This window comes from Pseudobacteriovorax antillogorgiicola, from assembly GCF_900177345.1.
Taxonomy (GTDB): Bacteria; Bdellovibrionota_B; Oligoflexia; order Oligoflexales; family Oligoflexaceae; genus Pseudobacteriovorax; species Pseudobacteriovorax antillogorgiicola.
This window is the reverse complement of the sequence record NZ_FWZT01000022.1, coordinates 57,672-157,390: the sequence shown is the minus strand read 5'-3', so window position 1 is coordinate 157,390 and position 99,719 is coordinate 57,672. Positions and strand designations below refer to the sequence as shown.

Genomic DNA, 99,719 nt, shown 5'->3' with positions numbered 1-99,719 from the left:
AGGACTCCAGTTACACGCGAGAAATCGACATTAACGGAGAGCGAATTACCTTTAATTTTAGATGGACCCAGGTTTGTCTAGGTTTTTAGGAGCGGCAGTTGATGTGCCTTCGAAACGTCAACTGCCCTTAGTTGAGCAATATGTCAATGTTCTCTTGTTATAAACATGAAACAGCACTTTCGTGGCGGTTAAAGCACTAAACAATAAAACTCGCACCGAACGGAGTTATGAACATGTTAGGCTGTCTATGGCTATAGCATTCTCACCACTGACCGCATCATCGACATCAACAGGAATTGTCAACCAGCCGATCTTGGCTTTGATCTTACTACCATCTACTTCAATACGACTGATCTTGCCGAAATTGCTATCGATTCCTGATATTTCAAAAGAGAAGCCATTGCTTGTTTCTTTTAGCTTAGAAAGGCTCGAACGCTGATCAAGATCGAGACGTACCGTCGCCGAACCAAGAACAGGAATATTGCGCAGCTTTGCCTCGCAGCTAAGTTCGTTTTTGAGAGTCAGGCTCCCCCATTCGTTTTGTGATTGCGTCCCTCCAAAGTTCGCGGACTGAGCTGTCTCAAGAATTTTTGATAGCCCAGGTGTAACAGCATCGGGCTCAAGAATTGGAACAATTGCGTTGTGAATCGTCTCTAGGTTCGACTCGTTCAGCTGGATATCTATGGCGTTTCTCCAAGATACGTCCTGGTCGAAAAGTACATCTCTTGTTAGGGATAGTAATTCAGATGGGACTATAGTCGGCCATTGGTCAGGCAAGGGTAAGATAAACTCCAAGGGAATATCTTCGATTACGAGGTCAGAATTTTCGAATGTCAAGCGATTACTGACGCTAAGATCAATGGTCTTGATAGTAAATATTTTTGTTCTATCGCTATTATTTAAGGTTATACCATCAATGGCTAGTGTCCCGGGTTCACTTAGGACCAGACGAGAACTCATCGCGAATTCTGTTCTTAGACCATTTGTTACAACTTCACTGACTTCATCCTGTTCAATGTTGAATGCTGTTCCATCTGTATAAATGGAAGACCAAGGTATTTGATTGAGGTGATCTATCGTGTCTCGCCCTAACGTGTTCATAAGAAGGTTCTGAACACTTGAAGACTCGAAGCTACCGCGCTCGAAATTGATGCTGGATGGGCTTTTTACCAAAGCATCTGCAATCTCCAATGCTGAGGGCCAAAGTTTAGAAGGAATTTTGTCGCTGGGTACTTTCTCGCAACTTTCAAGTTGCCAAGATTGGCACCAAGCCGAAAAGCTCGTACTTGACGCCACATCAAGTTGTGATGCTGTTGGCAAGTAACCACAGCTTGTAAGGAGCCATGGCATGGTGATTCCTAATGTCTTCGTGATAAGTCTCATAAAGTCTCCCGTGGAATTATGGAAATAGACGCAAACAAATAAGCCGTAAGAGGTTTCTGAATGTCCTGATTTATGTCCGGTAAATCGAAAGAAACCGAAGGCTTATTTATTTGCTCGTTAAGTTTGGGTGGAGCCTACCACCGATAGAATCAATGATGAATGGAGAATCGCCGTCTTCAAATTTTTTGAATAGGATTCTTGCGAACAGTCAAAAGTTCAAGGACCAATCGAACAATAATTTCCGTTGTATTATATTCGTGGAAAATGAATGATCACCCTCTTTCATGCCAAGGAGATTGAAACACATGACGAGTTTAGATAGAAGGAAGCTGATCAGCCTAGCGGCAGCGGCAATTGGTGTTACGACGCTGGATCAGTATTGGCTGGACGCGCTTTTGGCTGAGGAACAGGTAGCTCCACCGGGTTTTATCAAACTGTCTGAAAGCTTATTGGAAGAGAGTCATTTAGATCCTGTTCTCGCTCTTGCTTATTGGAGGCTTTTGAAGCAGAAGTTCAAGCTAGATGAGAATAGTTTTCGTGGAGAAGGGACAAAGTCCAAAACCCACCACCCGAACTGGCCAGAGATCGAGATGGCTATTTTGAAAATGTGGTTATGTGCGTCCAATGAGTTGCCGCTTGCACTGAAAGCTCATGGTTACGTACAAGCTTTGGTGTGGAAGCTGATTGGTATAACACCTCCATCAGTTCCTTATGGAACAAGATATGATCTCCCAGGGAGTAAGTCATGAGAAAAACATATGACATCTTGATTGTTGGTAGTGGTGTTGCTGGTGCTTTGGCTGCTCATCGCTTTTTAGATAAAGGACTTTCAGTTCTTATGTTGGAGGCTGGTCCTGAGCCAGCAAGTCGGGATGTCCTCGTATCACGGTATCAGAAAGCCGATATCAAAGTGCCAAGTGTCCCTTATCCTGACAGCCCTCAGGCTCCTCGCCCTGATGTTAGCAAGCCACAAGACTACTATGTTCAAAAGGGCCCCAGTTTTTTTAATAGCAGCTACGAGAGGCTGGTAGGTGGTTCTACTTGGCATTGGCTCGGAAGCTGCTTAAGACTTGTGCCAGAAGATTTTAAACTTAAAAGTACGTTTGGGGTTGGCGCTGATTGGCCGATCACTTACGAACAACTCGCTCCATATTATGACCGAGCAGAGAAATTTTTAAACGTGGCCGGTGACAATGATTTTGACCTCGATTCACCTCGGCAGTCAAAATATCCAAGCCCCCCGGTACCTGTTTCTTACCTTGATAAGGTGATTAGAAAGAGGATCGAAGGGACTACTTTCCAGGGACGAGCCTTTAAAATGGCCACCAATCCTCAGGCTAGAAACCCTAAGACGTGCTTGGGGAGTAATAGCTGTGTCCCGATCTGTCCGGTTGGTGCTAAGTATGAAGCTTACAAAGATATAAAGTCTGCAGTCCAGAAAGGTCTGCATCTAGTGTCGAAGGCTGTCGCTAGTAAGATAGACATCGATAGCTTAGGTGCGGTTGAAAGTATCACCTATCAAACTTGGGATGGGACATCTCACAAGGCATCTGCAAAGCATTTTATTCTTGCGGCTGGTGGTATCGAGACTCCAAAGTTACTCCTGAACTCAAAATCAGAAAATGTTCCTCTAGGGGTCGCCAATTTAAGTGATATGGTTGGCAGAAACCTGATGGATCACCCAGTGCAGCTAGGGTGGGCGCTTATGCCGGAAAAAGTCTGGCCATTTAGGGGGCCTCTTTCAACATCTGGGTTTGAGCAACTGCGAACGGGTACGTTTCGCAAGAAAGTAGCTGCGTCTCGCCTAGAAATACATAATGACGGCTGGGGCTGGGCGGAAGGTGGTCCCGTCGTAGACGCTGCCAAGTTTGTTGAGCAAGGTTTAAGAGGAAAAAAGCTAAAGGAGGTGCTTCAAGAGCATTGCTTGGCTCAAGTCTCAATAGCGACACTCTTAGAACAATTGCCCCAAAGTCACAATAGGGTCACTCTTTCACAGAAAAAAGATGCTTTAGGGATTCCTAGGCCTGAGATCTTCTATAAGTTTACCGATTATGAGTTTGCTGGCTTAGATCTTGGAAAAGCCCAACGACAAAAATTTTTTAAAGGGTTAGGTTGCAAAGAAATTCGATCGAACGATCTTATTTTCGGCGCCGGACATATCATGGGTACTACGAAAATGGGTATCTCTCCAAAGGACTCGGTAGTGGACTCATGGGGACAAAGTCACGATCATAAGAACTTATCTATATTGGGCTCCAGTAACTTCCCAACGGCAGGAACGGCCAATCCAACTTTAACCCTTGTAGCCCTAGCCGAACGAACCTGTGACAGAATCATGGATCGGAATTTTACTTAAACTGTGGGCTGCTTACTCCGGGGACACGAGGGGCTGTTGACGTTTCGAACACAGGCCGCTGATTTAACTTAATAAGTCAATCTGTTGTCGCTCGACGTCACTATATTCTCGCCATGTCTCCTCCTCTCTGCCAGTCTTGGTTTTCATTCAGCCAGAACGCTAGGATATGTTCAAACGCCAACAGCCGCTAAGCGAAACTATTTGTAGCTTGGCCGACATGGGTTTGAAGGAGAGTTACAGCTAGAAGGCACCCAACTTGCTACTGCTAAATTAGCCATCCGCTAGACCTATGGAGTCTTTGCTCTTTTAGCTGAATGTTAAACAATTACTGGGTGCTATGAGGTTGCCAATCGAGAAAATTGATAGTGAAATGCTGGACATTGTAAAGGGTTTGAACAGTCGCGGTCTTTCAACCCAGTTTTCTTGTCAGGGCAACCATGAAAATGGACAGATAGGCATTGCATATATTAGTTTTTCTGATGGAGTAAAACTACCTAGTTCGCTCATTCGTTTTATCAAAGATCAAAATTGGCAGATCGACATTGATACCACTGATTCTCAAGGTATGCGTAAAGTATTTGTATGTTCTGTTTATAGTATTGATGCATACTTCCCAAAAGACCTACCCAGGCTCAAGCAGCGCAATATCGATTTCTTGAATGGTTGGCGTTATTACCTTCGCAGCTATTGAAGAACTGTTTGCGTGTGTTGTCCACACTGCTCTTATACTTTTTCTCTACCTGCAGTTACTCTATCCACCTCAGATAAGCCGCAAAAATTCGGATACAGTTAGATCGTAAAACAGCAACCCAAACACGCTGCGCTGAGCAGAGGTTACTCAAAACTTTAAGAAGCTTGGGAATCATCATCTTGGGCAGCATTTAACATCTTTTCAATGGCGCCATCATCGCTATCAATGTGAATCGGTTGCTGATCTGAAACTCTCTGAAATACACGAGGAACGTTGGTGACCATTGGTCTTTGCAGCATATTTGAAAGGGACGTTAGATAACTGCTATGGCTGCACTGTTCGACGATGATACCTTTAGCTAGGGGAACAGCTAGACTCGCTAAGTTGGAAGGCACCTGGAGAAGTACGATCTTATTCAGGATCTGGCTAAAGTCTTCGGGGCTATGGATCTTCTTAATATTCCCGTTAAAGGAACCAGCGTGATTACCTTGGCCGTGAATACGCCCCCATGGTTTTGGGCTTTCTTTAAAAAATTTCTCAATGACATTTTCTGTGACAGGAATAAATTCTGTTATTTGAAATTCGCGGATATTGTTATAGGTATTTTGGTAAGCCTGATACTCTTCCTTGCGCTTACTGATCAAGTCTTTGATGTCTTTGTCGAGAAATCCACCTAATTCAAGAGCTTCAAATTCTTCCATGAGAAAGTAATGGATGTCCGTTGGGTTTTCGATGAACTGGCTATCGTGAAGCTGATAGCCTATGGCACTTACCACCTGCTTGAGAAGCATAAAAAACTGAAGCTTTTGAATGCGGATATGTTGGACATCCACCATCAATTGCTGAAATTTCTGATATTTCTTGCGCAAGCGATTCAGAATACTAGGACCTTGGCTTTGATGAATCTTGTGAAACAACTCATTTAGAATCTTTTGCTGCGGTGGCTCCGACTTCATTGGTGGAATGACTTCTTTGTGCTGGCAATATAGATGGAGCAGTGGCAGAAGAATAGCCGGATTTTCCGCCACGGTCACTGAGTTAAATTTACCTTCCTGAAAACTCAAGAAACCATAGTCTTGAATAAAGCTACGGAAGCAATGATTAGCTTTTTGGTGATCTTTTGCAAGATGGTGGAACAACTTCTGTGGATCATGAAAGTCATAGTTCTCCATGATGCGCTCTTGGCTAAACTCCCTTGCCATATCGAGGAAGTCTCGGTAAAACGTTGGTGTATCGAGTTGCATAGAAAGCTCAAGTTCTAGAGGCGACATAGGAACACCGGCTTCCTGGCTGATACCTTGAATTTTAAGACCGACTTTAAATGCTTCAAGACGCACCAAGGCTTGGCTGTGATGTAACTGTGAATGTTGGTTCAGAAGGTCTTCGAATTCTGAGAAAAGCTCCCCTACGTTATGAGTGGCAAAATACTGAGGGGTGTAATCCAGAAATCGATCGCGGTAGCGTTGTGCGAAATCTTGACTTTTCTTTTGGGCCTGGAGGTGCATCTCATCCACATCTTGGAAGATAGCTGCCCGCAACTTTTTGAGTAGGGGGGGGGCGTGATCGGGTTGGTTATTGGTGGTTCCAAGGGTAAGGAAACTTTCAAGAAGAGCTCGATCTTGCTCATGAGGTACCAGCTGTGCTATCTCGCTTAATGCTGTTTTGTTACTAAATATGCGACATGTAATCATAGAAAGCACGTGCTGCATCTTTGCGCGTTGGGTATTTATTGCAAGTGGATCCGCTTTAAAAAGATTCAGTAGATAGGTTAGCTTACTTTGGTAGAGGTGACGATTGACTGAAAAAGACAAAGGTGATGTTAGCCCCAGGTAGCTGGTTTCAAGGTTATCGTTGCTCCAGGTGCTCCCGTGGCGTGAATTATCCCTCATAGCAGGAAAGTAGGCTGGTTTTTTGATGCCGAGTAAGTATAGACGGCCCCCCGAGCTTGCGAAGTGAAGACGTAATGGCTTCGAGAATTGTTTTAAGATGGCAAAACTCTGCTTTAAGATCAAGTCTATGGACTTCTGTTCCAAAATAGGAGTCAAATGAAACTTGGGAGAAACTTCGCTTGAAATCTCACGGCCATTGGCATCGTATCTTAAGGAGCGAGTTTTCATGCCTGCATTCTGGACCTCGATCTTCTTGGACCGCCAATTATACTCTAGATAATCGATTTGATCTTCGATTTTCTTTGAGCCGTAGTAGTGTTCCATCACAGCCTGGGATCGGTTGCCATTATGAGGATTGGCCGTAAAAACGATCATGGTTTTATCAACTGACACATAGCGCTGGAGAATTAAAGAACCCATAAAGGGCATCCCGTTCTCCACCAGTTCACAGGCAATATGCTGTAATATTGCAGATTGAAGCTTCGTGAATTCTCCACTTATAAAGCTAGCGACACATGACGAGGATCGATGGGGCTGCGCTGAAGACGAACGAACTACAAGGTGATTTTCCCGATCCAGAAGTTCATTAAGTTCGTTGGCAAGAGCCTCGGGTAGTGGGGTTGCCATCACTATCTGCTCTACCGCTTGCTTGATAACTTCCCTCTGAGAATCTTGCTGAAGTTGATCCAGATAGCCTACTAATTGTTCAAAATTAGCAGATTCTTCGAGAATTTCTAGGCAAGTACTGCCTGTTAGACACCAGTAGGTGGGAATTTGATCAGAATTAGTTAGAGCTGCCATTTGCAACCTGAGCGCTTTGAAACCGGTGTCCTCCAGATGATAGTCGAGAAGATCTTGCGAGGAAATTAGTTTCATGCCATCAATCCTTGCCAAGTTAGAATGCGTATCAAATTAGAATGGAAGTGAATCAGTTTGCTAGACTTTTGAAAACTATCTTCAAGGAGGCCAAGAGGATAGGTAAATACTGTATAGAATTTAAGAGCTAGACGGAGCTGCTTTTGCCACTCGTCCTGACTGAGATCCCTTTCGGAACTTTCACTTAAAGCTTGCCAATGGGCTTGAGACAGCTCGTTAAGAAGCTCCTCATCAAGTTGATGATGGAGATGAATCATAAAATCGATGAGGTCATGTTGGGCGATGTTCCAAGAGCTATAGCTCCAATCGATCAAAGTCAATCGATCGTTATGAAAGGCCATGTGATTTTGATTGAGACGACCGTGAATCATTGTCTTCGGACAAGCATCCCACTCTGGTAGCCATGTATCTCGTTTGGCGAGCAGATTCATTTGGTGCTGGAAAAGATGATCGTCATACCATTCGGGAAACAGGAATTTACCATTAACAACCAAGGAGCCCCAAAGGATAGATGCTACATTGATCTGATCAATATGAGGCATATAGAGATCGGAGTGAGCGTGAGCCCGCAGCTGGCCATGCAACACCCCTAGCTTCTCAGCGATTCGCTTGGAGTCTTGGATGATCGAACCAATTTTATTACCGAGATCTTCCATTATCACGACATAGGCATCATTTTTACTTTGGCGATAGCAAGCCGGGCGCTTGGGGAGGAACTCTACTAGGGGCTTCGGTGGCTCACGATTGATGCGCCATTCCCTTTCGTGACAGTCGCGATACGGTAAAGCTTCCTGGTATCGAGAGATATACGACGAAAGCAGTTCTCCACAGTTTTTGGTTATGCTTTCGATGACCAACTGGACGTCCTGTCCCGATAGGAGAGACTTTACAACGCAGGTATAGTACTTCGTATCGCCTTGGCCCACCCGGTAGCGAAGCTTCGCTTTGGTGAGGCCGACAAACTTGGGGAGCTTGCGTCGGATGAGGTGTTTCGCAAAATAGGACTGATTCATAATTTCACTAGAAAACGATAGACTTTCTACAAGTACTCCGGGAGTTCCCTCTAACGTTTGTAAAATTGGGGTGAAGAATGCCTTGTCGAGGTGCTCCATACGGAGGCATTCCACAGGGTGATTCTTTAAGAAACTCCGGCGACTCACGGAAAAATAGGATTTAGCCAGAGATGCCAAACCAGAAACTTCAAGAGCCAAAGAAAAGCCAGCTACAATCTCGGCGAGCCGCCCCTGTTTGCCGGGGCCATGGCACTCAATTAACTCTAAGCATTGCTGTTGATGCCCGAAACTGGTCCCTTTGCCAACGGTTTCCAAATCAAGTCGAGGCAAGATCAGAGATGTGTACAAGCCGCCATCAACGGGCTCCACATAGAATTGTCCAATACAGGTGTCAACCATACTTGAAAGGCTTTGACCTGTGGCCATCAGTAGCGAGGGTAAGGTATGGTTTAAACCAAGATGAGTATGCTTGCAGTCGTTTAGGTTGCGATTAGTTTGATGGTGGCGATACGCAGCTAAGATCTCGCTCAAATTTGACTTGAGAATGGTCTGCGCAACGTCTTCAGTTATCATTGCTTCAGCAATGACCTGAATGCCGTTACCTGAAAATAGCGGCGATCGATCGGCTGGGGTATCCCCTTGAAATGAAGAGTCGATCACAAAGTTTTCGATCGTCACTGATTCCTTGGGAAGCATGTAGTCGAGGCACCGTTGGATGAAGGTCCAAGTCGCCTGTTTAACTTTAGATAGGGAACCAGATTCTGCTAGGGTATAATGGAGGCTTATATGAACCTTGGTACCTAAGCTATGGGGCCAGATTTCAACGCGGTCAATTTCAGGAAATAGGTCTTGGATCTGATCAGCCATTTCTGCTTTGTGATCAAGCAGCCAGCGGGTGAAATAGTTAGCTCCTTTGTGGTTTTCAAATATCATTAGCGGGTTGAGCCGGATGGATTGTCTCATCACTCGTGTCGATACACCTCCACTCATACTCATAGCCTTCGAACCCCGCGCCGCCGAGGCAACCAAGGATGTTTCATTAGTCGCAAAGGGTGCATAGATGGGGCCAGACACCCGCTCCCCATGAAAGTGGAGGGGACCAGCAACACCTACTGGCATTTCAATGGAACCGATGAAGTTCTCGACTTTTGTGGAGGCGTCAGCTGGGTCTAGGTAGCAATGCTCTAAGCCGCTAAGTGGTTGAGCAGTGCGTTCTCTTAGAAAGTTTAGCCGCTGTAGGCGAGACTGTTCATTGGCGTCTCCTCTGGCTGGAATGGGAATCCATTCCGGGCTAGGTTCTGGTTCGGATTCCAGCAACCCATAGAGATCTTGATAGACCTGTTTCATGATGGCATCGCTGTTATCATCATCGACCATCATGGCTACGTGAATTCGCTCGATATCGAGTTGAAACGTGATCCGTTTAATTCGAAAGTTCAAAGGCCCGTAAGTACGGTATTGAGAAACGATATAAACCTGCTCGACGCTGGCACCCACATGAAAGGGACTGTTTTCGCGATAGGGTGGTGTGATCGCCAGACCTTGGGAGGAAACGTCATCGATGGGTGACTCTAGTGATTCATCCTCACGTGAGTAGCGCAGCGTCCAAGGTTCGTTTGTAATTTTGATCCGTACAGAATGTCGAGCATCCTTGCTCATGCAAACCTTCCAAACTAAAAAATCCTGAATTAACTTTCGGCGAAATCGCTGAAATTGTTTGAGTTTGCTCCTGACAAGTATTTAAAGGGCTGTTATAGTTGACAAAAAATAGCCGCAAGGGGTGAGGGCAAGCATTCTGCTAACCCCAGGCGAGGTGGTAAGGTGTGATTTTCAAAAGGTGTTGAACGATGATAAACGATTATAGGTGGATGATTGCTAGCCTTATCATCTGGCAGCTTTGTCTGAATGCTTGTAGTTCCAACCAGGAAATCGAGCGTGAACCCTTTCGCCAGCATTTCTTTTCTGGTGATGTTCGGGTCTGGGCTCTCGATAGCAGCCCCTACCAAGATAAACTCGAAGACTGTGTTTATCGCAACGAGCCTGATAAGGCTTGCTCCTATCTCACACTTCCACCTCTTGGACAAGAAGAAGTACTTGATCGCACGGCTATTGAAGCTCGGGTGGTGGCTTCGGACCCTTGGTTGCGGGCGCAATTTGTGTCATTCATGGATCGTGTGCCTGAGAGCCTTTGGCCCCTATTTGCGCCAGTCACGGCAATTGTCTTAAGTCGCAATCTGAGTCATTCTTTTTTTTGGGCCCTCAATGGAGTGCTCTACCTTGATGCTAATTTGTTCTGGCAGGAGCTTGAGGAAAGCTATCAGGTGCCAGTAAAGTCCCGCCTACACAACGGTTTTGCCGGGTATTCCTATTACCTCGAAGTTGTCAGAACTCCGGAAATTTCAGGAGATCTACCTCGCACTGAAGACGAGATTTGGCCTAATTTTGCCTCTGAATTATTTCATCAATTGGCTCATGCCAATGACTTTATGGGCACGGATATGAGTGCAGCCTATGCTGGGATCACCCCCTATCAGTTAGCGGTCAATCGCATGGATCAGCGCTTACACGATGGCCTAGGCATCACTCTAAATGCTCCGACGCTGACCGCGTTGGCTCGGAATATTGTCTACCAGGAATATAGTAGTCTCCTGCTTGGTGTTGACGTCGAGACTGTTGAAAGCCTTTGGCAGGAAAGTGAGGCGACACATTTTTTGTCGTTTCTCAGTCCCGAAGAAGATTTCGCCTACCTCGTGCAGTCTTTGATCTTGGATCAATATCTTGATGTCGAGGAGCAAATCTACCTGGTTCCTAAGGGCCAGGAGTTGGATGAAAACGGGTTAGTGGGTATAGCTTGGGGGGCAAGTCGTTGGGTTCGCAACGAAGATGTTTTTCGACGGGCACAAATAGCACTTAGCTCGATATTAGGCGATGATAGTCAAGGTGATGGCATTCCTAGTCAGGAAGCCGAGATTTTTTCAAAGGATACCCGGGTTCCTGCGATTCGGCCATAAGCTCTTAAAACCCGATACCCATCACACCAAAGTAAAAGGCCAGCCCCTGGTGAGAGGGGCGTATGTGTCTAAGGTCGAATGAATTGAACCAGCAGGTTCGGGTAGCGGGGATTTGCATCAGCATCTATCACAGTGAAGTCTGCGAGTCTCAGCCCTTGGGTGTGCTCGATCTGAAAAAGCTTCTTCTTTGAAGTCTTTGGCTGGATGGTTCCCCATTCAACCGAACCAAAGCGGCTAAATGTTGATAGATCAAATTCAAAGAGCCCGACCGCAAAACGATCGTTATTTTGTACCTCGATAAGCAAGTCCTTACTACCTGGCTTGGGCAGAAAAACATTGACGAGAATGTGGCTGCCACTAAAGCTATTGGCATTAGCCTTGCTGTATATCGTACGAGGCCGGATTTCTGTTTTCACTCCATCGATGGCTGAGGCGATGGGAGCAAAGCTGACTAAAAAAGATAAGTACAGAATTAACTTGGACATTTTTGTGCTCCTACAGACGTTGGTCAAATCCTCCCATAGGGTACATCGGTATTTTTACTAGGTGACTTGAGGAAAAAATCGGACGGGTCTAAGGCCCTAGGACGGCAAAGAATTTTGGAGGGGTGTCAGAGTTAATTCAGAGAGCAAGATCCCGAAGGATCTTGGCATTGGCTATTTGTTGTTTTGGTTTTTCGACTGGTCATACAACGCGTCGAAATTGATTGGTGCAAGCACTAGTGGAGGGAAGCTCCCCTTCAGACACATGCTGTCAACAGCCTCTCGGGCGTATGGGAAAAGAACATTCATGCAGAAAGTTCCTAGAACGCGATTCAATTGCTCGCCTTCAAGGCCCTTTATCATGAAGATCCCAGCCTGCTCAACTTCGACGATGAATGCAGTTTGCTCGCCAACTTTTACAGTGGCTGTTAGCTCAAGCACCGACTCATAAAGATCACCTTCAACCTTACGGTTCTGGTTGCGAATATCTAGATTCACCTGTGGTTCCCACTTTGTCTTAAAGCTTGCCACGGGATCTGGGGATTCAAAGCTAAGGTCTTTCAAGTAGATGCGTTGTAGCGCCACTTGTACTTGGTTTTGGTTCGACATACAGACTCCTGATAGTTATTTTTGGCCACCATAGGGGCCGATCCAGGGACTGTAGTTCAAAATCTGATGATTCACTAGAACTTTTTGGGTCTGTAGCATGCCCACCAAGGAATTAATCCGTATTTCAAGAAACTATTCGGGGGACGTTACGCTAAGTTTATGAAATCCTCACTTTGAGCCACTGCCTCGGCATGGACCCTTTGCTGGGGGTTGCCACCAACGGTTGAGGTGGTCAATTTGTAGACTTTATATCTTTCGGATTTAACAATTCTTAAAGACTGTAAAAAAAGACCTTTTTTCCTAACCCGTCATCGTTTATGACAATTCATTCGGCCGAGTGTCATCCGAACTCACCTTGAATATGTTAAAATTACACGTGTTTTGGGTGCCGCTTGATTTTGTGAGTACTTCGAGTTGTTAGTGATGGCGGTTGTGTTCTCAAACATCATTTCTGAATAGGAAAGGCGCATGATGCTACAATCCTCACGAGCCGCATGGTTTCGGCTCAAATCCAGTTTCTTCTTGTTGACCCTGCTCGTTTGGGATGGCCTTAGTTTAGCGGCGGGCGGGGGAGGGGCCAGCGACCAAAATTTTCCACTGCCATTGGATAGCTACGCTGACAAAGACCTCGACCTTTTTGGAAAGTTAGCCTTTCGCATTGAACAGGACCCTTTCAACCTCGTTGCTCTCGTGATTTTCCTTTGTGCGATCACACACACCTTCTTCGCTGGAAAAATTGCCCATTATGCTCACGTGGTTCAGGAGCGCCATATCAAGCGCCGGATCGAATCTGGCAATGCAGGAATGGGCGCAGATGATGTGTCATTTCTCGGGAAACTTCTCCACTTTTTAGGTGAGGTTGAAGCCATCTTTGGAATTTGGGTTCTCGCCTTAATGGGAGCCATTGCCGCATCGAAAGGCTGGGGAACTGTTGTCTATTACGTGAATTCAAAGGTTGTTTATATCGAGCCGATGTTTGTTGTGGTGATCATGACCATTGCTGCAACGCGACCCATACTCAACTTTTCCGAAGCTCTTCTGCGTTCCTTTGCAAAACTTGGCAAGGAGTCGGTAGCAGCTTGGTGGTTATCCATACTAACCTTAGCCCCTATTCTTGGTTCATTCATCACAGAGCCCGCTGCCATGACAATCGCTGCGATGTTGCTCTCAAAACAGTTCTATCGCTTAAAGCCGAACGATACGTTTAAATATGCGACACTGGGCTTATTGTTCGTCAATATTTCTGTTGGTGGGACATTGACAAACTTTGCAGCACCACCGGTCTTAATGGTCGCTGCACCCTGGGATTGGTCGACTGGCTATATGCTTACCAACTTCGGTTGGAAGGCAGTACTTGGTATTGTCATCGCGAATGCCGTCTACTTCTTAATTTTTAAAGGGCATTTCAAGCAACTTGAAGAGTACAAGGAAAGTCATCGGCAATCCGAGGTTGAGGTTACAGCCAGTGACGACAGCAAAAACGTGCCTTTTTGGGTCACCGGAGTTCACATCTTGTTCTTGGTTTGGACTGTCATCAATGCTCACTATCCTGTACTTTTCATCGGCGGGTTCTTGTTCTTCCTTGGCTTCAAAGATATGACTCCTCAACATCAGAATCGCCTCGAACTCAAGACAGCTATCCTCGTTGGCTTTTTCCTAGCTGGTTTGGTGAATCATGGTGGTGTTCAGGGCTGGTGGATTGCGCCAGTGTTATCAAGCTTGGGAGAAACACCTTTGATGTTGGCTGCTACAACACTTACAGCATTCAATGATAACGCTGCCATCACATATCTAGCTACTCTAGTGCCAGATTTTACCGAAGGACTTAAGTATGCGGTTGTTGCAGGTGCTGTGACGGGTGGTGGTCTTACTGTTATTGCCAATGCTCCTAACCCTGCTGGTCAATCGATTCTATCTAAGTTCTTCACCAATAAGAGCGTGAATCCCTTGAACCTGCTCCTAGGGGCTATCATTCCAACGATCATTCTCGGGACTGTGTTCATGATCTTTTAGATTACGAGCAATTCAGGAGGAGGGGCTAAGGTTTTCTTAGGGCCCCTTCTTGTATCTCATGCCTGCCTTCACTTTCGTTCGTCTAGCCATATGATCTTGTCATCGTTGCAATGACAGCCAGGGCCTTTAAAATACTCAACGCAAGCCTCCATGACACCTTTACGGTCCTTACAAACATCTTCGCACTCCGCCCATAGTTTAGCCGTCACGGGAGTGGCGCAGGAGTTGACAAGTAGGTAGACACTCACCAAAATGAGTCGTTTCATATATGCTCCTTCAATTCAACGTATCTTCCCTTAGGGACTGCCGTTATAATATAGCAGAAAATCAGTGCATGGGTGGGGAGCCCCAATTCAATTTGTAGGATTGGTTACATGTCGAGGTTGACTTTGTTTTCTGTTTTTCTGGCGATGCCTCTCCTGGCAATATCCAGTTCGTTGCTGGCCTCGTCGAGCTTGTTTCCCATCCAAAGTCGTTTCCCATTAATTTTTGCCTCGTCCTCATGGCGGCTCAGCGCGGAGTCAGTGGAGGGGGTTTATCAGGAAGAAGAGGTGCAAGATAGCGGAGCGAGCATTGGAGAGTTTCGCGCTGTAGCCGATGGTGGAATCATTGATTTTGCTAGCTATAGCTCCATAAACTTCTTGAGGTTAGGCTTTGGGATGACCAGAGAAGTGCTCCAAGCTGACAATGAAACCACTGTGTTCTTTGGCGATCGTGAGGTCGTCTCCGAAGTTTACACCAGGCGGGAGCTCTATGCCCTCAGCCCTTACGTTGGAATTCGCTGGGGAGCCTTTCTTTATGGGCTAGAAACAAGCCTTTTTTGGGGTAAGCGGCGGGTGGACTTCGGGCTGGGAATCGATGCCGATAGCGAAGTCAAGTTCCATGAGTTGCGTCATGAGCTTTATTTGCTCCTAGGTGATTTTGTTCTTTCTTTGCAATACCAACAGGGGGTACGTGCGGTCGAGGAATACTATCGTATCTTGAGGCATGGCTCATACGAGGCTTCCCTAGTCTATCAACTCAATGACTTGCGTTTAGGGCTTGAGTATAGAAACATTCTCACCAATCAATTTGATGATGGGAGCACTATCGGTCATGAGATCCAAGTGAGCTGGGAAGGACGCTTGACGGATGGGATTATCCTAGGGATGGCCCTAAAAAATCGTCCCCGGCACTACAAACAAGAATCAGATATCTATCTTGACAACATGCATCGGTTTCGCTGGATGGTTTATGCTGACCTTGAAGAGGATGGCGGTCATGTGGGTTTGGGGCTATCTCAGGCTATCTATAGCTTCGACGGACGTACTCTTGACATCAGCTACCAGCCCATATACCTGAACATTACATTCCGCTCTCCTCTAGAGCACGAGATGCTTTGAGCCAAAAACTTACTTATTGATAATATGGAGCTTAACCGCTTGTGACCTGCTTCCGAGCTGCCGACGACCCCCTACAGGAAGTTTCATTTTTGGTATGTCATGAGAAAATATTATCGTATAGCGACCGTTTTAATGGTGATGGTTGTTGGAATTGTCGCTGTGAAGCTCTATTACAACTTCAATCGACATGACTTTCATGCTGATTTTGCCAATGCCTTGAATAGGCAAGGTAGGGGTTACAAGCAGCTGGCAGATTTGAAGAAAGCCGGAGCTAAGCTTCAAAAATCTCTTGAAAACTTTCGCCGTACCGAGATACTGGACCGCGACCTTCGAAGTTATCGGCAAGTTCTTGCCCAATTGCCTGGTCGAGGGGAAGGCTCCGCTGTGGATAGTATTGAGGAACTGAAGTACAGATGGCTAGAGTCCGAAAATGACCAAGACCTAAGGAGTGAGCTCAATAAGAATGCCTCGATTTTGTTATTCCATATTAGAAAATCACCCATGCCAGCAAAAAATATGTTAACGCGATACTACTGGCAACTCAGGACCCTAGAAAAAGACTATTTGAGAACCTTCGATCGTAGCAACCTTGAGAAGGCGGCTGGGCTAGACTGGGCATTTTATGTAGCTTTCAAAAGCAAGCAGGACGACTTGGAAGCTCAACGGGCCAAGGCCTTTGTCACGCGTTCTCTAGGGACTTATCTTAGTAGCTGGGAAACCTTGATTCATCGTCATGAGGCTCTAGAGACCTTAGAGCCTTTATGGCTTAAGGTGAGCGACGGCTTTGCTAAGTCCCACGATGCTCGGGTTACTCAATTAGAGCAAGAGATTAGAATGGCCGAAAAAGAATTTGTTGATGGGGTTCAATCCCCAGGCTTTACCGGGGATATGATCAGCATTGGAATTATCCTCTTGGGAGGCTTGGTTTTGATTTGGGAATTTGTTCGCTTGCAGTCTCATGTGGACGAAGTGAAGCAAGATGTGCAGACCCTAGGGCAATTTACCTATCAAGCCGGAGTCTACTTTAAGACCCACGGCGAGAAACTCTTATTAAATGTGCAAGGTCACGGTCGCATGATCAAAGAGGCCGGTGGCTGGATTCAGAATTTTTGCGCCGACATGGCCAGGGGAGTCAAGCGGCTAGAAAGTGATCTGTCCGCTCTTTCTGATAGCAGCGATATCGATAAGCGGGAGCAACTTAAAGATGAGGTTAGCCGGATTGGCAAGCAATTAGATATGGAGTTGGACCAGGTTCTCGCTCACTTAGATGCCAACCGAAGAGAAAGCCCAGAATCGAGAGCTACTAACGGAGCCCACGACGAACACAAACTTACGATTACCCGTAGGTTAAATGAGACCATGAAGGGGTTTGATAGCATGGTGCTACAGACCAAAGTGCTATCGTTCAATGCTGCCATCGAAGCTTCGCGAGCTGGAGAAAGTGGTCGTGGATTCACAATCGTCGCGGATGAAATCAACAAACTTGCGATTGAGATACAGCAGTTGAGTCGTCAACTAAAAGATAACATGGTGGCAGCAATTGCTACAGAGCCTCGTCCCGATGAGTATGCGGAGAGTTCGACATCGACTCAAAGCAATGACATCGAATTTATAAAAGCGAAGCTTCAGAATGTTCATCAGTCCGTCGTTCATTCGATCAAAGATCTCGTAGACGAGCTGGCGCAAACCCATAAAGAAACCTCAGTTCCTTCAAATTGGCTCGAAGATATCAAGAGTTATGTTGGGCGGGCAGAGCAATTTACAGAGAAACTTGCTTATATGGAGCAGCTTCTTGCTCAAAATAAAGCGCTATCGGAAAAGGGGTTAGAAAACTCTGCAAAGTTCTTTGAGATGTCTGGTGGTGATGTTCAGACAAAGCAGCAGGATGTCGTTGCCATGGCTGAGCAAGAAAAAGTACCGGTTCCAGCCTTAAAGAAGGCAGGCTAAGGAATGAGTTTCTATCCAGCCTTGCTTTGTTGCAATTTCTCTTTTTGATCAAGGGCTTTTTTATATTTGGGGTCATACTTGAGCGCCCGTTGAATGGACTTTTGGGCATCAGCTATTTGTCCTAGTTTTCTCTGTGAGATGGACATATTAGTGTAAATGATTGGTTTCAGCTTGTCGGTTTTTAAGGCCTTAAGTGCCGTCTTGTATAGCTTGAGCGCATTTTCATAGTTCTGTTTCTTAGATGCCAAAACCGCAGCATTGTTAAAATAACCAGCAGCTTCCTCTTCCGATGCAGATTTATGAAGGAGTTCAAAGGCTTCCTCCATCTCGCCAAGATCGATTTTAACCTGAGCTACTTTTTCAACCGTGTCGTTGGTATCAAGTTGAAGGTCTTCTTGAAGGTCTAAAGCTTCATGGTAGTAGCCCATAGCCTTGTCCAGATCGCCACTGCCATAAAAGGCATCACCAAGCATTACAAGTCTTTCGGGGTTTTGAGGGCTCAATTGGTTGGCTGCTTCGAGGAGGCTAGTCGCTTGAGACCACCGACTGGTTTTCATAAGGACTTTCGCCAAGAGGTTATTGGCTCTCAGATTAGTAGGCTCTTTAGTCGTTAGTTCCAGAGCAATGTTTTCCGCAGTTTGAAGCTCGTCTTTACGAAAGGCTAGGTTACCGTATTCAAGTTTCACCTTAGGGTTATGCTGGTACTGCTTGTAGGCCTCTTCAACATTTTCATCAAGATCCGCTTGAACATAGTTGTCATCACCAGCGGAGAGACGTTTGAGCATCAAGTTTAGTTCTTCGGAGCCTTGCTTTGATCGTAGCATTTCGATAGTAGTAGCGAGGGCAAGACTAGCTTCTGATGAGCTAACCACCTTGTCGATACCGACATCATTGGCAAAGGCTAGGACGCTGGGTTTCAGTTCAGGATGGATCGTGATTCTTAAGATATGAATCATACCTTTGGGCCAGGACTGGTGGAACTTCCGCGCTTGGCTAGGATCTGAAGCACTCCAATCATGGATGAAAACGGATGATTTGAAGCTCCCGATGGCAGGTAAGACATCCATCAATGTGCTGACGAAGTCAACTTTATAGTGCATCATCGCCAGGCTTTTCCGCAGTTGATTGCGATGAGGACCATTTTTCGAAAGAAACAGTATCTGATTGTCGAGTTGTTTGCTCAATAATGCCTCCCTAATCCTATCTTAAACCTAAGATTAAGTTTTTGGTATCAGCAACTCTAGTGAAATTTTTCCTAGTGATTCACGCTAAGATGGAGGCGGGGATATGAACATAGACGGATGACATTGGGGAAATTTATGGAGTCAGGTCACGAGCAGACCGAATCCCTGAGAAAGCTGCCACCTCTCGGTTTCTTGCTTACGCTTAGCAAACGTTATTGGCTTTCACTTCTACTATTTGTTGGGCCGATAGCGGCATTTGTTGTTATGGGGATGTCGAAGCTTGAGCTTGAATACGGTTCCCAGGCTGTTGTGATCTTTGATCCGCGAGATAGTGCTTTGACGGTGGTTGATACCCAGTATCCGGAATTCGAACACGTAATCAGTAATTACGATGCGGCTTTAAAAGACCTGGGATTTTTGGGGCGACTTAGCGAGCGAATGGGCTACTTGGAAGGCGATGTTTCAGGAGAAGAGAAGCCTTGGTATAAGGTCTTAGCCGTTGATGTCATCCCTTCTGATATCCTCCCCGAATCTTGGCTTCTGGAGGGAGAGGCCTACCGTCGTTACTCCCTCGCGATGTGGCTAGCTACAAGGCTTGAAGGTAGTTCTAATAACTTCGATTTACAACTTTTTCTGACTGGAACAGGGACATCTCCCATGGAAGCTCGTCGCCTTGTAAAAGCTTCGATGGATTTGTTTATTGAAGATCAGCTTAATGAATATCTCAATAAGCTCGATTTTTTCCTCGACTTCTACCAGGGGCAACTGGAAGAAGAACGAATGAATCTCGATAAGCTGTCCGGTGTGATCTCGATCTACGATAGTGAGAAGGCTGATGTCCCCTTACGCTTAGGGCGTCAGGCTAAGAAAAAGCTAAAAGATCAAGAACGTAGCAAAATCAGTGAGATCGTCAAAAAGCAAGATGAGATGGGCCGTATATTCGAGAGTGAGGTCGATAGTAAACTTCGCCTTGAATCCGAGCTTGCCAATTTGCTAACCAAGAGGGGGCCGAGGCACCCAGAAGTCGTGCAAAAAAAATCGGAACTAGACAAGATTCGCCGATCAGGTCGCGCGAACCGCCTGCGGGGGCAAATCGATCGAATGTTGCGTCAGCTGTTCCAGCTTCAAGCGCGCATGAAAAGAGCGGGTATTCCGATTGATTCGAGTTTGCAAAATAGTGGCTTGCAAGGTGATGAAAGCCTGTTTCTAGCTAGTCTGATTCAGAAAGTAAAGGAGTACCAATACGAGAAGCAGTCGATCGAAAGACAGCTAGCGAGCCCAGATCAGCGTCATAGGTTTCGTTTTGCGGTAGCTCCGAGCATAGAGTCTCGCATCGCGAATAAGAAAGCTATTCTGATGCAAGGTGGGATTGGATTAGGCTTAATTATTTTGACTTATCTATTAACCTTGTGGATTAGAGATAGAAGTAATCCTATTGCCTATGATAGTTGGCGGGTTCAAAACCTGGCACTAGGGCATCCTGTCTTAAGTTTTTCGAACAAGGTTCTTCGTTATGCAGAGCCTTTGCTGTCTGAAGATCTAAGACAATTGAAAAATCAGCTCACTGATAAGGCTGAAGGGGGTGCTTCTCGGCTTACTTTCTTTCAGAGGGTGAGGGAGTTGACGAGTTTGGCACAACCCATAAATAAGAGGCCGATATTGATACTACCCATAGGATATCGCGATGAAGGCCATTATCTACCAGCAGCAGTAAGTAGCGTCTTAGGAGATGCAGGGGAAAGCACTCTGCTCGTGGATATGAATCCGGTACATCCGGTGTCCGACGCTAAAGATCGCAAGAATGATATTAGTGATTTTCTAGCGGGTCGTTGTAAATGGGGTGAGGTCAAAACGCCAAGAGACAAGATGACGAGTTTTGACTATGCCAGGCTTCATCCTGGTAATCTTAAGGCTATCAAACTGAACCCGCTTCGTAAATTATTTAGAGCACTCAATGAGCAGTACGAAAACATTGTCGTTTTCGGCCAACCAGCCCCGTTTTTCGTTGAAAATCAATCGCTCGCCCAAGTTGCTGATCAGTGTTTCCTTGTGGTGGCCCTGGGCTCAGCGCGTTACGAGGATATTCGCCGTAGTTTAGATGTTATCCCTAGGAAGTCGCTTCAGGCCGTTGTTATATTGGAGGCGTGATCGGCTAGAGCGGGCATTACTGTAAACAGTGAGGCGAAAGATTATCAAACCCAAAACCAATATCTCCCTGGCTAGGATCTTTAAATCCCGCGAGTTCAATCTTATAAATTTCATGTCTGCCTGTTGGAGATGATAGCGTATAACGACTCAGGCGAGCATCTCCCTCGAAAATATTTGCGATCCTGGTATCAATTTGATCGATGGTGATTCCATTGCTATCCATGGCCCGTATGAGGAAGTATTCTGATGAATCCACATCGATCAGTTCAAAACGTGCTTCTTTGGTAGGGAAAGTGTAGTCGATGTAGATTGTTTGCTGCTCTGTGTTGTCTTGCAAGCCTTCTGTCATAAAAAAGTCGCCAGTGGCCTCAGGGTCATCTTCGTTTTCTCCATTGGTACGGCCACGATTATCAACATAAGCTCTAGGGTTGCCGCTACCATATTCAGCTAGCTGCAAGGGGAGGCCAGAGGCTGTGGAAAGCTGGATTCCGTGGCTATTCAAAAACTGGGTGCTGATTGCAGTGCCACGGGCTTCTGTTTGACCGAGATCTTCAAAGTTGATCAGCGGCAGGGAGCACCCATCCCAAACAATTAGAAGCGTTGTTTGGTAGTCTTCAATATTGGTATTTAAGTCTTGATCGACTTGAGCACTCACCCGGACTCGGCTGGTGACGGTGGGGCTCCTGACCGTGATTCGATAAGTTTGAAGCCACTCTGGTGTTGCTCCAGTGTTTTCTACCGTTACAGTTTGATCTGACTCTACCTGCCACGTGATATCAATGGAGTCAGGGTTTACCTCGTCATTGCCTTCGATGCGACAGCCAATAGCAGCAGATTGAGTCGTTCTCTTGTCGGACAGCTCCTGGCAGCTTAGGTAGGCACCTGTCACTGGTGTTGGTTGGACAACAAGTTCTTCGTCTGCCACTGTTTCTTCAGCCGACTTTATGGTGCTTCCTTGGTCCTTTACCGCTCCATCAAAGTGACTTTTGTCACAGGCCATTGGCAAAAGGCCTACCAGGATGGTGATGAAAATGGAGCGCACAGTCATGTCGAATTCTTTCCAAGCAGTGGGGGCAGCAGAAGGCCCTTAATTAAGTCTTATTAGGTCTGTATTTCGTTTCGGATTTACCATTGTTTTTGTGAGCTAAGTTTTTAGAAGTGGAATATCATGAGCAAATTCGTCATGCAATTATGTGACGTACTTAGTTGGCGGCGACTATTTGCATAAAGTTGATCGACTCCTGTTCTTACAATGTAAGTATCTGAAAAATGACACAGATTTGACAATTCTCACTCATGTCGTTTGGTACGATGGCGCTCCGACCTCATTGAAAGAGACGCAAACTACTGGAGTACCCATGGATCTGAGCTACGAACAACGTCCTCGTCTTGATTACCCAATTATTGCTTTCATCGGCCTGGCCCATATTCTTGCGATACTAGCATTACCATTGGTAAGTATTCCAGCATTGGTGGCCTTTTTCTGCTTTTATGGGGTGACTGTACTTGGCGTTACAATGGGGTATCATCGGTATTTCACCCATCGGTCATTTGAAGCCCACCCCCTTTTGACCTATGGCCTAGCTATCTGCGGAACCCTAGCACTTCAGGGCAGTATCCGCGATTGGGTGTCTCATCACCGATTGCATCATGCTGGCTCCGACACAGAGCGAGATCCTCACGATGCCAGTCGCGGATTTTGGTATGCCCACGTCCTTTGGCTTTTTGCTGTGGACCCAGACATCGATGACCCAACCATGAGGAACAGGCTTTGCCGCGATATTGATGCTGATCCAATTCTCCGATTTTTAAGCCGACCTAGCACTATTTTCGGTTTGCAATTGGCGCTTGGCCTAACGCTGTGGGGGCTTTGGGGATTCGAAGCGATGATGTGGGGTGTTTGGGTGCGGCTTGTTGCAGTATGGCATGTAACCTGGTTCGTGAATTCCGCATGTCATAAGTTCGGCTACAAAAACTTCGACTGCGGCGACCTTTCGACAAACTGTTGGTGGGTCGCATTGCTTAGCTTTGGAGAAGGTTGGCATAACAACCACCATGGGGTGCAATCATCGGCTCGCCATGGTTTGCGCTGGTGGGAGTTTGATATCACCTGGCAGTTTATTCGTTTAGGTGAGGTTCTCGGGTTGATTACAAAAGTTAAGGAAGCATCGCTGCCGGAAGCAGACGATGTTTGCCTTCCAGAAGAATTGAATGCTGTTGCTCGTGCTTAGTCTTTAAGCCTCCACAGCAACGTCGAGAGCTAATCGAGCCATGTCTTCAAAACTTGATTCCCGCTGCCTTGCTGGAAGATTTTCATTGGTGACAAGGCTATCACTGACAGTAAGTATGCTGAGGGCTCGTGCTCCGTAGCGAGCTGCTAAAGTATATAAAACGTTGGACTCCATCTCCACGGCCAACACTTGATGATCTGTCCATGGTTTAAGAGCTTCCAAATCATCCCCGTAAAATCGGTCTGTGGCAAGGACATTGCCAATACGAGTTGCAATAGACGAGCCGACTGCTTTTTCGTAAGCAAGTTGTAAGAGAGAAAAGTCTGCAATCGCCGCATAATCTTGGCCATTGAACGTTATTCTATTCATCGATCCGTCAGTACATGCACCCATTGCAATGATGATATCGCGAAGCTTCAATGTCTTATTCAAGGCTCCGCAGCTTCCAATTCGAATTAGGTTTTTGGCCTGATAGCTTTGGATCAGTTCGTAACCGTAGATAGCTAGAGATGGTTGTCCCATTCCCGTTCCTTGAACGGAAATCCGCTTGCCCTTGTATGTGCCTGTGAAGCCGAGCATGTTGCGAATGTCTGTATAGCAAAACGGTTCTTCAAGAAATGTTTCGGCCACAAACTTTGCCCTCAAGGGGTCTCCTGGGAGAAGGACGGTTTCGGCAATGTCGCCTTGTTTCGCTGCTATGTGGTGACTCATGATTAGCTCCGATTTTAGTTTTTCCGGCTATTTTGACTTCCGCCGCTTATAGTCCATTTAGCTTGTCTATGATCTTGCAAGATGAGGAGCTGCCGATACGAGATGCACCAGCCTGAATCATCTTAAGTGCAGCATCGAGAGTTCTTACTCCGCCACTGGCTTTGACCCCTAGGTGAGGGCCCACTGTTCGTCTCATGAGTTCGATATCTCCCTTAGTCGCGCCAGACTTCGTGAACCCAGTGGAGGTTTTGACAAAAGCTGCGCCAGCTGCTGATGAAATCGCGCACGCGATGACTTTTTCTTCGTCGCTGAGTTCGCTAGTCTCGATGATAACTTTTACGGGAATCGAATCGGACGCCTTAATTACGGCGGATATGTCATGAAACAAGCCAGTGAGGTCTCGATCATGGAGTAGTTGTCGATTGAGGACCATATCAATCTCTTTGGCGCCATTTTTAATTGCTTCAATGGTCTCTTGATGCTTTTTTTCTGGGCAGCTTTGGCCGCCGGGAAAGTCGATAACCGTTATGGGAAGAACATTGCAGTCACGAAGCTGGCTCTGGGCTAAGGTGAGCCATTTGGACTCAATGCAAACCGTTTTAAAACCATACAGTTTCGCTTCGTCACATAAATTCTTGATTTGTGTCTCGTTTGCATTGGGATCTAGCAAGGTGTGATCAATGAAGCTCGCTAGTGATTCCTGACTTAGTGTATCCATAACTCTCAAGCGCCTCCTAATTTTTAGGTTAACCTTGGCATATTTCAGTATAGCAGTAAAAACAAGTATAATTTATCGATACTTACTATGCTAGGCTCGCTATATGCCAAGGCCTCGGCTTATCGAGTTGTTGTTAGTCGAGTCTTGTATGAACTTTCAAAGTGAGGCTATTAACTGTTGCGGAAGCACTTGGGCTTGCGTTCGATATTTCGACGAACCATTCTCCATCTACGGACTCATCACCTGGATTATTGCCTTTTAACTCTACATCTTCAAAATTGACAGTACCATTGTAGTCTTCTTTAGATGAAGGTGTGAAGATCTCATGGCTATAATAGACTTTTCCGTCATAGTAAGGTGGCTCAATGAGTTTGATAGATACTGCATTTAGATCGGCCCCAGTTAATTTCATGTCAGCGGTGATGTACACAAGAACCGAGCCGCCTTCTGCATTGAGTTCACCTAAGGAAACTTTCCTAACTTCACCAGCTTCGATATCCAGATCGACTCCTGGGCTAAGGATGATTGTCTCGTTGACGAGTTCGGCCAACGGGTGACTTTTTACTTTGCTATTTGAGCTATTACTACTTTCGCAAGCGAAAACCATGGCAGTCAAAAAGCTCAAAAGGACTAACTTATTCATAATACTTTCCTAACAATTCAAGAGGTTCAATCCAAAATGGAAACTCCACCACAACGGGGAAGTGTCTTAAAGCAATTTTGAGGCCAAGGTATGGCTCTAAAATAATGAGATTTTTTATTCGAGCGTTGCAAACAAACTTGTGATTCATGAAATATTTTTACACTAGCTAGGTTTCCAAAGATATCTTCGCCTTCTCATGCTGCGTATATAGGAGGCATTCATTTTTCGAGCCAGGAATACGATAATCTTGATAGGAGGTCGCATTGAGTCGCAAGCTACTGGACATAAACGCAAGTTGGACTGCCCGAGAACCGGTTCAAGGCTGGGTGCACTTCCGCATCAGCGGTCGAAGACGTCCCTCGAAATCCTTGCTTGAGGTGGAACTCATGGCAGTTTGTGATCGGTCCGTAAGATTTTGGCTTGCGGCGGATTGTTTGACGGATCGCGAGAACTGGCTTCCTGGTTGGCGATAAGAATTTTGCTTGAAGGAGAGTGTTATGGTGACTATTTTTTACGATAGTCTTTGTCCAGTATGCAATGCTGAGATTGCATTTCTCCGCAACCGAGATAAACGTGGCCAGGTGACTTTTATCGATATCACAGAGTCTAGCTTCGATCCATCACGCTATGGTCGGTCGTTGGATGATTTCATTGGCTCAATTCACGGTATTGATGAGGATGGTGACCTTATAAGTGGTATGGCTGTTTTCCGATCGACTTATCGCGCAGTCGGGATCGGTTGGCTGATGTCCTGGACGGGATGGCCTGTAGTCAAGCCCCTGGCAGATTTTGGATACCATGCCTTTGCCAAAATTAGGCCTAAAATATCACGATTTAAAGGTACTGCCTGCGAAAGTGACCGTTGCCAGGTCAAGGCTAGCAGCTAGAGCCTGCTAAAATTTGTAGCTAATCTTCGGCAATGGTAAAAGCGACCATTCCAGTTCCGGCTTGAATCTATAGTCGAACTTCTCTAGGGGGTAGAGGTCTTGACCTCCCTCAATGAGATCAAGCCCACTTAGGCCGGCCGATAACAAAAAGTTGAAGCCAAGAAAGTATAGGCTTTTTCCATAGCCACTGTTGGTCTCGTACTCTCTTTTCCCCGATAAAAGATAGATTGTTCCCAGGGTGAGGTTACTATACATGGTCAAACGACTAGCGTTGGCCCTTTGGAGCTCTTTCAGCTGAACAATCTTCCTTCTAAGCTCTTCAGGGCTGCCCTTATATTCTAGGAAATGGTGATCCAACAAAAGGTGACTGGGTTGATAGTGGTCCCGTAAGGACTCCTTGATAGACAGGATGCCTCCTGTATGAAATGCCGTATAAGTTACCTGAGTGATCAGATCCCCACGATCAAAAAAAGCTCCCCATAAGCCAAAGCCAGTGGCTGCCAATCCACCGATAAGCTTCACATTATAAAGATCTGCTCTGCTCCGCTCTTGCTCTGCCCGAATGAACTCCTGCCATTTTTCATCGTCGGTCACTTGCTGACCATAAAGCTTAGCACCGGCAAACAAAAGGATCAGACTATATCTGATAAGAGAGGAATACATTGCTTCTTTGTTGCCTTTCTATCTGTAAACGGTTGGCTTGTTTCTCATTGCTAAACTGGATTCCCAAACGATAGTTGTTTGTGCTCAAAATTAAACCCAGCGAGCTTTTCAACGCTGACGAAGAGAGAAATGCTTGAAGATTTGGGGTGACATAGGCCAGACTATGACTCCAATCGTAACGAGATTGATTGAAATCGTATCCTTGAACTGGCAAGTGGGTAGCAGCCATGAACCTTCCGTAGGGGGTCGCTATGAATTTTGATAGAGAGATATCAATGACCTGCTTAAAATTCGATTCGATATCCAACAGGTTTTGGTCACATTTCCAGCAATGGCGTTCACTGGCGAGGTTTTTGATAAGAACACCTATGTGAGGTAGCCAGGTGCTTTTGTGAGCTAAGTTCAATCCTACGTCACCATTAAATCCAACTTTTCGGCGGCTGTTTAGCTCAACTTCGTCGTCTAATAGGAGCAAAGGTAAGCTCGATTCCAGAGAGTAGAATTTACGATTGAAGCGATATAGAGATACGTAGGTATGGATTGTAATCTCGTCGCTCATCGCAAGTTGATCCCGGTAGGAAACTCTCAGCTCCGATTGCTTCAACCCTGCAAGGCTAACTTCGGGGTAAGCAGGATTGTCCATTTTGTACGATCCAAGGAGCTGGTAGGGGCTATAGCTAATCGTAAAGCGATCGTATTGCCCTGCAAGGCGGACAAGAGCCGAGCCGTCATCGTAAGACCGATCTTTAAAAATTTTGCTAACATACTCGCCATCAATGTCATTGGTAACCAATTGATATGCATCAGTGATCGCCTGCTCTTTGGCTCGGATAAAAATATCAAAACCCATAAAAAACTGCCTATTTGGAAAGAAGGTTCCAGGCAGGCAAGCCTCGCGATTAAGGTCTATATAGCCGCAATTACCTTGGCTTAATATACTAGTGATAGAATCATCAACTTGGATTGTATGTCTAACTGTTTCACCAAAAGCTCCAGAGCCTAATCCGTATATAATGAATAGGATAGTCTTAGTCAGCGAGTCTTTAATCACAGTAGAAAACCTCGCTGAGTTCTGTGAGAAGTATACCGAGCTGGATATCTCCCTGTCTGTCATCCAGGAAGCTTTTGGTGTCGACGACAAGGTCTATATAGTCATCTAGTTTTTTCTTGTCCTTAGAGTCTGAAACCACATCTTTGATAGCAACAAAGCCTTCGTCTAGCTCTTCGAGTGCGATCTTTAACCGTGAGTTGAGAGCGAACTTGTCAATCGAGCAAATAAAATCAATGGGGCTTCGGATCTCAGTTCCATTGAATAAGAGTGATTTTCTGATTTCATAAAAAAAGCGAATGAATTTTAGCAGACCTTGATAAGTACGTCGATCTCGATACCAAAGGGAGTCGGGCTCGATTTTTTGTAGATGAATTTCTGCCTGATTGAGGTGAAGAAGTTTCTCCTGATTTAGCATCGGCAGCTTAAAACCTAGATCCAAGTATTCAAAACTTATTTTGAAAATCTCAATCAAGTTTTCTTTGAACTTTTCTTCTGAAGTCAGGTCAGCCTTAGCTCGCGAAGGTGCCTTTACTTTTGAAAATCGAACTTTTGCATCCAAAAAGAAGGCGACGGCATCATAGTTGGTCACGATGTCCACTCCCACAAGACCAGCATAAGCACTTGCCAGAAGGAATCGCTGCTCGTCGTCATCAGAGTTTTGGTCTAAATCTGCTTGGAGTAAGGCGATAGCATCTTCATAGCGTTGCTGATTAAGTAAATCTCTCGCATCATCAGAGGTTTGAAGGTTTTCTTTTTCTCGACATGATGCTAGGAGAAGAATGATTAGTATGGATTTAATTAAGAAATTCATAGGTCCCCATCAAAACAATATCGAAGTGCTTTAAAGTATTTTCACTATTAATGCAATTTTTAATCTCCTCATGACTCTTTCTTCCCGCAGAGGTTTATCTGCATTCATTTTGTTTATTTTTTTTGGAGTGAGTACGTGAAAAAGCCCGTGCTATTGGCCCTTTCCATGTTAGGGTCTGTTTCTTGCCAAGTTGACTCAGAAAATCGCGAGACCCCTAATGCAGAGGCGATTGACGCCAATGCAGAGGCCGTCAAGGATCTTTCAGATTTGACTGAGAGTTTCAATGCCCTCGACCAGGTTGCAACTGGTCTGGATCAGGAGGCTAGTGGTGATACGTCGTTTGCCGTTGTAAGTTCAATTTTACGGTCTGCCGGTTTACCGGAAGAGGTCAGTGATGAGGAGTTTGCTGACACACCTGTACCAACGAAGGAAGGAGATAAGGCAGCGTCGTTTATGAATAGAGAGCTTGTTGCATCACAAAGCTTTCAAAGCTCAGGACTTAAGCCTAGGTACTTTCGTTTTGATACAAACTTTGGTGACACTCTTACCAACGGTGAGGCAGATATAAAGATCCTTTATTCTGCTGGCTACTCCGATAACAGGCTTCAAAGTGGTTCTATCCGGCTTCAACTTGTTGAATCGTCTTGGAGTCGTAGGTCTTTTGAGATCGCACGAGTGTCTGGCTGGTATCGCGATCGCAAGATGAAACTCAACCAGGACGAACTTCGTCGTTTTTTTGTTGCTGTATCTCAATATAATGACAAGCTGGATGAGTTAACATCAATCGGAGATTTGGCGGTGACTTTCCCTGAGGATAATATCCTTCAGTTGACGCTAAAATCTCCAACCGTGTGGAAGCGAGGGAAATCCCGTTACTACGTCAACAACCTTGAAGCGTCGATCAATACCGACACTGGCTCGTTGGTTGATGCTAAGGCCAAAGCTAAGATGTTCCGCAATGGTCTTGGTAACTTTGTAGGATCGGTGGATTTTACCTCTGGGCAAAACCTCAGCATTACTGGCTGCAAAGACTCCACACATGACTATGGTGTACACAAACAGTACGTGTATCGATACATCGGTAATAACTCAACTGCGGTTTATGAGTTCCGACCTGAGCAAGTCAATGGTGACTCCTTCTATGTCTCCGAAACTCCTACATTCGAATTCAAGCTGTATCACTCATATTGGGGGGACTTAAACATCTACTTAGAGTCGCCGGATGGAAGACGGGCTACCCTTCATTCTAGAACATCTGGTCGGGGAACGATGGTCAAGTCCTATTCGGGCCTTGATGCTGACTCGCCCATGGCGGTGTTTAATAGTTACAGTAGCTACGATTACTATGATCGCCCATGGCGCTTGGTGATTGAGGATCGCGCCAATGGCGACACTGGTAGCCTTCAAATGGTCAGGTTTATGTCTGGCTCAGAGGCTACTGGCTCGTTTAGCTGTTCATAGCTTAACGCAAAAGCAGTTCAGGTACCGGCAGGATTTGCTCGCGAAAAATTGAGTCGATATGGAGGATTGCTTCGTCTATGACTCAAGGATTACTGGTTAATTTTGACTAGGTTCCGTGGCAAGATCTTGATCAATTTCAGGGGATGGCTGGCCTCCAGCCACCCCGACCATAAATGACGTCATATCCCTACATTCCTCGTTCGGTTTAACCTACAGTTCTTACCTTCGCAAAGGGCCTAGAGTTCAGCCTACTGAAAATTTCTCAATCTATATTGGGAGATGTTTTCTTCTATCATGTAATATCAAAGATCAATTTTTTGAATATTCGCGATTGGCGATATAGTGTTCGGCCTTCGGGTATGATGTTTGCTTTAGTTACTGAGATGTTTATTGAGGCATGATTTTTTGGCTTTGCTAAGGCTTACAGGCAAAGGAGGATAGACATGTCTCAACTTTATAAAATGCGTGAATTTCGGTAGAGCATGAACGAACTCACTTTAGTTAGAAACAACCTACACTCAGTTTATCTGAAGCCGCTGGCCATAGCTGCCTTCACCTTCATGGTCTTTGCTAGCAATGTAACAGCGCTCGAACTAGAAAGGGGGAGCATGCTAGCTAGCAGTGGACTCTTACTTTACAAAACTTTGCCTAGGTCGGAGGCTATCGACCAACATGCGACATTAAAAGCATCGTCAGCACTGATTGTAGAGGGGGCTTTGGACCCTCATGCGACCCTTGAAATTGGTTTGTTCCCGATTAAAAAAGATTTTTTCGGGAAGGAAGTAGGGGATCAATGGATTCTCTACTCCGCATATAAGATGCATATTGAGACCCTATATCGATATTACATCTGGAGCAATCTGTCAGTCGCCACTGGGTTGGCAACGTCTTACTCGATGGGAGACCCAGATATCGTTGGGCATTCTGCTGACTATGGTCATCATGAGATAGAATCCGAAGATGTTAGTCGGGAAGCCATTTATAGTTTAAGCACTTCAATTCAATGGAAAGTCTTGGAGCAGGAGAACTGGTTGGGCTTTTTTGACATTAGGTTTAATCACGACTGGATCAATGGCACTGAAAAACAATGGGGGCATGGCTCGATCTTTCTCGGTGCCAAGTATAAGATCGAAAAAGTTGGGCAAAAGCTATGACATCAGGTCCAAAACTTTGGTCCTCGATCGCTATTATCATATCGTTTACTGAATCTTGCGCTTTTGCAGCTGAAGAGACACTTGAAGAGTACTTGATCCAGAAAAATCGCGATATTTCGTATTGGATTGATGAGCAAGCCGAAGCCATAGATCTCTATCTAGCAGAAAAAAGCTACTCTCGTGATCGAAATGGGACCAGAATCTCAGCTAGCAATTCAATTTATGTTAGGGAAGGCGCTCAGCACAGATTTGTTCCTAATCTTAGTGCTAGAGTCCACTTGCCCCATACTGAGCGAAAGTGGCAATTAGCATTTGCTACTTATGATGAAGAAAGCCAAGATCAAGGTATTAATAGAAGCCGAAAACAAACTGAAAATAATCCAGACTCAGTCGGTGCTTTCTTAGAGATTATGCAGGAGTTTGGTTCATTGCAAACCAAGTTTGAGCCTCGCCTCCAGTATTCCGATGAACTAGAGTCTAAGTTCCGCTTGCAATTGTATTCTACTGCAAAAACCAACTGGCTTCACGTAAAGCCTGAACTACATTTCTTTGCGAACCCAGAAGATGGTACAGGAATATTTACGTCACTGGAATTAAAGTTCCTAATTTCATATGATCAAGAGCTGGAAATCGTAAATGAGCAGCAGTACTCGGAAAGTAAAAATACCCTATTCACGAATCATGGGCCGAAGTATACCATAGTTCATTCAGACTCTATCACGACTCAGTATGGATTTATTATAGAAGCTGATAATCGACCAAACTATCACGCAACTTCATATACAATAAGTGGCAGCTTTCGACATAAAATCTATAGAAATGTTTTTCACTACGACATTGAGCCATTTATAAATTGGAGTCGATCTGAAGAGTTTCGCAAACAGGTGGGGCTCAACTTAGAGATGAAATTCATATTCTAGACAGAGTACAAATCGCAATCTAGAGTTGTTTTTTTGATCTTTACTCTAGATTGCAAGTGAGGGGGATCACTATCTCGACTTCTATATTGTTAGTGGACTGAAACGTTTCTGGCGCCACTCTCCTTTAGGTAATTTTTGAGTTCGTCCTTTTGGGTGTCTTCGACCTCAGCCGCAAGTAAGATAGAGCCGTTATCTATATCCGCCTCCACCAACTTAGCTTCATTTTCATCAAAGCCTAATCCCACCAAGCCACCAATAAGCCCACCACCTGCCGCTCCAGATCCAGCTCCTGAAAGTACAGCCACAATAGGGCCGGCTGCTACTAGTCCCGCACCACCAGTAACAGCGAGGGTCCCTACAGCAGTCAACCCAGCAGCGATTGCACCGATAGCGCCTCCAGTAACACCTCCGATCGCGATTCCCTCTGGAGCCTTGGTATTAACTTCTATATCAAATTCTTTCTTACGGGTGTCGTTAGACATTAGAAGACTCAAGTTGTCTTGGCTGACACCTTGGAGAACTAAACCATTGATGACGGCTTGAGCTTGGGCTTTGTTGCTGTATAATGCTGTAATTTTCTGTGTCATGTAAATCTCCTCTTAATGTAAATTGTCGTTAATCATACGTATGCAAAGATAGGGCCAGCCCCTTTATGGTTCTTTACAAGTTTACAAATTTGCGAAAGAATGCGATTCGAGCATTACTAAGGGGAGCAAAACCTATGAGACAAGGCTTGGTTAAAAAAATGAGGCGATAGTACAATTCGTACACTGGCGAGTATTTTTAGGCGTAACGAGTATCATAGGTTTTGCTCCCGTTAATAGTCATTCACCGTGCGTTTCTACGTGCATTAGATGTAAGTAAAAGAGGAGTGATAAACAATGACTGACGCAACGGAGATAGTAGTCTTTCGGGGGATGGCAATTGTATTTCTTATCGTAGGTCTTCTCCCTCTATGGAAAACACACTACTGGTGGGTACGTAGCTTGGACTTTCCACGATTCCAGATCCTCGTGGTACAGTCGATCTTATTGACCAGCTATCTAATCATCTCACCATTGAGCTCGCTCTTGGATATTATCTGTCAGCTAGCTCTTTGCTGTAACCGTCGCACTAGATATCTATCGCATCCACCGATACACCCCTTTTGTCAAACCAGAGTCACCTCGGTACCAAATGTCCAAACATGTTGAGGATCACCAAGTTTCGTTTCTTTCAGCGAACGTATATCAAAAAAATAGGAGTTTTGATGAACTCTTGAAGCTTATCTATGAGCGGCAGCCGGACTTCATATTCTTAGTTGAGACAGATAATCGTTGGAAAACCTCCTTAGAACCACTTCAAGAACATTGGCCATATTCTGTGCTCCACCCACAGGATAATTCATGCGGTTTTCTATTTTTCTCGAAGTATCCCATCGAGGACTTTAAGGTCAAACACTTGGTAGATGAGCGAGTTCCCTCACTATTTGCAACATGTAGAATCGATAAAGGTTCCTTATTTGAATTTATTGGTCTTCATCCTCGCCCTCCACGGCCTGTAGAAGGGCATAGTCATGAACGAGATGGCGAGCTTATACAAGTAGCGAATTACGTACGTAAGTCGAAACGTAACTTCATTGTCGCTGGTGATCTCAATGATGTTGCCTGGTCTCATAGCACTCGTATGTTTAGGCGCGTAAGCGGCCTTTGGGACCCTAGAATAGGTCGAGGAATCTACGCAACATTCCCCAAGTCACTGCCTTATCTTCGTTTCCCTCTTGATCATTTTTTTCACTCCAGTGGTTTCCGCTTGGTAAGAATGGAGAGGCTTGGAGATGTAGGATCTGATCACCTTCCAATATATCTTCGCCTTGCTCATGTAGATCAAGAAGGAGAAACCAATGAAATCTCAGATTCCTTAAAAGATGAATCTCGACGATATCAGCAGAAAGCACAAGAATGGGATGGCCCTAACCAAGTGATTACACCGGATCGAGTGTAAGCTCAATTCGAAGGTCCCGCACATGTCTCTAATTTCATACTTCGGCCTGTAGTTTAGAAAATACACCTCCATACCCTTGTACATCTTTTAAATAGGACTTCAGAGCTTACGAAACGTATACTTAAGGCCCTAGTCAATTTTCTTTTCGGTGGCTCGGAACGTGCAATAGGCTTATTGAGGCTGATAAGCCTTCTAGGAGTTTTTCAGTAACAAACGTAATACAAGGAGGTCTTCATGAATGGAGATATTTTTGAAGGTAAGTGGGAGCAAGCAAAAGGTAAAATTCGCCAGAAGTGGGGAAAGCTTACGGATGACGATATGCAACGGATCCAAGGCAAATCTCAGGAGCTTAAGGGTTGTCTCCAGGAACGCTATGGCTATAGCAAGGAAGAAGCAGAACAGGAAATAGATAAGTTTTCGAAGAACTTTCAATAGTCAGAGGCCAAGAACATCTTGGCCATATCCCTCACCTTGCATCATCACTCTCGTATATCTGATCAAACTAACAATAGAATGAACGCCTCCACACATAACAAGGTTTGATACCTAAAGTATTGCTTTAGCATTGCATCGCTTTGATCGCTAATAAAGTAAAGAAGAATATCTACGAGGTATTTGGAGAGATATTGCTTGGTGAGGGTAAATGCAGGCACTTGCCGAGCCTGCATTTACAGTTCAGAAATAGGAAAAGAGAGATTAGAATGTGTAGCCTATTCCAACGTCAAGCTTAGGAATTACATCCTGATCGTTATAGTCTTCAACATCTTCAATGGCCTCTTCGACTTTCGCACCCGAGATAGTAGCGCTGACGCTTTCGCTGCTAACATATGGGAATCCAGCACCCACTGATGCTCTTACGAGAAAGCCGCTGTTCCATGCCCATCGGTAGCCTGCGCCGATGTTCGGAGTCACGGCATAAAGTTCGTTCTGAACTTCACTTTCTTCATAGACCCATTTCGATTTGCTCTCAGAATAGGATACCCCTGCGCTACCAAACCAGCTGTCGCCAATGGGATCCTCATAATATCTTGTACCGAGTTCAAATGATGATCCATACCCACTTTCTAAAACTGCCCCATCAGTTTCTTCTTGAGCTTCTTGAATAAAGTCATTGTCCATTTCCACATCACCGTATCCAGCTCTGAGATAGCCTGCCCACTTGTCCCCGATATACTGTTCCCAACTAGCAGAAATAATTTGAACCCCACCTTCAGCAGAGAGGCCAGCTGCGATCGGGCTTATCTCGATGGAATTATATAGCAATTTGGGCATTTCTTCTGTATTTATCATCTCATTGCTTTGAGCTCCAAAGCCGGTACCAGCGAATAAGAGAGATGATACGACTGCAGCTTTCATTTCATATAGTTTCATATTTCTTCCTTCCTGATTACGTGATTCTACTATTACTTGAATCGTTCGATCTCACAGTAGATTGGGAGGTCTAGTGGGCATTGATAAGAGTTGCCTCTACTTTACGATAAAGTTGCATATCGGAAACTGATCGCGACGAACTGTTTACCTCGCCAGAACTTACAATTTTGATTCGGTTTTTAGCTACACCCTCTCTGATGAGGATTTGTGAGATGTTATAAGCACGCTTTTTGGCTAGTTCTTGGTTATACTCCTCGGTCCCTCGGGGATCAGCATAGCCATAAAGTTCGAGCTTTAGTCCTGGGTGATTATTCATAACCTTGGCTAGATTTTTTGCGTGAGGGACGAACTCATTTTTTGGCTCCGCGACTTTGTATGGAAAGTATGCAATTGGCATCTGGTCGACCAGTGCCACCGCTGCGTCGGCGGTCATGCCCGGAGCAACATTGACGGCAGGTTTACGTTTGAGCTGAGCCTGAAGGATTTCGATCCTCTTCAGCAGTTTGTCCTGGGATGCCGCATTATAGAGCCGTGGGTTTTTATCCCACTTTTCAACATTCTTGTTAATCGTTCTTGCTCGGTCGGCTAGAGCTTTCGCTGATATAGCTAGTTCTTGAGCTCTTTGGGCAAGCTTTTCAGATTTTGCGTAGTTTTGATCCTCTCTCGCGTCGACAGCGTCATCCCAAAGATCTTGGGCTTGATCAAGTTGCTCATTAGCAAGCTCCATCATGCGAGGTGTGAGATCATCCGCGTCTTTCTCTTCAGACTTCTCAACAGCGATCTCTGCCTTCTTTAAAGACTCAGGATCATTACTGGCACACCCAACGCTAGTTGCTAGTAATAAAAATAAAGGTAACTTCAGTTTCATACGTCCTCCTTGGAAAGATTCTACCCATCTAATCTTTGCAAATAAATATGTAGTTTGTAGCCGTAGGGTAGGGCAGCCCCACTCCATTTCCTATGATGCACTATATATTGGGCTTTCTTCCGGTGAAGGAGCTAATCACAAGTGCCACTAGGAAAATAAAGAATAAGATCTGTGCAATCGAAGCGGATGCACCAGCTATTCCTCCGAAACCAAAAACTCCTGCAATGGCTGCAAGGATCAAAAATGCTAACGTCCAACTCAACATAAAAAAACCTCCAAGTAAACCTAACCTAAAAAAATGCTATCACCGTTATTGAAGCAAAGCTCATGCCAAGGAAATTGAGATGATCACTACTACTATATAAACTACGATCTTCTGAAATAAATGGTTTGCCTTCGTCTATTAGTTGCTATGGAGGAGGTTTTTTGACTGGAACCTGTATGAAGTAGGTTGTTCCTTGGAGGCTTTCAAATACAGTCAGCTTGACTTTAGAAATTAGCGTTCACAACTCTATTCTGACTTCTTGGATGAACAGTTTAACTAAAGTGAAGCTAGTGAATGTAGATAGATCGTCAGACAGGTATGCAGTTCGAAGCTGTTCGTTGTAGGGGCAAGTGGTGACTTAGGATCGAGGTAGGTATATGGGCTCGCTCCTAAGCACTGAAGATTTTAAGACCTCACCTAAATTGCTTATTCTACGGACAAGGAACCCCATAACCTTTTGCAAGATTGCAGTAAGATCCGGTAGCCTTCATCTTTTTAAGACATGAATCTAATGCACCAAGAAGTTTTTTTGGTTCTTTGACATTTTTGGCATTCTTGGGCACTGTAAGGTAGTACTTGGCCTTGCGAATTTCTAGATCATGCACCCGGATTTGATCACTGACCTTAAGTTGCTTGGCCATGATTTCGATATCAGAGCGCGTGGACACGTAGACATCAATCCTGCCATGAAGGAGCTTTCGCATATTCGACTCATGATTCCTCACTTCATCAACCCCTTTCTGAGTACGCCTTGAATTGAGGTAGTCTTGGTATTCAAGAGAATACTTCATCCCAATTTGATGTCCGATGCGATAAGGGTCAAAGTCTTTTAAACCAGACAGACGGATGGATTTGCTTTTTAGGGTGACGGGATTATAAGTGACCTCATAGAGTGGCTCCGATCCGTAATGAAGCCATTCCTCGCGTCCTTTCTTCTTCGAGTATACATTGAGGTCGATCAAGCCCATTTGAGTTGTTTTATTAGCCCGAGCGATCGGCATATACTTGAAGCTATGATCTTGTTTCATCTGAGCAAGGCACTGTTCAATGATATCGCGTCCGAAGCCTTTCTTATCTTGCTTACCATAGAAGTAGGGGGGCCACTGAGGATAGGATACGTTGATGTGTGAGTCGGCAAAGCTCTCATTCATCCAGGTTGTTTGCGCGATTGCGAGGAGCACTAAAAAAAGTTTGATCATCATTCCGGTAACGTCCCACAAGAGTTCTTAAAAAGTGCTGCAATAGATCGAGCTGACTACTGCAAAGCTGCTAGCAAATTAGCCTTTTGGTAAAGATTTGTGCCATGCTTTCACTAACCCAATATTCGGTCTGGTGCTGTTACTTTTCGAGCAAAATTTATTAGGCAATTGATATCAGGAGATTGCATTGAAAAAAATGGCCATATACGACTAGCGTATATGGCCGGAAGTGAGAGTGAGAGTATATGGGAAGATTATTACATCCTATAAGAAATCATTAGTCTTGGCATTCCTCCTTGAATTCAAAGCTAAAATCGATCTCGACTGTGTCTTGCATCTCATCTACGTCTGCAATGTCTAGGAGTTCGATCACCTGATCGACAAGAAAGCTCGTAGACATCAGATCGATAGCAACCAATCCGGAATTTTTCATAGTAAGTTTTGTGCCGCTAGTTTTGATAGCTGTAGGAACGACAACATCGATACTTTGCCCATAGATTGTTAGGCTGCCGTTGATATCCACCGTACCGTTCCCGTCGGCTATGGCGCTTGCTACCTCGTCAACGTTTGTTACAGAAAAGCTAAGTTCGTCGTTTATTCCGAGACCCAAGATGTATTCTTTGATTCGGTCGTCCCTAAGCTCATCCTGTGAGTTCAAGGAGTCAGGACTAAACTTGATTTCGAACGAGCCTTCAGCGCCTGTTTTAACCCAGCCTGCTGCAAGTATCTGGCCCACAACGGGCACTCGTTCTTCTGTTTTATAAGACGTCCAGGCGGCCGATTGATTTTGAAGAGAGTAGACAGGGTCCCCACTATCACAAGCTTGTGCCGGAAGATTGATCTCGAAAGATTCGGCTTTTGCTGAACTAGCCCCCGCAGAGTTCGACAGCCGTTCCGGTGTGGATACCCCCTGACTACACCCCCATAGCAAAACCATCCCTAAGCTTGCTAGTAATTCGGTTCTCATGGTTGTTTTTTCCTTGGTCTTATTTGGTCGAGCATGGATAATCTTGCAGAGTTCATACCAATAGAGGCAAGGCATAGAATATCAGTGTCTTAGTTTGAACCTAGGCCCTCAAAAAGGCCCCATTTATAGCTAGGCTTTGTAAAAAATTGTTATTATTTTGAAACCTTATAAGGAAAGTTGTACTCGAATCCGGCTAGCAACAGAGCTTTGCGATGTGATCACAGTAAGATCTTACAGAATTTTGGGTGCTTACTGCGATCTGAAGGGGAAAGTGTCTAAGGATTCAACAATTTCTTAAACAGCTTTTTTAGAGGTCTAAGTGGCTTTTTTCGGAGCTCAAAATAACATCAAATCCTAGTTCAGAGTGGATTCTTTCAGCAAGGGAGGATTGGCTTTCCGGTGCCCCATGATTCAGGATGATTGTTATCTTCTCACTTTTCATTGGTCTTAGCCAAGCGAGGATCTCTTCGTAGTCGGCGTGTGCAGAAAAAGCATCCAAAGTTGAAACCTTAGCCTCAATGGGAACTTCCCTGTGGTGAACACGGATACTCCGCTCTTGCTGATGTTCTTGGAGGAATCGACCCTTTGTACCTTCTGCCTGGTAGCCGCAGAATAGAACGTGATTTTCTGGGTGGGGTAGCCGAGCCTTGAGGTGATGCAAGATCCGTCCACCACTGAGCATTCCTGATGCGGAAATTACAATCATCGGTCCGTCGCGCATGCATAAGAGCATGGATTCATCGGCGTTGGTTGTGGCTTCAAATCGGCTAGGGAAAAATGAGCTGTGTCCTTGAAATGCTGACAATGCCTTCTGATCTTCGTCATGGCGCAAAAAGATTTCTGTGGCGGAGTTCGCCATGGGGGAATCTAATGTTACCGGTAAGTGTGGAATCTTTTTTTCTACTTCAAGATGTTTGATCGCATAGATAATATCTTGACTCCTTCCTACTGCAAAAGCCGGAATCACAAGGACCCCACCACTTTTTGCAACGTCATTGATGATGGTAGCCAGCTCATCGAGGAATGGGCTCCGAGGATGAAGACGATTACCGTAGGTCGCTTCCAAAACCAGAAAGTCGCATGGCTCTAAGTGATGAGGAGGCTTGAGGGTCAGCGATTCGGGCCGCCCTAGGTCACCTGAAAAAGTCATCGTTTTAGACTTACCGCTATCATCGCATTTCATCTGTAGTTGAACGAGGGAAGACCCTACGATGTGGCCAGCACGCCTAAGCTTAACACTGAGTCGATCGTCAACGAAATGCCAGCGGTCGCGGGGCAAAATCTTGAATTGGGAGATAGCTGTTTCTGCATCGCTGATCGTGAACAAGGGGAGGGCAGGCTTATGATTGGAGTAGCCAGTTTCATTGGCATAACGGGCAAACTCTTCTTCCAGGTGTGCAGAGTCGAGAAGGATTATGCGGCCTAGATCAGCGCTACCGGGGGAAAGGTAGATTGGCCCTTGAAACCCTTCCTTGCATAGTAGCGGGAGCCGGCCAATATGATCAAGGTGGGCATGGGTTACAAAAACTGCGTCAATCTCCTTGGGGTCAAAGGGAAAGCGACTCCAGTTACGATCGCGAATATCCTTGGGGCCTTGAAATTGGCCGCAATCCACAAGGTATTTTTTCTGATGGATCTTTACTAGGGTCAGGCTGCCCGTGACAGTATCCGAGGCCCCTAAAAAATCGCAGCTTATGCTCATAGTTCCATCCTACTGTTATCCATAGTTTGATATTTCACACCACAATCTCAACTTAGCAGGGCCAGGGCCAGTGTTTAAGGCTCAATTGCAGAGGAATTGGTGACAATGGGATCAAGAACCCCCAAGGCCATAGTTTGAATGGCCGAAGTATTTTTGACGATACTCCCTTTGCCAATGAAGTTCCAAATGAAATCCAAGCCTTAATAGTAGATAATGGATATAGATCGGATGATTGCCAGCTGTCTGTGAGGGATATATATGTCATCGAGACTAGTTTTTAAAATATCAGTTGTAATTGTAGCAGCCCTATTTCTTTATATGCTGCGTGGTCCTCTTTATTTTTTGTACATCACGCCATTTGGCAATTACAACCCTGACGACACGCCTCAGCCATTAGACTACGAGCTTGAAAGCTCATGGGCTGAACTTCCAGATCAGGAAGCTTTGATGACAGACCGGGCCCAAGTGTTTTTTGTTCATCCCACCAGCTTGCGATCGCGGTTTGCTTGGAATGAGGAGCCAGGAGCTCCAGATTCAAAAGAGAGGTTTAATTGGGCACGTACCTGGCAGCTTCCTGCATTTGAATCCTGTTGCCGAATCTATGCACCATTCTATCGGCAAGCGACCCTAGCGGCCTATTGGCGAAACGAGTCAGGAAGACAAGCACGAGATCTTGCTTATGGCGACGTGCTAAGGGCTTTTGATAGCTTTATCACCAGTCGGTGGCAGCAAGAAAGTGGCTTTATTTTAGCGGGGCATAGCCAGGGTTCAGAGCATATTCTCCGCCTCCTTCATGACCGGGTGATTGGCAAAGACTTGGAGAAGTATCTGATAGTGGCCCTTGCTCCTGGTATCCCCGTTCCAAAGGCAGCCTATGAAAAAACCCATGGAGAGTTTCCGCTTTGTGATGGTCCAGAACAGACTGGCTGCCTCCTTGCTTGGTCTACCTTTATGGAAGGGAAAAGCACGAACGATGTATTCTCAAGAGCAGATTGGTATTTTCCCGGATATGGGTATCAAACCGTCCATGAGGACCAGTTTCACTGCGTTAATCCTTTAAATTGGCGCGCAAACGGTGAGCAAAAGGTTGAACCTCGCTTTCATTTGCAAAGTCACCTTGATGATGGGGAAGCAAAAACTTTTGCTCAATGCAGCCCCAAGGGGCTGTTTGTAGACAGCCTCGAAGATGCTGTCCAGTTCGAGCTAGACGGTAATTACCATCTATATGATTTGGGCCTATTCATGGGCAACTTGAAGACTAACATGAAGACCCGAGTTGATGCCTACGCTGCCAGCCAAGCTCAGCGGACGCTGTAGAGACAGGAGCTTTGATCCTTCACAGCGCCATCGCTTAGGTGGAGATCTCTCTTGGTAAAGCCAATGGTAATATGAGGGTGAAACGACTTCGGGTCGAAGCCTTCTCTCAATTCTTCAAAGAAACCCTTATCGGATGCTCGGTCGGGAAACTCCTCAACGACAAGGTTAAAGATGCTCTTTCTTAACTCAAAAAGAGCGGGGGCATCCACGACAAGAAAATATGTGGCCTCAAGTCGCCCGGAAATCGATTTCTGTGCCCGGCCCACGCAGTTAATATTAAAGCGTGTGCTTTGGATATTGCTTTCTAGGGCAATTTCATTGATACGCGCTATTAGAGTTGAGTCAGGATCACTCCCTCCATGTCGCTTCAGAAAGCCTTCGATTGCCTTGTACTCTGGTGGGGTCAACACGGTGATATGAGCTTCCCCGCGATCTTTCAGCTGATCACCAGTGTCTTGTTTGATTTGGTGGCTGATGCTAGGAACACCATCAAACGGAAGGTTCATCGCTAAATAGTTGCTAAAGGGGCCGCTCCCTTGATGGGGGATGAACGGCACTGTTTCGCCTTGGTAGAGTCGACGATCCAAGTTGATTGTATGGTTAGCCTTTAATTCAGACTTTTGAGTTGCTGCGCAAGAGCTCGCCAGACTTAATAGTGTTCCCAAAATGCTCAATCGATTCATCGATGCAGGTCCTTTATGAATGCCTATAACAGGTGTGTTTTTCGGAGTTCGGTTCGTCACTTGCAATAGCTCGTTCGGATCAAATACATAACCTGCTAATATAAAAAAAGATTTGAAGCTATAGCGATCGAAATAGAACGCTTAATTAAACCGGGATTACTTAACAGTGATTTAGGATTATGACAATATTGTAATGAGTATGGGTTATATTGGCATGCTGCTTGTGATGCTAGGTATCAGGAATCTTTATAGCGAATCTTAGGAGAGCTATAATAACCACCCCGAACATTGGAACGGCCGTAAACTTTCCAGAGGTGTTTGGTAAAGGCTGACTCGATTTGCTCTGCTTTGCGCTTGTCCTTGGTGCGAAGTGGATATACACCAACGTAGCCCCTCGGACGATGGATTTTTAACCACTTGGGGCAGCGATTACCGCGCTGCCATTCTTCTCGCCGGCGACGCTTTAGGTTCTTGGTGATACCTACATAGTACTTTTTATTTTCAAGGTGCAGGAGATAGAGCCAGTAGCGTTTGTCTTGACCTAGGGTTCGCCAATTAGGGGGTCTTAAGTCATATATGCGAACCTGGGTGAAGGGTGGGCCTAGCAAAGCGTGAACTCGCCGTCCTAGCAAGAATAAAAGCTTTGTTGCAATCCAGATAAAGATGATTGTACCAACTATGTACATCCGTGTCCTTGCGAAGAGCTTGACCTCTCTTCGGCGGTTGGCGCAAAACTTTATCCGTATTTTCTAGTCTATTTTGAGTCTTTGTACAATAGTTTCAGAAGTACTTATGATAATCGAGTATAACACGGGGATCACGATCAAGACCGATGGCGTTCCAATCATCAATCCCCAGGTCATTGCGAAAACTAAGGGTGAGATGAACGAGTCTGTACCACCGATCAGGCCGTAGGCCGTTGGTAGAAGGCCTGTAACTGTTGTGAGAGTCGTTAAGACGATTGGTCGGAATCGATGCTGGGCTCCTAGAATAATCGCTTCTTGGATATTACGATGACCTTCTCTTCGCAGGCGGTTGATGAATTCCACCATAATTAGAGAGTCATTGACAAGCACGCCACCAACCCCAACAACACCAACCAAAGCCAGTAGAGAAAGATCGTAGCCATGGCCGATAAAGGCCGCTAGCATACCGATCAAGCCGAAGGGTATTGCCAGCACCACCATAAAGGGTTGACTTAGCGACTCAAGTTGAAAGGCCAACCAAAAGTAGATTCCCATAATTGCTAGCCCCAAAAGCATGAGAATCTGGTTGACAAATTTATCACTCTCCTTCGCTTCTCCCCCCAAAAGAATGGAATAACCAGGGAATTGTTGCTCCAACCCGGATAGTTCCTGGCTCAAATTCTTATAAATATCTCCGGCTGTAACAGTTGGCGCGATATTGGCGGTGATCAGGTTTGAGGGATTACCGTTATAGTGAAGAATTTTTTTCATGGTACGGCCACGCTCCTCGAGCATCAAACCTTTGAGGGGAATCAGGTTGCCATATTGATTGCGAACGTAGATGTCTTGGAGGGGGTCATTAAAATCATGGAAGCGTTCATCCATTAGAAGTCGGTAGTCGGCACTTTCCACTGGTGTCTGCACATCACCAACTATGGAGCCGTCAAAAATCGTACGAATGGTATTGGCGACTGTTGATACTGTGAGCCCAGACTGGGATAAGGCTTCAAAGTCTGGCCTAAGTTGCAGCTCCTGTTTTCCGGGAACGTTGTCAGAGATCACTTCACTTACGGGATACTGCTGAAGAAGCTCTTTAAGTTTCGCCACCAGCTCGTAGCGGATGCGATCGTCATCACCAACAATTCTGATTTCAATAGGCCGTCCCACGGGAGGGCCCTCCGAGTCGATCTCCAAATCGAATTTTACCAGTTTAAGATCAGAACTTGTCTCTACAGCCTTCTTGAGCCAATTACTGAGTTCCTGGGCTGTAATATCACGCTCTGTAAAGGGCTTCATGACAATTTCCGATAGGAACGACGTGTGCGATGCAAAGCGAGCACCTTTGAAGCTACCTTCTTGGCCCACGGTGGTTTTCACAGAAGTGATCGCGCCTTGACCCGGGAACGAATCGATGATTTTTTCAAGAACCTCAACCTGGCTTTCTGTATAAGAAAGTGGCGACCCCTCCTTGACATCACCCATGAGATAGATGCGATAGGCCTGATCCAGATCGAACATTCTAAAGCGAGACATCTTTAAACAAATGGTGATGCCGCCCAATAAAAAAATTGTTGTTGCGAAAAAGGCGAGCCACTTGTAGCGCAGTGTCTGGCCCAAAAATCGACCGTAGACCAGCTCCATCCGAAGGATAAATCGTGTTCCCGGGGGTTTGTGGCTCGCCGATGGTGCCTTCTTTCGATGACCTAGGTGAGACGGCAGAATAAGTGTGGCTTCTAAGAAAGACGCCACCAGCATAATATTGACCACCGTTGGCACTTCAACGGCAAAGTCGCCGATAGAGCCTGGAAGAAAGTAGAGTGGCACAAAGGCAATAATTGACGTAACGATGGTTCCAAAAACGGGTTTAATCACCGCCTGCAAGCCTTGCTTGGCAGCTTCCCTGGGTGCTAAGCCATCTTCCATGTGGCGGTAGATACTTTCAGCGATAATGATGGCATCATCGACGATCATACCGAGAACTAAGATCATGCCACATAACGAAACACTATTGATCGAAACGTCCAGTAGGGGCAAAATGGTGGTGGCTCCCGCGATAGCGATAGGAATGCCCAGAGCGGCCCACATGGCAATGCGAGGGTCAAGGAACATAAACAGGACGATCAAGACAAGAAAAAAACCCGCTGCGAAATTCGATGAAACAATGTTGAGACGCGTACGGGTATTGACAGAGAAATCCCAAGTTGTCAGCAAAGATAGGTCTTCAGGAGCTGTCTCAAGGAACTCTTTTTTAACAACTTCCACCTTATCCACGAGTTCAATCAGGTCTGCAGAAGCTTTTTTGACAATGAGCAAGGAGCCGCCGCGGCGGCCATTGAACCGAACAATCTTTTCTGCTTTTTCAAAGTCATCCAAGATTGTGGCAACATCCTTTACATAAATATGTCGGCCACTGCTCGTCGAGCGGATGACGATATTGCCCATGTCCTGAGGGTTAGCAAACTCAGACACAGTGATGATGCCCTTCTCTGCTGTGAAGGACTCCAATGTGCCGCCGGCCAAGCGGATCTTATTGTTTTTGATGGCCATTAGCACTTCTTCAACGGATACTTGTTTGGCATTCAGCTTCTTGTTATTAAGCAGTATCTTAATCTCTCGCTCTGGAATCGCATTCTCTCGGACCCGAGCAACCTCTCCAATTTCAAGTAGTTTTCGCTTAAGCTGGCGCCCGACTTCTTTGATCTTCTGAGGTGAGTATTGATCGAAGACAATAGCCAATTCATAGACGATCATGTCATCGACCTTGATTTCCTGAATATAGGGCTTGTCAAGCATCTCGTCTGGAAGATCTTGAACAGACTCAACAGCCCGCCTTACATCATCTTTGACCTTTTCCTTATCGCGGGCGTCGGGGTCAATAAATACCTCGATTGTGGATCGCCCCTCAGAGGAATGTGAAATATATTTTTTTAGGCCGCTAACACCTTCCAAGGCTTCTTCAATTTTGGTCGTTACATTTAGTTCAACATCCTTGGGTGATGCGGCAGGCAAGACGCTCATGATTCTCATCTGCTGCATGTCTACGAGAGGGGTGGCCTGGCGTTTCAGCTGAAGAAACGAGAATAGACCAATCGCGATCACCAGGATCGAGACCAAATTCGCAGCAAGGGGCTTGTCGACGAAGAACTTGGAAAGGGATGTCATACCTGAACAGCCTGCTTAAGATTGATGGGGACCTATCACCTTTTTATCAGATGCGGAGCACGCTTAGAAGACAAAATGACATTTATCACTGAAATGAGAGGTGAATTTAAAATGCTCAACTCTCTTAAAAAGTTCCTCACCATCGGGTTTGCTTTCCGTTGACCATAGCGAGCTTCAAACCTATCGTAGCTCTAGACCAGTGGCTTCAGGGCTTTCGCGATGGACCATTGCAATGATGGTCTTGCCCCACAGTTCGTCGATTCCAGCGAGAGGGCCTTCAGAGCCAAATTCAATGTAGGGTCGGCCTTGATAGAATGAAAGGCTAGCGGCAGCAAGAGGGGCCCACCAGTGAGTTAGCGTGCCTTTGGGTGTTCGAGTTTGGACATGGGCAATGTAGTCTCGAAAGCAGTCTAAGTTACGGGTAAGCAGGGCTCGCAAATCGTCTGTGAGTTCGATATGGCTCTGCGATCTTGCTTTAGTGAGCCCTTCGCTACTGCATTGTTGGTCTTCTTCAGCACCGCTGCGAGACACTGGCTCCAAAAAGTATATCCAGGGATCGTGGCGGGGGGAGGCGACCCGAATCTTTCTCGTTACGCTTAGCCAAGGCTCGCACGCTAAGCGTTGGATAAAATCTCCGTGAGATTCTATGGCTACCAATGTGAAAGATTGATGCTGTGCGATCTCTCTGAGTTGGCGTAAAAGGTGATCGCAAAGATCACCAACCGGCTGATATAGGAAGTATACACTCGCGGAAGGTATCTTAAAGCCAGGGGCTAAGAGGTCTTGGCATAAAAACTGGTGCTTGGATGTTAGGTGCATGGCAGCAAAGCGCTGTGCCTCTGCAATGCGTTCCTCCACATACTCAAATGCCGTTCCAGGAGTATTGGGGTAAGCTTGGCTCAGAAAAAGAATAGATCTTCCGTAGGCAGCACCTAAATCTACCACATGATCGCTTGCTTTCAAGTCGAGTGCAGTAAAAATTTGCTGAAAGTCTCTATAGGAGCTTGAGAGAGCATCGGGTTCGATGTTTTCTAGGTAAAGACCTGGCTTGGTAGAATTTGGTGACAATGATGCTTCGATAGACTGTGGGACGATCCCAAAAAAGCAATCCAAGTCGCGATTTTGCTTTTCTAGTGAATGAGGGGCATTGCTGATGAGGCGATTAAATTCCTCGCTAGTCATGTTGTTACAGGTAGCTGACGAGGATGGGAAACAGCGTGGAATCCGAAGTGGATCAAGCCTCCCGCGATTAAGTACTCAAGAATATGAGTTTCGTGGGGGCCATGAAAGCCAGTCAAGTCTTGCTGGGCCATAGCGTATCCAAGAACCGTGGCAAAAGTCATAATTGCGAATAACACGGTGGGGTGTTTCCAGCCTTTTAGCGGATAAAGAAAGCTCCAAATGCCAATACCTGCAGGAAGTCTGTGGAGGGCAATTGTAGTCGCGAGCATCTCTTCCCCGTGGTGGTGGTGATGGGAACCTGTATGGGCCTCAGCAATCCCAATTCCGATCCCATCTGCAAGCGCATGAAGTGCTAAGAAGACGCCAAAAAAAGCAATGGGATGAGACTTGTTCATGGAAACTGTTTTGGCAAATCGCTCCACTACAGTGAAGGACAGAGCGCTGCCGAGAAGGTAGACCAGACTCAACCAACCATCTTCGGCCAGATGATGTGGCATAAAGCCAAACATGATGATGGCTAGAATTACAAGAATGGCAATCTTTTCAACTCGAATCAACAATGGGGTACGGTGAAGTGCGTGCCAAACCAGTGGAACAATCCAAAGAATACAAATGCTTAAGATCAGATGGGACATGAACGCTCTTTCTTGCAAAAAGGAGCGGTTGTGCCGCCCCATGACTCTAACCCAGAGTGACTTGAGGGTATAACATACGGCTAGGAAAGATCAAATGTCTTAGTGCAAAATATTGCGTTAATCAAATGGCGTCAAAATGGCTTTTGTTTCTTGTGCGGTGCACTGATCCTGGACTCCTGTAAGTTTTGGTGACGTTTCCAAGGTTTTATCAAGGAGGGGTAACGTAAATTATTTTGGGGTATGTGCACCTTATCATCCGAGTCGGGCAGCTGCCAGAGCAACTCTAACGATAGTGTGTAGCGAGGGCCCTGAAAATAATGAATCCGAAGAGGGTAGTAGCCGGGAGTTAAGGTTATGTAGACCCCTTTCTCTTCGGGCGAGTGTTGGCCATCGTTATCGATAATTAGTTGATCATTCAAAAACACCCGACTGCCATCATCGGAGCGTATCCCAATGTAGTAGTCTCCGGGCTCTTCAATCCAAAGTAGCGATTGCACATCGAGGGCAAACCACTCAAAGCGATTTGTCACTCCAGGAAATCCCAGGCTAAAATCTCTGGGAGCGATATCGAGCTGATCCATACAAAGATAGCCCTGTGGTTTCATCAGGAGGAAATTTTCTGGTAATCGTTCCGTTTCCTCGGGCAAGGCGTATAGCCTTGCTATCATGGGATGCAAGTTATCCCCTTCTTTGCAAACGATAAATAAACTCGATTCGGGGCTGATCAAACCGCTAGACTCAGCGCTTCGATCAGTACCGTCGAGGGCCTTGACCTCGATTTCTATATCCATCGCTTGAACGGTGTTAGCGGGAGGTACATACATACCTTGGTCGTCAATCGAGCCAAGGTCTCCTCCTAGATCCTGACCGACAACGGTAAATTCGACATCCCCTTGGAAAGGGGCTTGACCCATCAAAACTTGGAACTGAAGTCCTTCAGATCCGGCGCGCATCGAGAAAAGTGAAGGTTTGAGCGTCAGTGGCGGAAGCTCAACTTGCGACTGCTCGCCCGCTTGCGGAATGACTGGGACGATGGCCTCGGGCACCGTAGCTGTCCCGGCGGCTTCGATTTCTCGGTCGAGGCTAGGAAGTGAGCTAATTTCATCGACTTTATTATGAAACCCCGATTTATTCGAACACTGGATTAAAAAAAGCATAATGATGGATAGTTTCTTCATCTTGTCCCCTCTCTAAGATCTGTCCATTGCAGGTGGCGTCGGAATCTGGGGAAAATCTTTAAGGTTGATGGCTTGAGAGACCAAAAAAATAAAAAAATTTGGTAAGCAAATCTGAAGCTCTATCAGGTGGCATTATTTTCCTCCCAAGCAGATTCTACTGTTCCGCGAATGGGTAAGAAGGTGCTCGAATCTGTGATTTTGCTGTGACAGTGATCATGGAGGATTTTAAAATAGTAAAAAATATCCTTTAAAATGCAATTAAATGAGGGATCTATTCAACTTAGTAATGAATATAGCCGATACGTGACGCAGGACAAGTTTTATAAAGAGGTACGACCATGTGGAAAGTATTGGCTTTTTTAGGCCTCATGTTGCCTGCTGTTGCGAGCGCAAAGAAAAGTAAATCATATGTGAATGGATACTTTGGCTATGGCCAAGGTGGAATAGCTATTGGAGCTGACTATGAAATGAAGTGGGATAAAGTTGCTGGCTGGGGTGGCTACCTCTTGAGTTATGGGAGTAGTGATACGGGTCCAGGTGGACTCGCTGTCGGCGGATTTCTAAGGCCTCATATTCGAAAAAAAGGCTATGACCTTCATCTAACTGCTGGCTTTGGGTTATTAAATTATGAAACGCAGGCCGAATCATCTACCGCGCTTGGGCCACTAATTGGCTTTGGCTGTACAAAGAAAATAACAAAAGACATCTACATTGGTCTTGATTCCATGCACCACTATGGTTGGTTTAGTGAACCTACAGGCATCCTGATCAATAGTGGTTTGCTGACGGTTCGCTATCGTCTCTAGGAACAATGAAATCAGCTAAGGTTAGCTCAGAGAAGCTCAGCCTGATAAGCAAGAAGTTTAGGATTTGCAGGATCACGACGTAGAAGCTCGTTAAGCAAGGGTTTCGCTTCTACTAGCTTTCGCTGCGACCAATAGGAATCCAGAAGCTGATATTTATAGGGAGTGGTTGCACGAAAGTTCTTGGGTTCCCTAGGGTCCACGTTATTGTTATATTGTTTGTGGACTCGAATGGCCTCATGTAAGGCCGCACTCTCCTCGCTTTTCTGGTCTAAGTGATGATAGGATCTTGCCAGGTAACCCCAAATATAGCCTTGTTGATCACCTTCGTGCCGCAAAGCCTCCTTAAGCCAGAGACTTGCTTCGCGGTGATCATCCAGGGCCTGCCAAAGGCGGCCGATGGTGGTAGCCACCCTCTCTTTAGGAAGCTCTTGCCATTGAGACTGGAGCCAAGTTATTACATCTCGCTCTCGTTCCGCTAACTGGGCTAGCTCTCGTAGCTTATCAAATATGAAAGGGTAGTCGGGTGCGGTAGCGACTAGCCTGATACACAAGTTCAACGCTTCATCTAAATCTTTTCGATCGTGCTGCTTAAGAATCATAAGTTCGTTGATGGCTTTTATGTTTTGCGAGTTGTGAGATATCATGCTTGTTAGAGCCTTCTCGGCCGCCTGCCAGTTGCCGCTATCAATCAAGCGAAAAATGCTTCCCATATCGTGACGCTCAAACCTCGATTTTGTTGAAGGCAGTGCTAAAGGCGAGATGGATCCGCCTTCTTGTGGTGCACCAAGAGGGGCCCTAGTCTTTTGTTGCAACTTCACTTCATGGTCACGGGGAGGTTCTATGAAGGTTTGCCAAGAGACAAGGGCAAGGAGCAAGGCACTTCCTCCTAGGCCCAAAGTGAAGTTAATTACCGGCTTCATAGCTGGTGTTATCCCACTCATAGTGATCGAAAGCTGTAATTTGGCACTCTTCTTGGCTAGGGTTAGCAACACACCGTGCATGGGCCTGAGCAGACACTTCCCCATAAGGCATCCAAGGGCTTGCCCCTAAAACTTGCCCATAGGTGCGACGCAAGCCAGCCGCTTGCAGACCGATGGTTCGAGCCGTGCCTCGAAAGCTTCGATCCACATTGGACATGCCAAGAGTATGACACCCAGAGCAAGTTGGTTGGGTCGTCGAGCGAACTTCATATACACGCCAGTAGTCTGTGACATCACCGGGAAAGTAATATTGCAACGTGGGGGTTGGGCGAGGCACTGCATGGTAGCCCTCGACTCCTTGCACAAAAGGTGTTTTTAAAAAGCCTCGATTATCATGGCATCCGACACACTCCTGAGAGGCAGTTACCTCAGGGGTTTGCCAAACTGTGAGATCACCACGACGAGGTGCTTGGATCCGCCGCCCGTCGTGACGAGGGCGGTATCCGGACGGAGATTGAAAAAAACACGTGGCACCTGTTTTCATATTCTTTTGAATCAAGGCAATATCATTAAAAATGTAATCATCGGGACCGGAAGCTTTATTGTAATGTCGGCAGAGAAAGCGAATTTCTACATCTTGATCACCACTTTCCAGCTTTCCGAGCCGTGAGTAGTTCCAGCATTCTCCGTTCAGAATTTGAGGGTTTTCGCATGGACCTTGTTCCGATCCTTGGATAGGAATTATAGCTCCATCTAGGCATGAAAATGTGGGAATCTCACCTCCTACATGGGTTTCGCAGTTTAGAGCATATTCTGTGAGAGTCTCTGCAAGTAATGGGGGTGATAGTAAGAGCAAGAATATGCCCGTGATGAGATAGGTTTTCATGATTTAGTCCTCTTCATAAAATTATCAAATTCGATTTAGCTATCGCTCAACCTGAGGAACCAGGCTCAATATTCTCAGGGCTGGCTCTTGCTATTTTGATTTTTATGATAGCGGACTAAAAAAAAGTGCAGCTTGCAATCTTTACCTACTGAGGATTTAAGGCAGGGCTAGGTCACTAACTGGGCAGCCAGTACAAGCTCCCCCTGATGCCAGTGGCAGCTAATATCCACCGGCTGATTGGTATCAATCTCGATTTCTTCAAGCTCAACTTCGTCGACAAGCCCTCGCCACAAGTTAAGGGTACCGTCTGCAACTCGAACAGTTGCCTCCTCTGTGTTTTGCAGAAACCAAAGATAGTCTATGGCGGCAATGTCTTTTAGATAGACCATCTCTCTGAATTCATCTTGTTTTCCTAGAAATTCTGGAAAATCTTCGCCATAGAGATCGATATTGGCTTTACCAGGAGGGTTATCCAAAAGGTAAAGCCTCCCGAAGTACTTAAAGTTGTTTTCCCCCAAGAAGCGGTAGGTGGCAGGAAATGCCTCCTTGAGAGCATCCAGGTGATTGAACAGATAATTCTGAATATATGGATGCAGCTCAAGCTGTTTGGTAGACATGGTCCGTATTTGCCGAGCTATCCGTCTCAAGGGGTGGTCCATGGATAGTATCCTATTTTAGCATTGATTTGTGAGCACTCTTCCAGGAGCTTACCAAATGATGGTCGATGACGATCCCGCTCGTATATTACAGGCACTGAATGGTTTGCCAGAAATGTCTCAAGATATTCCAGAACGGAATCTTGAACAAAGCTACCATGGGTATCGACCCAGCGGTTATCAATCTTCTCTGGCCCAGCAAGGTGAATTTCGCGGACACGGTCGCGATTGATATTCTTAAGGTAGTTTGCAGCAGAATGACTTAGATTTTGTTCATTCACCCAGATGTTGTTGAGATCCAAGAGAATATAGCTGTCACATGTTAGGCAAAGCTGATTAATAAATTGATCCTCTGCCATGGTCGATTCAGGATACTCAAAGTAATAAGATAGATTTTCGATTAGAATTGCTTCTGATATCATGTCTTGCACCAGTAGGACTCTCTCCTCGCAACGCTTCAGAGATTCTTCGTTAAATGGAATCGGCAGCAGGTCATGAAAGTAAGTGCCTTCATCCCGAGAAAAGCATAGGTGATCAGAAACATGCTTGGGCTGGTACCGCTTTCTTAAGCTCTGAATCGCTTGCCAGTAATCAAGGTCTATGGGATCCAGTCCGCCCAAATTTCCGCTGACACAGTGAAAAAGTATGTCGTAGTCTTGGCGAATCTGTTCTAGTTTTTTATGGTGAGGTCCCGGACTCAGCCAATTGTCGGCAACAACTTCAACATAGGGAAGATTTGCTCCACTCGCTAAGAATTCGTCTATTTGATCCAAGTGTAGGCTGAGGCCCACACCTGAATGCACCGTAGGTAGGGTCATTTAACCTTGACTTTCTTGGCCACCGATCCACCAATTTTTTCACACAAACCTGAAGGGACATATACCCACTCATTCGGGTCGTTATCAACTTTAGCTTGGCCAGCGCAGGCATGGCCGTTGGCACCACAATCATTTTTCCCTTTTTTGGCAACTCCTTTGCACTTGACGATGGTATCACCTTTTTTAGCCCATTCAGGCTTACTGCCGGCAAGTGCCAATCCACTGAGTCCTAGACCGATCATTGATGCGAAGAGAAGCGATTCTTTTTTCATACTGAGATTCCTATGAGAAGCGTTAATGTACCTTGCATTGGATAGGGGCTGTTGACCTTTGGAACACAAGCATTTGATATGCCTTGATAAACGCAATCCGTTGTCGCTCGTGGTTAACATATTGCCGATATGCCTCCCCCTAGCTCCTAGCCTTGTCTTCATCCAGTCAGACCAGCGAGGTGTGTTCCAAAGGTCAACAGCCCCTAACAAGACTCTACAATTTCATAGCATTCATCAGAAAAAATCTATCAAAAATTTTAAGAAGGTACACTCTAATGCAGATGAACGATACTTACCTAGGCGAGCTGGCAAACTTAAAGAGGCTCTCATGATTTTCTAAAGCACAGTCATATAACATTAATGACGTAGGAATTATAGGAGGACATGTGACACAATCTGTACAAAATGATACCCATTCGACTTTGGTCGGCTACATTCTTTGGATTTTTGGCTTTATGGGAGCCCATCGTTTCTATTTCGGGAAAACGATCTCAGGTTTAATCTGGTTTTTTACGGGAGGCCTGCTGCTTGTTGGCTGGATCGTCGATCTGTTCCTTATTCCAGGAATGGACTCTGAGGCTGATCGAAGGTTCTCAAAAGGGGAGCTTGATTATACCGTTGGCTGGATTTTACTAACTTTCCTTGGGGTTTTTGGTCTGCATCGGTTTTATATGGGTAAGTGGGTTACTGGGCTTCTCTATCTGTGTACCGTCGGGCTGCTGGGAGTCGGAATCGTCTATGATTTCCTTACTTTAAATAACCAAATACACATGGAAAATCGCAGCCGGATGCTTGCCTAATGCAGCCGAAGGGCCTTGCGCCCCCGGCTGTTACACTTCTTCGAAACCTCAACAGCCCCTAATTTTGAGCTGAGCGGAAAGTTTCAATTTTCGAGTGATGGTACTTCAGAACCACCATCCCCTGCGATTCGCAGTATTGCGCAGCCTCTTCATATGTAAGGGAGTCCTTCTTTTCTTGGAATACAAATACCTCTTGGTCGCAGTCCTCTGGAGATGTTGCGTCTGCTTGGCAAATACTTTCGCAAACCACAGGTAGAGTCTCCTGGCAGTCTCGTTCAGTAACAGCGATACCTTGGGTGAGTTGCAAACATTCACTTGTTTGGTATTCGTCAGTGTTCCAAGACTGAACCCAAACCGTCTGACCCAACAGGCTTTTCTTAGTCTCGGTTCGAGCTATCTCTGGCGAGTTCACTTCAGGCTGATTACTTACATCTTGATGGTCCGGGTGGGCCACTTGAGACACTTTAGCTTCCGGTTCCGTGGTCTGAGCCACAATAAGGTCACTTGATTCCATTTTTTCGTCCGTAACAGCTTTGAACTTGCTCGGCCCACAAGCGCAGGTGAAAATAAAGAGGCCTAAGGTCACGAAGGTCTTTGAAAGTTGCATATTTCTCTACTCGTGTGATGTTCTACTTGCTTGCAATCTTTCGGAGCTTCGGAGCATGTGATCAACGAAGATACCCTAGTTGGAACATGACTATAAAATCACTAAGGAAACGCCTGGATTCAGCGATCTGAGACTTGGTTTAAGAATCCAAGGGGCGACCGATTCTGTCTTTTGGTAAGAAACAGGTCGGCCATGGCCAATCGCGGCGATGGGGCTCTGGAGTGTTTGCGTCGGGGCTATGATATCTTCGTCAAAACTAGGACGATTTCCGCCGTAACGTTGTCATTGCTGGAAACATGGGTAGGAGGTCGTTTTGAAGTTCGAATACCATTCTTGTAAAAGTCAGAGAGCGTTTTGCCTACCGCCGGAAATTGATATTGGTCTTCCCGAGAAAGCCTCTCCCCAGCAGCGGTTTGACGAGCTGTACCAGTCTATCATAAACGAGCCGGATCAAGTGATTCCCAATATGGCTTCCTAAGGAGGACTTATGAAATCGATTTTTACTGTACAAGCCATTTCCGTGATTGGGGCTGTCGGGATGTTTCAGACCATGGATGATGTCCAAGAAAACAAACGTCTTCTCAAGGAAGGTCAGGTAAAGCAATATGTGAGCAAAGCGGGTGAAGCGAACATTTCGGCACTTGCCCTGCTCAAGGGCATGTTAGAGTCAGATGCCTACGGCCAGTCCCTGGTCAATGTCGATCCACTAAAAGCTCAATTCGAGCTTACCAGTAAAGCCGACCATGTGAAAGCTAATGGAGATGGAACACTTACGATTCAACATGAAAGTTCCCTCGATAACAGTTCGAAAAGCTTCGATGCGATTTTCGAAAGTGGGAACGTTGCAAGCAGCTCGCTCCTAGCAATCAATACCTTGGTCGAGCTTGAGTCGGTGCTTGATAATCAGTTGGTTGTTAGAATTACGACTAGCTCCACGTCGAAAAAGAATCTAAAACAAACACTTATGGCAAAACTCGATATTCCTGAAGCACCGTTTTTCCTACCCAAAGAAGCGTGGATCTGGTCCTGGAATTCGGATCAGTACGTGGATGATTGTATCACTCTTGTAGAAGGCACTGCGGTCGTAGAGCGAAATTGCAAGAAAAAGTATCCCGTAATATGCGAGACCCCCTGTGCAACCCACGTGACCAATCTAACCCAGTGCAACTGGGATAAATCGGTTCTTCATGCTTCCGCAACTAAAATGAATCATCAAGATGCATTGGATTATTGTCAGAACAAAGGCTTTCAAATGCTATTTCATAACATCGAGAAATACCCACGAGTGCAGAACAGCCCTCGGTCCTGGTAAAAAAAGTCGTCCTTGATTTCCTTCATTATGCTGGAAAATTAGACAGGCCCAAAATTTATATTTTGGGCCTGAGGTGATTTACAATTCAGTGGACACACTAGCGTAGTAGAACGAACCTATGAGATTGTGAGTTCGGGCATCAATATTATCATTGAATGCTGCATCCGAGGAGGGGGGCTCCTTGTTGGTGATGTTATCAGCTCCAAGGGTGAATGTGGTCGCCCATGATGTCACCGTGTAGGTTGCCTGGACGTCATGAGTTAACCAGGCTTCAAAATCTTTGTCCAAATCGGAGCCTTCAGCCTCAAGTTTGCTGGTGTAGTTGTTCGTTAAGTTTAGAGTAAACCCACCGACTCCATAAGAAAAGCCAAGGTTGAGCTTATGATCTGGAATCGATCCAACTCCTTCAGACGCTGCATCGACGAATTTTCCTACAACGTCGACGAAGTCTGAAGACTTGTCTGCCTGGTTGAGATACTCAAGAAACTTGGTACCTGTTAGAGCCACTCCAAATCGGTCGGTTCCAAATCGTGTGGTATAGTCAACTCCAAAGTCGACCCCCTTGACCTTTCGAGCAGCTAAGTTCAATGCGGTGGCCTGAATAGTTCGGATGTTGTTGTTACTATCGAGCACGATCTTATCAGAGAACAAGCCATTGTTCCTGTACTGGTCGACGATAAACTGTGGGTTGATGTCGATAGCATTCTTCGTTTCAACAAAGAAGTAATCCGCCTTTACATTAAGCCCCCAACTAGGTGAGTAGGCCAATCCAAATGTATAGCTGGTCGACTCTTCAGGATCGAGGTCTTCGTTGCCACCTTCTAGCGCTAGAAACTGAAATAGAGAGGAGTCACTTTGCGGGCCACCGTTACACTTAGAGGCATCACTGGCACAGGGATCATTTAAGAAAGCAAAGTTTTCAGCTTCACCCTGGTAAAGCTCTCTCAAACTTGGCGCTCGGAAGCCAGTAGAGTAGGTTCCTCGAAGGATGAAATCTTGAACGGGTTTGAACTTCAAGCCGACCTTTGGGTTGAAGGTGTTGCCAAAGTCATCGTAGCTCGAGTAGCGTGCGGCTAACTCTACATCGACCATCTTCACCACTGGAAGTAAAGCTTCAAGATAGGCTTCACTAACTTCTCGATCACCTGAGGTTGGCTTAAAGTTCGTGTTACCGATTGAGTTGAAGCTGGATGTCTGACCATCCGGTCTAAACTTGATCGCTTCGCGGCGATACTCTAAACCGCCAGCAATCGAAATAGGTCCTCCAGGAAGTGAGCCAATTTCTCCGCCGATATTGAAGACGAAAGACTCAGTGTCCGCTTCGCCGCGAATGTTAGCTTCAGTCTTAAGCCAAGCAATCTGTTCCGCAGAAAGTGAACCGTCAGGGCCGAACATATTGACTGGCACACAACCGAGCTCTTCAAGTGCATCACACACAGCGGGGCTGCTGATCGATGCTGTAAAATTAGCCTTGTTGACTAGGTTCTCAGCGGTTTCAATGGTTTTGGTGTTGCCATAGTTGTAGTCGAAGTTCCATCCCCAACCAATATCGAGAAGGTCGCCTTCCAAACCAAGAACTAGGTTCGTTACATTGGAGTCGAAGGTACTTTGACGAGGCCCGAAGTCTGTCATTCGTCGTCTGACGTCGGTAAGGGCTTCTCCGAATGGGTTGAACTCGTTGTCAGCAGCCATGGTCAAACTGCCAGTTTCAAAGGCCGTAAAGATTGGAGTCGGTGCTGATTGGTAATTGCTTAAGGTGTTCGTGTAGGTTGATGTTAAGTTTGCACGAACAGTATCGGAAATGTCGTAATTGCCATAAAGGTAAACGCTTCGCCGTTCCTGTGCCATAATTGCATCAGTAAGTTCTGAGTAGTTGTACTCGTCGCCACTTACCTCACGGAAATCTCCGACTCCAGTAATTTCGGTCACCCCATCTCGAACTGTTACACGGCAGCTTTCCTCGCCATCAGCACAGGTAAAACCGCTACCAGCAGTTGTAACAACTGCACTACCATTAGGAATCGCAGAGCTGCCACCACCTAGCGGATAGCTCGATACATCACGATCAGCGGAGCGAACGTTCCCCTGACGATAGTGATTCACGCCGATCATGATGTTGCCTTTGTCACTCGCTGCTCCGTAGGTGACGCTCACGCTTGTGGTCTCTAGGTCACCTTCCGATGCCGCTCCGGCGTAGACATCAACACTGGTGCCAGTGAAGTCTTTTTTAGTGATGATGTTGACAACCCCGGCAATTGCATCGGAGCCATATACCGCTGAAGCACCATCTTTAAGAACCTCAATGCGCTCGATAGCTGCTACCGGAATAGCATTTAAGTCTGGAGTTTCACCAGCCAACCCGTCGTTAGGCAAGCGTCTTCCATTAAGAAGTACAAGGGTTGCTGTTGCGGGTAAGCCTCGCAGGGTGATGTTTCCAGCACCCCCACCCCCACCATTAGTTGTCGATGTTGTGACCGAGTTTCCGACAACTGCTGGGAGGGTTTTTAGAACGTCGGTTACTGTTTGCGAGCCGGATATTTCGATGGCCTGTCTATCGATAACAGTGATTGGGGATGACCCTTCCATATCCATCCGTTTGATACGTGACCCGGTAACTTGGATCCTTTCAGCTTTTTCCCCTGACTCACCTTCTTGACCAAAGAGAGTTCCGGAGAAGACGAGAGGGCTTCCAAGTATGAGGGATTTTGCTATTCTACGATACAGCATCTGCAATCTCCTGAATTGAACCATTTTTCTCTATTTTGTTAAAAATCAGTTAATCAAGTTTTTGTAGAAAATACAATACAATTGATTCTGTCGAAAGGAACGAAAGGCTTGACCTGCATACCATCCAAATAAAATTGCTGAAAGTAGCAAGGCCTGCGGGTATGATAATGGCCTTGAACATGAATGCTGTTTTTGAGGAGCCCATGACCGTGTCGGTTTCAGATCCTGTGTTGCTTTCGTTTGACCAGTTCACCCCCCTAAGGCGAACCCCTTGGGCAGGGACCAACATCAGTAAAATGTTTAAGGCGGATTTGGTCCCGAGTGCAGTTGACACGCCAATTGGCGAGTCTTGGGAATTTTCTTGCGATCCAGCATACCCTTCTAAGATTCTCAGCACTGGTCAACTGTTGGCGGACTTTGTCCGTGAGCACAGTGATCAGGTCTTATCACCAAAATTGAGCGCCTCGTCAAAAGGTGCCTGTGAAATTCTAGTCAAGTTATTGAATGCTGCAAGCCCTCTATCGCTGCAGGTTCATCCTGAAGATGGGGATCCTAACTTGGGGCCCAAAGAGTGCGGCAAGCCAGAGTCTTGGCTTGTCCTTCATGCGGAACCGGGAGCTGGAATTTATGTGGGCTTCTCTCGCTCATTAGATAAAGACGAGCTTAGAAAAGTTTTATTGGACGGCGATCGAGCGAAAGACGTCCTTCAATTTGTTCCGGTCAAACCAGGAGATTATTTTGAGATTAAGCCCGGAGTTCCTCACGCTATTGGGCCTGGGGTGACTCTTCTTGAGCCTCAGCGAATTTTCCCCGGGAAAAGTGGTAAAACTTATCGGATGTGGGATTGGGGACGCAAATACGATAACCAAGGACGGCTCGATCCTAATGGGGAGCCGCGGCCACTGCATGTTGACGAGGCCTTGAGGATCATAGACCCTGAAAATCAAGTGGGGATGAAGTTTGTTCGCTCAACCATGGAAGCTTTTCATACCATCGGCCTCGATGAATCAATCATCCATCAGTACCCCAAAAATGACCATTATCAAGTCCATCATATATTCAAAGAAGACGATGAGCCTATTCGTTTGGCCGTGGCCGATGGCTACGGTGTGTTTTTGTCATGTGAGGGCCGATTTAAGCTGAAAGAAGCCGTTTCAGTGGGTGTGGGGCAACCGGTGCTCTTACCCCATCAGGCGATGCCACTGTCAATGAGTGGGCGGGGGCAGGCGGTACTTGTGACGCCTGCCATGTCGCAAGTGAAATTCTCCAAGGCTTGATTGAGAACGGCTCTAGCCGTGCTTGTCGAGATTCCGATTCTCATGTACCTTATGCCGTGAGGTCAACTTTATACAAAGAGAGCATCTTATGATCCAAATCTATGGTGCAAAGATTTCCCGAGCTATTCGTTGTCTTTGGGCTGCTGAAGAACTGAATCTTGAAGTTGAGTTTATTCCTGTCGAGATGAGCCTCAAGGGACTTCGCTCACCTGAGTTTTTGGCACTCAATCCCAATGGGAAGGTACCAGTGCTCAAAGATGATAGTTTTGTCCTGTGGGAGTCAGGTGCGATCTGCTCCTATCTTGCTCGGCTTCAACCTGAGCAAGACCTGCTACCAAGAGACTCAAAGAAGCAAGGACTTTGTGAGCAATGGATGCAGTTTGCGATTGCCGAGGTGGATGCCCACCTCTGGGCGCACCGACGGCACACTTTCATTTATCCCGAGGAAAAACGAATCGCCGAAGTTGTGCCGTCGCTTCATTATGAATTTAAGCGTTCCATGGGTGTTTTGGATCAAGGTCTAAGCAATAAAGACTATCTTCTTGGTGACTTTACCTTGGCAGATATCATGATAGGTCAAACCTTATTTTGGGCGGTGGAGTCTCAATTTCCACTTGTGCATGACAGCATCGAGCAATACGTGAGGCGTCTGCGTGGCCGGTCCGGATTTCGTCGAGTCATTGAAAAATATGTCAAATCCTAATCTAAGGCTCGCTGTTTCTTACCAGATTGAAAAGATATGAACTTCAGCCCTGGCTCCATTAAGGTCTTGGGTTACGCTTGCCTAAAAATCTAAAGTGTTCACAAAACCTGCCGACACAAAAAGTAGCCAAATGTAGCCAGATGAAGGAGGCAGGTTGCCATGAGTTCGTGGTCAGTAAAAGATGCTAAAAATGACTTCTCTAAGCTGATCAAGGCGACCAACGAGGAGCCGCAGGTTATCACGAGCCACGGTCAAAAGGTTGCCGTCGTGTACCGTTATGACGATCGCAAGCATGAAGTCAGCTTTCCAAAGAAAAATCTTGAGCAGTTTCTGGAAGATACGCGGAAACATTTCGAAGAGTCAGGAATCAGCGGAATGATCAAAGTTGGTGGTGAATAAGGAGATCCCGTGTACATACTCGATAGCAATATTATCCTTGAGGCCATCAAGCCAGAGCCCAACCAAGGGGTGATGCGGTGGCTTTCGACGGAAATTGGCTTTGGAGTTACAGCGATCACCATCGAAGAGATTAGTTTTGCCATCCACGAAATGAGTGATGGGAAGGAAAAAGATGCCCATCTGGTCTGGTTTAAGCAGTTGCTACTCTTCAACCCTGATATTGCTATCATCCCATATGATGGGGCAAGTGCCAGCCTGTTTGGAGAGATGTATGGCAAGCTACGAACGAAGGGGCTCAAACCTCGAAAGGTGGATCTTCAGATTGCGGCTATCGCTAAGGTCAATCGCTCCGTGGTCGCAACCAGCAATACAGAAGAATTTCTTCATTACGGGGTCTCTTTGGTGAACCCCTTCGAAATCAATATTGCATAGATTTGAAATCCTACGGCCCCTCGTGGGGCCACTATTACTTTTTATTTCACTTCAATTGGTGGGTAGGCATTTTCAATGAGCATCTTAAACTGCCTAGGAAACCAGGTTCCTGCAGAAGGTGCATCGTCCATCGCACCCGTGGGGTTGCCAGCGCCCGTTACATAGGTGGGACTACACATAGGATCGAACTGCTTGCCTTCGTAATCTGGGCCTGTTTGGGAAGAATCGCTGGTGCCATCGGACTCTCCTGGTGGTTTGCCCCAGATAAAGGCTGTCACGGCATCATCTTCACCGTAAGGCAAAACTTGCGGCCTAGCTCCGATACCAGCACCATCAGCATTGCACCAACTGCCTCGGTGCGGTCTCTTATCGATTCTGAGTGCATCAACATGCTCGTTGGGTGTAGCGTAAGGCCCCTCGTTCTTCAATGGTCGATTAGGTCCGCCCCAGCCGTTGCGGGAGGTATCGATCAAGAATTGGGTACTCTCCGGGAATCCAGCTTTCACAAACTCTTTCTTTAATTCACTGGCAAAGTCACGCTCATCGAAGATCAGATTCCATTCGTAGAAATCAGCTGATCGGATTTGCTGATAGTTTATGGCAAACCGCGAGTCGGGCAAAAACTCCTCCTCAACCGGAGTGTAACCTGAAACGTTGCTGATAAAGCCGTCGATCAATGGAAAGCGATCACCGGCAACTTCACTTAAAAATTGGCTATAGTAGGTGACAGCTGGCCCAAGGTTGGTATCCCAACCAAGCCACCCAGAATGGGCGATGTCGAGGTATAGATACATGTTTGGTAGTTGTGAAAGAGTTTGAAGTGCGTACTGAATGCCGCTCTCATAAGTTTTGTCTTGGTTCACTTTCTGGCACGGAGCCATGCTTAAGTTGGTGACCATGTTGGGCAGGGAATCAGGTTCAATGATGGCTACAATTCGTAGGTTTGCGAAACGAGGGTCTGCGAAGTGATCGGCAATCACATCGATAAATTCTCTCTTATAGATCTCAAGCCCACCTTCATCAGCTTTAAGTTTGCCATTCGATGCTAAGGCGGAGCAGTCGCGATCAGGAAGGTTGTAGATGGCAACCTGCACGGTCATAGGTTTTATTTTGCCGTCGGTCGCCAATGCTTCCTGCTGCCGAGCTGCCTCAACAAGGTGATCTTCCAAACTCATTCGTGTTTTATTGCCAACGATGGACTCTAAGCTTTCGAGCCAGATCGTTGTAGGGACCTGTTTAAGCGATTCCATCTTGGCGTAAAGACTGGCATCGGTTTCGATGGCTAGAGATTTATCAATTTGCTCGGAATAACCTGGATTCAAATAGGCGTTGGCACCTTGAAAAGGAATTCTTTCCTTAGCGATGGCATCTGGGGAAAGCTGCGCGATCCAAAGGGTAATGCCAGCCATAGCCTGCATCGATAGTTTCATCATGTAGGAACTCCATATATGATTGCTAAATAAACAAGACATAAATTTTTGATCGATCAAGCTAGGTTTTTTTACCAGGGCGGCTTGGGATGAAACAATCGCAAAATTCTAAACGGTGGGATTTTGTAAATAAGCTACGGATGAATTTATCAATAAATACAGGTCTTCTGGGACTGATACCTACACTTGCGTCACTAAAAAGTTAATTGATGGGGAGAAACCGGTAGGCTTAACAGTAAATTTGGTTTGTTTTTGTAGTTTTATTACGAAAGCATGTTACGTCGGTGCTGTTGTTTACAGCTGTGTCTCATTAATCATACTTGCTTGTGTATTTCAAATCCTACACTTTTGATTTAGCAGCAGTGGCTAGAACTGCTGCATGACCAGCTGCCTGTGCCTTAGCTCTGAGCTGTAGATACAAGTCTCAATGCAGTTTGAGAAGATTTTGCACTTTTACTAGGCGGCATCGAACGCCTTCGGTCTCCATGGGAACTATTGCATGAATCTGAGCACGCACGCTCTAAGGCGATCTTGTGATCTATCCATGTTGCTTCGTGAATTCTCTTCACTGAACCATCGTGGATCTCAATAGCAACCGGCGATCGGCTGAAAGAATTAGGGTGAACTCCAGAGCTGTTAAGCAAAGAAAACTCTACGACGATGGATCTCTGGCCCGGACTATAGTGGGGTTGGACTTGGGTTCGAATGGAAATTTTAGATTTTGGACGAAACGCTTGGCTGCGATCAAGGTCGGAGGCAAGTGATTTTTTTGCTAGATCTGATAGTACGTTCTTAAAGTAAGCAAACATCATAAGAGGGACTCCAATTGAATCATGCTGCATTGAGCTTAAGAAAAAACCTGCTCTGGCCTGTACCCAAGCATCTTTCGTGCCACTAAAACTTGATAAATTTTTACTAGAATTGATCGGTAGTCTTGCCGGTGCATGAGATACCGACAAGACTAGCTAAACTATGTAGATCTATGTTCTATGCTAATACAGCTTGTTTCGCTTTTTAGAGTAAAACGGAATAACCGAAGGAGAGGTTGGCGCCGTCTTCAACCGTGACAACAGTGCCATTGCTATTATCATCATCCTCGGATTGAGCTGCATACACACCTTGGAGGGCAATACTCAACATCCCGGAACGTCCTACTAGGTTTTTAAAGCCAATACGTGGCGCAACCGCAAAGCCAGTATCTTCGCCTTCAGCAAAATAGGCCCCAGCACCGATACCTGCGAAAACAAATTGCTGTCGAGAAAGCGGCATGTGCAAGGAAGGCTCGATCACAAGGCTGCCCGAGCTGGTATCTTCGTCGATGTTCGAATTTTCATCGTCGACATCATCCAGGCTTGTATATGTGAAATTTGTTAGAGCTGAAACTTGGAAATTATCTGAAAAGAAGTAGCCAATGGATGGCGTAAATCCAGCATCGGTTCTTGAATCCGTAGTGGAAAAGTTGATCGCTCCTCCGATCTCTAGCACTCCCGCTTCGGCATAGGCATACCGACTCCCAATACCTGCTTGCCGCTTTAGCTTGACTGTTTTTCCACCATCGATACGAGGTGGGTTAGGAGCCTCCTCAAGATTTTGACCGAAAGCTAGAGCAGGAGAGGTAGCAATTATTAGAGCAGCAATTCGAGGTGCGGTAACTAATTTCATCATTATTTTTTTACTCCTAAAATATAAAAGTCCTAGCGAGACACAAACAAAGAACAGCAATACAATTATCGAGCCAAGTCAGACAAGATTGAGGAAACTAAGCTAAATGCAGTCGTAATAAGAGTTTCGGTAACAAGTGAGTCCAATGTCGAAGTGTATTCCAGAAGGGATGTATCCCATAAACTGTATCAATTTAGTGCTATGATTGTTGGGTCAAGCCTACAATGATGTCTCCGGGGATTGCTGCTCCAAAGATTTTATTGATGTTCTTGGCATGTCTTGGCGGGACTTAAAGTTTGGAACCGTGTTCAGCTTAGCGCACTGAGACCACAGTATCTCTTCTGCAATCTCGTAGACAAATTCATGAACTTTCTCGTTTTCCTATGGAGTTCATCATCGTTAATATTTCAGCCGCTAGTTCGTCGCAGAGACTGTCTCTAGAGAGGCCCCACTTCGATTTGCGAAAGATCCATGCTAAGCGTTTTAGGCTTTTGCTGTTTTGTTGGCTGCTCAAACCGAGTCCAGCGGGTTTATGGTTCACTGATAGAGTTGCCTGCACCGCGTGGGTGCGTTGTTGCAAGGACTGGACAAAGAGCAGGGCTCGATCGAGAAGCACCCAGGGAAAGTTCGGGTTCTTATTGGGCCCGATAACGTAGTGAGACTTTTTCGTTTTGAAGCCTAGTATTGTAGGATCTGAATAGGCGAGATAAAGGGAGCTACCGCCTCCCAAAAATGCGCCTAATCCGCTTCCCACTAGTAAAGATGCTCCCCCAGCCATAACATCGATGCCACCCCCAGCCAAGGCACCGACAGCAGTTCCTAGAGTTACTAGTTTTGTTCGACTTAAACCTAAGATCTCCCACGTTTGTCGACTAAAAAGATCATCCTCTTCAAAGCGCCCCTCAAGCTGGGTTTCATCTGTTTCTAGCCATTGATATTGAAATAATAGAAGTAGTTTGTCCCGACACGATTGTTCCATGTTCCGTACGGTATCGAGATAGGCATTTTGAAGTTCCTGCTTATTGGGAGGGCCAAAGTCTGTATCTACAATATCTTCTTTGTGTTCTAGATTGATTGCTTTCAGAATAAAATTGGCAATCACGTGAGCCGATGAGTAGAGTCTACTCTGGTGTTCGCTCTTCATGATCTCGATTGCCTTGCTAATCTGGGGCCTAAGCTGGTCGTGAATGACTTTTAGCTCCTCTAGCAGCTGGACTCTATCTTCTAAATAGGATTTATGAGCATCAAAAACCCTGACCTTTCTGAAGTACTGATTTAGAGCAGCCTCCCAATCGTCGATATACTCTTGCTTGCCAATCAGATTAATCAGTGCCATAGAGTGCTGGCCGGTCCAACGGAGAATTTCAAACTCGCTTTCATAGTTGGACCGGTATGGCCGACTTGCGTCGGCAACGTACAGAATTGCTGCGCCTGCAATAATTGGGCTTAGAAGTTCACGTTCGTACTTGAATTGGTTTGTGCCCTCAAACTCTTTCAAAAACTCTTCAACTCGTTGCCTCCTCTGATGAGCATCAACCGGTTTCTTCTGGAGCCACTCGAGTACCGCTGGAGCTTCCTCGAATCCAGGGGTGTCAATGATTTGAAAAAGGTCTTGACCGCTAGCTCGCATGATGAATTCTTGACACGTTTGAGTTGTTCTAGGTGTTGCAGCGATCTCGATCATATCGTTTTCAGTTAGGGTTGCTACGATACTAGACTTCCCCTTATTCGAACGGCCAACGACGGCAAAACTTGGAATCATACTTATTCTCCAAGACTGAATAGACCAACGTAGGGGTCTTTCAAATCAGCAATACTTGTTTTCCATAGTCTTCTCTCTTCAGGCTCTTCGCCTGAAGGATCTTCTTTGCTCCATTGTATAGGGTAGAAAAGAATGGGCAAAGACTCTAGGCCTTCATCTCTAAGCCTATTGATCAGCTTTTGAATGGCTTCACCTGGCAGCTCCCACGAGTCACACAGAATTAGCAATGCGGTTCTATGACTTGTAACTAGAGATTTGAGATCATGGGAAATTATATCTAGATCTGTCGCGGTTCCATTGGCGTGATAGCTTTTCACGATATTTAGCGACGGTTGAGCGAGACTCGATTTTAGATCGACTTCATCACTGGGTACGTCCCGCCAAAACACAAGATAATAGTCTTTCTCATTGAAGACCATTGTGGTTTGGGGGGAGAAGGTTTCCGTGTTCTTGTCTTGTAGCGATATGGGCCGTTGGTCATCGTTGCTCCAACCTTGGTGGAAGCCTTTCAAACGTTTGAAAAGAGTTTCACTGGCATAGTCGTCAAAGCTAAGCTTGCTAAGTTCTCTCGACATTCTCAAGCGAAGTACTATTAAGAGGACGAAGCGGGGTAGGACACTATAAAAACAAACGGAAACGCACAAGAACAGCCACCAGGTTTGATGGTAGGTTTGCCGGTCTAGGTTGGGGATGCTGCCTTGATAGGAATAGCGATCTTCAAGACGAATAAACTGGCTCGCTAATACAGTGCTTTCGCTAGGAACAGCTTCAGGAATCAGCCAAGCAAACGGCGATCCGAGGACTTGAATGAACTGATGAAACTCGCCCGATGCCATATGAAGGCTTGTGCTCCAGGAGAACGCTAAGTCATAGAACACTCCCGTGCAGATCATCGTAACAAGAGCGCTAATGTTGAACAACAGTGAGAAGAATAGCAAGGCTTGCAGCGATAGCATAGCTTCGATGTTGCAGTATAGTTGATGCACCCTGCTCAGGCTTTGATCTAGTGTCCGCCAAGATGGACTTCGCCTTATTTTTCGTTTCACAACCCGTTCAAGGTAGAGCATTACTGCTCCTACTAAACCGGGGTAAGCACCCTGATGAATAGATGACTGTGCACTTGCTCCGCGTAACCTTGTAATAGAACGGAAGCCTAGTCCAATGGTAAGCATCGCTGTTTGAAAGATCACAAAGAAGCCTAAAATTGGAATGACGTTTATCGGAGTCGTGCCGTTATAGCTCAACAAAAGTCGAGTACTTGAGCTACCGAGCACACATGCAACGATGGCGGAAACAACAAGTATGTACTTATAGAGATGAGTATAGATAGGGCCAGGCCAATCTTGTTTTTCTCGGGAGCGAATCTTATCGAGCCATTGGATAAGGAGTCTTGATCGCTGGTCGGTTTTCTCGTCAAAGCTAATACTGGCAGCAATCTGTCGGTCTCGCTCTTGCAGCTCTTCCATTGAAGACTCTTGGTCCTGACTTATCTTCAGCTCGTAGTCCATAAGATCTGGAAGCTTAAAACGTCTCATTGGCATTGGTATTCTGGTTCCCCAAGACTTAGTCATCAAATCTTCCTAGGATAGGGGAAATTCAGGGGGAGGGCCATTTCAAAGATTGATGCCAATATGACATCAATCCTTTGTGCTCCGTTAGATCTCAATCAGCTTTCTGAAGTTTCTTAAAGAAGGGACATTCTCACAAATGATCTTGAATACAGCCAGGAGTGGAGCTGACAGAATGGCTCCAGCGGCTCCCCAGGTCCAGCCCCAAAGGATAATCGATAGCAAGACAACAAGCGGATTGAGGCTCAGTCGCTGACCCAGGAGAATCGGAGTAATGATCTGGCCCTCGATGGCATTGATGATAAAGTATATTGTTGGCGGTAGCATGGCTTGAACGTTGGATTCGAAGCTAAGCAACGACACCATACTGATAATAACGACTCCAACCATGGGGCCAATATAGGGAATGTAGTTTAAGCATCCGGCGAGGGCACCCCACAGGACAGGGTTCGGCATATCAAGTATCCAAAAAACAAATGATGCGATAGCACCGAGGCATATATTAATTGTGGTATAGGTCAGCAAATAAATAGAGATCCCTGCTTTGATACTTCGAACGATACTCCCATCGAATTTCCCTCGTCGATCTTGGCTAAATATCTGATCCAGCTTTCTTAAAAACACTTCGCCATAGACTAGAAAAAAGAAGAGTAAAACGAGAGTCGACGCAATGGTCATAAAAGCTTCACTGGTAACATCGAAGACCATGTCTCCCAAACCTGGATATTGAGTTACTTCGATCGATTGGTCTGTTCCGGTCCCGACTGCTGTGACTTCCTCGACCTTTTTTGCAGCAGTGGTAATCTGTTCGAATGGCTGCTTAATGGCTGTTAATTTGCCTTCCAAGAGCGATATATCGTTGGGCGCTCGTTTGAGCCATTCATTGGCCGGGCCAACCAGTGATGATATTCCGAAACCTATAATCGATAGAAACGATGCCATGATAAACGTTGCACTGGCTAACTTAGGTATGTACCAACGGTGACAGATCCTAACAAAGGGTGCCAGCAAAAAGTATAGAATAAGGCTCATAAATATCGGTAGCAGGAGGGCTTGGGCGAAGTAAATCGTATACACGCACGCAAGTACACAAAGAACATTGATCTGCCAATAGAAGTTGGGTTTCTGAACTGAGTGCTCCTTACTCTTACCTTGATATACCGAATGCTTTGCGGTTCTTTTTGTTGTGATCATAAGATTTACTTCCAATCTCGACTATAGGACCTTTTCAGTGGGTAGGCCCTTCTCTGCAGTTTTAGTACCAAAGTCTAAAACTGCATGGTTCGTAAGCCGTGCGCTGGTCCAATCAATAGCTTGCATTTGAACGGTATTGTATTCTTGATTCAAAGCTCTCAACCTTTCCTTGTCTCTTTGATCCGGTGCAATGTAAGCTAAGGTCATATATACAGCTGTAGCGAAAGAGGTGATTGCCACCGCGACTGGAGCACCAAATTTTGCAATCGAAGCTCTAGCAACACTTTTATCAATGGCAGTACATCGCCTCTCCCGAACACTTTCGGTCCTTGGGTTTTTGATCATCCAAGGTGCTCCACTTGGAAAGCCATGTTCCATGGAGGCCCTGCGAAAGCTAGAACGGTGGGGTGTACTGAAAGTGCTCATGTCCTTTCCTCCCTGAAGGTTTGCAATTTCCAATTTTCACTAGATCCTATTGCAGAATCGGTTCCATACTTTTTGGCGCCAAAAAGGTATGCTTTTGGCCTCGGGGGAGGCTGAGTAGGTTAAAAATACGTATCTATGACCTGTGGGGAGTTGCGTTGCTCATACAGGCTCGTATGAAAGATGAGACAATCGGCGGTTGGTCCCGAGAATGCCTTATTGGTCCATTGGGGTTATGTTTCTTAATCTTGATCCACCATCTGGGCGAAATTGGACTCGGCCTTTGCCACAGTCACTCCAATTACGCCAGGGCGGTATTGTAACAGCCTAAAATGACGCCTAAAAGTTTGTGGAATTCCTACCCAAACGCTGCGAAATCTTACCAGTCGCTCATCTACCCGTGGCTAAGTATATATACTTAAGTGCTTTATCTCGTCAGCCGACATGAGATGAGCCCGTGACATCGAATATCGTCCGGCCTCAGATGTCTCCGGCCAAAAAACGAAGAGACAGCGAGGTTGGTGGAGTTAATTTGGCATAGAAATGGCATTTTTCTTAGAGAACAAGCTTTTGCTGAGAAAGACAGATTCATGAGATCAAGAATTCTTAGATATTATAATGACTTCGCTGGCCGATACCAAAAGGTATTACCTCATAAAACTGACAGCTGGCAGTTCCTGCAGCAGTTTCTTTCAAGCCCCATGCAAACCGGCTCCATCGCTCCCTCATCAGGGCTTTTGGCGAAGGCCATGTCTGCTGGTCTTTGGCACTATGAAACTGGGCGACATTTAGTCGAGTACGGACCAGGCACGGGGGCTCTTACCAAGCGTATTGTTCATGGCATGCCGAGCCATAGCACTTATACCGCGATTGAAATCAATCCGGGCTTTGTAGAGTCGATGGGGCGAAAATATCCTCAGATTGACACCATTCTTGGTTCTGCAGAGAATGTCAAAGCACTTGTTCCGCAAGCGGATGTAGTGATTTCTGGCTTGCCATTTTTTAACTTACCTAGCAGCTTTGGTCACAAAGTTTTGGAAGAAACCCACGGGGTGCTTGCACATGACGGCTTCTTCCGAACATTCATGTATCTCCCGACCTATAGCTCTCGCAAAATGAGGCTTTGGCGAGCCTATGCCCAGGAGTTGTTTCCTCACATCGAAACCACGCTAGTACCGGTTAACTTTCCTCCGGCCGTGGTCGTGACACTTTACAAAAGCAAACCCGTCGCCAAGATCGAAGCCTAGACGAAATTCATGAAATTCTTGTTTCTTAGAATGGGGCCTGATAGAAGCTCAGGTCTTGGTGGTGCCTAACATTTGAGTCTTGGTCTTGGCATCCCGATCTATGGTTTCAATAGGAGTAAGCCATGACCTCTGATTTTCAAAAGGGTTTTCTTTTTTCGGTAGGTAGTTTTGTATCTTGGGGAGTTCTGCCAATCTATTGGAAACACCTGGGCTACTACCCACCTTTCGATCTCGTCTGGTTTCGTATGCTATCTACCGCTGGCATCATGGCACTTATCCTCATGTTCTGGACAAAGAAGCGCCGTTTCATATCTCAAATGAATGTTAAGGTATTTGCTAAATTATGGCTCTCGGGCACCATGCTCAGTATCAACTGGTTGGTTTATGTCTGGGCGATACTTGATGGGCGAGTATTAGAGTGTTCGCTCGGGTATTATATCAATCCTCTGGTCAATGTGTTTCTCGGGGCCATCGTACTTAAGGAACGCTTGCATGTTCTTCAAAAGAGTGCTGTTGCTCTCGCCATGATGGGTGTGGGAATCTTCTCAATCGGTGTGGGAACCCTACCTTGGGTGTCTCTTGTCTTAGCTGGGAGCTTTGGGGTTTACGGACTCTTAAAGAAGACCCTAAAGATCGAACCTATATCTGCCTTTACGGTTGAAAGCGTTGGCATGTTGAGCTGGGTGCTCCTAGCGACCTTATGGCTAGATTTGGGTGCTTATGCCTGGCAGGAAGCGGGATCCAGCATACCCTTATATCTAGCTTTGGCCAGCACTGGTTTGGTTACCGTGATTCCTATGCTTATGTATAATATTGGCGTGCAATTGATCCCCTTAGGGCTTATCGGTATGCTACAGTTTTTAGCCCCGACCATTAAGTTTCTATTAGGTGTTTTGGTATTTAACGAACCTTTTGGCGTGGTTCAACTGCTAGGGTTTATCTTTATTTGGTTCAGCCTAGTGCTGTATGTGGCTCCTACCACAAGATTTTTGCGCCCTAGAGCTGTATGTTAGCGAGATGAATGCGTTGATAGCTAGTTATGCCGTAACGACTGGTTGAAACGTAGTAGCTTTTCCTTGCCAATTTGCGTATGACAAATTGTTGCAATAACTTTTTGAACAGGTGACTAAATGAAATTACAAGCATGGATCCTACTCGGCGGACTTGCGGTTAGTGCAAGCCCCTCATTAAGTAAAGAGAAAGTTGGCGAAATCTGGGATACTGATCGTATCCAACGCCGTGTTGAAGCGCGAAACTATAGCTTCTTCTCTTTCGGACCCAACGCCATGAACAACATGGGAGTCGACGATGGTGGTGTTAGCGTGACTTATGGTCACATCTGGGAAACGACTCCCTATGCAGCCATTAAGTTAGGTGCAGAAGGTGCTTTCTACTTTGGTGATGAGAATGCATCGATTGCAGCTGGAACCTTAGGTGCAAACTTCTATCTCACTCCTACTGAAGTTTCTCCCTATGTTGGTTTTGACCTTGGATACGGTGCAGCCGCCACCGACGTGGAAGGCATCGACAATGTTTCAGGTTGGGCTGGTGGTGCCACTGTTGGTGTCGCATTGTTCCGTACTTCCAGCGTTCAAATGCATATCACTGCTCGGTACTTGCAGATTTTCACAGATAATAAAAAAGGTCAGCCTAGCCAGGGGACTTTGGGCCTTGGGGTTGCGTTTTAATGTTGAACCCTGCGTGATTTGGAGGCCTCTAGCCTCCGATCGGCCACGCTTAATTTCATTTGAACCGCGACCTCTCATCTTTTAGAATAAGCCATCAGATTTTCAACGAAGATGGAGAGTCAGTGAAAACTACATTGCGTGCGCTATCTGTACTTATCAGCACCTTCTGTATTGTCAGCCCTGCCTTTGGAAACCAGCCTCTAGCCTCTGGCACTGTTGTTCTCGATAAAAGCTTAGAAGCGAAGGCAAAGGGTATCAGAACCCTGTTTCTTGTAATTTATAATCCGGAAAGTAAGATGCCCATGCCCTACGGGGCAAAGAAAGTTGCGCTAAAGTCCGATGCCAAGGGTAAGTTTCATAACTTTCAATTAGACATGGGTAGTATCAGCCTGATGCCTGCGGCAAAGATGGGAGGCAAGCTCCAGACCATGCGGATCAAGGCTCGCTTGGATAAGGATGGCTCTGCCGGTCGTGATCAGCCTGGAGACATCTATGGCGAAGTGAGTAAAGTCGCAGTGGGTGCTAAGAATGTGACAATTACACTCAATAAAATGAAATAGATCGATGCTTGTGTTCGAAGCGTCAACAGCCCCTAGGCTACTTTTCCAAGCTTGCGATCCGCTCCTCCAGGGATCGTGATCGTAAAGCGGGTTCCTTTTCCTGTCTTTGAGTCGAGTTCGATACGACCGCCAAGTTCCTCAATAAAGGTCTTGACCGCATCCATGCCCACACCTCTCCCTGAAACATCAGAGACCTCATCCTTAGCAGAAAGATTCGCAGCGAAGATGAGCTGAAAACGATCCTTGTCTTGAGCCTGATCAAATCGTTCTTGGCTCCAGTAGCCACTTCTAAGGGCTTTTTCTGCTAGCTTTTGGCCGTTGATGCCTGCGCCATCATCCGAGATCGTCAGAGTGAGACTATTATCTGTTGAGCTTCGCTTCGTAGAAATGTGAATCACCCCTTGGGCAGGCTTACCCCGCTCCAGGCGGATTGCCTGCTCTTCTATTCCGTGGTCAAAGCCGTTGCGGAACATGTGGATGAGAGCACCATCAAGTTTTTGAATCTCTTCGTAAGTAAGTTCGCAACTTTCGGGGCTGAAATTGACCCTTACCGATTTCTCAGGAAAACGCTTGTTAAGCTGCTCCATATAATCCACATATTTGGCAAACACTTCAGCAGGTGAATATTGGAAAAGGCTGCTCACTAAATTCTGAAGTTGTTGGTCCTGCAAAGACTCACTATAGGCCTCAATCTTTGCTAGCTTGCTTCTTTCGATCGCCACATGGTCCTGGCCTTGGTTAAGACCTAAAACTGCGAGAATATCGCATATTTGATCAGACCACATGGCATAAATCTTTTGCCAATGATCACTCACTTCTGTGGGGGCTGATTGCAACTCTCCATCTTCAATTTTATCTTCTAGACTGTGAATTTGAGCGGCAACAGCAGAAAATTCATATGTTCCCACCGAGCCTTTGAGAGTATGCAGATCTCGTTTGAGTTGGGAAAGATCACTGGTATCCTTGATCTGCTGATCTGCCCGTTCAAAAAAAGCTGATGATTCTCTATAAAACCCTTGGAACGCTTCCTGGTTGGCAGCTGCTTTCGATATTTTCTTGATTCTCTCTGCTTGGTATCGAACCTCTCTCTCGTTGCGAAGCTGCTCTGTGACATCTGAAACCAGCACAATAACTTTATCGAGTTTTTCGGCCATGCTATAGACCGGGCGGTATTCAAAGGTGATGTCTCGCTGCCGACCATCCACTGTTATGACAGACTTGCTCGGTAGCATGGAAATCGTCGACGAGAAGTCGCTAAAGAAGCCATCATCTTCATCTTGCCATAGAAGTTGCAAGCAAGTGGAGACGTTTTCGGCTTTGACTTTACTGTAGCGACTGGCAAAGTCATGGATACTTTTATAGGACTTGCTGTTTGGAAGAATAGTCTCTAAAATTTGCGATCGTTCTGGTGCTACTTGACCCTTGGAGTCAAAGAAGAAAAGTCCTGTTTTCAAACCATCGAGCAAGCTCTTACGGTTGGCCTCAGCAGCAGCGAGTGACTGGGAAAGCTCGACTTCATGTGTGATGTTGACTAATTCTCCTTGAACACCCTGAAGAGATTCCAAGTCACCATGCTTGGTGATGGCAACATCAAGAGTGTAGTAGGTCCATTGACTATCCTTTTTTGTGCGGATTTTGGGAATCCGAACCCAACCATGAGACTTTAGAGTTTCAAAAAATTCTTCGTGCTTCGGTCCATCGATGATCTCAAAGGCATCCAGGAATTGGGCGAGGGTTTGCCCTTGAAAATCGGGTAGATGATTGAGTGCCCACTCAAAAGTAGGGTTGATGGCATTAATCTCACCTTTATGGTTGGCGTGGAAACAAAGGTTGTTCGAGTTTTGGAAATTGAAGAAACTTAGCTCTTCCACGAAGTCTAGTGGTAAGGTGGAAAATAGCGCATCACCCCCTAAATTGGATAGAAAGGTGCGGACTTTATCGAAAATGGCTCTATGGTCACCATCGTTTGCGAGGCTTTCTGAGAATTGTTTGGTTACAATCGCGATACGTTGGCTACGCTCTTCTTCCGTTTCCTTGACAATATCAACGCCTTTCCAGAAGGCATAGTAATTCTTGATCCGGCTAGCTTCTTCTGTGGGAGTGGGATACGTCCAAGCACAATCTTCTAGAGTCTTATCTCCGACTTTTAAGGAAAAATAGGCAGCCTCCCCTTTCCAGGGACAATGAGTTCTTGTTTCACTAGGCTGGAGGTATTCGGTCTGAATGGCCTTTGCAGGAAAGTAATAATTGCCCTCAACGACTATAGGGTCATTAGTTTCTGCAACTATGACTCCTTCCCAAACTGCGCGGATGGATTTCATGTGTGCTTCGCCTTTCGTTTGATTATGCCACTGGGGAACGTTTCGGATGGTGTTCCGCTCCAGTTTCTTACTTAGGCGAATGATTCCTTGGGATCTTCAAGAGATCTTAACACTAAGATCATGTTGATTTGATGATTGATATTTATGGTTATCGTGGGAGGGCTTATGAAAAGTTTTTTCTTAATCATGCTCGCTATAATAGCTCAGCATCCAAACGAACTCAATGCTGAGAGTCGATGTGCCAAAGAAGGTAGAATCACTCTTTTGTCGTACAATATTCGCCATGACGAGCACTGGTCTGATCTTACCAATCACTGGCGGTTTCGTCGAGCTGATGTTGCGAGTCTTATCTCACGCACTTCTGCTGATGTGGTGGGCCTTCATGATGCAAGTGCGGAGCAACTCGCCTATCTCGCTGATGCTCTGCCGGAGTATGCACGAATCTCAGAACAATCGTCGTTTTTGGTAAAAACAGTGGAGCGTTCTGTGATAAAGATTCTTGAAGATCAAGTTTCTTTAGCAGTTCGAAAAGATCATTACACGCCCCTTTATGTAACGTTCGATACAAGCTTTGCTCAGCAAGCACCTCACACGCTAGTGCTTAGTAGTCTTGCGGGGAACCTCCATTCAGACAGTGTTCATCATGCCCTAAAAGCTTGGGAAGAGGCTGGCTTGCTACCAAGTTGGAAAATTTTGGGCAAGCGCCAGCCTGATTCGACTGTCAACCAATGGTGGGGCCTGAAGCGTCACCAATCCCGTGTGCTTGACTTTGTTCTCAGTAATCACCCAGGTCTAGTTCAAGAGAGTCAGGTGATTACTGAGAAAGTTTCTGGTCGCTATCCATCAAATCGCTTCCCCCTTAGGGTCGAGGTTTGCCTGCTCCCCATGCAAGATCGTTTGGCGAAGGACATGGCTCTTGACGATCGAGAAGGATAAGCACAGTGAATCTTACCTAGAATCAACTAGTTCCATACGATGGGGCCACCGAAGTCTCCTCCGATAGCTACATTTAAGATCGTATGATAGCTTTGATCCACAAATGAGTTCCAGCTCACGGCTCTGATAAACTTACCATCGATGAAGATTTTAACTTCGCCACCATAAAACTCTAGCCGGTAAGTGTGCCATTCATAGGCGGATACAAAGGGGTCATAGCGGTTGTATCGAGGGCGACCACAGCCATCGCCATCAATGAAGTTGGTAACAATTCTATTGGATGCTACGCGGCTTTCATTGGCGACAAATTCAAAAATATCCATTTCTCTGGCTCCGTAAGTGGGCCAACAGCTAAATTGAGTGGAACTGTAGAGTCGTGATCCAAGAACCCAAAATGCCGGCCAAACCCCACGAGCACCGCCACCGCTCCAAAAAACTAATCTTGCCTCCCAAGCGCCGTTTACCCGATCAATTTTATTATGGGAGCTTAGGCGCGCTGAGCTAAATGGTTTGGTCCTGCCATTGAAGGTACGATTCTCTTTTTGGACCTTCAGATTCAAAAAACCATCGGCTACCCAAAGATTGTCTTCGACGCCTTCTTCATCTACATACCACTGTTGTTCGTTATTGACCTCGGCATCTGTTCCAACTACAACATTCCAGACCTGACGATTTATTTTTTCGCCGTCGAATGGCTCGTACCAGGTAGTTTCCCAGTAGCCTGCACCATAAGGGTTGCCTACCCATTGCTCATGTTTCACATAGTCGACAGTCATCCCCGCATACGAGGGGGCATACCGCGCTTCTTGGGTTGACGCTGAAAAAGCGCTTGGCACGGGGCCGATCATCAGAATACCAATCCATAATCCCATTGTTTTCATCATGTAACTCCTTATTTTTGGAATGGCCATGATTTTTAAGGGGGCTTGGCAAAGGTTTCATAAATGAATGTTAAAGCTCGCGTTTTAGCGAAAGCCGCTGGGTGACGCCTTGCTGCCAGCCAGTAGAACTTACAGAACTCGTTGTAATTTTTAGACAAAATTAGTTCATTGGCACTAAGAGTTTTGGGTTTTGAGCCGACAGGAACTTGACTTCTTGTTTAGTTCAACTAAAGTCCGCATACGACGATTCAGCTTCATCTTGCAGCTGAGACTAACGAAGGACCTAGAGAATGGAATCTGCTGCTCGAATGAAAATCCTAAGCCTGACTTGGCCGATATTCTTGGAAACTTTGCTTCGCATGCTGTTTATGAATGTTGATGTCTTAATGCTCAGTAGCTATTCAGACCAAGCGGTCGCAGCTGTTGGGTTGATCAATCAGGTTGGGTTTTTCATTATTATCCTCCTGTCTATGGTATCAAACGGCGCTAGCGTGTTGATTGCCCAGCATCATGGTGCTGGCGAAACCGCCTCCGGTCGAAAAGTGATCAGCTCTGCTGTACAGATGATTTTAGGTTTCTCGCTTCTCATCAGTCTAGGTACTTACTTTCTAGCGAGGCCTGTTGTTGGGCTATATCAGCTTGAAGCAGAAGTGATGGCTTATGCGGTAGAGTACCTTGAAATCTATGCCCTGTTTACCTTTGGGCTGGGACTCAATGTTTGTTTTGGGGCAATTTTAAAATCCTATGGCTTCACTAAGGAAGCGATGTATGTGAATCTTTTTGCCAATGGGCTTAACGTGCTGGGTAATTATCTGACCTTGTTCGGGCCTTTTGGTTTGCCTGTTTTGGGAGTGCAAGGAGTTGCCTATTCCACTGTTATTAGCCAAAGTTTGGCAGGGGTTATGTTGCTGACCTTAGTGTTGCGCAAAAAGGATCTCCCTTGGGAGCTACGCGACATAACTTCATGGAGTCGTGAGCACAGCCGGCGAATCCTGGCGATCGGTATTCCCTCTGCAGGGGAGGTCCTATCTTACAACCTCACCCAAATTGTGATTCTCTATTTCATCTCGCAGATGGGTACTGCAAGTCTTTCTGCATACTCCTATGCCATTGGCGTGATGAGATTGATTTTTCTTACCGCAGTCTCCATTGGCCAGGCTCTGGTGATTCTAGTTGGCTATCATGTAGGCGCTGGTCGTACAAAGGAAGCATATCATAGTGTAAATCGTTGCTTTGGGCTTTCTTTTGGAGTGTCCTTAGCCTTGGCTGGGATTGTTGCCTTGCTGAGAGATCCGATTATCGCGATATTTACGGAAGATCCAGAAACGGCGCATATGACTAGCGTGCTTCTGATCTGGGCCATTGTCTTAGAACCAGGAAGAACACTGAACTTGATTTTCATCAATGGGCTACGGGGAGCTGGAGACGTTCAGTTTCCAGTGAAAATCGGCATCCTTTGCATGTGGGGGATCGCAGTAGTTAATTCTTACCTTCTAGGAATCGTTGCTGGAATTGGGATCCTAGGCGTTTGGATTGCCTTTTCCATGGACGAGTGGATTCGAGGGCTTGTTATGATGAGACGATGGCGCCAGCGAGGCTGGGAAACCAATCGACTCACCACACATTAAGGGGAGCCTAAAACTTATCCTGGATTTGTATTGATCTTTCTTCCTAAGGTTGACGAAGAGAGACAAGCGAACCTAGAGGGAGTGCCTTATGTATCATGATAATATCGTCTTCGCAGGGAATGAAACTGAAACAATTCAGCAATCGTTTCATAGAACTGGACCTTTAGTTGTGGTGGACGATGATCTAGCCCAACAAAAAATTGTGGAGAACTGCTACAAAAAATCAAAGAGCAAGGTAGACCTTGAATTCTTTAGAAGTGGAGAGGAATTTATAGCCTGGCTTTGCTCCCCTGGAGCAGAAGGGCGGTCTCCAAAAATGGTCCTGCTGGACATTAATATGCCAGGTTTAGATGGCTTCGATGTCTTAAATGAGTTGAAGCAACGGGATATCCTTTGTGAAATTCCAACTATTGTCATGCTCAGCACCTCAAATTCCAAGGAAGATATCGAAAAATCTCTTGATCTTGGCGCCGATGCTTTCTGGCCAAAGCCCATGTCTCTGGTGGAATATGTGGATTTTTTCAAGAGCTTGGATTGATTTTCGCCAGATACTTGGGGCTGTTGACGTTTTGAATAAAGCATCAGATATGCCTTGATAGGTACAATCCGATATCGCTCGTCGTCACCCTATTGCCGATATGTCTCTTCCTCGCTCCTAGGCTGGCTTTCATCCAGACAGACCAGCTATCTGTCGAAACATCAATAGTCTCTAAATATCGATTCTCTTACTATCTATCCGAAGATTTTAGCTTATCACATCCAGGGGCTGGAACTCTGTGGAGTTTTAGTCTTCTCACAATGCTGTTGTTACAGGTTCTTCTTGACCGGTAGTATCCAGATGTAGTACAGGTGGGGTCTTCAGTAGATCGGCCCGTTGATTCTTCGTTTTTTGCGCCCTCTCTTTGCCCGCAGATAAATCTAAAAATTAAAGCACAAATGAGGAGCTACCTATGAAGCTTAAACTATTAGGCATGATTCTTTTGATACTCAATGTTTCCTGCGGCTCGTCAGAGAGCGATTCCACAGATGATCAGTATTATTCCTTTATCCAACTTCCGAGTGCTGGTTTGGGTTACTACACGATGACCACATCTGACAAGCTCTACGGCGATCCGAGCCTTATCATGGGTCTTCAACAAGCGGGCCAGAGATGGCACTCCTCTGGTAATGCCAGATCTTTCGGTCGCATGGGAATCAACGATATCTCTTACTTCGACGGATCCCCTGTTCCAGGTCATTCATCACATCGAACCGGTAAAGATGTGGATATGCGCCCTGTGCGGGGTGATGGTCAAGAGCGTGCTGTTACAGTAGATTCAGCAGCATATTCTTCAAGACTTAATGCAACTTTAATTCGTCGATATCTTGATCCAAACTTGGGAGTTCGTATCATTCTGTTCAACGATCCTGAGATCTTTGGCAGTCGACAGAACACTACATCGTGCCCATTTCCTTACCGCTCTGGCCTACAGCTTAACTATGTCAAGTGCTGGGTTGGGCATCACAACCATTTGCATGTCTCTGTGCGCTAAAACAGGATTCGGCTATGACTAAGCGGGTACTGATCATTGGTTTCAGTTTACTATTGACCTGTGGGTTGATCTTCTTATGGCTCTACGGAGATCTGTTGGAAGCATTGCCAAGGCTTCACAATGATATCCTTATGCCTATGACTCTCACGAATGAGCCTGATCAAACCTCCAGTGATAATAAGTCCGCAAGTCCTGAGAGCTCAGAGAAGCCACAGGGTAAGTCGTTCCATCAAAAGCTAGACTCTCAGAAGACGCTCAGGAGGAATCGTCAGCTTGACTCTGCGCCTAATAGCGCTTCTAGGATTCCAGATAACGATCAAGATATGGCTAATTTTAAGGGAATCATTGCATCTTTGTCCGAGCTGGAGCGGCCTGCAAGCAGCGATTTGTATGAACGCTTCGAAAGTCTATTTTTAGACAACATTCAGCACGATGATACCAAGCTCTCCGAAGTGCTGAATTACCTAGTAGAGCAGCTAGGATCTTCAGAAGCTGATGTGTTGATTCCCCTTGTGGGACGTGCTAGCAACCCACAGGTAGAAAGCTTTGCGATCAAGCAGGTAGAGGTTGGAGCAGGCGATGAAGCAGTTTTAGGTTTAGAACTGCTAACTAGAGTCGGCACTGGTAGCGATGAGCATCTAGAAACGGTCTTATCTGTCCTTGAGAATTCTGGCGATAAGGAGGTTCTCAGACAAGGCTTTTATGCACTTCCTCAAAGGGAAATCGTGGGACGAGACCGTGAAAGGCTGGTACAAGTTTCGGCAAACTATGCCATGGATCGTGATGTTAGGCTAAGGAGGAGGGCTGTGGAAACCCTTGGCCGCTGGGTCCAGGATCACCAGCGCTTCCTGTTGGTGCTAGAAAACTTGGATGCTGATTGGGCGATTGTTCGTCTTGCAGCTGTGAACGGTGTTTTAGGCCATGGCGAATGGCTCGACTCAGAGGCGATCGAAAAGCTTTTTCGAATAGCAGAGACTGACCCAGCGCGATTCGTTCGTCAGCAAGCTTCTAAGGCTCTTGAAGGCTTGGCTCTTACACCAACTCAAAGGGAGAAGCTAGAGTCTATACAGAATCGTTAGTCTGCACTATTCGCTCTTTGAGCCAGTCCATGCCGTTTTCTGCAAACCCTCTTAAGCAAAGTCTATGGTTGCGTGCAGTTGTCTTCCGAATCAAAAACAAAATCGCTATTAATTTGCCAGTAAGACTTTTGATGGGGGCCACATAGCTTGGGGTTTTGTTTGACTGTGATTATACCTAAAGAGCTATACCTATTGTCTCCTAATAGTTCAATTAGTCTAGAATTGTTTAGTGCTTCGAGTTTGAAGATATAGCTTAGCTTAGGTAATGAAAGTGAAACTAATTTTTGGTTTTCAGCAACAATAAAATCTCTAAATATAGTTTCGAGTGATTCGAGACCACTAAATCGAGTGAGCGATGAATTTCTTGATATCAGTAGAACTTCAAGCGCCTTAAGGTTCGGAATACTGAGATCTTTGAAGCTTTCGTTGTCCGCTAGCTCGATTTCAATGGACTTGTCGAGTATAGGGAATTTTGCCGAAACTAATCCTACATTACCAGAAACTTTTATCTTCGGAACACTCTTTAAATTAGGGAAATTGAAGTTCGTAACTTGATCATGTTGCGTGATATGTAACTCTTGACCGATCGATTCGAGCTGTTCGATTCCCTCTAAACTTTTAAGAGCCATATTGTAAGTTACTTCAATTTTTCCACCAATAGACTTTATTTGGTCCAGTCCTTTCAAAGACTCCAAAGTAAAATTAGATGAAATCGTGACATTGTTGAGAACTTCTTCAAGGCTTGAAAAAATACTCAAGTCTTTCTCGCCATAGAATGATGAGAAGATCTCAAGGCTGGTTACGGAACGGAGGTTTTTGAATAGGTCCCGGTTGCTGGTGGAAACTCCAGTTAAAAATAGCTTCCCCTGAATCGATATGACCTGTTCAAGCTTCCAGCTTGGATTTCCACCTCCGAAGGATCCCAAGTTTACTGGCCCTTTGATATCCGTGCAATATTGGTCAGTGGCTTCTAACTCTTCATAGGTACATTTTTTGCGTACAATATAGTGTTCCGAGGATTCAATGCTTTCATTGCCAAAGATATCCTGCCCCCTATACTTCACGCGACCCCAGCCGTTCTCGATGGTCTTAGGATCAAAGGGGTCGAAATCTTGCCATTCACAAGTTCGTAATTCTTCAGGAACTAAATAGTCCTCGATGCAGTATTCTATATTCATCGTTTCAAGAGGGCGATTTGTAGAAAAACCAATTTTGTAGTTAGGGTTGATTTCGCGTACCATAATTCCATTATAGGTAAGACTTGGAGAGAAGTACTTGAAGTCGACATCAAGGGATGGCATGCTGCTGTTGAAGTCAACATCGAAGCTATCTTGTTTTACGATTCCAAAAGAATCTTGACTCAAAATGTGAATACGAAAGCTGCCTTCCCATTCGGGTTGCACCTGCACGTTGTTGCTAAATTCTTCAAGTTCGCTGTTTTGCCAAAGTGGCTCTTCCTGACAAGAGTCAGAGCCAAGTCTTTCGAGGCAATATCTAGTTTCGACGGTAAAAGGGCCGTTTAAAAATGGGATGGTTTCGCCAGCTTTAAAGTGTCGTCTTGGAGAATTCAAAGTTATGCGATCATCTGAATTATAAACTTCAAAAAGGATTTCCTTTTTTGAAGAGCGATATCTGCTAAAGGCTTTTTGCTCTGGTAAAATCAGTAGAGATTCATTTTCTAACTTTACCTGATTAATTCTGAAGGTATTGATGCAACCAGAAGGGCTAATGGAAACTCTTTTAGGTGTACCGTCGATAAGTATTTGAGTTGATTTGAATTTAGAAATATCAAGAATTTCGAAGAGATTTGTTGGTGTATAGTGGGTTGGTTCAGCCCCATCAGGAAGCTTACAGGTCAACTGTTTCTGATTCAGTTGATTACTTGCCTTCTTTACTCCACAGTGGCTGATAAACATTGCTAGTAATAGGCATATCAGAAAGGGGCTTGATTTCATCCAAAACTCCATGGGACAGTGAGGGCGACAATTTAGCATAAAGTACTGGCGAATTCAATATATGTAAGTATCTAAAAATATTTGATAACTACTTAAATGACGCCCTTTCATCGAGGCAGAACTACTTTCAGAAATAGACATGAACCCATCATACCCTTGCAAATCAATCAGCTGTTCAGACTGAAGCGAAATAATTTGTATCAGGATACCTGACACCAAGAAACTCATAAGGCGTCAGTGGCGAGATTCGATTTTTTCTAGGTCAACTACTTAAGAGCGCGCTCAATCAGTAGCGGACAGATGTCAGAGTTCAAACGCAAATCCTCAAGAAATCTCGAAAAGTAATAGAATTCATAATCTTCCGCAGACCTTATAGAAGAAAAGGCAGACTCTTTTGCCTTTCCAGTTAAGCCCCAAGTCAGCTCATAAAGGGAGTCCATCTTATCCATCTGCGAATGATGCAAAACCGATTTAACCTCAGAATCACCATGTGCAAGCTGATGAAGCATCAAGAACCCGAGTAAACTATTAAGTGACTCTTCCCCAGCAAAAAAACCTTGATGAGACAGCGCCGAGTAGTAGGTCTCCCCAGAGCGATCAATTTCATCCTTCCTTAGTTCAAGGATGAGTTCATTTGCTGCATCGAAGCCGAGCAGTTCGAGAAGTTGAGCTGCCAGGTAGTGGTACTGCGTACCAGCCAGAGTGGGCCCAACTAAGTTCCGGTGCGTCTTCCCAACTTCATCCGCTAAGGCATCCTCCTGAGCTTGTGCAAAACCTTTCCACAGTTTTTCAAACGCAGTTTTCGAGCAAATTTGATCGAACAGATAAGCCGATTCATACTTCGAATAATTAGCCTGCTCGGGATTGAGGCGTTTGAACAGGGAGTAGGAATGTCTAGCACTAATTTCCATCGTCAAGCCCAGCATATCGCCGCTAATGCGATTATTGTTTTGATTAAAGTAGTAGGTGTCGTAGCGATCATCATAGTCGACGACAAAATCAAACTTTGATAGACGAGGATTGTTCTTAGGATTACGCAAAACACTCTGCAGGCTTTCATATTCCTCTCGCAGAACCTGAGCTTCTCCATTCGCCCCGTCTCCTATGGCTCCAAGCCATTCCGGGTAAGCTCCCCAAATCGGTCGAGCAGGGTTCCCATGGCAGCGGCTACAGGTGCTGGTGGTATCAAAGAAGGTTGGAGACTCCTCTTTGAAGTTTCCTAGGAAGAACTTCCAGCGGTAATCACTCTGATCGAAAAAAGCGACTTCGACCTCATCGATGGCAGGATCCTCCGGATGCGTTGAGACACCAGTTTGATCGCTGAGCGATGTTTTTTTGGACCTTTGTTGACAAACCTTTAGTCTCGCTACATCGGGCCTTGGTTACTGATGTTCAAGCCAAGTTAAGTTTTTGAAGGCGGCGGCTTAGATCTTCTAAAGGAAACAACCCACGACACCGCCTTGATCCCCAAGGATTGAACTGCATAGTCCCACGATTACCGCGAAGTTTTGACGGTTTGCTTCGAAGCAATTACCTGTGGGTGAGACCACTAGTTCAGGAATGCGAATTGCTTATAGCTGCTCGAAGAGGTTATGACCTCCAGAAAAAATAGTGTGCCAAATTTAAATATTCATACTGTAAATTCTTGATAATATATCACATTCTAAATACACGTCGGAGCTGCTGCAATAGTTTATAGACTGCTTTGTCTTTCATTCGAAGATTTCGAACTTTCCCGCAATAGCTACTACAAGCACTTACTGAGGAAACTTATATGACTAGAATTCTTGCTTTCTTAACTTTTATGATAGTCGGGCGAGGCTATGCTCTTTCTGACAAGCAATTTAAGTACTCTACAAATGGTCCTGTTTTGGAGCATACTGAATCTTATGAGTACTCCTACGCCCCAAGCTTTCTCTATGACCCAGTTGATAAGAAGTACAAAGTGTGGACTTGCTACGCTCGAGAAGGAATGGAAGGAGACTATGTATCATATCAAGAAGCCGACACTATAGAAACTCTATATAAAAACTGGGAGCAGAATAGAAAAGTTGTTTTCAGAGGTTCTGGCATTGATAACTCTCATGACCGTGAGCATACTTGTGATCCTAATATTTTAGAGGTAGATGGCAAGTTTTATCTCTACTATGGAGGGCTGACAAACAGTAATGTGCAGGTCTATGGCGGAGACTATACACAAGTAGGTGTAGCTGTTTCCTCAGATAGAGGAAAATCTTTCAAACGAGTTCACAATGGGCAATCAATCTTAGAAGTAAACACAGAGAAAAAAGCTGGCTCTAGTGAAAACGAAGATAAGTATGATGGTGGCTACGGGCTCGGGCAACCAGCAGTTATCAAACACCCGGAAGATGGGCTCTACTACATGTTCTACACATTGGTAGATCCTCCAAAAGAAAGCATCATTAAAGTGATTCGGTCGTCAGACCCAACTTTTCCTCGAGGTAATCAAGAGCTGTTGAGGAAGTATCAAGGTCATGAGTTCGGAGGGGTAAGTATCGACGCTGCAATTGATCCTGAAACAAAGGAAATATTGATAATTGTAAACAATACTGACGGCAATCTAATATATCGATTGGATAACGAACTTAATATTATTGGCTTATTTAACTTCGAGTTTCCTGAGAAAACTCCATTTGGAGAGGGTATTTCTGCTCTCACTGATCCAAAAAAGAATCTAATTTTAAATCATAGGACTGGGCATAAGGCTATAACATTTGTAGGAGCTGAAGGGGATGTAGCTTCCCCCTATGAGAATATTAGACATGTTGCTAAAGGTCTATACTTCCATGAGTTTATTGTCGAGAGCGAGTCTAGAGATCTTCCCAATGTTGTAATCAAGAATAATAGAAATGACTGTCCATCTTCGTATCAGCGTGTTGCTTGGATGGATGTTGTTTTTGGTACTGAGGGTTATGGGTTCGATCATGGCAAGGACTCATGGGCATTTTGTTCTCTGGGAACACGGTCTCAACCAAAAACAATGCTGAAGCATGCAAGTAATGACTGTCCAAGTGGTTATTCTCGTGTTGCATGGTTAGGAAGTGTAAAAGTTGGTGCGGATGGCTTTGACTATTTCGATGGAAATCAAAACTGGGCCCTTTGTAGCAAGGTAGAAAAGAAAGTCCCATTAACAGTTTTGAAGCATAGTACAAAAGACTGCCCTAAAGGGTATAATCGAGTGGCTTGGCTTGGAGGTGTTCACGCAGGGGCAGATGGTTTCACGTTTGAATCTGGTCCACAAAACTGGGCACTTTGTACCTTAAATGAGAAGTTCACTGCAGGGTGTACCAACCCAGCTGCAAGCAATTATAATTCACTTGCACAGGTCGACGATAAGAGTTGCATCGTTCCAGGTTGTACAAACTCTAGTGCAACTAACTATAACCCTCTTGCTACATCTGACAATGGTAGTTGCAAATTTTCTGCAGCTTTGATCAAGCATATATCACGATCGTGTCCGAGTGGGTATTCTGAGGTTGCAAGTATTTCAAACATTCATGCAGGTGCAGACGGCTATGGTTATGCACATGGACCACAAAATTGGAGAATCTGCTCGAGAAGCATAAGTGGGCGCTCGGCTGTACTTTTAAAACACTCAAGTAAAGACTGTTCAGACGGTTACGCTCGGGTAGCTTGGCTAGGATCGATTATAGCTAATGCAGACGGGTTTAGCTGGAGTAATGGCGGACAGGATTGGGCTCTCTGTTCACTATCTTATGGGGGGACAGCCCTGATAACTCTTAAGCATGCTTCGAATGATTGTGCATCTGGCTATCATAGAAATGCTTGGCTTGGCTCGATCCATGCTGGAGCAGATGGCTATGGTTATGCACACGGACCGCAAGATTGGGCGTTCTGCTCGAAATAGGGTGTTCGGAAGGCAATCTCAGCAACGAAGCAGATAAAATTCGAGTGCATAAGTTAATCTAAGCCTATGTCGCTGCGTAGTATCGGCTCTCGCAGCACTGGATCTCGCGTTTAAGCGGCTTGTGGCTTTCGTTCGAAACAAGGCCAAAGGCAGACCTTAAGTCCAAGCTCGCCCTACCCGCTAGAGTTGCTCAAAGGCTGAGGCCCGATTCTATATTCTGCTGCACCAAAAAGACCAAGCAGCGAACTAAGTCCAGCAATCACAAAGAGAGCGAAGGCCATGAGTACGGCTGTCTGCACGTTGATCCCAAGGTAGGCGGCAAGGCTGCCAGAAACAAGCTCACGGATGCCGATACCTCCTATAGTCAGGGGCAAGGTCGCGGCAACTGAGGATATAAGGAAGAGAGTGATATACGAAGTCACATCTTGGCTGTTTGGAAATGACAGGAGCGCGAAGTAGGCGCTTATAGCCTGCAAGCCTTGAACACCAATAGAATCACGAAGAGCTTGATAGCGGCTCATGGAAACGGTTGGGAATATTTTTCTTATGGCTAAGTCATAGGCGACGATGATTACTAGTATTCCTAAAATGAGCCAAAGCTCTTGGTGGAGGAACAGTGAAATGGGAGACAGAAGAAAGAATGCAGCAGCTAAGAGTATTAGCGCTAAAAGGCCTGAGCCTCGATCTAAAGCTAGGCTGGCAATCACCTGATGGGTCGAAAGGTGAGACGATCTTTTCAAGGTGAAGCCCTTGTAGCCATCGCCTCCAATATTACCAGGCAGGAGATTGGAATAGAGCATGCCTACATAGCAAAGGCGGAGGTGCTCACGAAGATCAAGTTTAAGTTCTAGCTGGTCTACGATGCGCTTCAGGCGAATGGCGCTCAGAGCCTTCGAGGCATTGAACACCACAAAGGCAAGGATTAGCAACCAAGCGTTGCTAGCTCGGAGTAAGTTTAGGATTTCTTGCCAGTCCAACTTCTGATGCAGAAGCCAGCATGCTAGACCAGTCAGTACTAGTTTCAGGAGTTTGGTAGCGATAGCTTTTTTCCTTGCCAAAGTAGACTCCACGGATCGTATAGGTACGCTTTTTTTGAGATTCGAAGTAGGTTCTCATTTGTACTTCCAAGAGCACTCCGAAAGATAGAAAATGCAAACCTGCTAAGAATAGTATGGCTCCCAGTATGAGTAAGGGGCGACCCCAAATATCTTGTCCCATCAGCCGAATAACAAGTAGATAAAGATTAATCAAAGTACCTGTTCCAGCACATAAGATGCCAAGAGGTCCGAATAGATGGATAGGGCGACGGAGGTAGCGCTGCATGAACACCATAAGAATCAAATCGCTCATGACCTTGGTGGTGCGACCCAAACCATATTTTGATTGACCGTGGAGACGGGGATGATGCTTGACATCCACCTCTAGGATTCTAGCTCCCTGTTGCTCTGCTAGTACGGGAATAAAGCGGTGAAGTTCGCCATAAAGACCAAGGTTCTTGGCGAATTCTCGACGAAATGCTTTTAGGGTACACCCTAGGTCATGAACAGTGACGTTCGTCAGACGGCGGATCAGATAGTTAGCCATCCGGCTGGGCAGCTTGCGAATCAAAAACCCATCTTTACGCTTAGCCCGCCGCCCCGCAACGATATCCCAGCGGCCACTATCCAGATGAGCTATCATTGCCGGAATATCGCTGGGGTCATTTTGTAGATCGCCATCGATTGTTGCAATGTATCGGCCAGATGCCAACTCGATGCCCGCTGCCATAGCTGCTGTTTGGCCAAAGTTTCGCGTTAGCTCAACAAGCTTCACCCGATCATGTGCGAGTTCGCGAACCAGCTCAGGAGTGCCATCTGAGGAGCCATCATCGACGAGAATCAGTTCATAGTCCCCTTGATTCATCGCTTGATGGACACATTCAATCAAGGCCTTTATGTTTTCTCGCTCGTTATAAATTGGTGCCACTACAGATATCTTCATCGTATCTCTCCGAGCTGATGGGGAGGTGTGTTTGAACCCGTCCATACGAGATGAAGCGGTTTATCTTGGAACAGGGTTTCGATAGTTGTAATTGAGTGCCAGTCGGGCTTCTCTACAAGGTGGTGATCGTAGACTATCAAGTAGCACTGTTGGCAAATTTTATTCGTGGGAGCCAAGATCTCCTGTCTTTCCCGAGAAATGTAGAATGTCGAACCATCTTGAAGCCAGGTGCCGTCGTATAAGTACAAGGGTGATCCCTGGGTGAGAGAACCCAGGGCTATTGCTTGATCTTTGAAGTGCTGGCGATCATAAGCCCGTGATGGCAGCATTAGGTGACTGTAACAGACTCTGCCTACTAAGAGGAGTGCAGCGAAGTATAGATACTTCTCAGGGCCTGGCTGCCGAAAGAATCCATAAAGCAGGATTCCTGAAGCTCCGCCATAGAGCAACGGTGCCCACAAAATCCCCTCAGGTGCGTTGCGACCTTGTTCAAATAGGGGAACAGCCACCATGGCCACTACAAGAATAGTACCTAAGCCGATCATGACCCTTGAAAGCCAGCCAAGTCCCCTTACTTGCAAACGATAGGCTTCCATCAAGCACCCTGTACTTACAGCGAAGAAAAAAGGGGCTAAGCTATGCAAATAGCGTGGGGTAACTTCAGGTGAAGTCCAGTAAACAGAAACATTCGCAAGAAAGGTGATGATGCAAAATCGAAAAAACGATTTTTGCCAGATGGCATCTCGAATAGGCTTATAAGCCAGAAGTAAGATGGGAAGATTCCATGGTAGAAAATTAATGAACATATCAATTGGAAAATACGCAATGTGTAACAAAGTTTGGCCAAGCCCAAAGCGTACCACCGTCCGTTTCGTGGATTCAGAGAGGATTGTCTGGAACATTAGTTCGGGGCTGACGTCGTTAATCAAGAAAAAGAAGCCATAGTAGACAGCTAGGATCAGCAGAAAAACGCTAGCTCCAAGGATATGATGTTTGGACCATAGGAAGCCGTATCGTCTCTTCAAAGCCATGTGATATACGAGCATTGTGATTCCAACGTACGCGGCGCCAGGCAAGCCTTTGATAAGGAAAGCCACAGCAGCTAAGCTATAGGCAATGAAATAGCCTTTGAGATCTCGATCCTTTTCTCCATAGTGGAAAATAGCTGCCATTGACATGAAGGCGAAGAAGGAAAAAGGGAAGTCAATCATCCCTAGAAAACTGTCGTAGTATAGTGTTCGTGCGTTGGTAGCAAGAGCTAGTGTAGTGATGATTGCTATTGCTGAGCCCGTTTGCAAGCGAACAAATCGATAGGCTAGGCCAAGGTAACAAGTGAGGGCAGCGATGGTTGATAGTCTTAGGTTCCACTCTGAAAAATCGCCTCCTAACCAGTAAAAAAACGCGACCCACCAGCTATAGAGTGCAGGCTTATTGAGATAGTAAATACCATTCAGCGTAGGAGTCATATATTTGCCACTCAGCATCATTTCCAAGCTGACGAGTGCTCTCCGAGGTTCGTCTGTATGGACAAATAAATGATGTTCTCCGAGGTTGATGAGGAGGGCAAGTGGCAACAGGAGAATGATTAAAACAAGCATTCGCTGGTGTTGAAGAGTCATAGAGCCTCATTTTTGGGAATCGAATTGAGGCCACTTTATCCCAGGCCCCTCATGGCTTAGATAAAAATTTGATGAATTTTTTTCTTTTCTTAACGTCAGTATTACGAACCTGAGAATGAAACGTTTGTATAGCAAAAAAGACTTTGGAAAAGACTGTGTAAAGGCATGAAAAAGTTTCTAAGAAGCTTGCATGATTTGCTTGATGCCATGGAGTGAGATGCCTAGTGTTAGTGGCATAAGACCAATCACAAGGAGCCTTCTGTGAGATTCATCTTTTACCTCATCCTACTCCTTTGCCAGAACAGTCAGGGGAGTGAAGCCTTTGAGCAGTACAAGCCTGATATGAAGGCTCTTAATAGCAGCCCTAAGGCCAAGCGCTATTACGAGCTACTTAATAAGTCGGTGATAACCTACAAAGATCGTCCTATCTACGAGGAACGATATAAGATTATAAAAGAGCTGCTGGTTAAGTACCCCAAGTGGATCGATGGCCACTGGGTCTTTGGTAGCGAAGCCTTCCAGTTGGGGTCGACCTACGTCGATGAAAAGGATCACGATTTAGCTCTTAAAATTTTTTCTGAGGGTGAAGACGCAACTCGATCCTGCCTTGTCCTGGAACCTCGCAATCCGCTCTGTAAGATGTTCCTTGCCACCAACATTGCAGCGGCTGCTGCAATTAGGGGTGTCATTCCATCTTTGAGGTATGGCAGCACAGTCTTGAATCTATGGCTTGATGTCAAAAAGTCTAAAGTGAATTACCAATTTACCCCCGAGGTTTCTCTACAGGGCAGCGTTCACTATGCGCTAGGTTTGTTTCATCGACTGGTGCCTGATTCCACCCTGCTTGATTGGGTCTTCGATGTTCGTGGTGATATTGATGAGGCCGTCAACCTTCATAAAAAAGTCCTGTCTTTGGATGGACCGAGTCCCTGTGGAAATTTGATGCTTGCTGCGGCTCTGCTTTGCAAGGGAGAGAAGGAAGGCTCTACGCCAACACTTGATGTGGATCGTTTGTTAAACAAGGCTCAATCCCTGGCTACAAAGGATTTGAACCAAGCCATCTGTCGTATAGGGGCTAAAACTCTAGCTGAAACTCCGCGTTTGGCATGCGGTTACACCACTGCCAAACAGCAAGACTTAAAACAGGACCCTGGTTCCTAGGCCCAAAAAAGTTCCGCCTTTTCGTGCGTTGACTCCCAAGCACTTGGTGGTCAATTCAGTTTTTACTTGGCAAATTTTATATCTCGTTTACAACAGTCTACTAGGGTTGCCCAGCGCAACCTCAACTCATCTAGGAAAGGACTCGATATGAAATTTAGATGGAAATTACTGTGCTTGCTTCTCGGCTTTACCGGTGCCAACTCCCATTTACATGCTGGAAAAGTAGAAGACTTTAAAAAGCCACTGGTAATTGCTCACAGGGGAGCAAGTGGTTATCTGCCCGAGCATACTCTGGCGGCCTATTCCATTGCGGTTCTTCAGGGCGCTGACTTTATCGAGCCAGATCTTGTCATGACCAAAGACGGGCATTTGGTGGCTCGCCACGACAACTTGCTTGATCTATCCACAGACGTGGCTCAAAGGCCTGAATTTGCGGATCGAAAAACTACAAAAATCGTTGATGGCATAGAGCTTACTGGCTGGTTTTCTGAAGATTTCACTCTAGCAGAAATGAAGACCCTTCGCGCCGTGGAGCGAATTCCTGACATTCGCCCTGATAACACCCGCTTTGACGGAATGTTTGAAGTTCCGACCTTTGAAGAGATCATCAAACTCGCCAAGTCACTGTCGACGGTAACAGGGCGCACGATTGGCCTTTATCCAGAGACGAAGCATCCAAGCCACTTCGATAGGCTTGGGCTTTCCATGGAAGAGCCACTGGTCAAGCTACTCCACAGCAATGGCTACAAGGGCCCCACGGCGCCAGTGTTCATTCAGTCTTTTGAAGTCAGTAACTTGAAAGATCTCAATCGGATGACCGAGATCCCATTGGTGCAACTACTTTGGATCGAAGGTTCGCCCTACGATGCTGAGCTGGAGCAAAGTGGCTTAACTTACGATAAGATGGCGACAGCGAAGGGGCTTCGCGAGATCGCCCGCTATGCTGATGGCGTTGGTCCTGAGAAATATTATTTCATCTTGCCTCGTGATGAGGAAGGGCGCCTCAATGTGGAAAATGATACTGGCTTTGTTAAAAAAGCTCATGACGCAGGTCTCGTGATTCACCCATACACGTTCAGGGCTGAGAATCGGTATCTACCAAGCGATTTGCAGTCAGCAGAGAACCAACCTAATCAGTTAGGTGATGCGGTTTCTGAAATGAAGCTGTTCTTATCACTCGGCATCGATGGATTTTTTACAGATCATCCAGATCTTGGGGTAAAGGCTAAGGCTCAGTTTTTGAGCAAGTAAGGATTCATCATCGGGGGGCTCGTTCGGGGCCACTCGAATGCTCCTCTTAACGCCTTTGAGCTATCTAGCTCGCTGACATTTTGCCTCAATCATAGACAAGTGACAAAAATCTTAACAACCCTTGGTTTTCACCTGAAACATAGCTTTCGAGTAATTACAGTGGTTTAGAGTAATTCCTTCATGAGATAGTCTATCTTATGATCTAAAAGTGCGGCACAGTAGCTGCAATTCTTACCCGTGGGAAGTTTGTGCTCATCCTGAGCATAGATCTGAATGGGGACCTCAAAATTAAATCAATTGTAAAAAATTTTAGATTTCTCAGTCAGCGAGAATCCGGGTGAGCATCTTGTTTTTCCCTTTTGTTGTTGTAATTTCTGTAGGTGAAAAAGATGAAGAAGCTGTTTGTGAATTGTTGCGTTTCAATTGGACTGATGTCGACGCTCGTATCCTGTGGTGTGAAAGAAAACTCTAGCCTAAAAATCTCGAATGGAGTTCCAGCCAACCTTGCTCCGATGGGGATTCAAAAGTCAACTGTAGGAATCAGCCTGGGAGGTGGAATCTGTTCGGGAACTTTGATCAGAGAAGATATCGTGCTGACGGCAGCACACTGTATTAGCAATCGGATGTCTGTGACTGTAGGCGAAAGCTTTGGTACTGGGGATGCGATACCAGTGCAGAGTGCGGTGATCCACCCCAGTTGGAGAGGTCAGAATACTAGAACCATAGTGCCGAATGATATCGCAGTGGTAAAGCTAAGCCGGTCCGCTGTTCCCTATGGGGCTGTGCCGATGCCTTTGAATCCAAGCGAATCCATTTCCCGCGACGTGTGGATTGCGGGCTATGGTCAACGTGAGACCGGTGGCTCGGGTCGCCTTCTCTATGCTGACGTCACAGCGAGTAGTGTGAACCGAACCTTTGCAGGAACCATCGAAACATCTCGTCAGGGCGATCGTCAAGGTGCGTGTCCAGGGGATTCCGGCGGACCCATGTATACTCGCATTGATGGCAACTGGTACGTGACAGGCGCGCTTTCCGGAGGGTCTGGCTGTGGAGCTGGGAATGTCTACTCCAGTTCTATCTACTTTCGTGACTTTATCGATGAAGCAATTGCGGATCTAGGTACAAGCTATCCAGCTCCCAACCCAGGACAGCAGCCAGAGCAACCAGATACCCCTGATGACGAGCCAGAAGTAAATCCTAGAAACCCCTGCGGAGAAGGCTGTGAGAAGATATCTGGTTATCTTGCCAATGGGCAGGTCGGGGTCCTCGGTGATGCCTTTTATGGTCAGGGAGTCATCAAAGGTTTCCTTATTGGTGCAGAAGGGACAGACTTCGATCTCTACTTGCAGAGACGAGGCTTCTTTGGATGGTCAACTGTTGCTAGTTCGGAAGGTGAAAGCTCCAATGAAGCCATATCTGTGAGCACAGGCAATAGTGTTCAGGCTTTACGCTGGGTGATCAAATCCTATTCTGGCGCTGGTCAATTTACGTTCTTCTCCAACTAATGATATATGGCCCTCTTTCGAGAGGGCTCATTGCTAAAGTCTGCTTTTAACCAACTAGCCCCTATAACCCACAGTTTTCAATATTCAATTCAGATTCTTCTAAAGGGAAAACATTATCTTGACGAGAAGTGTTACATTGGTGTAACAAATGTTATTGATATGTAACTTTATTGGAAGAAGATAAACCTTGGAAACCAGAGAAAAAATCTTAGAAGCTGCTGTGGAAGTCTTCGGCTGGGGACCTAGTTCCTCACTGGAAGCTGTGGCTAAGAAGGCAGGCATCACGAGAATGACCGTCTCTCGGCACTTTAAAAGCAAGGACGTGTTGCTCCTTGAAGCCCGTGAATATTGCATCGACCTCTTTCAGAAAGTGATCGACGAGGCCGTTGCATCGCAGCAGTCCAGCATTGATAAGCTCACACAGATTCTGGTCAATTATGTACCGCTTCACTCCCACTATATATTTTTGATCAGAGCGGTTGCTGGGGAAATAGAAGACGATGGCAATCAGCGCCTCAGAAAGCAAGTGGCGAGTGTTTGTCAGATCACGGAGCAAGCCAAAACAGATGGCTATATCAGGAAGGATTTCCCTACAGCTTGGGTGTCAAGCTTTCTTGATTTTATTGCAATTGGAATTGGCAATGTGAAGCAACAGGGCTCGATAGCACCCAACGAGACAAATCGAATTGCTGTGGAGTCTTTCCTATATGGTTGTTCCCCCAAAAACAAAGCTTAGAGCGAAAAGGAGGTTGATGTGAACAAGCAATACTATGATGTGATAGTTCTCGGTGGTGGGCCAGCGGGCATGAACGCGGCCTTGGTTTTGGGTAGGAGTCGGCTAGAAGTGCTGGTTCTCAATGCTGAAACACCTCGGAACTTAGTTACAACTCACTCCCATGGTTTCCTTACGCAAGATGGCAAGCATCCCTCGGAGATACTAAGCATCGCGAAGAAGCAGTTAAAAAAATATCCATTAGTGGACTATAGGGTTGATCGAGCAATTGACCTAGTTCAGCTTGAGATTGGCTTTAAGGTAATCACTGAGAGCAATGAATACCTTTCTCGGCGGGTCATCGTCGCTACAGGCTATAAAGACAACATTGATAAACTTGGAATCCAAGGCCTTCGTGAGGTTTACGGAAAATCTGTTTTTCCGTGTCCGTTCTGTGATGGGTTTGAAATGTCTGATAGGAAGTTAGCGGTCTTCGGCGATGCTAATGTTGGGCCTATGTTTGCGAAAATTATATCGAACTGGTCGGATGATGTGGTTGTCGTGACAAACGGTGAGCAAATCAAAGATGAGCAAGTGCTTGAAAGTTTGCGCCGAAATAAAGTATCCCTCATAGATAAGCCAATCAAAGATCTTGTTTCTAAAAATGGTCTTTTAGAAAAAATTGTTTTTGAAGATGGGGCGTCAGTTTCAAGAGACGGTGGGTTCATCGCTGACACCAGGGCCACAGAGAGTGTTGATTTTCTGAATAAACTCAAGCTTCCTACGTCGAGTGGCTTTATTGGAATGAAATCCTATAAAGTAGACGAGAACAAGGAATCGCCAATCAAAGGGCTATACATTGTTGGTGATGCTCGCACTGGCTGGAGTGGAGTGGTCAGCGCAGCCGCTGAAGGTAGCGATGTAGCCGCATCCATCACTCATCAGATTGTTGCAGAAAAGTGGATAAACTAAACTGCCTTGCTCAGACGAAGAATGCAGGCAAGCTTAGTGATCGTGATTTTGAGATAACTATCCAAGGAGGCATTGAATAACTATGGAAAAGCTTAAATACTACGATGAAATGAGGCCTAGGTGGGCCAACGACTATCCATCCATCGATAGTATCGAAGATGTTTGGAAATTTTATAAAGAGTGTGGCTATCAAAATCCCCAGGATTCAATCATCTCACTTTTTAATGATATTGACTGGCAACAGCATCGCATCCTTGACGTTGGTTGTGACAATGGCCTCATGCTTGACTTCATCTGCAATGGTTTGTCTAATGTTCAGGGCTTTGGCATCGATATCAATCCCAAGGCGATAGACCGTGCGACAGAAGGTTACCCGAACTTGAACTTCCTAGCCTATGATGGAGCTCACTTTCCATTTACTGATAAGTATTTTGACGTGGTTTTTATGTCTGCTGTTGCGAAACATATTCGTTATGAAGATAGAGAAGGCTTCTATGATGAGATCAAGAGGGTAGCCCGGTATTTGATAGTTATTGAAGTGGATGCTAAGGAAAAAAAGTTGGAAAAGTTCAGCGATTGGACATTCTATCATTCAAATTTTGAAGAGGAATTCAATAGGTATTTCAGGCTTCAAAGCTTGAGCCGCGAGGGTGGAGACATGTTGGGTGTCTATCAGTGCGTCTAGGCGAATGCGCTTCAGCCTTGCCATTCCCGCTGCGAGCATGGATACTAAACCCATAATAGGCAATATGGTAAGCTACATGGATCGAGACATGGGGGAGTGCGGTGCCGCGACCAAGATTTCATAACTTAGATCAAGAAAAACAGAGTTCCATACTTGATGTAGCAGAGCGGGAGTTCGTGGCTAAAGGTTTTGCAGGAGCGTCCCTCAATGAAATCATGCGGGAGGTAGGGGTCAGTAAGGGAGCTATTTATTATTATTTTGATGATAAGGCAGACTTGTTCGCAACCTGCCTAGAACGCTTGATGGTGCCTTTCGAGAAGCTTCTCCATGACATTTATATCAGCTTCAATTCCCAGGAAGCTTTTTGGGAATCTCTACTTGATGCTTGCACCACGATTCAGAAATCTCATCACAAAAACCCCAAGCGTGCTGCCGCTAGCCGCTTGGAGGATCTCATGAAGGGCGAGTCGCTTCTAGAAGAGCGTTGGCGGAATCAGCAAGGCTCTGAATTTGCTCAGTGGGTCTCAAAACTCCTCAGTGAAGCTCAATCAAAGGGCTTTATGCGGATGGATCTCAACCACAGCTTGGCTAGTAGGATCTGGCTCGATATCAGCCATTCTTTTGATCACTGGATTCGTGAGACCTATGATGAGGGCGCGATGATGCTCACCGATGAGCAAGTAGAACAGTTGGCGCATACCCAATGGGATTTATTGCGGCGAACTCTTGCGCCCTAGCAACTTTTTATGCGTTTATTTGACACCATTAAAATGGGAGTTTGAATTAGTTCCAGTACTAAGCCTTTCTTTTTAGCGACAGTGGATATAAGAAACTAGGAAATCGCAAAAGGGAAGGAGGAGCTTTGGAGACTTTTTTTAAACTCAAAGACCATCAGACTTCGGTAAAAACTGAATTGATGGCTGGATTGACGACTTTCATGACCATGGCCTACATCTTGGTTGTGAATCCCATGTTTTTGTCAAAGGCTGGAATGGATGCAGGGGCTGTTTTTACGGCAACAGCTCTTTCAGCGGCCTTTGCTACCACAGTGATGGCACTGACTGCCAAGCTTCCCTTTGCGCTAGCGCCTGGTATGGGCTTGAATGCTTTTTTCGCCTTCACTGTTGTCTTGGGTATGGGCTACTCCTGGCAATTTGCTCTCACCGCAGTCTTTTTAGAAGGCCTGATCTTCATCGCGCTATCGCTACTCAATATTCGAGAGGCGATCATCAATGCCATCCCTGAGAACCTCAAGAAGGCAGTTTCTTCTGGAGTGGGCCTATTCATCTGTATGATCGGCTTGGTCAATGCCGGGGTCATCAAAACTGGAATGGCTCATGTTGGTGATGGCCGTCTTGATGGCGTTGTGGTCACCCTTGGCGATGTTACCGGGGCCGCCCCTTTAGTGGCCTTTATAGGTTTGGCATTCAGCGCCTTTTGTTTGGTTCGTGGCATAAAGGGAGCCTTGTTGTGGGGAATCTTCTTGGCGACAGCCGTGGGAATTCCTATGGGTGTCACTCAAGTTGGAGACGGTTTTAGCCCTGTGAGCCTACCACCCAGTATCGCACCGGTTGCCTTCCAGCTCGACTTCTCGCAAGTTTTTTCTGCAGATATGGCGATAGTCCTATTTACATTTTTATTTGTGGATCTCTTCGATACCGTAGGAACCTTGGTTGGTGTGACAAATAAATCGGGGATGGTGGATAAAGACGGCCGTATTCCAAGGGCTAAGGCAGCCCTGTTTTCAGATGCTATTGGGACTACGGCAGGTGCCTTGCTTGGAACCAGCACGGTGACCACCTATGTGGAATCTGCTTCAGGAGTTTCGGAAGGTGGTCGCACGGGGCTTACAGCACTAGCTGTGGCCGGACTATTTTTATTGGCATTATTCCTAGCTCCTATCTTTACCTTAGTGCCGGCTGCTGCAACAGCTCCAGCGCTAGTGCTGGTAGGGCTTTTCATGATGAGCCCGATCCAAAGCTTGGATCTAGAAGACTATACGGAAGCCCTACCTGCTTTCCTAACAGTTGTG

At 45.8% G+C, this 99,719-nt stretch carries 91 protein-coding genes (1 of these 91 only partly in view); 43 read left to right on the top strand and 48 right to left on the bottom strand.

Annotated features, from left to right (window positions below; genetic code table 11):
* Positions 1-225: 225 nt before the first annotated feature.
* Positions 226-1,383, bottom strand: a complete 1,158-nt coding sequence (locus tag B9N89_RS24125; protein ID WP_132323524.1) for a hypothetical protein — start codon at positions 1,381-1,383, stop codon at positions 226-228.
* 305 nt (positions 1,384-1,688) lie between these two features.
* Between B9N89_RS24125 and B9N89_RS24120 the strand changes: the two genes are divergently transcribed.
* The 3 genes from B9N89_RS24120 to B9N89_RS24110 all read left to right on the top strand — a co-directional run bounded on the left by B9N89_RS24120 (position 1,689) and on the right by B9N89_RS24110 (position 4,430).
* Positions 1,689-2,132 (top strand): hypothetical protein, encoded by a 444-nt coding sequence (locus B9N89_RS24120; protein ID WP_159455607.1) that lies wholly within the window; start codon positions 1,689-1,691, stop codon positions 2,130-2,132.
* Positions 2,129-3,739, top strand: coding sequence for a GMC family oxidoreductase (locus B9N89_RS24115; RefSeq protein ID WP_132323520.1), 1,611 nt, complete (start codon positions 2,129-2,131; stop codon positions 3,737-3,739). Before B9N89_RS24120 ends, B9N89_RS24115 begins: the two co-directional genes overlap by 4 nt.
* Positions 3,740-4,076: 337 nt before the next feature.
* Positions 4,077-4,430: a hypothetical protein gene (locus tag B9N89_RS24110; protein ID WP_132323518.1), complete on the top strand. Its 354-nt coding sequence runs from the start codon at positions 4,077-4,079 to the stop codon at positions 4,428-4,430.
* Positions 4,431-4,585: 155 nt separating this feature from the next.
* Here the strand turns inward: B9N89_RS24110 and B9N89_RS24105 are convergent, their stop codons facing one another.
* On the bottom strand, positions 4,586-7,195 hold the full coding sequence (locus B9N89_RS24105; protein WP_132323516.1) for a PEP-utilizing enzyme: 2,610 nt from the start codon (positions 7,193-7,195) through the stop codon (positions 4,586-4,588).
* Complete coding sequence (locus B9N89_RS24100) at positions 7,192-9,867, bottom strand: phosphotransferase (protein WP_132323514.1); 2,676 nt, start codon at positions 9,865-9,867, stop codon at positions 7,192-7,194. Before B9N89_RS24100 ends, B9N89_RS24105 begins: the two co-directional genes overlap by 4 nt.
* Before the next feature lie 188 nt (positions 9,868-10,055).
* Between B9N89_RS24100 and B9N89_RS24095 the strand changes: the two genes are divergently transcribed.
* Positions 10,056-11,219, top strand: a complete 1,164-nt coding sequence (locus tag B9N89_RS24095) for a hypothetical protein (RefSeq protein WP_132323512.1) — start codon at positions 10,056-10,058, stop codon at positions 11,217-11,219.
* Positions 11,220-11,287: 68 nt separating this feature from the next.
* Here B9N89_RS24095 and B9N89_RS24090 read toward each other — a convergent pair whose 3' ends face one another.
* Positions 11,288-11,704, bottom strand: a complete 417-nt coding sequence (locus B9N89_RS24090) for a hypothetical protein (RefSeq protein WP_132323510.1) — start codon at positions 11,702-11,704, stop codon at positions 11,288-11,290.
* A gap of 171 nt (positions 11,705-11,875) precedes the next feature.
* The gene (secB, locus tag B9N89_RS24085) at positions 11,876-12,310 is read right to left on the bottom strand and encodes a protein-export chaperone SecB (RefSeq protein WP_132323508.1); all 435 of its coding nucleotides are present in this window, start codon (positions 12,308-12,310) and stop codon (positions 11,876-11,878) included.
* Positions 12,311-12,778: 468 nt separating this feature from the next.
* On the opposite strand from secB, the gene B9N89_RS24080 reads away from it, so the two are divergent.
* The gene (locus tag B9N89_RS24080; protein ID WP_200820782.1) at positions 12,779-14,323 is read left to right on the top strand and encodes a putative Na+/H+ antiporter; all 1,545 of its coding nucleotides are present in this window, start codon (positions 12,779-12,781) and stop codon (positions 14,321-14,323) included.
* Between the two features lie 68 nt (positions 14,324-14,391).
* On the opposite strand, the gene B9N89_RS24075 is transcribed toward B9N89_RS24080, so the two are convergent.
* Positions 14,392-14,589 (bottom strand): hypothetical protein, encoded by a 198-nt coding sequence (locus tag B9N89_RS24075; protein ID WP_132323506.1) that lies wholly within the window; start codon positions 14,587-14,589, stop codon positions 14,392-14,394.
* Positions 14,590-14,697: 108 nt separating this feature from the next.
* Between B9N89_RS24075 and B9N89_RS24070 the strand changes: the two genes are divergently transcribed.
* On the top strand, positions 14,698-15,705 hold the full coding sequence (locus B9N89_RS24070) for a hypothetical protein (protein WP_132323504.1): 1,008 nt from the start codon (positions 14,698-14,700) through the stop codon (positions 15,703-15,705).
* Positions 15,706-15,804: 99 nt separating this feature from the next.
* Positions 15,805-17,652 carry a methyl-accepting chemotaxis protein gene (locus B9N89_RS32325; RefSeq protein WP_132323502.1) on the top strand — a complete coding sequence of 616 codons (1,848 nt, stop codon included), beginning with the start codon at positions 15,805-15,807 and terminating at the stop codon, positions 17,650-17,652.
* A gap of 11 nt (positions 17,653-17,663) precedes the next feature.
* Here B9N89_RS32325 and B9N89_RS24060 read toward each other — a convergent pair whose 3' ends face one another.
* Positions 17,664-18,836, bottom strand: coding sequence for a tetratricopeptide repeat protein (locus B9N89_RS24060; protein WP_132323500.1), 1,173 nt, complete (start codon positions 18,834-18,836; stop codon positions 17,664-17,666).
* Between the two features lie 135 nt (positions 18,837-18,971).
* Here B9N89_RS24060 and B9N89_RS24055 point away from each other — a divergent pair, with 135 nt between their 5' ends.
* Complete coding sequence (locus tag B9N89_RS24055; protein WP_132323498.1) at positions 18,972-20,984, top strand: hypothetical protein; 2,013 nt, start codon at positions 18,972-18,974, stop codon at positions 20,982-20,984.
* Positions 20,985-21,000: 16 nt separating this feature from the next.
* On the opposite strand, the gene B9N89_RS24050 is transcribed toward B9N89_RS24055, so the two are convergent.
* Positions 21,001-22,032: a hypothetical protein gene (locus B9N89_RS24050; protein ID WP_132323496.1), complete on the bottom strand. Its 1,032-nt coding sequence runs from the start codon at positions 22,030-22,032 to the stop codon at positions 21,001-21,003.
* A 145-nt stretch (positions 22,033-22,177) separates the two neighbouring features.
* Here B9N89_RS24050 and B9N89_RS24045 point away from each other — a divergent pair, with 145 nt between their 5' ends.
* Positions 22,178-23,215: an acyl-CoA desaturase gene (locus B9N89_RS24045; protein ID WP_200820781.1), complete on the top strand. Its 1,038-nt coding sequence runs from the start codon at positions 22,178-22,180 to the stop codon at positions 23,213-23,215.
* Between the two features lie 3 nt (positions 23,216-23,218).
* Here the strand turns inward: B9N89_RS24045 and deoD are convergent, their stop codons facing one another.
* The 3 genes from deoD to B9N89_RS24030 form a co-directional block, all read right to left on the bottom strand.
* On the bottom strand, positions 23,219-23,926 hold the full coding sequence (deoD, locus tag B9N89_RS24040; RefSeq protein WP_132323494.1) for a purine-nucleoside phosphorylase: 708 nt from the start codon (positions 23,924-23,926) through the stop codon (positions 23,219-23,221).
* A gap of 46 nt (positions 23,927-23,972) precedes the next feature.
* The gene (gene deoC / locus B9N89_RS24035) at positions 23,973-24,644 is read right to left on the bottom strand and encodes a deoxyribose-phosphate aldolase (protein WP_132323492.1); all 672 of its coding nucleotides are present in this window, start codon (positions 24,642-24,644) and stop codon (positions 23,973-23,975) included.
* Between the two features lie 133 nt (positions 24,645-24,777).
* Complete coding sequence (locus B9N89_RS24030; protein WP_132323490.1) at positions 24,778-25,287, bottom strand: hypothetical protein; 510 nt, start codon at positions 25,285-25,287, stop codon at positions 24,778-24,780.
* A 263-nt stretch (positions 25,288-25,550) separates the two neighbouring features.
* Between B9N89_RS24030 and B9N89_RS24025 the strand changes: the two genes are divergently transcribed.
* Positions 25,551-25,760: a TIGR02450 family Trp-rich protein gene (locus B9N89_RS24025; protein ID WP_132323488.1), complete on the top strand. Its 210-nt coding sequence runs from the start codon at positions 25,551-25,553 to the stop codon at positions 25,758-25,760.
* A 24-nt stretch (positions 25,761-25,784) separates the two neighbouring features.
* Positions 25,785-26,174, top strand: coding sequence for a thiol-disulfide oxidoreductase DCC family protein (locus B9N89_RS24020; protein ID WP_132323486.1), 390 nt, complete (start codon positions 25,785-25,787; stop codon positions 26,172-26,174).
* A 6-nt stretch (positions 26,175-26,180) separates the two neighbouring features.
* Here the strand turns inward: B9N89_RS24020 and B9N89_RS24015 are convergent, their stop codons facing one another.
* From B9N89_RS24015 to B9N89_RS24005, 3 genes are read right to left on the bottom strand one after another with little or no spacing between them, the layout of a single operon-like run.
* Complete coding sequence (locus tag B9N89_RS24015; protein WP_132323484.1) at positions 26,181-26,837, bottom strand: hypothetical protein; 657 nt, start codon at positions 26,835-26,837, stop codon at positions 26,181-26,183.
* A complete protein-coding gene (locus B9N89_RS24010) occupies positions 26,812-27,888 on the bottom strand; it encodes a hypothetical protein (RefSeq protein WP_132323482.1) in 1,077 nt (358 codons plus the stop codon). The genes B9N89_RS24015 and B9N89_RS24010 overlap by 26 nt, the downstream gene beginning before the upstream one ends.
* On the bottom strand, positions 27,881-28,699 hold the full coding sequence (locus B9N89_RS24005; protein ID WP_132323480.1) for a tetratricopeptide repeat protein: 819 nt from the start codon (positions 28,697-28,699) through the stop codon (positions 27,881-27,883). Before B9N89_RS24005 ends, B9N89_RS24010 begins: the two co-directional genes overlap by 8 nt.
* Positions 28,700-28,834: 135 nt before the next feature.
* Between B9N89_RS24005 and B9N89_RS24000 the strand changes: the two genes are divergently transcribed.
* From B9N89_RS24000 to B9N89_RS23990, 3 genes are all read left to right on the top strand, one after another.
* Positions 28,835-30,160 carry a proprotein convertase P-domain-containing protein gene (locus B9N89_RS24000; RefSeq protein ID WP_132323478.1) on the top strand — a complete coding sequence of 442 codons (1,326 nt, stop codon included), beginning with the start codon at positions 28,835-28,837 and terminating at the stop codon, positions 30,158-30,160.
* Between the two features lie 482 nt (positions 30,161-30,642).
* Positions 30,643-31,314, top strand: a complete 672-nt coding sequence (locus B9N89_RS23995) for a hypothetical protein (RefSeq protein WP_132323476.1) — start codon at positions 30,643-30,645, stop codon at positions 31,312-31,314.
* Positions 31,311-32,234 carry a hypothetical protein gene (locus B9N89_RS23990; RefSeq protein ID WP_132323474.1) on the top strand — a complete coding sequence of 308 codons (924 nt, stop codon included), beginning with the start codon at positions 31,311-31,313 and terminating at the stop codon, positions 32,232-32,234. The genes B9N89_RS23995 and B9N89_RS23990 overlap by 4 nt, the downstream gene beginning before the upstream one ends.
* A gap of 89 nt (positions 32,235-32,323) precedes the next feature.
* On the opposite strand, the gene B9N89_RS23985 is transcribed toward B9N89_RS23990, so the two are convergent.
* Positions 32,324-32,821 carry a hypothetical protein gene (locus B9N89_RS23985; RefSeq protein WP_132323472.1) on the bottom strand — a complete coding sequence of 166 codons (498 nt, stop codon included), beginning with the start codon at positions 32,819-32,821 and terminating at the stop codon, positions 32,324-32,326.
* A 589-nt stretch (positions 32,822-33,410) separates the two neighbouring features.
* On the opposite strand from B9N89_RS23985, the gene B9N89_RS23980 reads away from it, so the two are divergent.
* Both B9N89_RS23980 and B9N89_RS23975 read left to right on the top strand, forming a co-directional pair.
* Entirely contained in the window at positions 33,411-34,217 is an 807-nt protein-coding gene (locus B9N89_RS23980; protein ID WP_132323470.1) for an endonuclease/exonuclease/phosphatase family protein, read from the top strand.
* A gap of 234 nt (positions 34,218-34,451) precedes the next feature.
* Complete coding sequence (locus B9N89_RS23975) at positions 34,452-34,652, top strand: CsbD family protein (protein WP_132323468.1); 201 nt, start codon at positions 34,452-34,454, stop codon at positions 34,650-34,652.
* 261 nt (positions 34,653-34,913) lie between these two features.
* Here B9N89_RS23975 and B9N89_RS23970 read toward each other — a convergent pair whose 3' ends face one another.
* From B9N89_RS23970 to B9N89_RS23945, 6 genes are all read right to left on the bottom strand, one after another.
* A complete protein-coding gene (locus B9N89_RS23970) occupies positions 34,914-35,588 on the bottom strand; it encodes a hypothetical protein (RefSeq protein WP_132323466.1) in 675 nt (224 codons plus the stop codon).
* 70 nt (positions 35,589-35,658) lie between these two features.
* Positions 35,659-36,456 (bottom strand): OmpA family protein, encoded by a 798-nt coding sequence (locus B9N89_RS23965; RefSeq protein ID WP_159455606.1) that lies wholly within the window; start codon positions 36,454-36,456, stop codon positions 35,659-35,661.
* Between the two features lie 100 nt (positions 36,457-36,556).
* Complete coding sequence (locus B9N89_RS23960) at positions 36,557-36,721, bottom strand: DUF1328 domain-containing protein (protein WP_132323462.1); 165 nt, start codon at positions 36,719-36,721, stop codon at positions 36,557-36,559.
* Between the two features lie 431 nt (positions 36,722-37,152).
* Positions 37,153-37,923, bottom strand: coding sequence for a substrate-binding periplasmic protein (locus tag B9N89_RS23955; RefSeq protein ID WP_132323460.1), 771 nt, complete (start codon positions 37,921-37,923; stop codon positions 37,153-37,155).
* A gap of 274 nt (positions 37,924-38,197) precedes the next feature.
* Positions 38,198-38,887 (bottom strand): YceI family protein, encoded by a 690-nt coding sequence (locus tag B9N89_RS23950; protein ID WP_159455605.1) that lies wholly within the window; start codon positions 38,885-38,887, stop codon positions 38,198-38,200.
* A 307-nt stretch (positions 38,888-39,194) separates the two neighbouring features.
* Entirely contained in the window at positions 39,195-40,589 is a 1,395-nt protein-coding gene (locus B9N89_RS23945; protein WP_132323456.1) for an MBL fold metallo-hydrolase RNA specificity domain-containing protein, read from the bottom strand.
* A gap of 258 nt (positions 40,590-40,847) precedes the next feature.
* Between B9N89_RS23945 and B9N89_RS23940 the strand changes: the two genes are divergently transcribed.
* Positions 40,848-41,906: a DUF3089 domain-containing protein gene (locus tag B9N89_RS23940; RefSeq protein WP_132323454.1), complete on the top strand. Its 1,059-nt coding sequence runs from the start codon at positions 40,848-40,850 to the stop codon at positions 41,904-41,906.
* Here B9N89_RS23940 and B9N89_RS23935 read toward each other — a convergent pair.
* From B9N89_RS23935 to B9N89_RS23910, 6 genes are all read right to left on the bottom strand, one after another.
* Positions 41,891-42,589: a hypothetical protein gene (locus B9N89_RS23935; protein WP_132323453.1), complete on the bottom strand. Its 699-nt coding sequence runs from the start codon at positions 42,587-42,589 to the stop codon at positions 41,891-41,893. The genes B9N89_RS23940 and B9N89_RS23935 overlap by 16 nt on opposite strands.
* 236 nt (positions 42,590-42,825) lie before the next feature.
* A complete protein-coding gene (locus tag B9N89_RS23930; protein ID WP_132323452.1) occupies positions 42,826-43,275 on the bottom strand; it encodes a GIY-YIG nuclease family protein in 450 nt (149 codons plus the stop codon).
* Between the two features lie 63 nt (positions 43,276-43,338).
* A complete protein-coding gene (locus B9N89_RS23925) occupies positions 43,339-46,437 on the bottom strand; it encodes an efflux RND transporter permease subunit (protein ID WP_132323451.1) in 3,099 nt (1,032 codons plus the stop codon).
* Positions 46,438-46,617: 180 nt separating this feature from the next.
* The gene (locus B9N89_RS23920; protein ID WP_132323450.1) at positions 46,618-47,619 is read right to left on the bottom strand and encodes a class I SAM-dependent methyltransferase; all 1,002 of its coding nucleotides are present in this window, start codon (positions 47,617-47,619) and stop codon (positions 46,618-46,620) included.
* Positions 47,616-48,254 carry a hypothetical protein gene (locus tag B9N89_RS23915; protein WP_132323449.1) on the bottom strand — a complete coding sequence of 213 codons (639 nt, stop codon included), beginning with the start codon at positions 48,252-48,254 and terminating at the stop codon, positions 47,616-47,618. Before B9N89_RS23915 ends, B9N89_RS23920 begins: the two co-directional genes overlap by 4 nt.
* Positions 48,255-48,385: 131 nt before the next feature.
* The gene (locus tag B9N89_RS23910) at positions 48,386-49,432 is read right to left on the bottom strand and encodes a PA14 domain-containing protein (protein ID WP_132323448.1); all 1,047 of its coding nucleotides are present in this window, start codon (positions 49,430-49,432) and stop codon (positions 48,386-48,388) included.
* Between the two features lie 338 nt (positions 49,433-49,770).
* Here B9N89_RS23910 and B9N89_RS23905 point away from each other — a divergent pair, with 338 nt between their 5' ends.
* Entirely contained in the window at positions 49,771-50,238 is a 468-nt protein-coding gene (locus B9N89_RS23905; protein ID WP_132323447.1) for a hypothetical protein, read from the top strand.
* Positions 50,239-50,264: 26 nt separating this feature from the next.
* On the opposite strand, the gene B9N89_RS23900 is transcribed toward B9N89_RS23905, so the two are convergent.
* From B9N89_RS23900 to B9N89_RS23880, 5 genes are all read right to left on the bottom strand, one after another.
* Positions 50,265-51,158, bottom strand: a complete 894-nt coding sequence (locus tag B9N89_RS23900) for a tetratricopeptide repeat protein (protein ID WP_132323446.1) — start codon at positions 51,156-51,158, stop codon at positions 50,265-50,267.
* On the bottom strand, positions 51,142-52,044 hold the full coding sequence (locus B9N89_RS23895; protein WP_132323445.1) for a hypothetical protein: 903 nt from the start codon (positions 52,042-52,044) through the stop codon (positions 51,142-51,144). The genes B9N89_RS23900 and B9N89_RS23895 overlap by 17 nt, the downstream gene beginning before the upstream one ends.
* Before the next feature lie 167 nt (positions 52,045-52,211).
* Positions 52,212-52,661 (bottom strand): HvfC/BufC family peptide modification chaperone, encoded by a 450-nt coding sequence (locus B9N89_RS23890; RefSeq protein WP_207912356.1) that lies wholly within the window; start codon positions 52,659-52,661, stop codon positions 52,212-52,214.
* Positions 52,662-52,687: 26 nt separating this feature from the next.
* Positions 52,688-53,518, bottom strand: coding sequence for an MbnB/TglH/ChrH family RiPP precursor modification enzyme (locus tag B9N89_RS23885; protein ID WP_132323441.1), 831 nt, complete (start codon positions 53,516-53,518; stop codon positions 52,688-52,690).
* Positions 53,515-53,790: a BufA1 family periplasmic bufferin-type metallophore gene (locus B9N89_RS23880; protein ID WP_132323439.1), complete on the bottom strand. Its 276-nt coding sequence runs from the start codon at positions 53,788-53,790 to the stop codon at positions 53,515-53,517. Before B9N89_RS23880 ends, B9N89_RS23885 begins: the two co-directional genes overlap by 4 nt.
* Before the next feature lie 386 nt (positions 53,791-54,176).
* Between B9N89_RS23880 and B9N89_RS23875 the strand changes: the two genes are divergently transcribed.
* Entirely contained in the window at positions 54,177-54,590 is a 414-nt protein-coding gene (locus B9N89_RS23875) for an NINE protein (protein ID WP_200820780.1), read from the top strand.
* 58 nt (positions 54,591-54,648) lie between these two features.
* Here B9N89_RS23875 and B9N89_RS23870 read toward each other — a convergent pair whose 3' ends face one another.
* Complete coding sequence (locus B9N89_RS23870; RefSeq protein WP_132323437.1) at positions 54,649-55,197, bottom strand: hypothetical protein; 549 nt, start codon at positions 55,195-55,197, stop codon at positions 54,649-54,651.
* 313 nt (positions 55,198-55,510) lie between these two features.
* Here B9N89_RS23870 and B9N89_RS31540 point away from each other — a divergent pair, with 313 nt between their 5' ends.
* Together B9N89_RS31540 and B9N89_RS23865 are read left to right on the top strand one after the other, a co-directional pair.
* Positions 55,511-55,675, top strand: coding sequence for a hypothetical protein (locus tag B9N89_RS31540; RefSeq protein ID WP_159455603.1), 165 nt, complete (start codon positions 55,511-55,513; stop codon positions 55,673-55,675).
* 9 nt (positions 55,676-55,684) lie between these two features.
* Positions 55,685-56,509, top strand: coding sequence for a hypothetical protein (locus B9N89_RS23865; protein ID WP_132323435.1), 825 nt, complete (start codon positions 55,685-55,687; stop codon positions 56,507-56,509).
* Between the two features lie 78 nt (positions 56,510-56,587).
* On the opposite strand, the gene B9N89_RS23860 is transcribed toward B9N89_RS23865, so the two are convergent.
* Positions 56,588-59,236 (bottom strand): TonB-dependent receptor, encoded by a 2,649-nt coding sequence (locus B9N89_RS23860; RefSeq protein ID WP_159455602.1) that lies wholly within the window; start codon positions 59,234-59,236, stop codon positions 56,588-56,590.
* Between the two features lie 167 nt (positions 59,237-59,403).
* Here B9N89_RS23860 and B9N89_RS23855 point away from each other — a divergent pair, with 167 nt between their 5' ends.
* The 4 genes from B9N89_RS23855 (at position 59,404) to B9N89_RS23840 (ending at position 62,047) form a co-directional block, all read left to right on the top strand.
* Positions 59,404-60,513 carry a type I phosphomannose isomerase catalytic subunit gene (locus B9N89_RS23855; protein ID WP_159455601.1) on the top strand — a complete coding sequence of 370 codons (1,110 nt, stop codon included), beginning with the start codon at positions 59,404-59,406 and terminating at the stop codon, positions 60,511-60,513.
* 88 nt (positions 60,514-60,601) lie between these two features.
* Positions 60,602-61,216 carry a glutathione S-transferase family protein gene (locus B9N89_RS23850; RefSeq protein WP_132323429.1) on the top strand — a complete coding sequence of 205 codons (615 nt, stop codon included), beginning with the start codon at positions 60,602-60,604 and terminating at the stop codon, positions 61,214-61,216.
* Positions 61,217-61,375: 159 nt separating this feature from the next.
* Positions 61,376-61,615 (top strand): type II toxin-antitoxin system Phd/YefM family antitoxin, encoded by a 240-nt coding sequence (locus tag B9N89_RS23845; protein ID WP_132323427.1) that lies wholly within the window; start codon positions 61,376-61,378, stop codon positions 61,613-61,615.
* Positions 61,616-61,624: 9 nt separating this feature from the next.
* Positions 61,625-62,047, top strand: coding sequence for a PIN domain-containing protein (locus B9N89_RS23840; protein WP_132323425.1), 423 nt, complete (start codon positions 61,625-61,627; stop codon positions 62,045-62,047).
* 41 nt (positions 62,048-62,088) lie between these two features.
* Here the strand turns inward: B9N89_RS23840 and B9N89_RS23835 are convergent, their stop codons facing one another.
* The 7 genes from B9N89_RS23835 to B9N89_RS23805 form a co-directional block, all read right to left on the bottom strand.
* The gene (locus tag B9N89_RS23835) at positions 62,089-63,480 is read right to left on the bottom strand and encodes a glycoside hydrolase family 6 protein (protein ID WP_159455600.1); all 1,392 of its coding nucleotides are present in this window, start codon (positions 63,478-63,480) and stop codon (positions 62,089-62,091) included.
* A gap of 395 nt (positions 63,481-63,875) precedes the next feature.
* A complete protein-coding gene (locus B9N89_RS23830; protein WP_132323421.1) occupies positions 63,876-64,289 on the bottom strand; it encodes a hypothetical protein in 414 nt (137 codons plus the stop codon).
* Positions 64,290-64,491: 202 nt separating this feature from the next.
* Positions 64,492-65,142 (bottom strand): hypothetical protein, encoded by a 651-nt coding sequence (locus B9N89_RS23825; RefSeq protein WP_132323419.1) that lies wholly within the window; start codon positions 65,140-65,142, stop codon positions 64,492-64,494.
* Positions 65,143-65,500: 358 nt separating this feature from the next.
* Positions 65,501-66,901, bottom strand: coding sequence for a GTPase/DUF3482 domain-containing protein (locus B9N89_RS23820; protein ID WP_132323417.1), 1,401 nt, complete (start codon positions 66,899-66,901; stop codon positions 65,501-65,503).
* Between the two features lie 2 nt (positions 66,902-66,903).
* Positions 66,904-68,472 carry a DUF2868 domain-containing protein gene (locus B9N89_RS23815; RefSeq protein ID WP_132323415.1) on the bottom strand — a complete coding sequence of 523 codons (1,569 nt, stop codon included), beginning with the start codon at positions 68,470-68,472 and terminating at the stop codon, positions 66,904-66,906.
* An 84-nt stretch (positions 68,473-68,556) separates the two neighbouring features.
* Complete coding sequence (locus tag B9N89_RS23810; RefSeq protein WP_132323413.1) at positions 68,557-69,663, bottom strand: AI-2E family transporter; 1,107 nt, start codon at positions 69,661-69,663, stop codon at positions 68,557-68,559.
* Positions 69,664-69,684: 21 nt separating this feature from the next.
* The gene (locus tag B9N89_RS23805; RefSeq protein WP_132323411.1) at positions 69,685-70,089 is read right to left on the bottom strand and encodes a hypothetical protein; all 405 of its coding nucleotides are present in this window, start codon (positions 70,087-70,089) and stop codon (positions 69,685-69,687) included.
* Positions 70,090-70,676: 587 nt separating this feature from the next.
* Between B9N89_RS23805 and B9N89_RS23800 the strand changes: the two genes are divergently transcribed.
* The 4 genes from B9N89_RS23800 to B9N89_RS23785 all read left to right on the top strand — a co-directional run bounded on the left by B9N89_RS23800 (position 70,677) and on the right by B9N89_RS23785 (position 73,581).
* On the top strand, positions 70,677-71,333 hold the full coding sequence (locus B9N89_RS23800) for a class I SAM-dependent methyltransferase (protein WP_132323409.1): 657 nt from the start codon (positions 70,677-70,679) through the stop codon (positions 71,331-71,333).
* Positions 71,334-71,455: 122 nt separating this feature from the next.
* Entirely contained in the window at positions 71,456-72,346 is an 891-nt protein-coding gene (gene rarD, locus B9N89_RS23795; protein WP_132323407.1) for an EamA family transporter RarD, read from the top strand.
* A 117-nt stretch (positions 72,347-72,463) separates the two neighbouring features.
* Positions 72,464-73,021: an outer membrane beta-barrel protein gene (locus B9N89_RS23790; protein ID WP_132323405.1), complete on the top strand. Its 558-nt coding sequence runs from the start codon at positions 72,464-72,466 to the stop codon at positions 73,019-73,021.
* 122 nt (positions 73,022-73,143) lie between these two features.
* The gene (locus B9N89_RS23785; RefSeq protein WP_132323403.1) at positions 73,144-73,581 is read left to right on the top strand and encodes a c-type cytochrome biogenesis protein CcmI/CycH; all 438 of its coding nucleotides are present in this window, start codon (positions 73,144-73,146) and stop codon (positions 73,579-73,581) included.
* Positions 73,582-73,613: 32 nt separating this feature from the next.
* Here the strand turns inward: B9N89_RS23785 and B9N89_RS23780 are convergent, their stop codons facing one another.
* The gene (locus tag B9N89_RS23780; RefSeq protein ID WP_132323401.1) at positions 73,614-75,902 is read right to left on the bottom strand and encodes a DUF427 domain-containing protein; all 2,289 of its coding nucleotides are present in this window, start codon (positions 75,900-75,902) and stop codon (positions 73,614-73,616) included.
* A gap of 165 nt (positions 75,903-76,067) precedes the next feature.
* Here B9N89_RS23780 and B9N89_RS23775 point away from each other — a divergent pair, with 165 nt between their 5' ends.
* A complete protein-coding gene (locus B9N89_RS23775) occupies positions 76,068-76,838 on the top strand; it encodes an exonuclease/endonuclease/phosphatase family protein (protein ID WP_132323399.1) in 771 nt (256 codons plus the stop codon).
* Between the two features lie 26 nt (positions 76,839-76,864).
* On the opposite strand, the gene B9N89_RS23770 is transcribed toward B9N89_RS23775, so the two are convergent.
* Positions 76,865-77,719, bottom strand: coding sequence for a glycoside hydrolase family 16 protein (locus tag B9N89_RS23770; RefSeq protein WP_159455599.1), 855 nt, complete (start codon positions 77,717-77,719; stop codon positions 76,865-76,867).
* A gap of 290 nt (positions 77,720-78,009) precedes the next feature.
* Here B9N89_RS23770 and B9N89_RS23765 point away from each other — a divergent pair, with 290 nt between their 5' ends.
* The 4 genes from B9N89_RS23765 (at position 78,010) to B9N89_RS23750 (ending at position 81,958) form a co-directional block, all read left to right on the top strand.
* On the top strand, positions 78,010-79,347 hold the full coding sequence (locus B9N89_RS23765) for an MATE family efflux transporter (RefSeq protein ID WP_132323395.1): 1,338 nt from the start codon (positions 78,010-78,012) through the stop codon (positions 79,345-79,347).
* 88 nt (positions 79,348-79,435) lie between these two features.
* A complete protein-coding gene (locus B9N89_RS23760; RefSeq protein WP_132323393.1) occupies positions 79,436-79,885 on the top strand; it encodes a response regulator in 450 nt (149 codons plus the stop codon).
* Between the two features lie 412 nt (positions 79,886-80,297).
* Entirely contained in the window at positions 80,298-80,879 is a 582-nt protein-coding gene (locus B9N89_RS23755) for a penicillin-insensitive murein endopeptidase (RefSeq protein WP_132323391.1), read from the top strand.
* A 14-nt stretch (positions 80,880-80,893) separates the two neighbouring features.
* Complete coding sequence (locus B9N89_RS23750; RefSeq protein ID WP_132323389.1) at positions 80,894-81,958, top strand: HEAT repeat domain-containing protein; 1,065 nt, start codon at positions 80,894-80,896, stop codon at positions 81,956-81,958.
* A 62-nt stretch (positions 81,959-82,020) separates the two neighbouring features.
* On the opposite strand, the gene B9N89_RS23745 is transcribed toward B9N89_RS23750, so the two are convergent.
* Positions 82,021-83,913: a hypothetical protein gene (locus B9N89_RS23745; protein WP_132323387.1), complete on the bottom strand. Its 1,893-nt coding sequence runs from the start codon at positions 83,911-83,913 to the stop codon at positions 82,021-82,023.
* A 266-nt stretch (positions 83,914-84,179) separates the two neighbouring features.
* Positions 84,180-84,953, bottom strand: a complete 774-nt coding sequence (locus B9N89_RS23740) for a hypothetical protein (protein ID WP_132323385.1) — start codon at positions 84,951-84,953, stop codon at positions 84,180-84,182.
* A 734-nt stretch (positions 84,954-85,687) separates the two neighbouring features.
* Between B9N89_RS23740 and B9N89_RS23735 the strand changes: the two genes are divergently transcribed.
* Complete coding sequence (locus tag B9N89_RS23735; RefSeq protein ID WP_132323383.1) at positions 85,688-87,802, top strand: glycoside hydrolase family protein; 2,115 nt, start codon at positions 85,688-85,690, stop codon at positions 87,800-87,802.
* Positions 87,803-87,975: 173 nt separating this feature from the next.
* Here B9N89_RS23735 and B9N89_RS23730 read toward each other — a convergent pair whose 3' ends face one another.
* The 3 genes from B9N89_RS23730 to B9N89_RS23720 are packed head-to-tail and all read right to left on the bottom strand — an operon-like array spanning position 87,976 to position 91,401.
* Positions 87,976-88,779, bottom strand: coding sequence for a lysylphosphatidylglycerol synthase transmembrane domain-containing protein (locus B9N89_RS23730; protein ID WP_234996155.1), 804 nt, complete (start codon positions 88,777-88,779; stop codon positions 87,976-87,978).
* The gene (locus B9N89_RS23725) at positions 88,742-89,782 is read right to left on the bottom strand and encodes a glycosyltransferase family 2 protein (protein WP_132323379.1); all 1,041 of its coding nucleotides are present in this window, start codon (positions 89,780-89,782) and stop codon (positions 88,742-88,744) included. The genes B9N89_RS23730 and B9N89_RS23725 overlap by 38 nt, the downstream gene beginning before the upstream one ends.
* Positions 89,779-91,401 (bottom strand): ArnT family glycosyltransferase, encoded by a 1,623-nt coding sequence (locus B9N89_RS23720; RefSeq protein ID WP_132323377.1) that lies wholly within the window; start codon positions 91,399-91,401, stop codon positions 89,779-89,781. The genes B9N89_RS23725 and B9N89_RS23720 overlap by 4 nt, the downstream gene beginning before the upstream one ends.
* 261 nt (positions 91,402-91,662) lie before the next feature.
* Here B9N89_RS23720 and B9N89_RS23715 point away from each other — a divergent pair, with 261 nt between their 5' ends.
* The 8 genes from B9N89_RS23715 to B9N89_RS23680 form a co-directional block, all read left to right on the top strand.
* Complete coding sequence (locus B9N89_RS23715) at positions 91,663-92,562, top strand: hypothetical protein (protein WP_132323375.1); 900 nt, start codon at positions 91,663-91,665, stop codon at positions 92,560-92,562.
* 147 nt (positions 92,563-92,709) lie between these two features.
* The gene (locus tag B9N89_RS23710; protein WP_132323373.1) at positions 92,710-93,813 is read left to right on the top strand and encodes a glycerophosphodiester phosphodiesterase; all 1,104 of its coding nucleotides are present in this window, start codon (positions 92,710-92,712) and stop codon (positions 93,811-93,813) included.
* Positions 93,814-94,202: 389 nt separating this feature from the next.
* Complete coding sequence (locus tag B9N89_RS23705; protein ID WP_132323371.1) at positions 94,203-95,318, top strand: S1 family peptidase; 1,116 nt, start codon at positions 94,203-94,205, stop codon at positions 95,316-95,318.
* Between the two features lie 187 nt (positions 95,319-95,505).
* Complete coding sequence (locus B9N89_RS23700; RefSeq protein ID WP_132323369.1) at positions 95,506-96,054, top strand: TetR/AcrR family transcriptional regulator; 549 nt, start codon at positions 95,506-95,508, stop codon at positions 96,052-96,054.
* An 18-nt stretch (positions 96,055-96,072) separates the two neighbouring features.
* On the top strand, positions 96,073-97,002 hold the full coding sequence (locus tag B9N89_RS23695; RefSeq protein WP_132323367.1) for an NAD(P)/FAD-dependent oxidoreductase: 930 nt from the start codon (positions 96,073-96,075) through the stop codon (positions 97,000-97,002).
* A gap of 82 nt (positions 97,003-97,084) precedes the next feature.
* Positions 97,085-97,687 carry a class I SAM-dependent methyltransferase gene (locus tag B9N89_RS23690; RefSeq protein WP_132323365.1) on the top strand — a complete coding sequence of 201 codons (603 nt, stop codon included), beginning with the start codon at positions 97,085-97,087 and terminating at the stop codon, positions 97,685-97,687.
* Positions 97,688-97,788: 101 nt separating this feature from the next.
* On the top strand, positions 97,789-98,424 hold the full coding sequence (locus tag B9N89_RS23685; protein ID WP_159455597.1) for a TetR/AcrR family transcriptional regulator: 636 nt from the start codon (positions 97,789-97,791) through the stop codon (positions 98,422-98,424).
* A gap of 125 nt (positions 98,425-98,549) precedes the next feature.
* Positions 98,550-99,719, top strand: partial view of an NCS2 family permease gene (locus B9N89_RS23680; protein ID WP_200820779.1) — the 5' portion only. Its footprint extends 156 nt past the window's final position; only the first 1,170 of its 1,326 coding nucleotides appear in the window; it begins with the start codon at positions 98,550-98,552; its stop codon lies beyond the right edge, outside the window.

What these genes read in the sequence shown, in the direction of transcription:
- B9N89_RS24125 (WP_132323524.1), bottom strand. Translation starts at nt 1,383, where the DNA reads ATGAGACTTATCACGAAGACATTAGGAATCACCATGCCATGGCTCCTT.
- B9N89_RS24120 (WP_159455607.1), top strand. Translation starts at nt 1,689, where the DNA reads ATGACGAGTTTAGATAGAAGGAAGCTGATCAGCCTAGCGGCAGCGGCA.
- B9N89_RS24115 (WP_132323520.1), top strand. Translation starts at nt 2,129, where the DNA reads ATGAGAAAAACATATGACATCTTGATTGTTGGTAGTGGTGTTGCTGGT.
- B9N89_RS24110 (WP_132323518.1), top strand. Translation starts at nt 4,077, where the DNA reads ATGAGGTTGCCAATCGAGAAAATTGATAGTGAAATGCTGGACATTGTA.
- B9N89_RS24105 (WP_132323516.1), bottom strand. Translation starts at nt 7,195, where the DNA reads ATGAAACTAATTTCCTCGCAAGATCTTCTCGACTATCATCTGGAGGAC.
- B9N89_RS24100 (WP_132323514.1), bottom strand. Translation starts at nt 9,867, where the DNA reads ATGAGCAAGGATGCTCGACATTCTGTACGGATCAAAATTACAAACGAA.
- B9N89_RS24095 (WP_132323512.1), top strand. Translation starts at nt 10,056, where the DNA reads ATGATAAACGATTATAGGTGGATGATTGCTAGCCTTATCATCTGGCAG.
- B9N89_RS24090 (WP_132323510.1), bottom strand. Translation starts at nt 11,704, where the DNA reads ATGTCCAAGTTAATTCTGTACTTATCTTTTTTAGTCAGCTTTGCTCCC.
- secB (WP_132323508.1), bottom strand. Translation starts at nt 12,310, where the DNA reads ATGTCGAACCAAAACCAAGTACAAGTGGCGCTACAACGCATCTACTTG.
- B9N89_RS24080 (WP_200820782.1), top strand. Translation starts at nt 12,779, where the DNA reads ATGATGCTACAATCCTCACGAGCCGCATGGTTTCGGCTCAAATCCAGT.
- B9N89_RS24075 (WP_132323506.1), bottom strand. Translation starts at nt 14,589, where the DNA reads ATGAAACGACTCATTTTGGTGAGTGTCTACCTACTTGTCAACTCCTGC.
- B9N89_RS24070 (WP_132323504.1), top strand. Translation starts at nt 14,698, where the DNA reads ATGTCGAGGTTGACTTTGTTTTCTGTTTTTCTGGCGATGCCTCTCCTG.
- B9N89_RS32325 (WP_132323502.1), top strand. Translation starts at nt 15,805, where the DNA reads ATGAGAAAATATTATCGTATAGCGACCGTTTTAATGGTGATGGTTGTT.
- B9N89_RS24055 (WP_132323498.1), top strand. Translation starts at nt 18,972, where the DNA reads ATGGAGTCAGGTCACGAGCAGACCGAATCCCTGAGAAAGCTGCCACCT.
- B9N89_RS24050 (WP_132323496.1), bottom strand. Translation starts at nt 22,032, where the DNA reads ATGACTGTGCGCTCCATTTTCATCACCATCCTGGTAGGCCTTTTGCCA.
- deoD (WP_132323494.1), bottom strand. Translation starts at nt 23,926, where the DNA reads ATGAGTCACCACATAGCAGCGAAACAAGGCGACATTGCCGAAACCGTC.
- deoC (WP_132323492.1), bottom strand. Translation starts at nt 24,644, where the DNA reads ATGGATACACTAAGTCAGGAATCACTAGCGAGCTTCATTGATCACACC.
- B9N89_RS24030 (WP_132323490.1), bottom strand. Translation starts at nt 25,287, where the DNA reads ATGAATAAGTTAGTCCTTTTGAGCTTTTTGACTGCCATGGTTTTCGCT.
- B9N89_RS24020 (WP_132323486.1), top strand. Translation starts at nt 25,785, where the DNA reads ATGGTGACTATTTTTTACGATAGTCTTTGTCCAGTATGCAATGCTGAG.
- B9N89_RS24015 (WP_132323484.1), bottom strand. Translation starts at nt 26,837, where the DNA reads ATGTATTCCTCTCTTATCAGATATAGTCTGATCCTTTTGTTTGCCGGT.
- B9N89_RS24005 (WP_132323480.1), bottom strand. Translation starts at nt 28,699, where the DNA reads ATGAATTTCTTAATTAAATCCATACTAATCATTCTTCTCCTAGCATCA.
- B9N89_RS23995 (WP_132323476.1), top strand. Translation starts at nt 30,643, where the DNA reads ATGAACGAACTCACTTTAGTTAGAAACAACCTACACTCAGTTTATCTG.
- B9N89_RS23990 (WP_132323474.1), top strand. Translation starts at nt 31,311, where the DNA reads ATGACATCAGGTCCAAAACTTTGGTCCTCGATCGCTATTATCATATCG.
- B9N89_RS23985 (WP_132323472.1), bottom strand. Translation starts at nt 32,821, where the DNA reads ATGACACAGAAAATTACAGCATTATACAGCAACAAAGCCCAAGCTCAA.
- B9N89_RS23980 (WP_132323470.1), top strand. Translation starts at nt 33,411, where the DNA reads ATGTCCAAACATGTTGAGGATCACCAAGTTTCGTTTCTTTCAGCGAAC.
- B9N89_RS23975 (WP_132323468.1), top strand. Translation starts at nt 34,452, where the DNA reads ATGAATGGAGATATTTTTGAAGGTAAGTGGGAGCAAGCAAAAGGTAAA.
- B9N89_RS23970 (WP_132323466.1), bottom strand. Translation starts at nt 35,588, where the DNA reads ATGAAACTATATGAAATGAAAGCTGCAGTCGTATCATCTCTCTTATTC.
- B9N89_RS23965 (WP_159455606.1), bottom strand. Translation starts at nt 36,456, where the DNA reads ATGAAACTGAAGTTACCTTTATTTTTATTACTAGCAACTAGCGTTGGG.
- B9N89_RS23960 (WP_132323462.1), bottom strand. Translation starts at nt 36,721, where the DNA reads ATGTTGAGTTGGACGTTAGCATTTTTGATCCTTGCAGCCATTGCAGGA.
- B9N89_RS23955 (WP_132323460.1), bottom strand. Translation starts at nt 37,923, where the DNA reads ATGATGATCAAACTTTTTTTAGTGCTCCTCGCAATCGCGCAAACAACC.
- B9N89_RS23950 (WP_159455605.1), bottom strand. Translation starts at nt 38,887, where the DNA reads ATGAGAACCGAATTACTAGCAAGCTTAGGGATGGTTTTGCTATGGGGG.
- B9N89_RS23945 (WP_132323456.1), bottom strand. Translation starts at nt 40,589, where the DNA reads ATGAGCATAAGCTGCGATTTTTTAGGGGCCTCGGATACTGTCACGGGC.
- B9N89_RS23940 (WP_132323454.1), top strand. Translation starts at nt 40,848, where the DNA reads ATGTCATCGAGACTAGTTTTTAAAATATCAGTTGTAATTGTAGCAGCC.
- B9N89_RS23935 (WP_132323453.1), bottom strand. Translation starts at nt 42,589, where the DNA reads ATGAATCGATTGAGCATTTTGGGAACACTATTAAGTCTGGCGAGCTCT.
- B9N89_RS23930 (WP_132323452.1), bottom strand. Translation starts at nt 43,275, where the DNA reads ATGTACATAGTTGGTACAATCATCTTTATCTGGATTGCAACAAAGCTT.
- B9N89_RS23925 (WP_132323451.1), bottom strand. Translation starts at nt 46,437, where the DNA reads ATGACATCCCTTTCCAAGTTCTTCGTCGACAAGCCCCTTGCTGCGAAT.
- B9N89_RS23920 (WP_132323450.1), bottom strand. Translation starts at nt 47,619, where the DNA reads ATGACTAGCGAGGAATTTAATCGCCTCATCAGCAATGCCCCTCATTCA.
- B9N89_RS23915 (WP_132323449.1), bottom strand. Translation starts at nt 48,254, where the DNA reads ATGTCCCATCTGATCTTAAGCATTTGTATTCTTTGGATTGTTCCACTG.
- B9N89_RS23910 (WP_132323448.1), bottom strand. Translation starts at nt 49,432, where the DNA reads ATGAAGAAACTATCCATCATTATGCTTTTTTTAATCCAGTGTTCGAAT.
- B9N89_RS23905 (WP_132323447.1), top strand. Translation starts at nt 49,771, where the DNA reads ATGTGGAAAGTATTGGCTTTTTTAGGCCTCATGTTGCCTGCTGTTGCG.
- B9N89_RS23900 (WP_132323446.1), bottom strand. Translation starts at nt 51,158, where the DNA reads ATGAAGCCGGTAATTAACTTCACTTTGGGCCTAGGAGGAAGTGCCTTG.
- B9N89_RS23895 (WP_132323445.1), bottom strand. Translation starts at nt 52,044, where the DNA reads ATGAAAACCTATCTCATCACGGGCATATTCTTGCTCTTACTATCACCC.
- B9N89_RS23890 (WP_207912356.1), bottom strand. Translation starts at nt 52,661, where the DNA reads ATGTCTACCAAACAGCTTGAGCTGCATCCATATATTCAGAATTATCTG.
- B9N89_RS23885 (WP_132323441.1), bottom strand. Translation starts at nt 53,518, where the DNA reads ATGACCCTACCTACGGTGCATTCAGGTGTGGGCCTCAGCCTACACTTG.
- B9N89_RS23880 (WP_132323439.1), bottom strand. Translation starts at nt 53,790, where the DNA reads ATGAAAAAAGAATCGCTTCTCTTCGCATCAATGATCGGTCTAGGACTC.
- B9N89_RS23870 (WP_132323437.1), bottom strand. Translation starts at nt 55,197, where the DNA reads ATGCAACTTTCAAAGACCTTCGTGACCTTAGGCCTCTTTATTTTCACC.
- B9N89_RS23865 (WP_132323435.1), top strand. Translation starts at nt 55,685, where the DNA reads ATGAAATCGATTTTTACTGTACAAGCCATTTCCGTGATTGGGGCTGTC.
- B9N89_RS23860 (WP_159455602.1), bottom strand. Translation starts at nt 59,236, where the DNA reads ATGCTGTATCGTAGAATAGCAAAATCCCTCATACTTGGAAGCCCTCTC.
- B9N89_RS23855 (WP_159455601.1), top strand. Translation starts at nt 59,404, where the DNA reads ATGGCCTTGAACATGAATGCTGTTTTTGAGGAGCCCATGACCGTGTCG.
- B9N89_RS23850 (WP_132323429.1), top strand. Translation starts at nt 60,602, where the DNA reads ATGATCCAAATCTATGGTGCAAAGATTTCCCGAGCTATTCGTTGTCTT.
- B9N89_RS23845 (WP_132323427.1), top strand. Translation starts at nt 61,376, where the DNA reads ATGAGTTCGTGGTCAGTAAAAGATGCTAAAAATGACTTCTCTAAGCTG.
- B9N89_RS23835 (WP_159455600.1), bottom strand. Translation starts at nt 63,480, where the DNA reads ATGATGAAACTATCGATGCAGGCTATGGCTGGCATTACCCTTTGGATC.
- B9N89_RS23830 (WP_132323421.1), bottom strand. Translation starts at nt 64,289, where the DNA reads ATGATGTTTGCTTACTTTAAGAACGTACTATCAGATCTAGCAAAAAAA.
- B9N89_RS23825 (WP_132323419.1), bottom strand. Translation starts at nt 65,142, where the DNA reads ATGATGAAATTAGTTACCGCACCTCGAATTGCTGCTCTAATAATTGCT.
- B9N89_RS23820 (WP_132323417.1), bottom strand. Translation starts at nt 66,901, where the DNA reads ATGATTCCAAGTTTTGCCGTCGTTGGCCGTTCGAATAAGGGGAAGTCT.
- B9N89_RS23815 (WP_132323415.1), bottom strand. Translation starts at nt 68,472, where the DNA reads ATGACTAAGTCTTGGGGAACCAGAATACCAATGCCAATGAGACGTTTT.
- B9N89_RS23810 (WP_132323413.1), bottom strand. Translation starts at nt 69,663, where the DNA reads ATGATCACAACAAAAAGAACCGCAAAGCATTCGGTATATCAAGGTAAG.
- B9N89_RS23805 (WP_132323411.1), bottom strand. Translation starts at nt 70,089, where the DNA reads ATGAGCACTTTCAGTACACCCCACCGTTCTAGCTTTCGCAGGGCCTCC.
- B9N89_RS23800 (WP_132323409.1), top strand. Translation starts at nt 70,677, where the DNA reads ATGAGATCAAGAATTCTTAGATATTATAATGACTTCGCTGGCCGATAC.
- rarD (WP_132323407.1), top strand. Translation starts at nt 71,456, where the DNA reads ATGACCTCTGATTTTCAAAAGGGTTTTCTTTTTTCGGTAGGTAGTTTT.
- B9N89_RS23790 (WP_132323405.1), top strand. Translation starts at nt 72,464, where the DNA reads ATGAAATTACAAGCATGGATCCTACTCGGCGGACTTGCGGTTAGTGCA.
- B9N89_RS23780 (WP_132323401.1), bottom strand. Translation starts at nt 75,902, where the DNA reads ATGAAATCCATCCGCGCAGTTTGGGAAGGAGTCATAGTTGCAGAAACT.
- B9N89_RS23775 (WP_132323399.1), top strand. Translation starts at nt 76,068, where the DNA reads ATGAAAAGTTTTTTCTTAATCATGCTCGCTATAATAGCTCAGCATCCA.
- B9N89_RS23770 (WP_159455599.1), bottom strand. Translation starts at nt 77,719, where the DNA reads ATGAAAACAATGGGATTATGGATTGGTATTCTGATGATCGGCCCCGTG.
- B9N89_RS23765 (WP_132323395.1), top strand. Translation starts at nt 78,010, where the DNA reads ATGGAATCTGCTGCTCGAATGAAAATCCTAAGCCTGACTTGGCCGATA.
- B9N89_RS23760 (WP_132323393.1), top strand. Translation starts at nt 79,436, where the DNA reads ATGTATCATGATAATATCGTCTTCGCAGGGAATGAAACTGAAACAATT.
- B9N89_RS23755 (WP_132323391.1), top strand. Translation starts at nt 80,298, where the DNA reads ATGAAGCTTAAACTATTAGGCATGATTCTTTTGATACTCAATGTTTCC.
- B9N89_RS23750 (WP_132323389.1), top strand. Translation starts at nt 80,894, where the DNA reads ATGACTAAGCGGGTACTGATCATTGGTTTCAGTTTACTATTGACCTGT.
- B9N89_RS23745 (WP_132323387.1), bottom strand. Translation starts at nt 83,913, where the DNA reads ATGAAATCAAGCCCCTTTCTGATATGCCTATTACTAGCAATGTTTATC.
- B9N89_RS23735 (WP_132323383.1), top strand. Translation starts at nt 85,688, where the DNA reads ATGACTAGAATTCTTGCTTTCTTAACTTTTATGATAGTCGGGCGAGGC.
- B9N89_RS23725 (WP_132323379.1), bottom strand. Translation starts at nt 89,782, where the DNA reads ATGAAGATATCTGTAGTGGCACCAATTTATAACGAGCGAGAAAACATA.
- B9N89_RS23720 (WP_132323377.1), bottom strand. Translation starts at nt 91,401, where the DNA reads ATGACTCTTCAACACCAGCGAATGCTTGTTTTAATCATTCTCCTGTTG.
- B9N89_RS23710 (WP_132323373.1), top strand. Translation starts at nt 92,710, where the DNA reads ATGAAATTTAGATGGAAATTACTGTGCTTGCTTCTCGGCTTTACCGGT.
- B9N89_RS23705 (WP_132323371.1), top strand. Translation starts at nt 94,203, where the DNA reads ATGAAGAAGCTGTTTGTGAATTGTTGCGTTTCAATTGGACTGATGTCG.
- B9N89_RS23690 (WP_132323365.1), top strand. Translation starts at nt 97,085, where the DNA reads ATGGAAAAGCTTAAATACTACGATGAAATGAGGCCTAGGTGGGCCAAC.